Source organism: Bernardetia sp. MNP-M8 (assembly GCF_037126285.1).
In the GTDB taxonomy this organism is placed as follows: domain Bacteria; phylum Bacteroidota; class Bacteroidia; order Cytophagales; family Bernardetiaceae; genus Bernardetia.
In genome coordinates, this window is sequence record NZ_CP147012.1 from 57,672 (window position 1) to 173,014 (window position 115,343).

General features: G+C 31.2%; 109 protein-coding genes (1 of these 109 only partly in view). 60 read left to right on the forward strand and 49 right to left on the reverse strand.

Going from position 1 to position 115,343, the window contains the following annotated elements; all coding sequences use genetic code 11:
- The 3 genes from V9L04_RS00235 to V9L04_RS00245 all read right to left on the reverse strand — a co-directional run.
- Positions 1 to 2,441, reverse strand: partial view of a SpoIIE family protein phosphatase gene (locus V9L04_RS00235; RefSeq protein WP_338792045.1) — the 5' portion only. 1,540 nt of this gene lie to the left of the window's left edge; the window shows 2,441 of its 3,981 coding nt (coding positions 1–2,441); it begins with the start codon at positions 2,439 to 2,441; its stop codon lies off the left edge, out of view.
- Positions 2,442 to 2,564: 123 nt separating this feature from the next.
- Positions 2,565 to 3,347 (reverse strand): lysophospholipid acyltransferase family protein, encoded by a 783-nt coding sequence (locus V9L04_RS00240; protein WP_338792046.1) that lies wholly within the window; start codon positions 3,345 to 3,347, stop codon positions 2,565 to 2,567.
- 176 nt (positions 3,348 to 3,523) lie between these two features.
- Positions 3,524 to 4,642 (reverse strand): imelysin family protein, encoded by a 1,119-nt coding sequence (locus tag V9L04_RS00245; protein WP_338792047.1) that lies wholly within the window; start codon positions 4,640 to 4,642, stop codon positions 3,524 to 3,526.
- 235 nt (positions 4,643 to 4,877) lie between these two features.
- Between V9L04_RS00245 and V9L04_RS00250 the strand changes: the two genes are divergently transcribed.
- From V9L04_RS00250 to V9L04_RS00325, 16 genes are all read left to right on the forward strand, one after another.
- Positions 4,878 to 5,705 (forward strand): hypothetical protein, encoded by an 828-nt coding sequence (locus tag V9L04_RS00250; RefSeq protein WP_338792048.1) that lies wholly within the window; start codon positions 4,878 to 4,880, stop codon positions 5,703 to 5,705.
- A gap of 35 nt (positions 5,706 to 5,740) precedes the next feature.
- Positions 5,741 to 6,619 carry a hypothetical protein gene (locus V9L04_RS00255; RefSeq protein WP_338792049.1) on the forward strand — a complete coding sequence of 293 codons (879 nt, stop codon included), beginning with the start codon at positions 5,741 to 5,743 and terminating at the stop codon, positions 6,617 to 6,619.
- A 15-nt stretch (positions 6,620 to 6,634) separates the two neighbouring features.
- Positions 6,635 to 7,474 carry a hypothetical protein gene (locus V9L04_RS00260; protein WP_338792050.1) on the forward strand — a complete coding sequence of 280 codons (840 nt, stop codon included), beginning with the start codon at positions 6,635 to 6,637 and terminating at the stop codon, positions 7,472 to 7,474.
- Between the two features lie 14 nt (positions 7,475 to 7,488).
- Positions 7,489 to 8,373, forward strand: coding sequence for a hypothetical protein (locus V9L04_RS00265; protein ID WP_338792051.1), 885 nt, complete (start codon positions 7,489 to 7,491; stop codon positions 8,371 to 8,373).
- Positions 8,374 to 8,400: 27 nt separating this feature from the next.
- Positions 8,401 to 9,234 (forward strand): hypothetical protein, encoded by an 834-nt coding sequence (locus V9L04_RS00270; protein WP_338792052.1) that lies wholly within the window; start codon positions 8,401 to 8,403, stop codon positions 9,232 to 9,234.
- Positions 9,235 to 9,247: 13 nt separating this feature from the next.
- Positions 9,248 to 10,060: a hypothetical protein gene (locus V9L04_RS00275; RefSeq protein WP_338792053.1), complete on the forward strand. Its 813-nt coding sequence runs from the start codon at positions 9,248 to 9,250 to the stop codon at positions 10,058 to 10,060.
- A 45-nt stretch (positions 10,061 to 10,105) separates the two neighbouring features.
- Positions 10,106 to 10,900 carry a hypothetical protein gene (locus V9L04_RS00280; RefSeq protein ID WP_338792054.1) on the forward strand — a complete coding sequence of 265 codons (795 nt, stop codon included), beginning with the start codon at positions 10,106 to 10,108 and terminating at the stop codon, positions 10,898 to 10,900.
- A gap of 242 nt (positions 10,901 to 11,142) precedes the next feature.
- Positions 11,143 to 12,360, forward strand: coding sequence for an ABC transporter permease (locus V9L04_RS00285; protein WP_338792055.1), 1,218 nt, complete (start codon positions 11,143 to 11,145; stop codon positions 12,358 to 12,360).
- A 51-nt stretch (positions 12,361 to 12,411) separates the two neighbouring features.
- Complete coding sequence (locus tag V9L04_RS00290) at positions 12,412 to 12,915, forward strand: hypothetical protein (protein WP_338792056.1); 504 nt, start codon at positions 12,412 to 12,414, stop codon at positions 12,913 to 12,915.
- A 91-nt stretch (positions 12,916 to 13,006) separates the two neighbouring features.
- Entirely contained in the window at positions 13,007 to 16,648 is a 3,642-nt protein-coding gene (locus V9L04_RS00295) for a DEAD/DEAH box helicase (RefSeq protein WP_338792057.1), read from the forward strand.
- Between the two features lie 33 nt (positions 16,649 to 16,681).
- Positions 16,682 to 17,101 (forward strand): hypothetical protein, encoded by a 420-nt coding sequence (locus V9L04_RS00300; protein ID WP_338792058.1) that lies wholly within the window; start codon positions 16,682 to 16,684, stop codon positions 17,099 to 17,101.
- Between the two features lie 3 nt (positions 17,102 to 17,104).
- A complete protein-coding gene (locus V9L04_RS00305) occupies positions 17,105 to 17,515 on the forward strand; it encodes a hypothetical protein (protein WP_338792059.1) in 411 nt (136 codons plus the stop codon).
- 3 nt (positions 17,516 to 17,518) lie between these two features.
- A complete protein-coding gene (locus V9L04_RS00310; protein WP_338792060.1) occupies positions 17,519 to 17,935 on the forward strand; it encodes a hypothetical protein in 417 nt (138 codons plus the stop codon).
- A 1-nt stretch (position 17,936) separates the two neighbouring features.
- Positions 17,937 to 18,344 (forward strand): hypothetical protein, encoded by a 408-nt coding sequence (locus tag V9L04_RS00315; protein WP_338792061.1) that lies wholly within the window; start codon positions 17,937 to 17,939, stop codon positions 18,342 to 18,344.
- An 11-nt stretch (positions 18,345 to 18,355) separates the two neighbouring features.
- Complete coding sequence (locus tag V9L04_RS00320; protein ID WP_338792062.1) at positions 18,356 to 18,931, forward strand: Crp/Fnr family transcriptional regulator; 576 nt, start codon at positions 18,356 to 18,358, stop codon at positions 18,929 to 18,931.
- Between the two features lie 82 nt (positions 18,932 to 19,013).
- Complete coding sequence (locus V9L04_RS00325; RefSeq protein WP_338792063.1) at positions 19,014 to 19,781, forward strand: MBL fold metallo-hydrolase; 768 nt, start codon at positions 19,014 to 19,016, stop codon at positions 19,779 to 19,781.
- 52 nt (positions 19,782 to 19,833) lie between these two features.
- Here the strand turns inward: V9L04_RS00325 and V9L04_RS00330 are convergent, their stop codons facing one another.
- From V9L04_RS00330 to V9L04_RS00345, 4 genes are all read right to left on the reverse strand, one after another.
- Positions 19,834 to 20,247, reverse strand: coding sequence for a hypothetical protein (locus V9L04_RS00330; protein WP_338792064.1), 414 nt, complete (start codon positions 20,245 to 20,247; stop codon positions 19,834 to 19,836).
- A gap of 52 nt (positions 20,248 to 20,299) precedes the next feature.
- Positions 20,300 to 20,566 (reverse strand): tetratricopeptide repeat protein, encoded by a 267-nt coding sequence (locus tag V9L04_RS00335; protein WP_338792065.1) that lies wholly within the window; start codon positions 20,564 to 20,566, stop codon positions 20,300 to 20,302.
- Between the two features lie 13 nt (positions 20,567 to 20,579).
- Positions 20,580 to 21,080 carry a hypothetical protein gene (locus V9L04_RS00340; protein WP_338792066.1) on the reverse strand — a complete coding sequence of 167 codons (501 nt, stop codon included), beginning with the start codon at positions 21,078 to 21,080 and terminating at the stop codon, positions 20,580 to 20,582.
- 274 nt (positions 21,081 to 21,354) lie between these two features.
- On the reverse strand, positions 21,355 to 23,721 hold the full coding sequence (locus V9L04_RS00345) for a TonB-dependent receptor (protein ID WP_338792067.1): 2,367 nt from the start codon (positions 23,719 to 23,721) through the stop codon (positions 21,355 to 21,357).
- A 171-nt stretch (positions 23,722 to 23,892) separates the two neighbouring features.
- On the opposite strand from V9L04_RS00345, the gene V9L04_RS00350 reads away from it, so the two are divergent.
- The 4 genes from V9L04_RS00350 to V9L04_RS00365 all read left to right on the forward strand — a co-directional run bounded on the left by V9L04_RS00350 (position 23,893) and on the right by V9L04_RS00365 (position 27,633).
- A complete protein-coding gene (locus V9L04_RS00350; RefSeq protein WP_338792068.1) occupies positions 23,893 to 24,327 on the forward strand; it encodes a MarR family transcriptional regulator in 435 nt (144 codons plus the stop codon).
- 24 nt (positions 24,328 to 24,351) lie between these two features.
- Positions 24,352 to 25,359: a S41 family peptidase gene (locus V9L04_RS00355; RefSeq protein ID WP_338792069.1), complete on the forward strand. Its 1,008-nt coding sequence runs from the start codon at positions 24,352 to 24,354 to the stop codon at positions 25,357 to 25,359.
- 156 nt (positions 25,360 to 25,515) lie between these two features.
- Entirely contained in the window at positions 25,516 to 25,839 is a 324-nt protein-coding gene (locus V9L04_RS00360) for a hypothetical protein (RefSeq protein WP_338792070.1), read from the forward strand.
- A 270-nt stretch (positions 25,840 to 26,109) separates the two neighbouring features.
- Entirely contained in the window at positions 26,110 to 27,633 is a 1,524-nt protein-coding gene (locus V9L04_RS00365; protein WP_338792071.1) for a hypothetical protein, read from the forward strand.
- A 397-nt stretch (positions 27,634 to 28,030) separates the two neighbouring features.
- Here V9L04_RS00365 and V9L04_RS00370 read toward each other — a convergent pair whose 3' ends face one another.
- Positions 28,031 to 29,032, reverse strand: a complete 1,002-nt coding sequence (locus V9L04_RS00370) for a hypothetical protein (RefSeq protein ID WP_338792072.1) — start codon at positions 29,030 to 29,032, stop codon at positions 28,031 to 28,033.
- 618 nt (positions 29,033 to 29,650) lie between these two features.
- Between V9L04_RS00370 and V9L04_RS00375 the strand changes: the two genes are divergently transcribed.
- Positions 29,651 to 30,919, forward strand: a complete 1,269-nt coding sequence (locus tag V9L04_RS00375) for an ABC transporter permease (protein WP_338792073.1) — start codon at positions 29,651 to 29,653, stop codon at positions 30,917 to 30,919.
- 62 nt (positions 30,920 to 30,981) lie between these two features.
- Here V9L04_RS00375 and obgE read toward each other — a convergent pair whose 3' ends face one another.
- The 3 genes from obgE to V9L04_RS00390 form a co-directional block, all read right to left on the reverse strand.
- The gene (gene obgE / locus V9L04_RS00380; protein ID WP_338792074.1) at positions 30,982 to 31,974 is read right to left on the reverse strand and encodes a GTPase ObgE; all 993 of its coding nucleotides are present in this window, start codon (positions 31,972 to 31,974) and stop codon (positions 30,982 to 30,984) included.
- A 203-nt stretch (positions 31,975 to 32,177) separates the two neighbouring features.
- Positions 32,178 to 32,840, reverse strand: coding sequence for a response regulator transcription factor (locus V9L04_RS00385; protein ID WP_338792075.1), 663 nt, complete (start codon positions 32,838 to 32,840; stop codon positions 32,178 to 32,180).
- 78 nt (positions 32,841 to 32,918) lie between these two features.
- On the reverse strand, positions 32,919 to 34,784 hold the full coding sequence (locus tag V9L04_RS00390; RefSeq protein ID WP_338792076.1) for a tetratricopeptide repeat protein: 1,866 nt from the start codon (positions 34,782 to 34,784) through the stop codon (positions 32,919 to 32,921).
- A 343-nt stretch (positions 34,785 to 35,127) separates the two neighbouring features.
- Here V9L04_RS00390 and V9L04_RS00395 point away from each other — a divergent pair, with 343 nt between their 5' ends.
- A complete protein-coding gene (locus V9L04_RS00395; protein ID WP_338792077.1) occupies positions 35,128 to 39,132 on the forward strand; it encodes a SpoIIE family protein phosphatase in 4,005 nt (1,334 codons plus the stop codon).
- 91 nt (positions 39,133 to 39,223) lie between these two features.
- Here the strand turns inward: V9L04_RS00395 and V9L04_RS00400 are convergent, their stop codons facing one another.
- From V9L04_RS00400 to V9L04_RS00410, 3 genes are read right to left on the reverse strand one after another with little or no spacing between them, the layout of a single operon-like run.
- Positions 39,224 to 39,529: a hypothetical protein gene (locus tag V9L04_RS00400; RefSeq protein ID WP_338792078.1), complete on the reverse strand. Its 306-nt coding sequence runs from the start codon at positions 39,527 to 39,529 to the stop codon at positions 39,224 to 39,226.
- 33 nt (positions 39,530 to 39,562) lie between these two features.
- Positions 39,563 to 40,861 carry a hypothetical protein gene (locus V9L04_RS00405; protein ID WP_338792079.1) on the reverse strand — a complete coding sequence of 433 codons (1,299 nt, stop codon included), beginning with the start codon at positions 40,859 to 40,861 and terminating at the stop codon, positions 39,563 to 39,565.
- 37 nt (positions 40,862 to 40,898) lie between these two features.
- The gene (locus tag V9L04_RS00410; protein WP_338792080.1) at positions 40,899 to 41,234 is read right to left on the reverse strand and encodes a hypothetical protein; all 336 of its coding nucleotides are present in this window, start codon (positions 41,232 to 41,234) and stop codon (positions 40,899 to 40,901) included.
- A 320-nt stretch (positions 41,235 to 41,554) separates the two neighbouring features.
- Between V9L04_RS00410 and murA the strand changes: the two genes are divergently transcribed.
- The 4 genes from murA (at position 41,555) to V9L04_RS00430 (ending at position 46,786) form a co-directional block, all read left to right on the forward strand.
- Positions 41,555 to 42,883 (forward strand): UDP-N-acetylglucosamine 1-carboxyvinyltransferase, encoded by a 1,329-nt coding sequence (murA, locus tag V9L04_RS00415; RefSeq protein ID WP_338792081.1) that lies wholly within the window; start codon positions 41,555 to 41,557, stop codon positions 42,881 to 42,883.
- Positions 42,884 to 42,920: 37 nt separating this feature from the next.
- Complete coding sequence (locus tag V9L04_RS00420) at positions 42,921 to 44,354, forward strand: DUF6056 family protein (protein WP_338792082.1); 1,434 nt, start codon at positions 42,921 to 42,923, stop codon at positions 44,352 to 44,354.
- Positions 44,355 to 44,570: 216 nt separating this feature from the next.
- Entirely contained in the window at positions 44,571 to 45,662 is a 1,092-nt protein-coding gene (locus V9L04_RS00425) for a transposase (protein WP_338790163.1), read from the forward strand.
- 287 nt (positions 45,663 to 45,949) lie between these two features.
- Complete coding sequence (locus V9L04_RS00430) at positions 45,950 to 46,786, forward strand: hypothetical protein (protein ID WP_338792083.1); 837 nt, start codon at positions 45,950 to 45,952, stop codon at positions 46,784 to 46,786.
- A gap of 170 nt (positions 46,787 to 46,956) precedes the next feature.
- On the opposite strand, the gene V9L04_RS00435 is transcribed toward V9L04_RS00430, so the two are convergent.
- Positions 46,957 to 47,307, reverse strand: a complete 351-nt coding sequence (locus V9L04_RS00435) for a 4Fe-4S dicluster domain-containing protein (protein WP_338792084.1) — start codon at positions 47,305 to 47,307, stop codon at positions 46,957 to 46,959.
- Positions 47,308 to 47,696: 389 nt separating this feature from the next.
- Between V9L04_RS00435 and V9L04_RS00440 the strand changes: the two genes are divergently transcribed.
- Positions 47,697 to 48,242: a GNAT family N-acetyltransferase gene (locus V9L04_RS00440; protein WP_338792085.1), complete on the forward strand. Its 546-nt coding sequence runs from the start codon at positions 47,697 to 47,699 to the stop codon at positions 48,240 to 48,242.
- A 56-nt stretch (positions 48,243 to 48,298) separates the two neighbouring features.
- Here V9L04_RS00440 and V9L04_RS00445 read toward each other — a convergent pair whose 3' ends face one another.
- Entirely contained in the window at positions 48,299 to 48,718 is a 420-nt protein-coding gene (locus V9L04_RS00445) for a copper-binding protein (RefSeq protein ID WP_338792086.1), read from the reverse strand.
- Positions 48,719 to 48,810: 92 nt separating this feature from the next.
- Complete coding sequence (locus V9L04_RS00450; RefSeq protein ID WP_338792087.1) at positions 48,811 to 49,776, reverse strand: 5'-methylthioadenosine/adenosylhomocysteine nucleosidase; 966 nt, start codon at positions 49,774 to 49,776, stop codon at positions 48,811 to 48,813.
- Positions 49,777 to 50,246: 470 nt separating this feature from the next.
- Here V9L04_RS00450 and V9L04_RS00455 point away from each other — a divergent pair, with 470 nt between their 5' ends.
- The 4 genes from V9L04_RS00455 to V9L04_RS00470 all read left to right on the forward strand — a co-directional run bounded on the left by V9L04_RS00455 (position 50,247) and on the right by V9L04_RS00470 (position 55,272).
- Positions 50,247 to 52,649 carry a TonB-dependent receptor gene (locus tag V9L04_RS00455; RefSeq protein ID WP_338792088.1) on the forward strand — a complete coding sequence of 801 codons (2,403 nt, stop codon included), beginning with the start codon at positions 50,247 to 50,249 and terminating at the stop codon, positions 52,647 to 52,649.
- A gap of 53 nt (positions 52,650 to 52,702) precedes the next feature.
- Positions 52,703 to 53,542: a DUF4249 domain-containing protein gene (locus V9L04_RS00460; protein ID WP_338792089.1), complete on the forward strand. Its 840-nt coding sequence runs from the start codon at positions 52,703 to 52,705 to the stop codon at positions 53,540 to 53,542.
- 354 nt (positions 53,543 to 53,896) lie between these two features.
- On the forward strand, positions 53,897 to 54,550 hold the full coding sequence (locus V9L04_RS00465; protein WP_338792090.1) for a polysaccharide deacetylase family protein: 654 nt from the start codon (positions 53,897 to 53,899) through the stop codon (positions 54,548 to 54,550).
- Positions 54,551 to 54,693: 143 nt separating this feature from the next.
- Positions 54,694 to 55,272: a hypothetical protein gene (locus V9L04_RS00470; protein ID WP_338792091.1), complete on the forward strand. Its 579-nt coding sequence runs from the start codon at positions 54,694 to 54,696 to the stop codon at positions 55,270 to 55,272.
- A gap of 114 nt (positions 55,273 to 55,386) precedes the next feature.
- Here the strand turns inward: V9L04_RS00470 and rpsC are convergent, their stop codons facing one another.
- From rpsC to rplC, 7 genes are all read right to left on the reverse strand, one after another.
- Positions 55,387 to 56,256 (reverse strand): 30S ribosomal protein S3, encoded by an 870-nt coding sequence (rpsC, locus tag V9L04_RS00475; RefSeq protein WP_338792092.1) that lies wholly within the window; start codon positions 56,254 to 56,256, stop codon positions 55,387 to 55,389.
- Between the two features lie 11 nt (positions 56,257 to 56,267).
- On the reverse strand, positions 56,268 to 56,714 hold the full coding sequence (rplV, locus tag V9L04_RS00480) for a 50S ribosomal protein L22 (RefSeq protein WP_338792093.1): 447 nt from the start codon (positions 56,712 to 56,714) through the stop codon (positions 56,268 to 56,270).
- 47 nt (positions 56,715 to 56,761) lie between these two features.
- Positions 56,762 to 57,043 (reverse strand): 30S ribosomal protein S19, encoded by a 282-nt coding sequence (rpsS, locus tag V9L04_RS00485; protein WP_338764302.1) that lies wholly within the window; start codon positions 57,041 to 57,043, stop codon positions 56,762 to 56,764.
- Between the two features lie 2 nt (positions 57,044 to 57,045).
- Entirely contained in the window at positions 57,046 to 57,879 is an 834-nt protein-coding gene (gene rplB / locus V9L04_RS00490) for a 50S ribosomal protein L2 (protein WP_338792094.1), read from the reverse strand.
- 452 nt (positions 57,880 to 58,331) lie between these two features.
- Positions 58,332 to 58,637 (reverse strand): 50S ribosomal protein L23, encoded by a 306-nt coding sequence (rplW, locus tag V9L04_RS00495; protein ID WP_338792095.1) that lies wholly within the window; start codon positions 58,635 to 58,637, stop codon positions 58,332 to 58,334.
- Positions 58,638 to 58,866: 229 nt separating this feature from the next.
- Positions 58,867 to 59,493 carry a 50S ribosomal protein L4 gene (gene rplD / locus V9L04_RS00500; protein ID WP_338792096.1) on the reverse strand — a complete coding sequence of 209 codons (627 nt, stop codon included), beginning with the start codon at positions 59,491 to 59,493 and terminating at the stop codon, positions 58,867 to 58,869.
- A 153-nt stretch (positions 59,494 to 59,646) separates the two neighbouring features.
- A complete protein-coding gene (gene rplC, locus V9L04_RS00505) occupies positions 59,647 to 60,282 on the reverse strand; it encodes a 50S ribosomal protein L3 (RefSeq protein WP_338792097.1) in 636 nt (211 codons plus the stop codon).
- Positions 60,283 to 61,186: 904 nt separating this feature from the next.
- On the opposite strand from rplC, the gene V9L04_RS00510 reads away from it, so the two are divergent.
- Positions 61,187 to 65,326, forward strand: a complete 4,140-nt coding sequence (locus V9L04_RS00510) for a LamG-like jellyroll fold domain-containing protein (RefSeq protein ID WP_338792098.1) — start codon at positions 61,187 to 61,189, stop codon at positions 65,324 to 65,326.
- Between the two features lie 85 nt (positions 65,327 to 65,411).
- Here the strand turns inward: V9L04_RS00510 and V9L04_RS00515 are convergent, their stop codons facing one another.
- Together V9L04_RS00515 and V9L04_RS00520 are read right to left on the reverse strand one after the other, a co-directional pair.
- On the reverse strand, positions 65,412 to 66,086 hold the full coding sequence (locus V9L04_RS00515; RefSeq protein ID WP_338792099.1) for a metal-dependent transcriptional regulator: 675 nt from the start codon (positions 66,084 to 66,086) through the stop codon (positions 65,412 to 65,414).
- Positions 66,087 to 66,137: 51 nt separating this feature from the next.
- A complete protein-coding gene (locus tag V9L04_RS00520; RefSeq protein ID WP_338792100.1) occupies positions 66,138 to 67,061 on the reverse strand; it encodes an alpha/beta fold hydrolase in 924 nt (307 codons plus the stop codon).
- A 198-nt stretch (positions 67,062 to 67,259) separates the two neighbouring features.
- Between V9L04_RS00520 and V9L04_RS00525 the strand changes: the two genes are divergently transcribed.
- Positions 67,260 to 68,078, forward strand: coding sequence for a M48 family metallopeptidase (locus tag V9L04_RS00525; RefSeq protein ID WP_338792101.1), 819 nt, complete (start codon positions 67,260 to 67,262; stop codon positions 68,076 to 68,078).
- Positions 68,079 to 68,169: 91 nt separating this feature from the next.
- Here the strand turns inward: V9L04_RS00525 and V9L04_RS00530 are convergent, their stop codons facing one another.
- The 4 genes from V9L04_RS00530 to V9L04_RS00545 all read right to left on the reverse strand — a co-directional run bounded on the left by V9L04_RS00530 (position 68,170) and on the right by V9L04_RS00545 (position 72,945).
- Positions 68,170 to 69,411 (reverse strand): ABC transporter permease, encoded by a 1,242-nt coding sequence (locus tag V9L04_RS00530; protein WP_338792102.1) that lies wholly within the window; start codon positions 69,409 to 69,411, stop codon positions 68,170 to 68,172.
- Between the two features lie 186 nt (positions 69,412 to 69,597).
- Positions 69,598 to 70,800 (reverse strand): glycosyltransferase, encoded by a 1,203-nt coding sequence (locus tag V9L04_RS00535; protein ID WP_338792103.1) that lies wholly within the window; start codon positions 70,798 to 70,800, stop codon positions 69,598 to 69,600.
- Positions 70,801 to 70,968: 168 nt separating this feature from the next.
- Positions 70,969 to 71,388, reverse strand: coding sequence for a hypothetical protein (locus V9L04_RS00540; protein WP_338792104.1), 420 nt, complete (start codon positions 71,386 to 71,388; stop codon positions 70,969 to 70,971).
- A gap of 12 nt (positions 71,389 to 71,400) precedes the next feature.
- Positions 71,401 to 72,945 carry an MBOAT family O-acyltransferase gene (locus tag V9L04_RS00545; RefSeq protein WP_338792105.1) on the reverse strand — a complete coding sequence of 515 codons (1,545 nt, stop codon included), beginning with the start codon at positions 72,943 to 72,945 and terminating at the stop codon, positions 71,401 to 71,403.
- A 249-nt stretch (positions 72,946 to 73,194) separates the two neighbouring features.
- On the opposite strand from V9L04_RS00545, the gene V9L04_RS00550 reads away from it, so the two are divergent.
- The 4 genes from V9L04_RS00550 (at position 73,195) to V9L04_RS00565 (ending at position 76,159) form a co-directional block, all read left to right on the forward strand.
- Positions 73,195 to 73,623 carry an STAS/SEC14 domain-containing protein gene (locus tag V9L04_RS00550; protein ID WP_338792106.1) on the forward strand — a complete coding sequence of 143 codons (429 nt, stop codon included), beginning with the start codon at positions 73,195 to 73,197 and terminating at the stop codon, positions 73,621 to 73,623.
- Between the two features lie 201 nt (positions 73,624 to 73,824).
- Positions 73,825 to 74,649: a hypothetical protein gene (locus V9L04_RS00555; protein WP_338792107.1), complete on the forward strand. Its 825-nt coding sequence runs from the start codon at positions 73,825 to 73,827 to the stop codon at positions 74,647 to 74,649.
- A 555-nt stretch (positions 74,650 to 75,204) separates the two neighbouring features.
- On the forward strand, positions 75,205 to 75,687 hold the full coding sequence (locus V9L04_RS00560; protein ID WP_338792108.1) for a polymer-forming cytoskeletal protein: 483 nt from the start codon (positions 75,205 to 75,207) through the stop codon (positions 75,685 to 75,687).
- Positions 75,635 to 76,159 (forward strand): AtpZ/AtpI family protein, encoded by a 525-nt coding sequence (locus tag V9L04_RS00565; protein WP_338792109.1) that lies wholly within the window; start codon positions 75,635 to 75,637, stop codon positions 76,157 to 76,159. The genes V9L04_RS00560 and V9L04_RS00565 overlap by 53 nt, the downstream gene beginning before the upstream one ends.
- A 49-nt stretch (positions 76,160 to 76,208) precedes the next feature.
- On the opposite strand, the gene V9L04_RS00570 is transcribed toward V9L04_RS00565, so the two are convergent.
- Together V9L04_RS00570 and V9L04_RS00575 are read right to left on the reverse strand one after the other, a co-directional pair.
- Positions 76,209 to 76,769: a redoxin domain-containing protein gene (locus V9L04_RS00570; RefSeq protein ID WP_338792110.1), complete on the reverse strand. Its 561-nt coding sequence runs from the start codon at positions 76,767 to 76,769 to the stop codon at positions 76,209 to 76,211.
- Between the two features lie 102 nt (positions 76,770 to 76,871).
- Complete coding sequence (locus V9L04_RS00575; protein ID WP_338792111.1) at positions 76,872 to 77,414, reverse strand: redoxin domain-containing protein; 543 nt, start codon at positions 77,412 to 77,414, stop codon at positions 76,872 to 76,874.
- A 278-nt stretch (positions 77,415 to 77,692) separates the two neighbouring features.
- On the opposite strand from V9L04_RS00575, the gene V9L04_RS00580 reads away from it, so the two are divergent.
- Together V9L04_RS00580 and V9L04_RS00585 are read left to right on the forward strand one after the other, a co-directional pair.
- Positions 77,693 to 78,064, forward strand: a complete 372-nt coding sequence (locus tag V9L04_RS00580) for a hypothetical protein (RefSeq protein WP_338792112.1) — start codon at positions 77,693 to 77,695, stop codon at positions 78,062 to 78,064.
- Between the two features lie 113 nt (positions 78,065 to 78,177).
- Positions 78,178 to 79,998: a caspase family protein gene (locus V9L04_RS00585; RefSeq protein ID WP_338792113.1), complete on the forward strand. Its 1,821-nt coding sequence runs from the start codon at positions 78,178 to 78,180 to the stop codon at positions 79,996 to 79,998.
- A 79-nt stretch (positions 79,999 to 80,077) separates the two neighbouring features.
- Here the strand turns inward: V9L04_RS00585 and V9L04_RS00590 are convergent, their stop codons facing one another.
- Both V9L04_RS00590 and V9L04_RS00595 read right to left on the reverse strand, forming a co-directional pair.
- Complete coding sequence (locus V9L04_RS00590) at positions 80,078 to 81,064, reverse strand: hypothetical protein (protein ID WP_338792114.1); 987 nt, start codon at positions 81,062 to 81,064, stop codon at positions 80,078 to 80,080.
- 84 nt (positions 81,065 to 81,148) lie between these two features.
- The gene (locus tag V9L04_RS00595; protein ID WP_338792115.1) at positions 81,149 to 81,817 is read right to left on the reverse strand and encodes a hypothetical protein; all 669 of its coding nucleotides are present in this window, start codon (positions 81,815 to 81,817) and stop codon (positions 81,149 to 81,151) included.
- A gap of 135 nt (positions 81,818 to 81,952) precedes the next feature.
- Here V9L04_RS00595 and V9L04_RS00600 point away from each other — a divergent pair, with 135 nt between their 5' ends.
- Positions 81,953 to 83,020, forward strand: a complete 1,068-nt coding sequence (locus V9L04_RS00600) for a transposase (RefSeq protein ID WP_338791501.1) — start codon at positions 81,953 to 81,955, stop codon at positions 83,018 to 83,020.
- A gap of 121 nt (positions 83,021 to 83,141) precedes the next feature.
- Here V9L04_RS00600 and V9L04_RS00605 read toward each other — a convergent pair whose 3' ends face one another.
- Positions 83,142 to 83,798, reverse strand: coding sequence for a hypothetical protein (locus V9L04_RS00605; RefSeq protein WP_338792116.1), 657 nt, complete (start codon positions 83,796 to 83,798; stop codon positions 83,142 to 83,144).
- 134 nt (positions 83,799 to 83,932) lie between these two features.
- On the reverse strand, positions 83,933 to 84,706 hold the full coding sequence (locus V9L04_RS00610; protein WP_338794224.1) for an AMP nucleosidase: 774 nt from the start codon (positions 84,704 to 84,706) through the stop codon (positions 83,933 to 83,935).
- 152 nt (positions 84,707 to 84,858) lie between these two features.
- On the opposite strand from V9L04_RS00610, the gene V9L04_RS00615 reads away from it, so the two are divergent.
- From V9L04_RS00615 to V9L04_RS00625, 3 genes are all read left to right on the forward strand, one after another.
- A complete protein-coding gene (locus V9L04_RS00615) occupies positions 84,859 to 85,353 on the forward strand; it encodes a type I restriction enzyme HsdR N-terminal domain-containing protein (RefSeq protein WP_338792117.1) in 495 nt (164 codons plus the stop codon).
- 36 nt (positions 85,354 to 85,389) lie between these two features.
- On the forward strand, positions 85,390 to 86,145 hold the full coding sequence (locus tag V9L04_RS00620) for a hypothetical protein (protein WP_338792118.1): 756 nt from the start codon (positions 85,390 to 85,392) through the stop codon (positions 86,143 to 86,145).
- 98 nt (positions 86,146 to 86,243) lie between these two features.
- A complete protein-coding gene (locus tag V9L04_RS00625; RefSeq protein WP_338792119.1) occupies positions 86,244 to 87,089 on the forward strand; it encodes a class I SAM-dependent methyltransferase in 846 nt (281 codons plus the stop codon).
- Between the two features lie 75 nt (positions 87,090 to 87,164).
- Here the strand turns inward: V9L04_RS00625 and V9L04_RS00630 are convergent, their stop codons facing one another.
- Both V9L04_RS00630 and V9L04_RS00635 read right to left on the reverse strand, forming a co-directional pair.
- Positions 87,165 to 87,473, reverse strand: coding sequence for a hypothetical protein (locus V9L04_RS00630; protein WP_338792120.1), 309 nt, complete (start codon positions 87,471 to 87,473; stop codon positions 87,165 to 87,167).
- Positions 87,474 to 87,562: 89 nt separating this feature from the next.
- Positions 87,563 to 87,940: an OmpA family protein gene (locus V9L04_RS00635; RefSeq protein WP_338792121.1), complete on the reverse strand. Its 378-nt coding sequence runs from the start codon at positions 87,938 to 87,940 to the stop codon at positions 87,563 to 87,565.
- 223 nt (positions 87,941 to 88,163) lie between these two features.
- Here V9L04_RS00635 and sdaAA point away from each other — a divergent pair, with 223 nt between their 5' ends.
- The 5 genes from sdaAA (at position 88,164) to V9L04_RS00660 (ending at position 91,412) form a co-directional block, all read left to right on the forward strand.
- Positions 88,164 to 89,072 carry an L-serine ammonia-lyase, iron-sulfur-dependent, subunit alpha gene (sdaAA, locus tag V9L04_RS00640; RefSeq protein WP_338792122.1) on the forward strand — a complete coding sequence of 303 codons (909 nt, stop codon included), beginning with the start codon at positions 88,164 to 88,166 and terminating at the stop codon, positions 89,070 to 89,072.
- Positions 89,073 to 89,145: 73 nt separating this feature from the next.
- Positions 89,146 to 89,721, forward strand: a complete 576-nt coding sequence (locus tag V9L04_RS00645) for a DUF6702 family protein (RefSeq protein ID WP_338792123.1) — start codon at positions 89,146 to 89,148, stop codon at positions 89,719 to 89,721.
- 141 nt (positions 89,722 to 89,862) lie between these two features.
- Complete coding sequence (locus V9L04_RS00650) at positions 89,863 to 90,471, forward strand: DUF4231 domain-containing protein (protein ID WP_338792124.1); 609 nt, start codon at positions 89,863 to 89,865, stop codon at positions 90,469 to 90,471.
- A gap of 36 nt (positions 90,472 to 90,507) precedes the next feature.
- On the forward strand, positions 90,508 to 90,933 hold the full coding sequence (locus V9L04_RS00655; protein ID WP_338792125.1) for a nucleoside 2-deoxyribosyltransferase domain-containing protein: 426 nt from the start codon (positions 90,508 to 90,510) through the stop codon (positions 90,931 to 90,933).
- Between the two features lie 8 nt (positions 90,934 to 90,941).
- Positions 90,942 to 91,412 (forward strand): DUF5362 family protein, encoded by a 471-nt coding sequence (locus V9L04_RS00660; RefSeq protein ID WP_338792126.1) that lies wholly within the window; start codon positions 90,942 to 90,944, stop codon positions 91,410 to 91,412.
- Positions 91,413 to 91,420: 8 nt separating this feature from the next.
- On the opposite strand, the gene V9L04_RS00665 is transcribed toward V9L04_RS00660, so the two are convergent.
- The 7 genes from V9L04_RS00665 to V9L04_RS00695 all read right to left on the reverse strand — a co-directional run bounded on the left by V9L04_RS00665 (position 91,421) and on the right by V9L04_RS00695 (position 98,604).
- Entirely contained in the window at positions 91,421 to 92,110 is a 690-nt protein-coding gene (locus V9L04_RS00665; RefSeq protein WP_338792127.1) for a hypothetical protein, read from the reverse strand.
- A gap of 66 nt (positions 92,111 to 92,176) precedes the next feature.
- A complete protein-coding gene (locus V9L04_RS00670) occupies positions 92,177 to 93,241 on the reverse strand; it encodes an AI-2E family transporter (protein WP_338792128.1) in 1,065 nt (354 codons plus the stop codon).
- 140 nt (positions 93,242 to 93,381) lie between these two features.
- Positions 93,382 to 94,197 carry a patatin-like phospholipase family protein gene (locus V9L04_RS00675; protein ID WP_338792129.1) on the reverse strand — a complete coding sequence of 272 codons (816 nt, stop codon included), beginning with the start codon at positions 94,195 to 94,197 and terminating at the stop codon, positions 93,382 to 93,384.
- A gap of 159 nt (positions 94,198 to 94,356) precedes the next feature.
- Entirely contained in the window at positions 94,357 to 95,226 is an 870-nt protein-coding gene (locus tag V9L04_RS00680) for a universal stress protein (protein ID WP_338792130.1), read from the reverse strand.
- A 433-nt stretch (positions 95,227 to 95,659) separates the two neighbouring features.
- Positions 95,660 to 96,403, reverse strand: a complete 744-nt coding sequence (locus V9L04_RS00685) for a hypothetical protein (RefSeq protein ID WP_338792131.1) — start codon at positions 96,401 to 96,403, stop codon at positions 95,660 to 95,662.
- Between the two features lie 138 nt (positions 96,404 to 96,541).
- Complete coding sequence (gene lpdA, locus V9L04_RS00690; protein WP_338792132.1) at positions 96,542 to 97,957, reverse strand: dihydrolipoyl dehydrogenase; 1,416 nt, start codon at positions 97,955 to 97,957, stop codon at positions 96,542 to 96,544.
- A 185-nt stretch (positions 97,958 to 98,142) separates the two neighbouring features.
- Positions 98,143 to 98,604, reverse strand: coding sequence for a hypothetical protein (locus V9L04_RS00695; protein ID WP_338792133.1), 462 nt, complete (start codon positions 98,602 to 98,604; stop codon positions 98,143 to 98,145).
- 122 nt (positions 98,605 to 98,726) lie between these two features.
- Here V9L04_RS00695 and V9L04_RS00700 point away from each other — a divergent pair, with 122 nt between their 5' ends.
- The 7 genes from V9L04_RS00700 (at position 98,727) to V9L04_RS00730 (ending at position 106,178) form a co-directional block, all read left to right on the forward strand.
- Positions 98,727 to 99,659: an SEL1-like repeat protein gene (locus tag V9L04_RS00700; protein ID WP_338792134.1), complete on the forward strand. Its 933-nt coding sequence runs from the start codon at positions 98,727 to 98,729 to the stop codon at positions 99,657 to 99,659.
- 159 nt (positions 99,660 to 99,818) lie between these two features.
- Positions 99,819 to 101,108 (forward strand): aspartate kinase, encoded by a 1,290-nt coding sequence (locus V9L04_RS00705; RefSeq protein ID WP_338792135.1) that lies wholly within the window; start codon positions 99,819 to 99,821, stop codon positions 101,106 to 101,108.
- Positions 101,109 to 101,236: 128 nt separating this feature from the next.
- Positions 101,237 to 101,971, forward strand: coding sequence for a tetratricopeptide repeat protein (locus V9L04_RS00710; RefSeq protein WP_338792136.1), 735 nt, complete (start codon positions 101,237 to 101,239; stop codon positions 101,969 to 101,971).
- Positions 101,972 to 102,141: 170 nt separating this feature from the next.
- Complete coding sequence (locus tag V9L04_RS00715; RefSeq protein ID WP_338792137.1) at positions 102,142 to 102,477, forward strand: hypothetical protein; 336 nt, start codon at positions 102,142 to 102,144, stop codon at positions 102,475 to 102,477.
- 502 nt (positions 102,478 to 102,979) lie between these two features.
- The gene (locus V9L04_RS00720) at positions 102,980 to 104,125 is read left to right on the forward strand and encodes a DUF6089 family protein (RefSeq protein WP_338792139.1); all 1,146 of its coding nucleotides are present in this window, start codon (positions 102,980 to 102,982) and stop codon (positions 104,123 to 104,125) included.
- A 193-nt stretch (positions 104,126 to 104,318) separates the two neighbouring features.
- The gene (locus tag V9L04_RS00725; protein ID WP_338792140.1) at positions 104,319 to 105,020 is read left to right on the forward strand and encodes a DUF6089 family protein; all 702 of its coding nucleotides are present in this window, start codon (positions 104,319 to 104,321) and stop codon (positions 105,018 to 105,020) included.
- A gap of 231 nt (positions 105,021 to 105,251) precedes the next feature.
- Positions 105,252 to 106,178, forward strand: a complete 927-nt coding sequence (locus V9L04_RS00730) for a ribose-phosphate pyrophosphokinase (RefSeq protein ID WP_338792141.1) — start codon at positions 105,252 to 105,254, stop codon at positions 106,176 to 106,178.
- A 61-nt stretch (positions 106,179 to 106,239) separates the two neighbouring features.
- On the opposite strand, the gene V9L04_RS00735 is transcribed toward V9L04_RS00730, so the two are convergent.
- Positions 106,240 to 106,767: a hypothetical protein gene (locus V9L04_RS00735; RefSeq protein WP_338792142.1), complete on the reverse strand. Its 528-nt coding sequence runs from the start codon at positions 106,765 to 106,767 to the stop codon at positions 106,240 to 106,242.
- Positions 106,768 to 106,831: 64 nt separating this feature from the next.
- Positions 106,832 to 107,452: a hypothetical protein gene (locus V9L04_RS00740; protein ID WP_338792143.1), complete on the reverse strand. Its 621-nt coding sequence runs from the start codon at positions 107,450 to 107,452 to the stop codon at positions 106,832 to 106,834.
- Positions 107,453 to 107,765: 313 nt separating this feature from the next.
- Between V9L04_RS00740 and V9L04_RS00745 the strand changes: the two genes are divergently transcribed.
- The 5 genes from V9L04_RS00745 (at position 107,766) to mltG (ending at position 111,484) form a co-directional block, all read left to right on the forward strand.
- Positions 107,766 to 108,353, forward strand: coding sequence for an RNA polymerase sigma factor (locus V9L04_RS00745; protein WP_338792144.1), 588 nt, complete (start codon positions 107,766 to 107,768; stop codon positions 108,351 to 108,353).
- 65 nt (positions 108,354 to 108,418) lie between these two features.
- Positions 108,419 to 108,940: a hypothetical protein gene (locus V9L04_RS00750; RefSeq protein WP_338792145.1), complete on the forward strand. Its 522-nt coding sequence runs from the start codon at positions 108,419 to 108,421 to the stop codon at positions 108,938 to 108,940.
- A gap of 53 nt (positions 108,941 to 108,993) precedes the next feature.
- The gene (locus V9L04_RS00755) at positions 108,994 to 109,473 is read left to right on the forward strand and encodes a hypothetical protein (RefSeq protein ID WP_338792146.1); all 480 of its coding nucleotides are present in this window, start codon (positions 108,994 to 108,996) and stop codon (positions 109,471 to 109,473) included.
- 379 nt (positions 109,474 to 109,852) lie between these two features.
- Positions 109,853 to 110,344 carry a YcxB family protein gene (locus tag V9L04_RS00760; RefSeq protein ID WP_338792147.1) on the forward strand — a complete coding sequence of 164 codons (492 nt, stop codon included), beginning with the start codon at positions 109,853 to 109,855 and terminating at the stop codon, positions 110,342 to 110,344.
- 60 nt (positions 110,345 to 110,404) lie between these two features.
- A complete protein-coding gene (gene mltG, locus V9L04_RS00765; protein WP_338792148.1) occupies positions 110,405 to 111,484 on the forward strand; it encodes an endolytic transglycosylase MltG in 1,080 nt (359 codons plus the stop codon).
- A gap of 108 nt (positions 111,485 to 111,592) precedes the next feature.
- Here mltG and V9L04_RS00770 read toward each other — a convergent pair whose 3' ends face one another.
- Positions 111,593 to 112,459, reverse strand: coding sequence for a hypothetical protein (locus V9L04_RS00770; protein WP_338792149.1), 867 nt, complete (start codon positions 112,457 to 112,459; stop codon positions 111,593 to 111,595).
- A gap of 282 nt (positions 112,460 to 112,741) precedes the next feature.
- Positions 112,742 to 115,018 (reverse strand): outer membrane protein assembly factor BamD, encoded by a 2,277-nt coding sequence (bamD, locus tag V9L04_RS00775; protein ID WP_338792150.1) that lies wholly within the window; start codon positions 115,016 to 115,018, stop codon positions 112,742 to 112,744.
- Between the last annotated feature and the right edge of the window lie 325 nt (positions 115,019 to 115,343).

Here is a 115,343-nt window from a genome sequence, read left to right on the forward strand (position 1 = left end):
AGTTTTACGATTACCCAAACTAGTAAAAATACCAAAATAACATAAATACTATAGGCTATTGGTGTTTTATAAAAAGGCGAACGAATTTCAAACTCGTAAAGTGTTTCTTCACTTTCTACTCCCCAAATTGTACGAGCTTGTACTCTAAATTTATATTTTTTATCAGAAAGGTTAGTATATTCTTTTTGAGCTTTAGATGACCAAGATGACCATTTTTCATCTAATCCTTCTAGTTTATATCGATATTCTGTTTGCTCTGGAAAACTCATCTCTGGACAGGCAAAAGAAAAACGCAGTGCATTAAAACGATAGTCTAATTTTAGTTGTTGATTCTTAGGTTGTAAATAAGTAACTAAGCTATCTTCTCCCAAAAATGAACCACCAAAAAGCAGTGAATCTGTTTCTCCTAAAAATTCTATTTTACGAACCTGTACAGTTGGCTTCTGATTAATCTCAAAATTTCGTTTTGAATCTATAAAAACAAATCCATCTCCTACACCTAAAACTAATTTCCCATCAGGAAGTGTTTTGTTTAGATTGATTTCACTATAAATAGATTGTAAGGCTGTAAAATCAGTTTGTTGCCTATAGTTATTTCCTTGTTCTTTCCACAAAACTCCTCTTTCTCCACTGATTTCATACCAAATATTACCCTCTTTATCTTCATAGAGACGAGATATACTTTTCTGCTTAAAATAAGCATCAAAAAATTTATCTTTGACAAATTTGTCTTGTTTCTCATCATATTTTAATACTGTATTTTCATTTACTACCACCAATCTATCTTGTATTCGATGGATGCTATTGCCCTTTTCAGAAAATAAACCTTCATCAGCAGTATATAACTTTGCCTCTAATAAACTATCATAGTTATCAGAAAACGTCAAACGATAAACTCCTTTATTATTACTTTGAGTCCACCAATATCCTTTATATTGATTCAAAGAACGCACACTTTCATCAAAATTTGAGTACATTTTCTCTTGCCACTCTTGACCTTTTATATCACTAACCTTAGTAACAAGACTAATTCCTTTCGAAGGGATTGTCAAAAAACGAGTTGTTGTTTCAGTAGAAAGAGGTTTTATAGACCAAATAGCTTTTCGTACAATAGCAAATTTATTTGCTATTGTATCAACAATTTCAAATATTCCTAAACTATGTCCTTGATAAATTTTGTCATTATAAGAAGTTGAAGTTAGAGCATATCCTTCTGTTCCCTCAAGTAAAGAAAAATCTTTTTGTTTTCCATCTATAGGGTTTGTTATGATTGGATAATTGTTCTGATAAATTCCTAAAGTAGTTCCTAGATATAATTTATTGTGGATTTCTGAATACTCAACTGTTAGTCCTTTTCCTGCTGCTCCCTGTTTTTCTCCAATAGTAGAATAGGGAACACCTAGATAAACACAGGAGATTCCATTATCTGTAGCAAGCCATAAATTCTTTTTGTTATCTAAAAACACATCATAAATAGTATTACTTTTTAAGATATTTTGTTTATTCAAGTGTAGTTTTATACTCCCCTCCAAGTCTGTAATAAAAAGACCATTTCTTAGTGTGCCAATAGCAATTTCTTGAGAAGGAAGCATAATGGAAACATACCCCCTAGCTTCATTGAGAGTAGATAAAGAAGCAAATTCAATTTGTTTACTACTTTGATTTTTTACTTGAAAAATGCCCTCTGGGCGAGTAAGCACAATTACACTATTATCATTGTTTTTTGATACAACTCCATAGACATTATTTACTCCTATAATTTGTTCTGTAAATGTTTCTAATTGATAGTTTTCATTCAATTTCAATACTCCTTTTTCACTCTCCTTGACATAGAAATCATTATTTGCAAAAAATGCTGTTCCAAATGTATTTTGGGGTTCAATAATTTTTATAAAAGTCCCATCCTTATAAACTAAGACTTGTTCAGTTGTTCGAAAATAGACTTCTTGCTTATCTTCTTTGATAAAAATCTGCCAGACATCATTAAAATTTCTTTTGTCTTCAGGAATTTTATTCATTAAGGAAACATAATGTAACGTATTTGTCGAATCAGGCTTAAGCATTCCAAGTTCGCCTTTTGCTCCAACAAATATTTCTCCTTTTGCTGTTATGGCTAATGACTTTATCGTTGAATTATTAGTTACTCTGTATTTACGCCAATTTTTGCCATCAAATTCTAGAACACCTTCATTATTTCCAACATAAATAAGTCCGTTTGGGCTTTGAGCAATTGCCCAGTTTTGAGAAGAACCATTATATTCTTCTGGTGAGAAATTATGCACTAAAGGAAAACCTATTTCAGGAACAAGAGTAGAAAATATTTGATTTTGAGTAGATTGAGCTACTGCATGTTTTTCTACTATAAAAAATTGAATTAATACAAAAATAAAAAAACAAGATAAAAAACTATTTTCTTTGAAAATAGAGTAACGTTTCATCATACAAAAAGAGGTTAAATAATAAAAGGTTTGCAAGTGAAATACAAAATGACTCAACAGTTATTCTGCTTTTTTAAGAGACTATACAATAATAACTTAAAAAAATTAAAAATTAAAAAATATTTCTTAATTTTTTTGATTTCTACTTTCTTCCAAAGCCTCTTTAATTCTTTTTTCAGTCTCAGCAATAAGCGAAGTAGAGCTATTTCCTTCTTCTAGCCATACTTTCATATCAATTGGTTCTAATACTTTCAAGAAAAAATTAATTCCAAAAGGAATTGGTTTGAAGCTATAGCGTTGCATTTTCCAAAAATTATCTATCACCACAGGCACAACAATAGGAGGATTTTTTGCCATACTTTTAAACATCATTAGCATTCCTGCTGGTTTGAAATCCAATATATTTCCATCTCTAGAGCGTGTTCCTTCTGGAAAAATACAACCTGCATAATTATTTTCCTCTATGTACTTTGAAAATTGAGTCATGGCTGTCAGAGCCTGTTTTCTATCTTTTCTATCAATCAAAACAGAACCTCCATGACGAAGATTATAAGAAATTGCAGGCGTTCCGTATTCTAATTCTTTTTTACTCACAAATTTTGGATGGTATTTTCTGAATGTCCACAAGATGGCAGGAACATCATAAATACTCTGATGATTTGAAACAATAATAATAGGTCTATCAGTTGGAAGGCTTGGCTGTTTCATATTTGGAAGCCTTGCCCCTACTGTTCTTAAGCCTTGCATAAGCCAAAAAACCATATAATCTACACTTTTTTTGTGTCCTTTATATCCCCAAAGATTAAGAGAAATCACTTGTAAAACATGAAAAACACAAAGTGTAAGGTAAAAAACAACTATAAAAATAGGTGTTGTAATCCAAGAAATAAGTTTGTGAAAGATATTCATTTTCTGATTGTGTGTTTTAGTAGTTTTTGATGCAAAGTTGCTTATTTTTTCTTGAAAAAACACACTTTTTTTGAAAATGAAAAAATGCTACTTCAAATGTATTGAAATAGCGTTTTTATTTTTTTGTCGTTGGTGAAGACATCAACAACGACAAGACTAGGAAATCTGTGATACAATTAATCACCATCACCACTATCATAGGTAATCGTGATTCCTAAAAGAGAAATCATTTCACTTTTGAAGAAACGAGTTAGTTTTTGCATTTCTGTCAAAAGATTATTTATAGCTGTTGGATTTGAGCTAATTTGAGTTTGTAAATCTTCATTTGGCAAAAGATTAATTGCTTTTTTCACTTCTTGTAATTGTGTTTTGGTTTCCAAAACTACAGCTTCTCCTCCTTCTACACTCATCAAATATTCTTCAAAACCAACACCATCTTGTCCCTCTTGTCCATTAACAGTAAGTGATTTTCCATACCATACTCTTTCGATATTCTCAAAATGAGCTTTCAAAAACAGAATTGATTCTTTGCTATAATAGGCTTCTACTAGCTTTGGGTCAGCTTGTGTTTGTCCTGCTCGTCTTCCTAATGGCAAACCTAATTTGAAATTTTTGATACTCTCAAAACTTTTATTCCATTCATTAAATAAAATAGAAACGCCACTTCCTGCGTCTGTTCCTGTGTTGTTTGTAAAAGTTTCTTTATAGCCGTTTGTCCAAGAATCACTTACTTTTTTTACTTCAGTTTGAATGTTTTGAACTACTGCCAACAAATATTCTCTTCTATTTGGGTCTGTATATTTTTCTACTACACTTGTTTTATTTTCTTTATCAAAAAGCAAATATTCTACTCCCAAAAATCCTCTTGAATCTCTATCAAAATTATTCAAAGATGAGTTTCCAGCAGCAATATAATTTTCAATTTTGGTTTCACTTACAGGAAAAGTGCCTACATTTTCCAAAAGAGAACCAAGTGTTCCTTGTGCTGCACCAAAATTATAAACATTAGCATCTTGAAAAGACAAATAAGCTGACTTCCAAGCAGTTTGAGCAGCTTCCAATGTAGAAACTGACGGATTTTGTGTAAAACTTTGAGTAGCCTCTACAAGTAAATTAGTATTACTTTCTAAGTTTTGATAGGAAGGAACAATCAAATTAGTAGCTATATTTTCTAATAATTCTTTTCGGTCAAATTCCGTTTTTTTAGTTTCCGAATCACTTCCACACGACGAAAGCCAAAAAGAAGATAGAATTGTAAAGAAAATAAAATAGTATTTAAAAAAAATATTTTTCATAGATTTAGTTGTATATAAAGACAGTATAAGTTTTAAAAATTATTAAATAACAAACAACTCAAAAGGTTGTTTTTGCGTATATGATAGAATTAGCCTAATTCTTATTTGTGTTAAAATAGAAATTAAATGATTACTATTTTTGTTTAGACTAATTTTAAATAACGTTTTAATTTTCGACAAAAGTACGTTCTACGCCTTTATTTTGCAAATCTGTTTTCAATTTTCATTTTAAAATATGTCCTATTACTCCCATAAATTAAATTCAACTCACTCTCACATTATAGAAAGAACTGACCCAATTACTGGCGATGCTGTCAAAGAAAATGATAGAGTTGTTTTTTGTGCAGTCTGTAAATCTTGTTTTTTGGAGGAGAGTTGGGGTTATATGAAGAGAAGGCATTGTGAACAACATCAAACGCTTGATGCTGTTCCTGCTTTGTCGCCTACAATTCTTGTCAGAAAGCGAAGTGAAAAATTGCTTACAATACTAAAGGAAAGCTCTGTTGAAAATTCTGATTATACTGTCTTTTCCTTTATTCTCATGGCTGTCTGTCTGACTATCTTGTTTTGTATAATTTATCCCGACAAGTTTATATTTTCTGTTTTATGGGGTGGTAGTATAAGTCTTGGATTATTTTTTATTACTCACGTTTTTTTTTCAAAAGACTCCATCAATTTCTTAATGGGAAATATTAAAATAAAAGAAAATAAAAATATCTATCTTTTTGAAGATAGATTAGAGACACAAAAAGAAATCTTTTATTGGGGAGATATAAAGCAAATTAAGTTTGAACGAAAAATGAGAAATTATAGATTAAACTCATTATCTACAATTCCAACTTTGTCTCTTTATTTTAAAGATGGAGACAGACAAATTAAAACTCTTCCAACTAAAGATCATACACGCATTCATTTATTCTTACAACAACTAGCCAAAATATCAAAGTTTACAGAAGTATATTTATACAGTGAGCAATTGCAAGAATATCAAACTATCAAACAAATCAAGAAAAATACGAAAGGAAATATTATTGTAGGAGAACCGTACAAACTATATAGCTAATTCGATTCTATCTATCTTCATAAATTTTAAAGAAAATGTCTTACACTTCTCACATATTAAATTCTTCAAATCACTCTCATATCATTGGCAGAACTGACCCTATTACAGGCGATTCTGCCAAGGAAAATGATAGAGTTGTTTTTTGTACTGTCTGTAAATCTTGTTTTTTGGAAGATAGTTGGAAATATATGAAGAGAAGGCATTGTGAACAAAATCAAACGCTTGATGCTGTTCCTGCTTTGGCTTTAACACTTATTGTTAAAAATAGAAATACAGAAGTAATCGCAGAATTAATTAAGGACAAAATAGACTTTCGTTTTTCTGCTGTTGTTACACTTTTGTCTTTTGTATTGGTTTTCTTTACTACTAAAAATACTAGTTTAATTTATGGTGCAAATTTAGTTTTGATAGCATCCGTTGTAAGTATTATATCTCTTATTTTTAGTTCGACAAAAACATTCAAAAAACTAACTGGAAGGGATAGCAACGATATTCGAATTTTCAAAAATAGAATAGAAATTGGAAAAAATAGTTTTTCCTGGAGCAATGTAAAACAAATTAAATTTCAAAGAAGGATTGTAGTATATAACACACAATTAGGAAACCAAACTGCTTCGAATTCATCTATTTTGTTGCTTTACTTTAAAAATGAAACGTTTTTAAAGACAGAATTATCTGCTATTAGTAATAACCAGAGTAAAAGATTATTGGAGGCATTGGAGGAAATTTCACATTTTACAGAAGTGCTTTTTTATAGTGAAAGTTGGGAAGAGCTTCAAACTATGAAAAAAATCAAATCACAAAGCAAAGGAAATGTAAAAATCAGAAAGCCTAAAAAAGTATTTGATGCTAATGTAAGACCTATACATTCAAGATTATACACTCAATTTTTAGAACAAAGACCGACCACTTAAATCAAGAACTTATCAATGTCATACCATTCTCACATATTAAATTCTTCAAATCACTCTCATATCATTGGCAGAACTGACCCTATTACAGGCGATTCTGTCAAGGAAAATGATAGGGTTGTTTTTTGTGCAGTCTGTAAATCTTGTTTTTTGGAAGATAGTTGGGTTTATATGAATGAGCAGCATTGTGAACAAAGCCGAACGCTTGAAAATGTTCCTTCTTTACCTGCTAGATTTTCAGCAAAAAAATCCGATAATCAATTAATTGCAAAGCTGTTGAGTAATGAGATACGCTACGAAACTATTTTGGGTGTCGCTACTTTCTGTTTCTTCCTTAGCTTTTTTATAATGAGCGCATTAGAGCACAATTTTGAAATAGAAATGAACTTTAGCCTTATATTTTCAATCACTTTTTTGGGAGGACTCTTTGCCACAATTGCAACTTCTATACCTCAGTTTAGACCTTTTGTTGGTAATCATCAAGATGATATACGTATTTTCAAAAAACATATAGAATTGGGTAAAAATACTTTTTCTATGAAAGATGTTAGGCAAATTAAATATCAACGAGAAACATATGTAGAATATATAGATAGGCGAGAGTTATACAGTTATATGAGTCCTGTTATATTAGTTTATTTTGCTAATGGAAATTATGTTCAGCATACTTTACCTATCACAAGCTACAAAGACACATCTGATTTTTTGAGAGAATTAGCAAAAATATCTCATTTTGTAGAAGTATTTTTTTATAGCGAGAATAGAAACGAATATGAAACTATGAAACGTATTCAGTCAAATAGCAATGGACATATTGTACTGGGAGAACCTCTCAGACTTCTTCATAACTTAAAATAAACCCACAGGACTAAATGCCTTACCATTCCCATACATTAAATTCAGTTTCTCACTCTCACATTATAGAAAGAACAGACCCTATTACAGGCGATTCTGTCAAGGAAAATGATAGGGTTGTTTTTTGTGCAATCTGTAAATCTTGTTTTTTGGAACATAGTTGGGTTTATATGAATGAGCAGCATTGTGAACAAAATCAAACGCTTGATTCTGTTCCTACTTTGGCTTCCAAACTTGTAATGAAGAACAGAAGTAACGAAGTTATTGCAGAACTGAAAAATAAGGGAGTAAATTTTACTATCGTTGTTGCTATTATAATTCTATCATTTTTACTTTCCTTTTTTGGTTTGGCTACGTCAGGCACTTTTTTCTCTTTTGATGTAAAAGCAACTTTGATTGCTTCGTTGCTTACGACAATAACTACAGGTATTTTATCTGCTATTATAACAGTAACTCACACATTCAAAAGTTTAATTGGAAGTGATAAAAATGATATACGCCTTTTTCGAAATCGAATTGAAATAGGAAAAGATAGCTTTTCTTGGAGTGACATAAAACAAATCAAGTATCAAAGAGAAGTGTCAACATCAACCTATGAAGTACATGGATCATTAGAAACAGAAATTACCTCTTATACTCCTTACCTATTGATTTATTTCAATGAAGGGAAGTTTGTAAACTATCGTTTGCCTACTAACAGTTATAAACAGGGTAAATTATTTTTAGAAGGTTTAGCAAGAATTTCACACTTTACAGAAGTCTTTTTGTATAGTGAAAACTATACAGAATTACATACTATAAACCTAATTCAATCAAGTGGTGATGGAAATATACAAGTAGGTAAACCTAGAAAAGTAGTCAATAACAAAGGAATACCTGTATTTACTACATCAGATAGATAAAATTATTATTATTTCAAAAAATCAAAAATGTCATACCATTCCCACATATTAAATTCCTCAAGTCATTCTCATATCATTGGCAGAACTGACCCAATTACAGGCGATTCTGTCAAGGAAAATGATAGGGTTGTTTTTTGTACTGTCTGTAAATCTTGTTTTTTGGAAGATAGTTGGGTTTATATGAATGAAAGGCATTGCGAGCAAAACCAAACGCTTGATACTATTCCTGCTTTGGCGTCTAGACTTGTTTCTAAGAAAATAAAAGACGAGCTTATTACAGAATTAAAACATGGAGGAGTTGTTCTTCAAGCTGTGCTAGTTACTTTGGTAGTTTCTTTTTTAGTTTCTCTTTCTGCTTTACAACAGACTGTTTATCAAGGTGATACTGAAGCTATTGGTGCATTTTCTATTTTAATAAGTGCGTGTTTAGGATTTATTGTTGGAGTTATTACTGCTAATGATTCATTTGATGAACTTATGGGACTTACAAAAAATAATGTGCGTCTTTTCACTAATCGTATAGAAATAGGAAAAGAATCTTTTGTATGGAGTGATATAGAACAAATCAAATACCAACGAGAAATGTATGTATCAGAATCTACTAAAGTAAAACAAAACTTTTCTCATATACCTTTTCTATTGATTTATTTTAATAATGATTCTGTTTTAAAGAAAAATCTAGCTACTAAAAGCCATAGTAAAACTGAAAAACTTTTGATGGGCTTAGAAAAAATATCTTACTTTAAAAATGTCTCTTTTTACAGTGAGAATCCTCAAGAACTAAAAGTAATGCATAATATAAAACGTAATAGCAAAGGAAAAATAGAAGTTGGAAAACCTAAAAAATTATTAAATTATTAGCAAAAAATTAAAAATGTCATACCATTCCCACATATTAAATTCCTCAAGTCATTCTCATATCATTGGCAGAACCGACCCAATTACAGGCGACCTTGTCCAACAAAATGATAGTGTTGTATTTTGTGCTGTCTGTAAATCTTGCTTTTTGGAAGATAGTTGGAAATATATGGAAGAAAAGCATTGTCAGCAATTTAGAACCTTAAAAATAATTCCTGTTTTACAATCTAGACTTATTATCAAGAGAGGTAAAGAAATGATTGCAGAATTGATAAGTCAAGGAGCAGATTTGCATATTGTATTTCTTACTATGTTACTCTCTTTTTTAATTTCTTTCTTTGGTTTGCTTGCCTCAGATGTAGATTATGCTTTTCTCTATGCCATATTTATTTCAGGAGTAGTGGGCGTTTTGTCTTCTTTTATTACTTCAAGAAGTTTTTTTAAAGAACTGACAGGAGAAAATAAAAGCGATGTCCGACTTTTCAAAAATCGTATCGAAATAGGAAAAGATAGTTTTTCTTGGAATGATGTAAAACAAATCAAATACCAACGAGAATCAGAAATTCATTATACAGATAATGGAATAAGATATGGATTAGGTATGCCTTCGCTACTAATTTATTTTGAAAGTGGTAAATTTTTAATCAAAGGACTTGCTACCAAAGATCATCAACGAGTAGAAGTTTTTTTAAAAGGACTTGAAAAAATATCACACTTTAAAGAAGTATTTTTTTATAGCGAAAGTTCAATCGAATTTCGGTCTATTATAAATATTCAATCGCAAAGCAAAGGAAACATACAAGTAGGTGATTCTAGAAGGCTTCATTAAACAACATCCGAAATACTCCAAAATTTAATCATTTAAACTTTATCAATGCCTTACAATTCCCACAAATTAAATTCATCTCACTCGCATATTATTGGCAGAATCGACCCAATTACAGGCGATTCTGTCAAAGAAAATGATAGTGTTGTTTTTTGTGCAGTCTGTAAATCTTGTTTTTTAGAGGAGAGTTGGATGTATATGAATGAGCAGCATTGTGAGCAAAGTTTTACGATTGATTCTGTTCCGATTTTACCCTCAAAACTGGTTGCTAAAAATAGAACAAATGAGCTTATTTATGAACTTAGCAACAATGATTTTGCTGGTTACTTAGCCTTCTTTTCTGCTTTGGTTTCTTTTGGTATTATCTTTCCAAATATGACAGATATACTTTATGACCTTACTATGCCTTTTGTAAGTGTAGCATCTGTATTTATTGGGTTTGTTGTTTTTCATTTTGCTTCTACTTCAGAATTTAAAAATATACTAGGAAAACATAAAGATGATATTCGCTTATTCAGAAATCGCATAGAATTAGAATTACTAGATTTTTATTTTCAAGACATCACTCAAATTAAGTTTCAGAGACAATATTCTTTACACAATCCATCTTCATCTAGTTCTATTTTGATTTATTTCAAAGATGGAGATTTTATGAAAAAAGAATTGAAGATAAGAAGTGCTAAGGAAACACAAAACTTCTTGATAGGATTAGAAAAAATATCTCACCTTGTTGAAATTTTCTTTTATAGTGAAAATAGAGATGAATATCAATTTATGCTGAACCTAGAAGCAAATAGCAATGGAAATATTCAGTTAGGAGAACCTAGAAAACTATTTTATTAGATATTTTGATAATCAAGAATAGCTCTGTATACAACTTGAAAAAATCTAATTTCCTTATCACAATTTGTATTTAGGTAGTTCAGACATCTTGTCTGAACATAAAAAAGCAGTATTTTATCCTATTCAACAGTCTGGACGACTCTCATACAAAATAACCGTGATAATCTTTATTGCAAAACGAAAGTTAGAAATGTATATTTGTCTTTAATTTTGATAGAATATAAAAAACCAATAAAAATATAGTGAATTTTTCGCTTTTTATAGCCAAACGCATCCGAAGTCAGAAGGGAAGTAGTTTTTCAAAAGTCATTACACGCATTGCTATCGGAAGTATTGCGCTCGGAATTGCTGCTCTTATTATTTCGATGGCAATTTTTGAAGGTTTCAAACAAACTATTTTGGATAAAATAGTGAGCCAAACAGGGCATATTCAAATTCTTAAATTTGATATGAATAATTCTTTCGAAACAAGTCCACTTTCTACGCAACGAGACTTTTACGAAAATTTAAAAAAACAAGATTATATTTCTCATATTCATCCTTACACACAAAAACCTGTTTTATTACGAACAGATGAAGATTTGATGGGACTCGTTTTGAAAGGAGTAGACAAACAATATGATACAGTAAGTTTTAAGAAAAACCTTGTCGAAGGTCGTTTTATTACTTTTGATACAAGCAGTTATTCAAAGGAAATTATTATTAGTCAGGATACAAAAGACAAATTGCGCCTTAAAGTTGGTGATGATTTACTTGCTTTTTTCTTGCAAGACCCACCAAGACAGCGAAAACTAGAAGTTGTAGGCATTTATCAAACAGGAATTGAGGATTTTGATGAGCGTTTGGTGTATTGCGACCAAGGACTTTTACAACGTCTCAATGACTGGGGCGATACGCTTGTGGGAGGTTATGAGGTTTTTTTGAAGGATTTTGATAATATAGATACTCTCTATGATGAAATAGAAGCTAATAGCGATTATGATATGTATCTTCAAAAAGTAACCAATACATTTGCTCACTTTTTTGAGTGGTTTTCGATGGTCAATAAAAATGTTACTATCTTTTTGAGTGTGATTTTATTTGTAGCACTTTTTAATGTTGTTTCTGTGCTGCTGATTTTGATTACAGAACGTGTTACGATGATAGGAATGCTCAAAGCTCTTGGCGCAACAAGTAGTCAGATTCTGAAAATATTCTTTCAAAACGGCTTAGTTATTCTTTGGAAAGGAATTTTGATAGGAAACATAATCGGAATTTTGTTTTGTCTGATTCAAGATACTTTCAAAATTATTCCTTTAGATATTGAAACGTATTATATGAGTAGCGTTCCAATTTCATGGAATATTCCTTTGATTTTGATGCTCAATATCGGAATTATTGCTTTAGTGATTTTCATTCTTTGGATTCCTTCTATTTTTATTAGTAGAATAAAACCTATTCGGGCTATTCGATTTGATTGAGAATCAATTACAGCAGCAAAAAAACAATTTCCAAAAAAAATGTAAATATTTATGAGATGTTTATTTATAATATTTTTCTTTATTTTTTTTATATCGTCTACTTTTGCACAGAGTTTTTTCGAAAACTCAAAACCATTAATAGTTTGGAACTCTGGAAGTATGGCTATCAAGAGTGTAAAATTAAAAAATGGGGGACTACTGTACGTAAAGTTTGACGGTTATGGAGTCAATGTGATAGTTACATTTGGAACAAATGGTTATTCAGTTCAGAATTTTCAAGAAACAAATGAGTGGATAAAAATAGAAATAACAGAGTATGATTTTGATAAAGATGGTAATAATGAACTTATAATTGCCTACGGTGACGAAACACAAGCAATGTTTAATGTTCTTATCTATAAAATAAGTAAATTAGGTGTTACAGAAATTGGTAATATTGAACTTGGGCAGTTCAACTGTTTATTATTAAAAAATAAAATTATATTACCTTTCGGTTCACAAGGTTTATTTCATGAATATACCTTGATAGAAAACAAATTTATTCAAACGAATTAATATTAAAAACCCTGCAAATATTTCTTCACAATCTTCCAAAATAAAAGATAGATTAAATTCGTAATTTTTAATTCGTAATTCGTAATTATTTATGATGCACTATTCAGCAGGTTATACCAACACAACCAATCATTTTGTAATTCAGAATTTACCTTTTTTCTCTCAAAAAGTGGTTGAGGAAGAAAAGACTAAATTTGCTTTTTTATTGCGTTTTTTGCAGCGCAGTTTGGTAATGCCATTGCCTGAAGAATTGGCTGCGAGATTTAATGTACAAGACAATCAAGTAGAAAATTACATTCCTCTGCTTCCTTTACAAATTTCAGAAAAGAATAAATACATTCCAAAATGGAAATTTGAGCAGCAGAGCAAACAAAATAGTTCTGAAAAAGCAATGCGTTTGTTTTTGCGTGAACGCTTACAAAGTTATTTACCCGAATGGGGATTTTTAGAGTTTTTGTTTTGGTCAAATGCCTCTTTATCAGATGCTTTACAGTTAGAAATTACTCAAGATAATGTAAATCCAGAATTAAAAGATACAGTTATAAATTTTTATTTGCCAATTGCAGAACTAGCCATTTTGATTGTTGTTAGCAGTAAAGAAAGAGAAAAACAACAAAAAATTGAACAAAAACTACGTTCGAAAGGAATTTATGTCGTCAGCTTTACAGTTGAAGAGATTGTAAACGAAACTGATTTGATTCGTGAAAAAATGGAATGGATTCGCCACCAAGTAGAAAAACCTATTTTTTCAAATAAACTCAGAGAGTGGAACAGAACAGCAACCAATCAGCCTAGAGAAACAATTATTACCCAAGTTTGGTGGAAAGCAGCTCTTATTCGTGTCCAGATTCTGACAGCAGAAATGCTTTTTAGAGGAGTTTGGAAACTAGATGATAAAGCATGGAAAGCTGTTTTTTTGATGCGAGAAAAAGAACAAATTCCAAAAGAAATTATAGAATTAGCTATTGAAAGCATTCAAAAATTAGTTTTGCAGTTATTTCCAGAATTACCATTTGTAGCTCCTAAAGTTTCTATCACTACTGTTTTTTCTGAATTAGAATTAAAACAAAGCGACAATAGAGAAAATAATCAAGAAATACTAAAAGTAGATTTTAGTATTCTGCATCGTTGGACAGATTCTGATAAGAATAGAAATTGGATAAAAATACGAAATGAATATGCTGAAAATTATCGTTTTTCATTTCATTCTGATGAAGGAAAACCTTTATCCAAACAGTTTCCTGTTCTTTCTCACTCTTTTTTTCAATCTGATTTTCAGAATTGGAGTTTTGATGACAATAATGATTTGAAACGCTCTGAATTTTTACTCAATCATTCTTTAAACTCAGAAACAAGCCATGTTTTAAAAGCAAATTCATCTTCTTTTATTCAAATTTTGCTTGCAAAAGCTCTTAATGGTCAGTCTGTTTTGGCAAATATTCCTTTGCAGATTGACTCTAATTTCATTTTTGGTTGGCTTTCTGTTTTACAATCTTCTCCTTCACTTCTTGTCTGTGCTTCTACTGATGTTGCTTTGGATAAAATGGAAGAATTGGCTAAAAATGGAGTAGATAAAACTACGGTTTGGCATTCCGAAATGAGCAGTCAAGAAGTAAAACAAGCACAAGATTTAGTAAAAGAAAATAAAGTTTTCTTGCTAATTCTGACAGCCGATTTACTCAATACAAAGGAGTTTAAAAACTTTATAAGCAATGAAAACAATGAAGGCTCTACTACTAAAAATCAAATAAACTGGGCATACTTCTTAGTTGATGAAATTCATCGTTTTTCAGAGTGGAGTTCTCAACATAAAGAAGAATATATTGCTTTAGAAAGTATTTATTACAATTATTTTGATGCAGCCAAAACACCTTTTGTATTTCTATCCCATTTTTTAGATCAATCTGCTTCAAAGTCTATTCAAAATACTTTCAAAGTAGAAGAAAATGATTTTTATGCTTCTGTAAATGCTTCTGAATTTTTGGAAAATAAAATATCCAATTTTGAATTTATAGAAACAGAAAATACATATTCTGCTCTTGTAAATATTCTAAAAAATATTCAAAATGAGACGAATCAAGAAAGTATAAAAAATAAAGGAATAATTTTTACTTCGGGAGTAAATGGAAGTACAGGCTCTTATCTGCTTTCCGAACGATTAGAGTTTGATTTGAAGCGAAAAGTTTATCCCTATTCTATCAAAATCCCACAAGGCTCACATGACGACAAAGAAACACATTTTATAAAACGAAATTATTTAAGAAATGCTCTCAAAACTTCTCAAGACGTACTTGTAGCTTCTACTTCTGCGCTTAACTCTGGAATTAATTTGGAGAATTTAGATTTTGTTATTCAATATGGTTTACCAAAATCTTTGACTCAACTTTTAGATATTTCGAATAGAATAAAACAGAAAAACTCAAAAACCTATATCATTTTTCAAAAAGAAAAAGATGAAAAAACACTATTAAAACTTTTTGAACCAACTACTCGCCTTTCAGATATTCGCAATATGAATAGAGATGTAAGTTGGCTGGGTGGCGATATGTATAGGCATCTGTTGGAATGGGCTTCTAAAGTTGAGCCTGTTGAGGAAGAAGTAGAGTTTATGAAGCAGTTTTATGATAAATATTGTTTAATAACAGATACAAAAAACGATGCAGAAGAACAAAAAGATAAGATTATCAAGATTTCAGAAGTAGAAATTTCAGATTTAGATTTTAGACTTTTTTCGCAGAAAGTAGATAGAAAACTGACTGTAGAAAGGACAATTATTCGTTTTCATCAAATGGGAATTTTATCTAATTGGGAATATTCGACACATATTTCGAATACAAAATTCAAGATTTGGGTACAAGCACATAATCAAAATACAGTTAGAAAATATATTTTCGATATTATTCAAACTCATCAATCTGATTTTGAAATTCATAAAGATGAAAAATATGCAGGTATTTTCTCAAGAAAAAATTATTCTATTTTAGAAAAATACTGTTTCTTGTTTCTACAATGGATTCACGAAAATAGTATTTACCATCTCAAAAACAATTTAAAGGAACTCTATCACTACGCTAAAAGCCAAGTAGAAAAAAATCAACCTATTACTTCTGTTTTTGTAGATCCTTTTCTTCATCCTTCTTCTATCAATAGGCTACTTTATTTTATTGAAAAAGAAAATAATTTAATTCAAGAGAATAAAATATACTTATTATCCAATCAAGAAATAGATTGGATTTTTGAAGAACTTAAAAAGATGAATCAAGATGAAGATGAGAATAAACAAATTAGCTTATTTTTTATAGAAAAATGGCGAAAAAGAGTAAACCAAAATACGCATCAAAAAGTAAATCAGCATACCGTTTTAGATTTTTATAAAGCCATTTTAGAGCTTTCTTTAGGAATAAAACCAAATAATAATAAAGGGTATTTTGATATAGAAAATGCTCCCAAAACGTTATTTGGTTCAGTTGAAAAGATAATAAAAAGTACAATCAATACTAACAACATTGATTATTTTATAGAAAAATATGTATCTTTTGGCATTGATTTTTCAGAAGAAGCAAAAGCATATATCTCAGAAAGTATTTTGATGAGTGAAAGTAATTTAGAAAATAAGCAGTTACGAGCTACTCAAATTTACTCGTATTTAAAAGATATGCATAGTCTTACTGTCTTGCTTCAATTAGAAGTAGAAAAAATGAAAACAATTCATCTTGAAGTACAAGGAGTTTAAGTTCATTATCTGCTAACAAATTATTGACTTATTATGGAAACTACCAAAAAACCGTACGCTATTTTTGATTATTCAGAATTTCCTTTAGTTCATATAAAATTAACTGATACTGAAATTACAGACCAAAACTTTCAAGATTATGTAGATGAAGTAGGCAAAATTTATGAAAAGGGACGTTATGCAATCCTTTTAGATGCAACAGACACAAAATATGTAGGAGCAAAACATCGTATTATGCAAGGAAATGCTCTAAAATTAAATAAAAATAATGTTGCTCAATTTTCTATCGGAATGGCAATTATTGCTCCCTCGGTATTACAGAGAATGCTTTTGGAAGCTGTCTTTATAATAAAACCTTATCCAAGCGAAGTAAAAGTTTGTAAAACGAAAGAAGAAGCTACTGAATGGATAAATGAACTTTTAGAAAATGAGAATATAGAAATAGAAAAATAAAAAATGGAAAACCAGTCTTTAGCAACGTTTGAATTTGAGAAACCTATCATCTATGTGACTTTTACAGAAAATACTGCCACAGATGAAAATTTTGAAGAATATACTCTACAATCTCACAAAGCGTTTGAATGGGAACGCTATGCACTCGTATACGATATTTCAAAAATGCAGTATTTGGCAGCCAAGTATCGTATTATGCAAGGAAAAGATTTAGAAAATACCAAAGACAAAATAGCTAAACAATCTATTGGACTTGCATTGATAGCTCCTTCTTTTCTTCAACGAACAATTGTACAAGCTATTTTTTTGGTAAAACCTTATCCAAGTAAAGTAAAAGTTTGTAAAACCAAAGAAGAAGCTACTGAATGGATAAATGAACTTTTAGAAAATGAGAATATAGAAATAGAAAAATAAAAAATGGAAAATCAACCCTATGCAGTTTTCGATTACTCAGAACTTCCTCTTGTGCAAGGAAAAATGACAGGGGCAGAGGCTAATGATGCAAATTTTGCAGCTTACCTAGAAGAAATAAATTCTATTTCTATGAAAGCTGAACGTTATATTTCTATTTTGGATATGACAAAAGCATCTTACTTGGCTGCCAAATATAGAATTATGCAAGGAAAATATTTGGAAGAAAATAATGAACGCATTCAAAAACAAGCGATTGCTATCATTTTTATTGCTCCTTCTTTTTTGCATAGAACGTTACTAAAAGGTGTTTTTTTTATAAAACCTTATCCTAGTCCTGTTTTTATTGTGAGTAGTAAAGAAGAAGCACAAAAAAAAGCACAAGAGTTGTTGGAAGAAGAACAAACCAAACTAAATATCTAAAATGGAAAATCAACCTTATGCAGTTTTCGATTACTCAAAACTTCCTCTTATAGAAATTGAGTTTACAGGAGAAAAAGCAACTGATGAAAATTTTAATGCGTATTTAAAAGAAACGGCTGATATTCCATCAAAAACAGAGCGTTATATTTCTATTATGGATACTTCAAAAGCCTCTTATTTAGCAGCTAAATATAGAATTTTGCAAGGAAAATATTTGGAAGAAAATAATGAACGCATTCAAAAACAAGCGATTGCCATCATTTTTATTGCTCCTTCTTTTTTACATAGAACAGTATTAAAAGCTATTTTTATTGTTAAATCCTATCCTAGTCCTGTTTTTATTGTGAGCAGTAAAGAAGAAGCAAACCAAAAAGCACAAGAGCTGTTGGAACAAGAAAATACAAAATGAGTAGATAAGTTATGAATCAGTTTAGAGAAGTAAGTACCTTTTTCAAAAAACAATATCCTCTCAATAAACATGGATTAGAGGAACTCTTTTCCCTATTCGAACTTAAAAAAATTGACAAAAACACTATTCTTCTTAAAGAAAATGATTTTGAAAAAGAACTTCGTTTTTTAAATAAAGGAATAATTAGGGAATATTATTCAACATCAGAAAGGGAAATCAATATAAATTTTTATACTCAACCTCAATTTATTACAGATTTGTCAGCATTTAATGGTGGAATAGCTACCAAAAAAAATCAACAAAGTCTTACCAAAGCAGAAGTATTAAGCATTGATAAAATAAAGTTTGAGCAATTATTGGAAAAATATCAATGTGGAAAAACTATTATAGAATCTTCTTTTCAAAAGCTATTAAAACACAAAGAACTTTTAGAATATAATAGAATTACCAAAACGCCTGAAGAACTCTATCAAGAATTATTTATCTACAAAAAACATTGGTTAGAACTTATACCTCAATATCACATCGCTTCTTTTTTGAATATTAGTCCTGAAACATTAAGTCGAATTCGAAAACGCATTTCTTGACTTGAATCAACTAATTTTGTTTTTCAAAGGATTTACTTTGTAGCTTTCAAATCTTCACTTCAAATTTTTAGATTTAGTTTTTATGCTTCAAATTCATCATCTCCGAAATGCAACGCTAGTTATTGAAACCGAAAAAGATGTAATCCTTGTCGAACCTATGTTAGGGAAAAAAGGAACATTACCTACTTTCACATTTTTTCGTTTTAAGGCTCAAAAAAATCCTATTGTAGAATTACCAGATAACTCTCAAGCAATTTTAAATAAAGTCACTCATTGTTTGATTACTCACGCACACCCAGACCACCTAGATACAGCAGCAGAACGATTTTTGATTAAAAATAATATTCCTGTTACATGCAGCATTAAAGACGAAAAATTATTCAAAAAGAAAGGTTTAGATGTCGTTCAAACCATAGATTATTGGAAAAAAAGTAACTTTCTAGGAGGAACAATAGAAGGAATTCCAGCCAAACACGGCTATGGATTTATCTCAAAACCAATGGGAAATGTAATGGGATTTTATATTGAATTGCCCAATCAAAAATCAATTTATTTAAGTTCGGATACCATTTATACACCTTCTGTCGATAAAGTTTTGAAGGAATATAAACCTGCTATAAGTGTCATCGCTTGTGGTAGCGCACAACTTGATATTTTTCAGCCTTTACTTATGAAAATGAAAGATATTGTAAAGTTTGTCCAAAACTCTGATGGAATAGTGATTGCAAATCATTTGGAAGCCGTAAATCATTGTCCTACCACACGAATAGGATTACAAAAAGAACTAGAAAAAAATGGTTTATCTTATAAAGTTCATATTCCAAATGATGGAGATGTGATTATTCTTTAAATAACTTACTATCGAACGGTTCGCTTTGAGCGAACTGTTCGGTTAAATACACTTATTTCTTTTTCTTGACTTGGGTCAATTGAACATAACTACCCGTTGAAACAGGTAAATAATTAAATTCAACCATTTTGTTATCCAAAAATAGTTTTAGTGTTCTATTGTCCTTATTGTGTTCATAGTTACATTCAAAAATTATTTTTCTTTCTTTTGTAGCAGCGTTATACGATTTAATTTTCAATTTTTCCCCAAAAGACCAAAGTGTTGTATTTTGTTGAATTAAATCTATTTCTATCTCTACCAGACGCAATCCAAGAAATTTAGATTCAAGAATGTCTGACTGAGAATTAATGACTGATGATAGCCAAACAGTTTCATTTAATTCATCAAAATATAGTCCTTTTGGAGTTTGGGCAAAGGTCGAAAAAGACCATATACTTATTGCTAATGCTAAGATTATTTTTTTCATAACTCATAGAAATATATCCAAAATCTAAATTCATTTTAAAACTACTAAATAGTTATTTTTTGGCTTTTAATTCATCTAACCTTTTCAAACTAGCTGATGTGTTTTGATAATGTGGGTGAGTTTCTCCTACTGTTTCCTTTATCATTGCTAAAGCTTTTTCATAATATATTTTTGCTTCTGCATATTTTTCTTGCGCTTCATACAATGCTCCCAAATTGTTTAAAACAATCGCAGCTTCTATATTTTTTTCATAATTAAATAGAGTGTGTAAATGGTTTACCTTCTGTTCGTATGGGAGACTAAGAACAGAAGGGGGCAATAGCCACAGAAATTTATTTTTTGTATTCCTTTCTCCTTTCCCATTGGTCTTTTATTTCGTACATCTTTATCAAATAAGGAACAAGAACAAACAATTCAAGACGAAATGTAAAACCCTTATTTATAACTAATGGAACAGCTATTACAAGAATACAAATTACGATACCAAGTATTGCATCCATCATAGCTGAGGTAACAGCCCATTTTTTCTCTGTCCACAGCCCAAAAGCAACAACTCCTTTAGATAAAAAAAGTAATGTAAGCACAACTCCTGTTACTGTAAACGTATCAAATGATTCTAGTCCGTACATAGCAAAACTAAAAGTAAGACCAAAAATCCCTGCAATAAGATATAAAGGAGAAAGACAACCGAAAATCATAAATATCCAAATAAATATTTTTATCCAAACAGGAAGTAAAGCTCTTCTTCGTCTTATTTTATTTCCCTCTCCCAAAACTTTTTCTTCTTCTTCTAGAGAAGACTTAAAATCAGAATCTAGTATATTTTCGTTCATATTGGTTAAAGTTGTTTATAAAAAATTCTAAAAAAGTATTATTTTTAAAAAGAATAAGTTTCTGCTGTTGCTCGTAAAACACAATGACTCTCGCCCATTTTTAACGAGTAAGCAATATGTATTCGACATCTTGCTGTGTATTTGTATTTCGCTGTTTTAAAACATCAATCACAAAGCTAATAAATCAGCAAGAAAAAATATAAAATTATCCCTACATAGGCTTTTTTTCAAATTTTATACACTCCCTAATACAAAAATCAAAAACCGATTTTATTTAAAGATTAGATAATCTAACACCCACAAAAAAAGTTCTCGGTGCAGCACTTCCATAAATATAATTACTATCTCTATTTTTTCCACTATCAAAATCATTTTGATAGGCATTAAATAGGTTTTTTATTCCTCCAAAAAGCTGCAATTTTGAATTTGTTTTCTTCAAATCAAAATCATAACTCGTTCTGAAACTAAATTCTGTAAACGTATCAGAAACTTTATATTCATCAATTGTTTGTTCGGGTGCGCCTGCAAAATGAATAAGCTGCATTTTTCCTGTATAAACAACATTCATATTCATAGCAAAACGTTTGTTTGGTGTAAATGAAAATGTTGCAAAACCATAATCATTTGGCGTTCTTAAAAACTCTCTTTTCAGTTCTAAGCCTTCAATATTCTCTACTGGCTCATCAAAAAGACTTTTTTGAAGTGTAAAACCGACTTCTAACTGTGCTTTTTTGTTATAATTTGCTCGTGTTTCTAGTGTAATCCCTTGAACGGTTGCGCCATCTCCATTTCGTTTTTCAAATTTTTGTCCAAAATTATCCTCTCCATTTGGCGATAAATAAAACGCATTATCAAGTTTTGTATAAAAACCCTCAAAAGTAAAACCTGCAATAAAACTTTCTGTTGATTTATCATAATTTATCGAAGTGCTAAAGCTATTCGAACGCTCTTGTTTCAAGTTTTCAGCAAGACTAATTCTTGAAATTCCACCTCCTGCAAAAGCAATGTGCATATCAGCATCAAAAGCCTGTGGCGCACGAAAACCTGTACTCCAAGTAGCACGAAGCTGCATTTGAGATTTAATTTTGTATAAAAAAGACAAACGAGGACTAAAAATAGGGTTCTCTAAAAAATTATGTTTATCCATTCGGATTCCTGAAAGTAGATTTAATTTGTTTGTAATCTGCCAATCACTTTGAAGAAAAACACCTAAATTTTTTGTGGTTTGGTCAATTTTATAATTATAGGCTTCAATTACATCCAAAACATCATCAGTTACATATTCAGAGCCAAAAGTCAAGATGTTACTTCCACCCAAAAAACTAGAAAGACTATGATTGATCTGAAAACCTGCTTGATAGGTTGAGTTTTTAGAAATTCCATAAGGAGGATTTTCTAAATGATTCTGAAATTCAATTATATTTTCTTCATCTGGAATTATTCCTGTATAATGTTTTCTGTCTGTATTTTGAGTAGCCAAATAAGTAATAAAAGAAGAGTTCCCACCATTAAAATTGATCTGATAATCGATATTTCCTACCAAAAAGTTATGTGTTCGTTCTTCGGCTTGTAGAGCTAAATGTGCCACTTTATCAGTCATTTCTCCTCCAAAACGATATTCATTGATACTACTAAAACTGACTTCTAATTTTTGATTGTCGGTAGGACGAAAAAATAGATTTGCACCAAAAGAATTATTTTCTAGTTTGGGTAATTCTGAAAAATTATCTTCGTTGTGGTCGTAAAAGTCTCGCTTTCTATTATTGATAAAAAAAGAAACTCCTGCATTTTTTTTCTCTGTCAAAACGGTTGCATTTCCTGTAATAATATTGTCATTACTTTGTGAGTTTATGTTTTGATAGGTATAAGCTAGATTATAATTATTTTCTTTTGGAATCTTTGTAATAACATTCACCACGCCACCAATCGCACTAGAACCATACAAAACAGAACCACCTCCACGCACAACTTCGATGCGCTCAATCATATTTACAGGCAGTTGTTCCATTCCATACAATCCCATCAACGGACTAAAAATAGGGCGACCATTTATCAAAATCTGTGAATAGCCACCAGCAAGTCCATTCATTCGAAGTTGCGTATAATTACACGTCTGACAATCCGTTTCTACTCTCAAACCTGCTTGAAACTTCAATCCTTCCGACAAATTACAAGATTGTGTATTTATTAAAGTTTTGCTGTCAATAATATCGACCATAATGGCTGCATCGGTTTGTTTTTTTTCTGTTCGTGTTGCCGTAACTACAATTTGATTTAATTCTGAAATAGATTCTTTCAAATCAAAATTAACTTCCAAAACTGGATTTTCTTCATTCAAAATAACTGTTTTAGTTTGCGTTTCAAATCCCAAATAAGAAGCAAGTAAAGTATAAGTTCCGAAGGGAATGTTTTTTAATTCATAGTTTCCATTTTTATCGCTTGTAGTTCCGATGATTTTATCCTCATTATTAATACTAATTTTTTCTTTTATCTGAATAGTTGCAAAACTAATAATTGAACCTTCTAAGGTTATTTTTCCTTTGATTTCTCCTTGTGATTGATGTGGAAGGCTATTTTGAGAATAAGTAGAAAATGAAATAAGCACTAAAAATGCTGCAAAAAGTAAATTCTGTATTCGCATAAAAATAAGGTAATTATAAGTTTTAGCATTCTGTTTTAAAAATTTGATAGTGCAAATATATAAAGTTAGAATAATCTAACAAAATTTTTAGACTTTAAACAAAAAATAGTTTCTTAACAAATTAGGTTTTAATTGATATATCAATTATATTTACATCAAATAAAAAAACCTATGGAATTTAATACACCTACACAAACAGCTCTTTACTCTATCGAACAAGCAATTAAAGAGTACAGAAAATTCTGTCAAAGAAATATCTCCACTGTAGTTGATGATATTACGATTGACCAATGCCTTGTTTTGATTATTCTTGATAAACAAAATTCACTTTCTCAAAAGGAAATTGCTATTCAAATTTTTAAAGATAGTGCCTCTATTACTCGTATGATTGAATTAATGGTAAACAAGGATTATCTCACTAGGGAAATTGATAAAGAAGACCGAAGAAGATTTAACCTAATATTGACTGAAAAGGGAAAAACTACGCTTCAACTTCTTAATCCAGTCATTGAGCAAAACAGAAAAACGGCTTTATATGGGTTGAGTGATTTAGAAATAAATCAACTCTATTCTACACTACAAAAAATTATTTCAAACTGTCAGTAATTCATTATCTTAATTAAATCAAAAATGAAAATTACCTTACCTGTTTTGTTCCTTTTATGCTTTATATTCTTTTTTACCTTTCAATCTTTTATAAAAAAAGAACCCACAACTAATTTATCACAAACAGAAAAACAAACTATCATTCATAAGATAGACTCTTTGCTCTCAAAAAATTATGTTTTTCCAGAAGTGGCAAAAAAAATATCTGATTTGCTCTTGACCAATCTCAAAAAAGGGACTTATGATGATATAAATGAATATGTTGCTTTTAAAGAAAGAATCACAGAAGACTTACGCTCTATAAATCAAGACACACACTTGAGGCTAATTTATAGACCTGAATCTAGTAAGGAAAATATGTCAGAGCGAATTTATACCATTCAAGATTCAATAGCAGAAATAGAAGAATATAAGAATAAATTGAGAAAGCAAAATTTTGGTTTTTCCGAATTAAAAATTTTAGATGGTAATGTAGGTTATCTAAAACTCAATCATTTTCATAGTACAGCGTTTTGTGGAGAAACGGCTGTTGCAGCTATGAATTTTTTATCTAATTCTGATGCTATAATTATTGATATTAGAAATAATTATGGGGGAAGTCCTGAATTGATACAACTTCTGACTACCTATTTTTTTGAAGGTTATCCCATTCATTTGAATACTTTTATTTATAGACCAACAAATGAGCGTAATCAAACGTGGACGCTACCTTATGTTTTGGGTAAGAGAATGCCTACTGTTAAATTATATATCTTGGTAAATGAAAAAACATTCTCAGCAGCAGAAGAATTTGCATACAATTTACAGAGTTTGAAAAGAGCAACTATTATTGGTTCAAAAACAAGTGGTAGCGCACATCCAGGAGAAGAAATGAAAATCAATAATAATTTCGGTATTTTTATTCCGACAGGAAGAGTAGAAAACTCAGTTACTCATACAGATTGGGAAGGCGTAGGAATCATCCCAAATGTGGAAACAGAATCAGAAGAAGCTTTAGATACAGCCTATAAATTAGCCATTACAGAAAATTAGTGATGGAAAATTAAAACTATTCTTTAATCTTATTTTTAAGTTTGGGTTTTGGTGCGTAATTTTGACCTATTGAAAAACTATCTTTTACACAGATTGTAATAGAGTAGTCATTACATTAATAACTAACAATTAATCAGTATTAAAAAATACAGAAATATGTTGAAACAATTCAGAACAATTTTAGCTTTTGCTGCGCTTTTAGTTTTCTTCACGGCTTGTGGTGAACATAACCAACCTGCACCAAATAAAGGAAAAAATTTGGAAAGTGAGCGCATCTATGGACAAAGTAGAGAAGCAGAACCAAAGCAACTTCCTAATCAGTATGATGATCCAGAAGGAATCATTGACCGTTCGAAGGCAATTTATACTAAAATGTATGAGTCTAAGGAGGTAAAAAGCACAAGACAAGACTATCCTGTAAAAGTAACAGGAACAACTGAGGAAGTAAAAGTAGAAGAAACTACAACTACACAAGAGTAATTTTACTTTTTATAAAAAAATAAAAATTCCTATTTTAATTAGAACCCAAATGAGTTTTATTAAAATAGGACTTTTTTTTGCACTATTTTTATTAAAAAAGCCTTTTAACGAAAAATATGAAATAAGGTTTGTGTTTTTTGCAACCAAAATGCCATATTGTAGGGTCATTATATTAGAAAATAGATAAATTTGTAGAACAGCTAATTATATGACTACAGTTAAAAATGAATTAAAGGTACTTCTAATGGAAGTTTTAAAGAATATTGATAAATGATTGCACACGCACCTAAATATATATTTTCTCTATTTTTTTTCTGGCTAATTTTTATAACAATTAATTTTGAAATAAAAGCACAAGATGAAACAGAGAAAACAACAATAAGTAATAATAAACAAAGTAAAAAAATAAATTCTTCAAAAAAACAAACTGAAAAATCGCCTGATGAATCAGCAACCTATTTTTCTAGTGATAGTGTAACTATTTCTCATATTCATTTAGAATGTCACAAGAAGACCAAAGACAGAATTATTTTCAGAGAACTTGCCATATATGAAGGTTATAAAATTCATAGAAAAGATATAGAAGAGATTTTAGAGCAAGAATCTAATAAAATTTTTAATACTCGTCTTTTTGTTACAGTAGATATTTTTTATGAAGAATTTAGAAAAGGAGAATTAGATGTTATAATCAGTCTTACTGAACAATGGTATATTTATCCCATTCCACTTATCGAACTTGCAGACCGAAATTTTAATGTTTGGTGGAATCAACAAGGTAGAGATTTGAGACGTTTGGAATATGGAATCAGAGTAAAACATAATAATTTTAGAGGAAGAAATGAAAATCTATCTCTTCTTCTTCAAACAGGTTTTACCAACAAATATGATCTTCGTTATTCTATTCCTTATATCAATAAAGCACAAACTTTAGGGTTAAATATTTCGGTAGGTTATGCTGAAAATACAAATTTAGGGTATATCACAGACCGTGATACGGTTCGTTTCATAGAAACTCCTGATAGAGAAATACTTAGTTCTAGATTTTATAGTGGTCTTTCTCTTACAGCTCGCAGTCGCTTTTATGACCGTCATACTTTCTTTGTAGGATACAGAAACCAAAATATTGCTGATACAGTTGCACAATTGAATGCAAACTTTTTTGGAGAAGGAAAAACAAATCAGCGTTATGTAGAATTAGAATATAATTTTTTTAGAGATTTGAGGGATAGAGCCAATTATCCATTAAAGGGTTATTATTTTTTATTTGCTGTTCAGCAGCAAGGTTTAGGAATTGAAAAAAATGACTTTAGTTTATTTATGGCTCGCACTGAATTTGCTAAATTTGTTCCTCTTTCCAAAAAATTCTTCTTTCATTCTTCTGCCAGTATGAAACTGACTTTTGCTCAAAATACGCCTTATACAAATCTGCGTGGAATTGGGTACGGACGTGATGTAATTCGTGGCTTTGAATATAATGTAGTGGAAAGTGAGCAGCATTTTATTTTGAAAAACACATTACGATTCAAACTCTTTGAAAATACATTTCGCTTTAATAAAATGCCTTCTCAATTTTCAAAAGTTCCTGTTGCTATTTATCCAAAAATTTATTTTGATACAGGATATGCACAGCTTTTAAATCCTTACCAGTCAAATTCACTTCCTAATCAGTGGATGTACGGAACAGGTGCAGGAATTGATATAGTGCTTTATTTTAACATGGTTTTGAGAGCCGAATATTCATTGACAAATACAGGAGTTGCTGGGCTTCGTTTAGGTTGGAAAGCTGATTTTTAGAATGATTCAAATAACATAAATATAAAAACCACAGCTTTTTAGAATGACAAATACATATAAGTCACTTGGTAAAAGCAAGCGACGGCTATTTTTGGATGTCGTATAAGCAGTCCATTTATATACTAATAAAAGATTATTAGTATATAATTTTTGAAATAAGGAATATAAAATGAATAAATTTACACTTTGAAAAATTCACGCATTAATAAACAGGGTTTTAACCCTGTTTTATAGATAGCTAAAAATGTAAATTTATTTTTTTAGTCTTACTAAGTAACTAGTCAAAATAAAACCTATCGAGAAATTTAACCTGTTAAAATAGCTTTAACCTTTCAGACAGATTTCACTAATCTATAAATAATTTTGACCAGTTACTTATCACTAGAATAAAGGCATACTAAAGACTAGTTGCTGCACCAGCTGTTGCCTCAAAACGTAGAACTTTTCTACTAGAAACAGTTCCTATTTGTTGTCTTGAACCACCAACTAAGCTGCTTACTGTTGGAAACCAAAAGTAGTGTCCATTAACTCTTTTTCCAAAATTAGCACCTAAATGACCAGTTAGATAGACAGGTAAAACATAACTAGCTGTTACCTCTTGCTCTCTTGCATATAAATAAAAAGTTCTTTGGCTATTAGGAGGAACATCACCACTTACAGTCACCGAGTTACTAATCGTATTTGTAACCTCACTGCCTTGAGATGCACTCAATCCTACTGCCACTTCAACCGATCCTTCTGATATTAGAGGTATTCCAACTTTACCTCCTATAGTAACACTGACAGACTGACTAATAGTCCAACTTTTTGTAGTTCCAGAAGTATGAGTTCTAGTGAAACTCATATTATCTGTCTGATTGGAATAATTGCTAAGAGTAACAACAGCAATAAGATCTCTTGCTCCTATTTGTTGCCCTGTAGTTGTAACGTTTGGAGTACCCGTATTCATACGTGCTGGATGACTGTATCTATCTGTAATTGTTGGGTTTGGCGCACTAAACTTGCGCTCGCTATTAAGTGATAATCCATCTGGATTGTGACCAAATTGGTTTTTAACTAAATCTCGTAACTTCCACTCATTATAACCAAGGTTATTAAGATCCTGAAATGTTATATTGGTTGTAAGTGTATTTTGTACTTTAGCATTTTTCTGAGTTTCTTCTTCTGTTAGAGCAACACTTTCTGTTTCAACTTTAGCTAATTCATATCCATCTGCTAACATATCAGCTAACGAATTATAGCCAGTAGTTTCCCTAATGTTTCCCTCAAAATTAATATTTTCTACCAAAATTTGATTTTCTTTCTGAATCGTTTGATTTAAAAGTTCTTCTTGCTTCTCACAAGACATAAACATAGTTGTAGATAGTAAAAGTATTACTGCTAATTTAATTTTTTTCATGGTTCTAAAATTTGTATTTTTCCTACTCTATTAAAAAGACTTTTCGGACACCGTCTGTGTTAGTTACACTGGCAATATAACTTAAAAAAATCATTTTAAGTTAATTTAATTAAAAAATCAATAGTATTGAATATACGTTGCAAATAATAGACATGTGTAATAGAACCTAAAAAATGGTCTTATTTATTAAAAACAACTATAATTGCCTCAAATTCATATATTATATAAAACAATTATTTCATTTCACAATAATTATACATCAATTTAGTATATGTAAGTATCACACAAAAATAGTTTGATATTATTATCAATATTTTATAGAGTAACTATTACACATTTCAAATATCTTCGCTTTCTTAGCAATTACAAAACATTCTCGCCTGTCTCTTTTTTGTTTTATTGTTAATGCTATTCCTATCTATTATACAAATGAAAACTTTGTGTATATTTGACATTATCAGTTTCACTCTCTACATTTATGAATTTTTATCTTTCTAAAATTCTGTTTTTTCATTAAAAATGAATAGATTTATTCATCAGAAAATACACCCTCTTTTGTTTTGTATTAATGATTCATTGTATTCATTAATAATTAATCACTAATAACTAATCACTGCTTTGTTTGACTTAGATAAATGGCAAGAAATATTTTTCACTATAAAACAGAACAAACTGCGTACTTTTCTGACAGCATTTGGTGTTTTTTGGGGTATTTTTATGCTTGTTTTTATGCTTGGTGCAGGAAGTGGACTTGAAAATGGAGTAAAACAAGAGTTTGCTGGTTTTGCTTCCAATGCGCTTTTTGTGTGGTCAAGAAAAACAACAATTCCTTATAATGGTTTACAGGCAGGGAGACGTTTTCAATATACGCTTGCTAATGTAGAAGCCCTTCAAAAGAAAGTCAAAGAAATTGAAGTGGTTGCACCTAGAATAGAAGTAGGAACTGTTCCGATGAGCTATGGAACAAAATATGCGTCCTATTCTATGCGTGGAGAAACACCAGAGCTTACTCAAATCAATGCAAAAATTATTTTGGCAGGGCGTTTCTTAAATCAAATTGATATTGACCAAAAAAGAAAAGTAGCCATTTTAGGGCAATCTGTTGCAAAAGAACTTTTTGGAACAGAAACAGTAGAAAAAAATCCAGAAAAAATTGTAGGAAAATATTTTAAGGCTAGAAATGTATTTTTTCAGATTGTAGGAGTTTGTAGAGAAGTGAGAAGTGGAAATAATGCACAAGAAGAAGAAGAAGCTGTTTTTATTCCTGTCACAACAGCACAACAAATTTTTAATATGTCAGACAAGATAGATTGGTTTGTCTGTACAATAGATCCAAAAGCTGATGCTACGGAAATAGAAAAAGAAGTAAAACTAACTTTAGGAAAATATCATTCTGTTTCTCCTGAAGATTTTTCTGCGATTGGTTCGTGGAACACAAGCAAAGAGTTTCAAAAATTTGATACTATTTTTATCGCTATTCGTGGTTTTATTTGGTTTGTAGGAGTGTTTACGCTTTTGGCTGGAATTATTGGAGTAGGTAATATTATGATAATTACGGTAAAAGAACGTACTCGTGAAATTGGTGTCCGAAAAGCTCTAGGGGCTACACCAAGTTCTATTGTTTCACTTATCTTACAAGAAGCTATTTTTCTGACAGCTCTCCCAGGTTATGTGGGTTTGGTAACAGGAACATCTGTTGTTTTTGGAGTAAATACCCTTTTAAAGACAATGAAAGCTGAAAATCAGTTTTTTGCTAATCCTTTAATTGAATGGAAAGTAGCTGTTGGAGCTTTAATTTTATTAATTATTTCAGGAACAATTGCTGGTCTTATCCCTGCAATTTTGGCAGCGAGAGTAAATCCGATTGAGGCTCTTAGAGATGAGTAAATTAGTATTAAATCCTCGTTGAGACTCAAATGAATCCATCAACGAGGATTTAATTTAATAAATTACTTATGCAAATTCTCCCAAATTTTATCTTTCAGGACATCTAAATTTGTTTGAGCGACTGCTGAGATAAAAATATGAGGAATATCTTTTGGCAAATCAGGTTCTAATAGTGTTCTAAGTTCGTCATCTATCAAATCCATTTTTGAAATAGCTAAAAGACGTTTTTTGTCTAATAATTCTGGATTGTATTTTTCAAGTTCTCCAACCAAAATATCATATTCTGCTTGAATATTTTTTGTGTCTGCCGAAATGACAAACAAAAGCATGGAATTTCTTTCAATATGTCTTAAAAAACGTACACCTAAGCCTTTTCCTTCTGCTGCTCCTTCAATAATTCCAGGGATGTCAGCCATCACAAACGAACGATGATCACGATAAGGAACTACTCCCAAATTAGGAACAAGTGTAGTAAAAGCATAGTTTGCAATCTTTGGTTTGGCCGCCGAAACAACGGAAAGCAGCGTCGATTTTCCTGCATTTGGAAAACCTACCAAGCCGACATCTGCCAAAACTTTTAATTCTAGTGTAAACCAATCTTCAACACAAGGCTCACCTGGTTGAGCATATTCAGGAGCTTGATTGACAGAAGTACGAAAGTGAAAATTACCTAATCCTCCTCGTCCTCCGTTTACTAAAATCACTTCTTGTCCGTCTTCCAAAACTTCAGCTACTTTTTCACCTGTTTCAGAATTTTTTACAACTGTTCCTAACGGAACTTCCAAAATGGTATCTTCGCCTTGTTTGCCCGAACTTTTTTGTCCACTTCCATTTCCTCCATCTTCTGCAAAGATGTGTTTTTGGTAACGCAAATGTATAAGTGTCCAAAGTTGGGAATTGGCACGAATGATAATATGACCACCTCGCCCACCATCGCCACCATCAGGACCACCCAAAGGAACATGTTTTTCTTTGCGAAAATGTCTAGAACCTGCTCCACCCTTACCAGAGCGAAGAAATAATTTAACGTAATCTATGAAGTTAGGAGAATCCAAATCTTTTTTTCAGTTATCAGTTTTTCAGTTATCAGTAAACAGTCATCAGTAACCAGTTATTTAATAACCAGTTAATTGCTATTCAATTAGATAATTGTAATAATTTTTTGAGCAAATTGAATAATTGATAAATTAATCAACTATCTATTAATCTACAAAGGTAGGAATTTTTGAGTAAGTAATTAGATTAAAATTTTCAGAAATTAAACCAACTGATGTTTAAAAGCAAATTTTATCAACCCAACCACATTTTTCACATTGATTTTCTGTAAAATATTTTTTCGGTGTGTTTCTACAGTTCTTGTACTAATAAAAAGAGTTTCTGCTATTTCTGCACTTGAATATTCTTTACAGATAAGTTGTACAATTTCAGTTTCTCGTTTGGTAAGAGAATTGGCAGGAGTTTCGTGATTTTGTTCTTTTTTCTTTTGCATAATAACCTCTAAAACTTCTGGGCTATAATGCGAACTTCCTTCTGCTACTTTTTTTATTGCTTTTATAAGTTCTTTTCTGCCAATATTCTTCAAAATATAACCTTCTGCTTCTACTGCCAAAATCTGTTCTATTAAAGCTCTTTCATCATGCATTGTCAAAACCAAAACCTTCAAATCTGGAAAACGAAGTTTGGCTAATCGTGTCAGTTCTACACCATCCATTTGAGGCATACTAATATCAGTCAATAAAACATCAATAGGAATATTATTGTCTGCTTGTTTTTGTAAAATTTCTAAAGCTGTTTTTCCATTTGTTGCCTCAGCAATAATTTCAATATCAGGTTCTCTTTTTAATAGCGAACGAATTCCATCCAAAAGCATTTGGTGGTCATCAGTAAGGAGTAATTTTATGGTTTGTTTTTCTTCCTGCATTTTTTCTGTGCCAATTAAATTAAAACGAATACTCAAGTATTCACTACATTTTCTCACGCTAAATTGTAAAGTACATTTTTATTTATAGGGGAAAGTTATGTGTATAGTCATTCCATTTTTACTCAAAATATCAATTTTTCCTTTTGCCATAGCTACTCTTGAATGAATATTCTTCCATCCCAATCCCTTACTTTCTGTAATCTGAGTGGTTTCAAATCCTTTTCCATTGTCTTTCAAAAGTAATAAAATTTCAGGATTTGCATCTTCTATTTTTTGATTTAATGTAATTTCAAACTGATTAGCTTCTGCATGTTTGAGTGAATTTCCGATTACTTCTTGTACAATTCTGAAAATAGAAACCTCTAAAGAAGAATTTAAACGCTCCTGCAATGATTCTTGATTTATGAGATTTGTTAAAAAACTGATTTTCATTTTATTGTTTTCTACCTCATTTATATTTTGTATTAAGTCTTTAATAGCTGAAACTAATCCCTGTTCAATGAGTGCATAAGGCATCATTTGATGAGAGACATTACGAATTTCTTTACAAGCTAAATCCAATGTTTGCACTGATTTTTCAAATGTCTCTTTATCTTCTTGTCTTTCTTCTTCATTTGTACCCAGTTCAATCAAAGGCTCTAAAGAAGAAACCTGCATTCTAGCCACTGCCAAAAGTTGTCCTAAACCGTCATGCAAATCAGCTGCAATGCGTTTACGTTCTTGCTCTTGAGCTTCTACAAGTGCTGCAAAATAAAAATTATCTTTTTCAGCAAGTTGTATTTTTTGTTTGTATTGATTTCTCTTCTGATTTAAAATAATTCCTACTGTTGATAGAATTAGTATGAAAATAAAACTTCCAATCTGTATTCGTTCTCTATTTTTTGCTTGTGAGAGTTCTAGACTTTTAATCTGATTTTCTTGGTTGAGTGTAATTATTTCCTGCTCTTTTTTCTCTGTTTCATATTTTTCTCGTAGTCGTGCTATTTCTTTTTGATTAGATTCATTTAAGATACTATCTTGTAAATTCTGTCTTTTTGTTCGATACTGATATGCTTCTTTAAATTGACTTTGTTTTTCATAATAATTTGCTAACGAATTATAGGTATTGCTAATAAGTGGTTTTGCATTAATCTCAAAAGCTATTTCTAAAGCTGTTTCTAAATATGGTTTTGCTTTCTTAAACTCTTTTTTCTCCATATAAACTCCACCAATATTCAGACTAGAAAGAACAATTCCACCTTTGTTTTTTTGTTTTTTATCAATTTCTAAAGTCATTTTGGAATAATACAGTGAGCTGTCATAATTTTGACGCAATGCGTGCCATTCTCCTAAATTACCAAAAGCAGTAGCAAAAACACTTGAATCTTGTATAATTTTCCCTTTTTCAAGGGCAGCAAAATAATACGGTTTTGCCTCTTCATATTCTTCTAATTCTTGATGAACTACACCTATATTATTTAGAATCATTCCCGAACCTTTGTGCATTTTTATTTCCTCACAAATTTCTAAAGCATCCTTATAGTAAGGCAATGCACGCTCAAAATTTCCTGTATTCTTGTATAAAAGTCCTATATCATTATTTAGACTTGCTAAACTTACTTTATTGTCAGTTTCTTTTTGTAGAGGCAAAGCCAATAAAAACACATGTAAAGCCTCTTGATAATCTCCTTCGTGCTTCAAAAACATTCCTAACAAATTCAAGGACGGGGCAAGAATATACGATTGTTTAGGAGTAGCTTCTAAGATAGCTTCTTTTACATATTTTTTTGCTTTTTGAGGCTCAGAATACCTGTAAGCATACGCCAAATTATAGAGGGTATGTGCCTTTGCAGTATCTGTTTGGGTAGGCAATATATGTTTTAAACTATCTATTCGTTTTTGTATGTTTTGTTCATTTTTTTGAGCAAAGCAAAAGGTATTGACTAAAAATAAAGTGAGTAACAAAATTGAAAAAAAAATAATTCTAGTATGCCTCATAAGATAAATGGATTAATGAATAAGACTTAATTCCAAATCTAATATAATTATTTTTTTAATTAATTTATGAATTTATAGAGATATAATTAATATACTTAACTGCATTAATCAACAATTAGATTGTATTTCTCAGATAGATTAACTATTTTTAGTCTTAGAGAATTCCCTTATTCTCTTTCTATTAATTTTTGTTCAGATATTTTATTTTTTTCCCTTGAAAAAATTATTTTCTTCTTTTACTATAAATCACATTAAAAATAATTTTAAGTCAAAACATATTGTTTTTTCTTATTTGTTTTTTCTATGCTTTTTGATTTATATTCCTTTAAAGGCACAAGTAGGAAAACCATTTATCCATAACTATACATCAAAAGAATACAAAGCACATGTTCAGAACTGGAGCTTGACACAAGATGGTCGTGGTGTAATATATATAGGAAATGGTGATGGTGTTTTAGAGTTTGATGGAAATAATTGGCGAATAATTCCTATTACTAAGAGTAAAGGAACTTCTTTTTCAATGTTTTATCCCAACTTTGCAGAAGAACAGAAAAATAAAGTATATGTTGGCTCAACAAACGAATTTGGCTACCTCTCTTCTAATCAAGAAGGGTATTTAGAATATCAATCTTTGAGTGATTTATTAGATAGTATTCCTCAGTTTGATAGAATTTTGAAGATTGTTCAGCAAAAAACAGAAACAAGCAATGAGCTTATTTTCTACGCTATGTCATTACGAAAGTTTTTTGTTTTAGAAGATAATGGAAAAAACATAAAAATAGATACTATTTCTTATAATGCCTATCAAGTTATTTTTGATGTAAATCAACGAGCTTATTTTTGGGATTTTAATAAAGGAGTTCAAAAGCTTGAAAATAAAAAGTTTTCGCCTATTTCAGCTAATTCATTTTATCAAAATCATATTGTTGATTTTGTATTAAAAGAAAATGAAAATTCCTATCTTATATATGCTAGAGAATATACTCGTGCAGAAGATAGAAGAATTACAGTTATCAACAGAAAATTATATCGTGTTTCTAGCTCTAAGTTTGATACCAGCGAACCACAAGATATTTCAGAAGAATACCCTGAATTTTTAAGTTTTTTACAAGAAACGAAATATACGTATGGAGTGTATAATAAGGTTGTTCGCTTGCCTTCCAACAAAATAGCTGTTTTAGACACACGAAGTGGAATTTATATTTTAGATGAAAAAGGCATTCTACAGCAAAAAATTGTAGAAGAAACTGGACTTCTGACAAATGCTATTTATGATATGATTGTTACAGACAAAGGAAATTTGTTTGTAGCGATGAATAAAGGAGTAGCTCATGTAGAAACAGCTTCTCCAATCTCGTTTTGGGATAAAAATTCAGGCTTAGATGGAGTTGTAGAAGCAATACATTATTTTGAGGGTAAAACTTATGTTGCAACTCATCAAGGTTTGTACTATTTAGATGGAGATAAAGCAAAAAGAATAAAAGGAGATACACCATTTGATACTCAGACTTGGGCTTTTACTCGTTTTACACCTGTTTCTAAAGATGGTACACCTCAAAAAGAACAGCTTTTAGTAAGTGATAATTATGGATTACATCAAATTACAGACTCAACTGCAAAGCGAGTATTCATAAATAGAGATAATATTTTTGATTTTTATCAATCTGAGAAAAACCCCAATCGTATTTTCTTACTTACTGGAAATGGTGTAAATGCTATACGATATGAAAATGGCAAATGGACAAATGAAGGACGAATAAAAGATTTGAATGATGATGTTCGAATGATGGCAGAAGATAAAAATGGTAATCTTTGGTTAGGAACATTTAGAAATGGTGCTATCAAAATCCCTTATTATGAAAAGCCTGAAGAAATTACGGCTGATAAAATAAAATATTACAAAGAAGAACAAGGATTTTTATCACTCAAAAACGTATTAGTTTATCCTTTCAAAGATGAAATTATTTTTGCAACAGAAACAGGATTATATAAATACGATGAAACAACTGATAAAATGATTTCTGCACCAGAGCTAGAAGGTACAACTCTTACAGATAAAAGCAGAGATATTTTTTCATTTACAGAGGCTTCTAATGGTGATTTGTGGTATGCTGGTCTTCAAAGTGCAACAGGTGCAATCGGAATAGCAAAAAAACAAGCTGATGGAAGTTATCAGTTATATGAAACTCCTTTTAAGAAAATACCTGAAATGATGGTTTTGGGTCATTATTTAGCTCCTGACGGAACCATGTGGTTTGGAGGTTCAGAGGGAGTTTTTAGATATGACCCAAAAGCAGATACTGACTATTATAAAGCAAGAAATATTTTGATTCGTAAGGTTCAAATAGGTAAAGATTCTGTTATTTATGGTGGATTTGCACAAAAGTATCTTACTAATAAAAATCCTTCCTATCAAGTTATTTCATTAGATGAAGATTTATCGTATGAATTTAATTCCCTTACTTTTGAATTTGCGTTACCTGATTTTGGAGAAGGGAAAAACAATTATCGTTATCGTTTGAAGGGATTTAATGAGCAATGGAGCGAATGGACAACGGATAGTAAAGCCATTTATACTAATCTTTTCGAAGGAAAATATACCTTTGAAGTAGAAGGAAAAAATGGATATGAACAGGTAAGTAATATTGCTGGTTATTCTTTTGAGATAACTCCTCCTTGGTATCGCATGTGGTGGGCATATATTGTATATAGTATTTTTGCGATTGCTTTAGTTTGGCTTGTAGTAAAATGGAATACTCGTCGTTTAGAGAAAGAAAAAGCTAATTTAGAATCAATTGTGCAACAGCGAACTGCCGAAATTCAGCAACAGAAAGAAGAAATAGAACAACAAGCCAATAATGTAATGCTTGCCAATGCTGAAATAAACCAACAAAAAGAAGAGATTGAAGCACAAGCAGAAAGTTTGAGAGAAGCAAATTTATCTATTACAGAACAAAATGAAGAAATCTATCTTCAAAAAGAGGAAGTAGAAAAATCATACAAAAACATTCAAATACTTTCTGAAATTGGTCAGAAAATTACTCAAATCTTGAATCAAAAAGATTTGGTAAAAACTGTTTATAGTAATGTAAATGCACTGATGCCAGCCGAGTTTTTTGGTATTGGACTTTACAATCCACAATTACAACGTATTGAGTTCTCTGGTTTTATAGAGAATGATGAAGAAATGCCTTTTCATTATGATAGATTAGAGGAAGCTGAAAGTAAAGCTGTCATTTGCTTCACACAGCAAAAAGAACTTATCGAAAATGATTTTCTAGCACATTTACAAAAAATTCAGGAAGAAAAAGGAGAAGAGTTTATTGCTAAAGTAGGACAGATTCCTCAATCTTTTGTTTATCTTCCTTTGTTTGTAGAGCAAAAACCAGTTGGAGTAATTACGGTTCAGAGCTTAGAAAAAAATGCCTATGGCGAACAACAGCTTACCATTCTCAGAACACTTGCAGCCTATACATCAATTGCTTTAGACAATGTTTCTGCTTATCAAATGATTGAAGAAAAGAATCGTAATATTACTGATTCTATTCGTTATGCAAATACTATTCAGGGAGCAGTTTTGCCTCATCAAAATGAATTTGCAAAATTATTTAAAGAACATTTTATACTCTACAATCCAAAAGACATTGTTTCAGGTGATTTTTATTGGCTAGCTCACAAAAAAGGAATTACCTACTTGGCAGCTATTGATTGTACTGGACACGGAGTTCCAGGGGCATTTATGTCTATGATAGGACACTCTATTTTAACAGAAATAATTAATGAAACTCCAAATGCTAATCCATCTCAAATTTTGGAAGACATGAATAAGCGTTTGGTAGCAGCTCTTCATCAAAATCAAGAATCAAATTCTGATGGAATGGATATGTGTTTATGTGCTTTTCATATTGCAGAATCAGAAAATAATTCAACCGTAAAAATAGAATATGCAGGAGCAAAAAGAGCTTTATATTATGCTTTACCACCATCACACTCTAGTACAGAAAAAACTGAGTTGAAAATTGTATCAGCTACCAGACGTTCTATTGGAGGAAAGCAGTATCTTGAAAAGCCATTTGAAAACAACGAGTTTCAAGTTCCAAAAGGCTCTACTTTTTATCTTACTACCGACGGTTATGTTGATCAAAATAATCCAAGTGGAGACAAAATTGGAACACTCAAGTTTTTGAATATAATGAATCAAATTTCAAATAAATCACTTGCTGAGCAACATTTATTTTTAGTAGATTATTTGGATAATTTTCAACAAACAACTAATCAGCGTGATGATATTACAATTATCGGAATTAGAGTTTAAGACATCAACTAAAATTTAAGATATAAACTGAAAAACGAGTTAGATAATCTATTATCCAACTCGTTTTTTATTGTTTCTTGCTATTTTAAAACTAATTTTCTATCCAGTTTACAAGTTCTTGTTCTATTTTTTCAACTAAACTCAAATCTGTTTTTGCAATTGTAATAAAAAACTGATTCCCTTCTATTACTCCTGTAATCTCTAAAATATCTTCTAGTTTTAATTTGAAAGAATCTTTTGCTAAAGGAGAAAATGAAGAAAAGTTTTGAATTTCTAAATAACCATAATCTTCTAATTGATGCAATAATTTTTTATCAATCAATTTAGAAAGTGTATAGCAATTTCGTATAAATCTGCGACAGTTTTTGATTTGTTTTATTTCGAAATAATTGTTCATCAAAATAATAAAACTAATTTGAGTTTGTAAGTCTTAACTTGCAATTGAGGATACTGTAATTTGGTCAAACTGACTGTGTTCTTTTACTCTGCAAATATATTTTTGGGCTTGGAACAAAGAAGTTTTTTGAATCATTTTTTTATACTCATTTTCATCTAACGTGATAAAATCTTCTGTTAGAGAGGTGTTATATACCAAATTCATAATTCCTGCTATTCCTCCAGAGGCTAAAAAAGAAATTGGTAAATCAGTATGACTATCAAAATGAGCTAGATAATTATTTGGCTCATATCCACTCACAATTTTCATTTTGAGTTTTTGATTAGGTTTTAATTCTTCTATTTCCCAAAATCCCCAACCAAAAGCATTAACAACAGCTGTTATTCCGTGTACCCAATCGTGTTTTTTCTCAATCATTGGTTTTATCATAGCATTCCATTCTGTTGATTGCATTACGCCACCAAAGGTATTATAAGCACAAACATGACCAGCTTCTGTGAGAAGTTCTGCTGCCAAAGGAAGACCATCTTTTCCCATTTCATCTTCAAAAAGGCGTAATAATTTATAAGAAATTAAACAGTAGTAATTGGCATACATACGAGTAAGCAAAACTCCGAAAGCATCAATTAAGCCTGTTTGAGAATCTCCCTGCAAGTCCATATTTGTAAGAGCTTGTCTTATTCCTTCATAATCAATGGTTGTATTTGAGGGTTGTTTGAGTTGATATGTTTGATATTTGCCTTCTTGTGGAGAAGCAACTAAATCAGTATGATTTTCATCTTCTGTATTATTTTTTCTAAAAAACACTTCAAAACTACTTTTTGTATCTCCTTGAGAAATACATTCTTTTTGTTCTGTACAAAGAGTTCCTAAAGGCAAATCAAAAATAGCTTCTGTCGCACCTGCTATATAACCAGCAGCAAAAAAAGCAACTCCTTTTTTATTCTTTTCACGAAGACCAAATTTAGTTTTCCAGCCAATTCCATAATGTTCGAAAGGAGCAATTACTTTCCCCCCTTCTTTTGTGAGATTTGTTAAATCAATTATTCCAAAGCCACAAAAACTAAAATAATCTTGACAAATATATTTTTTATCTTCTACTGATAAATCTTGGTTTTCCTTAAAAAAATTAGAAAACTGTGTATAAACAATTTCTTGTGCGCTGTCTGAAAGCATTGGATAAACATTTAAATAAGAGCTAGTATCTTCAATGACAGCTTGTAAATAAACATTGTAATGATGACAATGAAAAATCATTGGTTCACCAGCAGCGATGTAGGCATTTCTATCATATTGATAGTTTCCTCGCAAAAGTTGGGTCGTCTGTTGCATAAATTTTATAAATGAATAAAAGGGGAATAATAATTATCTATATTAAATCATCTAAATTAGTTGAATTATCTTTAAAGAGGTCTTCTTCTTGACTTTGATTTGATTTATTTTGTAAATCAGTATCAGAAGCTAAATTTATTTTTTGATTAGAATTCCTAAAAAAATCTCTTGAAAGTTCTAATTTGTAGGTATCCAAAAGAGCTTCAGATATTTTTTCTAAAAGTGTAGGCGAAAGTTTACTATCATCTTTTATAGTATGAAAAAAGAAACCTTCCTTTTTAAATTCGGGTAAGAGCTTGAATAAAATACGCTGCCAAGCAAAAGGACTAGCATTGATATTTATCCACGATTTAACAGTTGCTACTTCTTGCATAAGTCGTTTGAAAAAGGGTAGAAAATATTTTTTACTGAAAAATAAATTTTAATATGCAACAAAGGGACATAAGAAATTTACAATTATAATTAACTAATTTTTAGGTTAAAAAGCAAATAATATTCTATGAAATAAGTATTTTAAGCGACTAAAATTAGTTAACAATCTCCTTTTTTGAAAGCTATTTTTTATATATTCAGTATGATTTAGAGGTAATTCTATATTTTATCCTTTGTGACTTTGTAATTGGTAAACAAAACCCTTAAATTTCTGCTACTTTAAAAAATAATACTAAAAAACTAAAACAATAATTAGTAAATATGACAAAATTAAAAGAATCTGTAACCTTTGAAGTAGAAGGAGGAACACCACTAAAAGGAGAAATTACCCCACAAGGCGCAAAAAACGAAGCCTTACAAATTCTGTGTGCTGTCTTATTGACTGCCGAACCTGTCATAGTCAATAATATTCCCCTAATTCGTGATGTATTAAAACTTATTGACTTGTTAGGGCATTTAGGAGTAGAAACTGAAAAACTAAGTGACCATTCCTATAAATTTGAAGCAAAAAACATAGATTTAGATTTTTTATACAGCCCTGATTTTATAAAACAAGGAGGAGCTTTGCGTGGCTCTGTCATGATTATGGGACCACTTTTGGCTCGTTTTGGAAAATGTCGTTTAGGGCAACCAGGGGGAGACAAAATTGGAAGGCGAAGATTAGATACCCACTTTAGAGGTTTTGAGGAATTAGGAGCAAGATTTAGTTATGATGCTGAAAACAAATATTATAATGTTGATGCTACTGACCTAAAAGGAAAATATATTTTATTAGAAGAGGCTTCTGTAACAGGAACAGCAAATATTTTGATGGCTGCTGTGCTTGCAAAAGGAAAAACTACACTTTATAATGCAGCTTGTGAACCTTATATTCAGCAGCTTTGTGATATGCTTTGCAGAATGGGTGCAAAAATAGAAGGAATTGGCTCAAATCTTTTGACTATTGAAGGAGTTGAGAAATTAAGAGGAACAGAGCATACAATGCTTCCTGATATGATAGAAATAGGAAGTTTTATTGGACTTGCTGCCCTGACAGCATCTGAAATTCGCATCAAAAATGCTCGCATAGACAAACTGGGTTGCATTCCAAATACATTTAAAAAACTAGGAATTCATCTCATTTTTGAAAATGATGATATTATTATTCCTGCACAAGAACATTATCATATAGATTCTTATATTGATGGCTCTATTCTGACAATTGCAGATGCACCTTGGCCTGGATTTACGCCTGATTTGATTTCGATTGTTTTGGTAGTAGCCACACAAGCACATGGAACGCTTATGATTCACCAAAAAATGTTTGAAAGCCGTTTGTTTTTTGTAGATAAACTGATTGATATGGGAGCAAAAATAATCTTGTGCGACCCACATCGTGCTACTGTTTTAGGACTTGGAAGGCAACAAGATTTGAGAGGAATTCCGATGACATCACCAGATATTCGTGCAGGTGTTTCGCTTCTTTTGGCTGCTCTTTCGGCACAAGGAAAAAGTGTTATTCATAGCGCAGAACAAATAGACAGAGGTTATCAGTTTATCGATAAGCGTTTGAATGCCTTAGGAGCAAAAATCAAACGCATTGAAGAATAATTTTTTTAAACAATTGCCTTAAAACGAACAAAGAAAAATGATTCCATTCAAAAAATCATCTGTATTAAACTTGAAAATCATTTTTCTTTTTTTGTGTATTCTACCCTTCTTTTTATTGACTTTTTTTGCACGTCCGTCGGCAGATGAATTTCCTTTTTTTACACAACTCTCTTCTATGAGTAGCCTAGAGTTTGCCTCTTCTATGTATAAAAATTGGTCTGGGCGTTATTTTTCTGTATTTTTTGTTTCCATTTTTCTAAAATTGATTGTTTATTGGAAAGGCTTTTATCCAATTTTTATTTTCTTAATTTTGGTAGCCAATTTTTTCAGTTTTTACTGGATGATTGATAAACTTAATTTTACCAATTCAAAAAAAGAAAAACTACTTTTAACAAGCAGCATTTTCATTGTATATATTTATGGAATGCCGAGCCTTGCAGAAGGCTTTTATTGGTTTATTTGTGCTTCAGGCTATATGCTAATAAACTGTTTTGTTATTTTTTGGATAGGTTTTTTGCTTGAAAGAGAATACAAAATTGATAGTTCTACATCTGCTTATAAAGAAAATCTATTTATTCTCTTTTTTACTTTTGCGCTTTGTGGATGTATGGAAATTATATCTTCTTTTGTAGTGGGATTGATAGCTGTAATTTGGCTTACCAAATTGATTAATACTAAAAAAGTAGATAATTTTTATAGTTTTTTATTTCTTTTTGCTTTTTTTTGTTTTTGCTTTTCTGTATTCGCAGGGGGAAATTCTATTAGGGGTACTCACTTTGAGAGTCTTTCCAATCCTCTACTTATTTTGCCCAAACTGATTCCTAATTCATTAAACTATATTTTTTATTGGTTTTTCGAAACTCCTGTGTTAGTTTTTACTTTATTTTACCTTCCTTTTGCTCAAAAAATTGTTACTCACTCTCTTTTTGATTTTATATTTAAAGTAAATCGCTTTTGGGTTTTGCTAGTTTGGATAGGAGTTATTTTTGGAAGTTTTTCTATTGGTTATGTTTCTATTGGTGGCGAGCTTCCGATGCGTATCAATAATATTGTGTATTTTTTGTTTTTAACAGGTTGGGTTTATGTAGTGAGTGTGTTTGTTTATTTTTATATTAATGAAAACTCTAACCCAAACTACAGTTCTGATTTTTCTATATTCAAAAATGCTTCTGTTTTTACAAAATTGATTGCTCCTTTGGTTATATTTCTATTTTTATACAAAGAAAATAATCCTATTCGGGCAGCTTATGCAGATATTTTGAAGGGAAGAGCCTATAATTATACTATGCAATTAGATGATAGAAAAACGCTATTATTAAACTGTAAATCAGACACTTGTATTGTTCCTGTTATCAAAAACCCTCCACATATAATTTACGAACCTGCACTAGATTTAACAACTGATTCAAACGATTGGAAAAATAAATCACAGGCAGTTTATTTTGAGGTAAAGGCTATAAAAATAGAGTAATAAGCTAATACAATTTGTAAGTTAGGAGTATTTCTGACTTACTAGTATGAATGAATAACATTTTTTATGGGAAATTGTCTATTTTCTATTATTTGAAATTAAGAATATAACAGAGAAAATTGTTACAGTACTGGACATGAGTTAAATTTTTGACAAAGAAAGGACAGAAAGAGTTAATTTAGAAGTGTGAAAACCAAAAAGCTCTATTCCGTCCTGTTGAACAAATATACAAAGGAATTTTCAGATATTCCTATTCATCATGTTCATACTACTTTGTTGCTTATTAGCTGTATTCTGATAAAAGAAACAGTTAATTTAAACAAGTTAAAAAACCAAGTAGGTATTTTTTTAAATTCTCCTACTGTTCAAATTAATTCTCATTATAAGCGTCTTACTCGCTATTTTTTGGATGTTTATGTCCAAAAAACACTTTGGAAGTTGATTTTAGTTTTTAGTATAGGTTCTTTTTTAAATAGGAAGAAGGTAAAAAAAGAAATTTTCTATCTAGCTATGGATGGTAGTGTTTGGCAGTTAGGCGAATATACGTATCACGTTTTGGTATTAAGTGTTATTTATAGAAAAATGGCTATTCCTATTTTTTGGATAAATTTAGAACGAAAAGGCAGTTCTACTTTGGCTCATCGTAAAAGTTTATTAGCATCAGCTTTACTGTTATATCCTTTTTTGAAAAGATTTACAATTTTAGCTGATAGAGAATACAAAGGTAGAGTTTGGTTTAGGTATTTAGAAGAACAAGGATATACTTATATTATTCGGCTTTGTAAAGGAGATTATCAATTAGAGGTTAAAAAGTACCACAGTTTGCTTAAAAAAGCTAAATTAGGCAAATTAGTAAGTCAAGAATTTGAAACTGACTTTGCAAAAAAACTAAAAATAGTTATTTCTTATAATGGGCAAGCAGCAAAAGAAAGTGAAAAATTTGTCATTTTATTAACCAACAAATATCGTTTAACAAAAGAAAAGATTAGTGCTATCTATTATTTAAGATGGAAAATAGAGTGTTTATTTAAACATTTGAAAACAAATGGATTTCATTTAGAGGAGGTAGGAATGGTAAATCCAAGAAAAATTCGTGTTTTAATGGCATTAGTAATTGCATCTTTTTTACTCTGTATCTTAGAAGGAGTAAAAACAAAACAGAGAGTAAAAAAAGACAATGAATCTTTTTATGAATCTGTATTTAGAATGGGGTACGGAAAAGTAGTATTTTACGCTACTTCCATAGACCAAATAATAAAAAAAATAGTTCAATTATCGAAAAACTACAAAATTCAAAATACAACCTAAATTAAACCATGTCCAGTACTGTAGAAAATTGTATTTATAGATTTTATTTTTGAGTTAAAACAAATGTAATTTTTTTTTAAAAAATTAACTACCTTTGCAAAAAAATAATAAATCACTTTTTAGTAAAAAAAATTATGAAAAATTTTAGACTACTTCTTTTATTAGTATTTACTACTATATCTCTTTTTTCATGTGAAAACACCCTTGATGAAAACCAAATAGAAGAAAGTAATGATGAAACTTCTTGTATCATACGTACAAAAAAATATTACAATAAAAACGGTGCCTTGGAAAGTTACACCAACTATTCTTATGAAGATAAATTAGTAATAACAGATTCTACATTTGATAAGAATAATATATTAACCTCTACTAATTCCTACACTTATGATGGTAATGATAGATTGTTAGATTGGGAAACTTATAGATTGGGAAGCTTATATATGAAATCTGAATACAAATATAGTGGCTCTTCGTATACAAAGAAAACTTATTACATGTCTAACAATACAGGAAGACTACAGCTATGGCAAGAAACTCATTATGAAGGAAAAAATGAAACGCTATGGATATATTATGATGAAGAAGGAAATGAAGACTCTAAAGATATTTACACATACGAAGGAAACTTACGAGTGCGTGAAGATATTTATTACAAAGGTGTACTAAATAGAGTAATAATAAATACTTATGAAAGTAATTTAATAAAAGAAAAGAAAAAATTGAATGGTTCTAACCAACTAGAAAGACTCACTAGGTATTATTATGAAGGTGACTTTCTAACTCGTAGTGAAGAATATGACCAATCTTCTGTAATGAATTCTTATAAAATTTATACAAAAAATGGTACTAACTCAATCATGGAGAAGTCATATTATATGCCAGATAATATATTAACATCTACAACTGTTAAAGAATATAATGAAAAAAATGATTTAATATATCAAAAAATAGAATATACAGATATTAATTATATTGAGAGATTTACTCAAATAACATATAATGAATGTGATTGTATAATTACAAGAATATCACAGTACAAAAATATTTATCTATCAACTCCTCAATATAATGAAGAAGGATATAATCATTATGAAAATGAAGGTGTTGAATGTCCATTGTAGAATATTTAGAAGTTTTTATCTTTTTAAGAAAATATCGTTCATTCACAAGATGTGAGTGAACGATATATATAAATCTCAGCAAACTACTGTATAATTTGACTTTGCTAAGTGAGTATATATATATTCGACATTCTAGTTTGTCTTTTCTCTTCTACAAAAAAACAGAATAATTATCTATTTTTGTGCAGCCAAGCCTTTTTCAACAATAATTCTTCTTCTGTTTCTGGAAAATTCTCATCAGATACACAACAGTCAGCAGGACAAACAAAAGCACATTGAGGCTCATCATGAAAACCATTGCATTCTGTACATTTTTCAGCAACGATATAATAAATAAAGTCATCTAAAGGAGGAAACTCTGTATGTGCATCTAAAACTCTTCCATCTTCGGTCTCTACTTCTTTTAGATCTGTTCCCTCTGCAAAAGACCAGTTTTGAGAACCTTCATAAATTGCATTATTTGGACATTCTATTTGGCAAGCTCCACAATTTATACACGCATCTGTTATTCTTAAAGCCATTTTGTTTTATTTACTGATATTACGGTTACGCAGTCAAAAAACGAAACCCATAAAACAAAAGGCACTGTTTCCTTCTCTAACTGTTTTACCACGATTAAAATCGTGGGTTTCGTTTATTTATACAAGAAATTTGTAGAAATTTTATTCTTGCGTAACATCATTTTTTTATAGTATTTTTGAAATATGCTTCAATTTCTGAATTATGCCAAATAAATACTTTTGTAGTTTACGCTTTAGCGTGAGTGCAACTGTACTGAAAACTTTAGTTTTCGTAAACTGAACAACTACGATTTAAAGAAAAAAATAGTTTTTATTTTGGTATTATAACGAAAGCTAAAGCATTCGCTACAAAAATAATCAAAATAGAATTCACTAAAAAACACTTTACTTTGAATAACAAATATATTTTTAAATCACAAAGATTAGGTTTTAGAAATTGGAAAGATTGTGATACAGAAAACCTCTTTGCTCTTAACTCTGATAAAGATATAATGGAATTTTTCCCTTATTTGCCTTCTTTAGAACAAACAAAGGACTTTATAGAAAGAATGACAACTCAGTTTGAAAATAATGGCTTTTGTTATTTTGCTGTTGATGAACTGGAAACAGAAGAGTTTATTGGCTTTATCGGAATTACAGAACAAACTTTTGAGGCTGATTTTACGCCTTGTGTAGATATTGGTTGGCGATTAGATAAAAAATACTGGAACAAAGGTTATGCAAGTGAAGGCGCAAAACGCTCTTTGGAGTTTGCTTTTAATGATATAAAATTAGAATCTATAAAAGCAGTAGCACCAAAAATAAATTTAAAATCTAGGAAAGTAATGGAAAAAATCGGAATGAAATACGTAAAGGATTTCAAACACCCAGCTTTAAAAGATGATAAACGCTTAGAAAATTGTGTTCTTTATGAGATAAATAAAGAAGATTTTTAGATTTATTTTAGCTATTCGCTCAAGTTTTGACACTTGAACGAATAGCTAAAAAATTATTATTTCATTAATACAAGTTCTGTTTCTGCTGGAAGTTTAGTAACATTTCTCATTGTATAGCCTTCATCAGTTTTAACAAGTTCGAAAGAAACCTTATCATCTTTTGCTATTTCACTTAAATAAGCAACATTTGATTTGAATGCCATTTTCATAGCACCCATTACTTCAGGAATTTCTTCATGGCTAACCATAACCATAGCATTTCCTTCTGAGTCGGCTGCTGGAATTTCGACAATCATTCCACGAACTTCATAAACTGTTTCTTGAGGAGTTTCCTCCACAACAATGGTTTCTTCTGTTGGAGTTTCTTCTAAAAGTTCCATTTCTTCAACAGGAATTTCTTCAGTAGCTTCTGTTTTTTTGGTCTGACAAGCAAACATAAAAGTAGCTGCAAGAGCTACAAGTGCAATCTTTTTCATAAAAAATGAGTTTTGATAAATTTGAATAAGTAAAAGTTGTAAAATCTCAAACTAAAGTTTGAAAGCACAATTTAATCAAAATATAATTATTCTTACTTTTCCTTATTCATTTTCTTTTTATCTTCTTTCTCTAATAGAAAAATAAGCTCGCTTACCAAGTGAGCAGCATTAAAAGAAGCCACCTTCAAAAATTTCTTATATAGCTTAGCTGCATTTTCATCAGCAGTATCACTTATACTTCTAATAACTACAAATGGAACTCCTTGTTGATAACAAATTTGAGCCACTGCGCCACCTTCCATCTCAACAGCTTTAGCTTTAAATTCTTTTTCTAAACGATTTTTGAATTGGGTTGAAGCGACAAAAACATCTCCTGTTACTATTGTACCTGTGTTTACAGTTGGTTTGCGTTTGGCATCATAAGTTCTGATAAATTTTATTCTTGCTTTTTCTCCTGCTTCTTGTGTTTTGGCAATAAGCAAAGAATCACATGGGAAATACAATGGGTTTGAAGTCTCATCGTAATCAAAAGTTTGCCAAACTGTAATTCCTTCCGTTGTTAGCTGTCCAAAATCATGTTGTGCGGCTCTATCTCCCACTACAATATCTCCTGGTAAAAGCAATGGGTCAATTCCTCCAGCAATTCCTGTAAAAATCACTTCTGATGGATTAAAGTGTTCCAATAAAAGAGCTGCTGTCATTGCTGAATTTACTTTACCAATTCCAGATTTTACTACCACTACATCACGAGTACGCATTTTGCCTACTGTAAAAGTAACTCCCATAATAACCGTATCTCTTTTTGGATGAACTTTAAGTTTAAATAAATCTACTTCTACTTGCATCGCTCCAATAACGGCTGTAAAAGGCTTTCTATTCGGATTTTTGAGTTCTTGTTTTTGACGAGCAGAAAGTTCATCTTTCTTACCTTCTTCTACTTTTCCTTCAATATCGGAAGCTGTTTGAGCCATAGAGGTAAGAGAAATTATACTAAAAAAACTACACAGAATAACAAAAGCTATTTTAGACAATGACAATAGAGATACTGACTTATTCATACAATTAATTAGGGTCTATTTTATAAAAAACAAAAGATGCTACAAATTAAGCAACTTTTTTATAAACATACTTAAAAATATAACTACGAACAAAAACCTAGCAAATCATAAAACTGTCATTTTATTAACCTATATATACAAGTATATATTCGACAAACGAATAAAAAAACTACATAGAGGATACAGAACATCAAAATAAGTTAAAGCAAGTTAAAGCTAATTTATTTCTGTAAACTTAATAGGGGGAAGCAAACTTATAGTTCGTCAAAGACTTAAATGAAGAGAAAAATTACTTTGTATGATTACCTTAAAATTAATTTTATTGACTTAAGTTAATAAAACAATTAGAAAAGCAACTTTTACAAACAAACATGCATCTTTTTCATTTGTAATACAGACTTTCCGAAATCAAAAAAACAGACATACTATTCACTAAATCAATTACGTTTCTCAACTTACTTTTTAATTTTATGAAACAATATACTACGCATTTTTTATGCGTTCTGTACACCGTGTTTTTAACTTTTATTTTTTCTCCTACGGCTCTTTTTGCACAACAAGACAGCCGTTATACACTAAGTGGCAAAATTAGAGATGCAGCCAATGGAGAAGAACTTATTGGAGCAACTGTTTTGGTAGAAAATATGCCAGGAACAGGTGCAGTTGCTAACGAATATGGTTTTTATTCTTTGACACTTCCAACAGCAAAATATAGAGTTTTGGTTTCTTATATTGGCTTTGAAAATCAAATTTTTGAAGTAGACTTGACCAAAGATATTACTCTGAATATAGAAATGAGTGAAGCCAAAGACCTAAAAGAAGTTGTCATCACAGGGGAGCGTGAGGCTGATGCAAATGTAACAGAGGTACAGATGAGTACACAAATATTAGAAGTAGAACAAGTCAAAAAACTTCCTGCTCTTTTAGGAGAAGTTGATGTTTTGCGCACACTTACACTTTTACCTGGAGTTCAGAGTGCTGGAGAAGGAACAGGAGGAATTTTTGTTCGGGGTGGTGCAAACGACCAAAACCTAATTCTTTTAGATGATGCACCCGTTTATAATGCTTCCCACTTATTAGGCTTCTTTTCTGTCTTTAACTCTGATGCCATAAAAAGTGTAAAACTCTACAAAGGTGGAATTCCTGCACAATATGGAGGACGTTTGTCTTCTATTATTGATATTAGAATGAAAAATGGCAATAACAAAAAATTCAATGCTTCTGGTGGAATTGGAACAGTGGCTAGTCGCTTGACTGTTGAAGCACCTATTAATGACAAAAGTTCGTTTATTTTGTCTGGTCGTCGTACGTATGCTGACCAGTTTTTAAGATTTGCCAATGATACAGCATTGAGAGAAAACAAATTATATTTTTATGATTTTAATGCTAAAGCAAATTATGAAATTTCGGATAAAGACCGTATTTATTTATCAGGTTATTTTGGTAGAGATGTGTTTAAGTTTGGAGAAGGTTTTGGGCTAAATTGGGGAAATGGCACAGCTACTTTGCGTTGGAATCATATTTTCAATCAAAAATTATTCTTAAATACAACTGCGATTTACAGTAATTTTAATTATGGATTTGAAGTAAATGATGGCGCACAAAACTTTACTTGGGATTCTGGAATTACGGATTATTCAGTCAAATTAGATTTTGATTATTTTATCAATCCTAAAAATACCATGACTTTCGGAACAGAAAATATTTATCATCATTTTAATCCAACGGAAATAAAACCACAAAACGATGAATCTATTTTTAATACATTCAAACTAACTGATAAATTTGCTTTCGAAAATGCTTTTTATGTAGCTAATGAACAAAAACTAGGTAGTAAATTTATACTTCAATACGGCTTACGTTTTTCTATGTTCCAAAATGTCGGAAAAACAGAAGAGTATGAATATATAGAAGGAGAACCAAAAACTGATGCCAATATTACAGATACACTTAGTTATGACAAACTTGAAGCCTATAGTTTCTATGCAGGTTTTGAGCCTCGTTTAGCTGTAAATTATAAAATCAATGAAAAATCAGCTATAAAAGCATCATATAATCGTACTCGTCAGTATCTACAAACTGTTTCTCCAAATACGGCAGCTCTTCCTTTTGACCGTTGGATTCCGACAAACAAGCACATTGACCCACAACTTTCTGACCAAGTAGCACTCGGTTTTTTCCAAAATTTTGCTGACAATAAATGGGAAGCATCAGTAGAAGGTTATTACAAATACATGCAAAATCAGATTGATGTTAGAGATGGAGAAGATTTATTATTGAACGATAATATTGAGGAAGCTCTTGCTGCAGGTGATGCATGGTCGTATGGTTTAGAGCTTTATGTAAAGAAAAATTATGGTAAAACAACAGGCTGGATTAGTTATACACTTTCTACTACTCAGCGTCAGATTGAAGAGATTAACTTAGGAAATGCTTATAGTCCTCGTTATAATCGTCCTCATAATTTAGCTGTCATTATTGCTCATCAGTTTTCACCTAGAGTTACTCTAGCAGGTAATTTCATTTTTACTTCAGGGGCTGCTGTTACTTTCCCTGTCGGAAGATATAAAGTAGGAAATAGTGTAGTAGATTATTATGAATCAGGAAAACGTAACAATAGTCGTTTGCCTGATTATCATAGAGCTGATATTTCCCTTACTATTGATGGAAAACAAAAAAGAAACTGGAAAGGAAGTTGGAATTTTTCTATCTATAATTTCTATAATCGTAAAAATGCATTTTCTATCTACTTTAGAGAAAAACAAGATGCAAATGAAGAAGGAACAGGAGAGTATGAGGCTGTCCAAACTACCCTTTTCGGAATTATTCCTTCGATTACTTACAATTTTAAATTTTCTTTTGATAAAAAATAAACTTTAAACACCCTAAGGATTTCGAAAATCCTTAGGGTGTAAATTCATCTATTATGAAAAATATATCATTTTTAAATAAAGCATTCACTCTGCTTTTTATTTTAATTGCTTTTTCTTCGTGTGAAGAAGTAATTGACTTACCTCTCAAAGGTGCAGAATCTCCTGCTCTAATTGTTGAAGCAGAAGTTGTCGATGTAAAAGGCTATTCCTTTGTTAGATTAGGCGAAACCTTAGATTATTATGACCCAAAAGAAGAGCCAAAAGTATCGGGTGCAATCGTTTCGGTAACTGACCAAGACGGTAATAAAATGGACTTTTTGGAAAATAACGAAGAAGCTGGACTCTATTTGCCACAAGACCCAGAATATAAAGGTGTTGTAGGAAATACATATAATTTGCTCATCGAATACAAAGGAAATACGTTTACTTCAGAGAGTAAAATATATCGTGTAACAGGTATAGATTCTTTACAAATTCGTTTTGTTCCTGAAAGTCGTTTCCAAGATGAAGGTTATTATCTGTATTTTTATGCCAAAGAACCACAAGATACACAAGACTATTATTTTTGGAGAAATTATAGAAATGATACGCTCAATTATGAAGATGCAGGCGACTTGATTTTTGCTAGTGACCAAGGAATTGGCGAAAATATAGATGGACTACAGTTTCCATTTATTTATGAGGCTGGAGACACAGTGCGTTTAGAGCAGTATTCGATCACAAAAGAAACCTATGATTATTATAATGACCTCACAACAGTAGTATTTAATGATGGTGGTCTTTTTAGTCCACCTCCTGTTAATCCAAGAACAAACATAAAAGGTGAAAATGTGTTAGGTGTTTTTATGACTTCCTCTATGATTTCAGAAATAATTTATGTTCCAAAGGAATAATTAAACGAAAAATAGAGAACAAGTAATAAGACAAAATAAAAAACTACTAGAACTGATTAGCAAGTATTTTTTGGCTACCAAGTCATGTTCATACAAAATGTATGTTTGTTTTAGCTTCGCTGAGGGTTACACCGTTCTCAGAAATAAACTTTTACGCTTCCTCAGAGCAATATCACGCTTCTGAGGAAGCGTTACGTTCAGTTCTAAGGAACTGAATGCACGATTTCAATCAGTTTTTATTTTCCTGAACATGCCCTGTTTTGGCTACTTAGAATAAATTAATATATTTATTTCATATTTTTGACTTTCTTTTAACTGGTTACTGATGACTAGTAACTGATAACTGATAAAAAAATGCGTTTTCAACCTTATCCCCATAAAAGTGGCAAAATTGTTCGATGGCTTTTTCCACGCCTATTATGGTTTAAGCCTTCCGAAAAACCAACTATTTACTTGACTTTCGATGATGGTCCTATTCCAGAAATTACCGAGAATGTATTAACTATTTTAGAAAAATTTGAAGCAAAAGCTACTTTTTTTTGTATTGGAGATAATGTAATCAAACACCCACATATTTTCAAAAAAATTGTAGAAGCTGGACACTCAATAGGCAATCATACTCACAATCATTTAAATGGTTGGAAGAACGAAAATGAAATTTATTATGAAAATATAAACAAATGTAAGAAGACTATCTTAGAAGAATATTCTAATTTAGAACTCTTTGAGCAAGTTTCTTTGTTTCGTCCTCCCTACGGAAAACTAACTCCTGAGCAGTTTCAAAAAATTTCCACGGAATATCAAGTCGTCATGTGGGATGTTCTGACAGGTGACTTTGATAAATTTCTTTCTCGCAAAATATGTCTTCAAAAATCTATTGAATGTACCGAATCAGGTTCTATTGTTACCTTTCATGACAGTATAAAAGCTGCAAAAAATATGCTTTATACCTTGCCTCGTTATTTAGAACATTTTTCTGAAAAAGGTTTTGTTTTTGAAAGATTGTGATGATAAAAGTATTTTAAAATGAATATTTTCTATTTTATTTAAAAAATCTAAAAAACTTATTTGATAAAGCAACTTAGTAAGTAAATAATGTATCTAGTATCTGAAAAAATTCACTAAAACTAAATACAATTTAATTTACATTCATGAAAAATCACTTTTTTTTCGTTTCACTTTTAATTGCTTTTAATCTTTTATCAACCCATCTGAAAGCACAAGACTCTTTACAATTCATTCCGAAAATAGAAATTGGATTAATACAAGGAATTGGATTAGGTTTTGAAATTCCATTAAGTCAAAAATCTGTATTTGAAATTGGTGCTGGTGTAGGTAGTGGCTATACCATTTTTGAAAATCAATTTGAGAATACGTGGGCGATTGCTCAACCTGCTTTTTATGCTCAAGCTAAATACAAACTTTATTACAACAGACAAAAGAGACTAGACAAAGGAAAATCTGTCTTGAATAATAGTGGTAATTATGTAGGTTTTCGCTTTAAATATGCTTCAAGAGAATTAAGTCCAGATAATTTAGATGGCTTAAATATATATCAATTTCATAAAGTTACACTTTTTGATGTTCATTGGGGAATTCAGAGGTCTATGGGAAAACGTTTTTTATTTAATCTCAATTTAGGTTTAGGATATGGATATGATTGGGATTTAGAGAATGGAATGATTTATCCTGCTGGAGATGTGCGCTTTGCTTACAAACTTTGGAAATAATAATAATCTTATACTGAAACAAAAAAATGAGATACATTTCTATAAAAGAAATATATCTCATTTTTAATATATCAGAAACTGTGTTGTTAGTTTAAGAAATTGATAAACCTAAATTTATCTTTTTCCTCCTCCTCCACCACTACGGTTATTTCCACCACCAGAGTTTCCACCACGATTGTTTCCACCTCTAGAGTCTCCACCACCTTCGTTTCTGTCATTGCGATTTCCACCACGACGGTTTCCACCACGATCATTTCTGTCATTGCGATTTCCACCACGACGATTGCCACGGTCATTTCCACCACGTCCACCACTACGTTCTTGTTTTTCAGCAAGAGCAGCAGGAGATAAATCTTGCTTTCCGTAAAGCTGACCTTTATAGATCCATACTTTGATACCTATTTTTCCATAGATAGTATTTGCTTCACTGATAGCATAATCAATATCTGCACGAAGTGTGTGAAGAGGCGTGCTTCCTTCTTTATAAAGTTCTACACGAGCCATCTCAGCACCACCCAAACGACCAGCCAATTTGACTTTGATACCTTCTGCTCCAGCACGCATAGCAGCTTGAATCGCTTGTTTCATTGCACGACGGTGTGACATACGAGCTTCTAATTGTTGAGCAATATTTTCACCTACCAAACGAGCATCCATTTCAGGGCGTTTGATTTCGAAGATATTGATTTGTACTTCTTTCGAAGTCAATTTTTGAAGTTCGTTTTTGAGGTTATCAACCTCTTTACCTTCACGTCCGATTACTACGCCAGGGCGAGAAGTATGAACAGTAACGGTAATGCGCTTGAGTGTACGTTCGATGATAATTTTAGAAATACCACCACGTTGAATTCTAGCACGGATATATTTACGAATTTTTTCGTCTTCTACGAGCTTGTCTGCGAAAGTTTTGCCACCGTACCAGTTTGAGTCCCAGCCTTTAACAATACCCAAGCGAAAGCCAACAGGATTTACTTTTTGTCCCATAGTGTTAGTTTTTAGTTATCTTGGTTTGATTTGTCGTTTGATTCCAAAGCCTCTGCTGCTTGCTCTGCTGCCTGATTCGCAATCGATTCAGTCATGTCTGCAAGTGAAGCACCTTCTGATGGTAATCCCACAACAAGTGTAATGTGGTTAGAACGCTTACGTACACGGTGAGCACGTCCTTGAGGAGCTGGCTGAATGCGTTTAAGCATTTTACCACCATCAACAAAAACAGTTTTTACAACTAAGCTACCAATTTCGTTAGCGAAATCTTCGTGTTTAACTTCCCAGTTGGCTACTGCCGAGAGAAGTAATTTTTCCATATAACGAGCACCAATTTTGGGCTCAAATTTTAACATATTTATTGCAGAACTTACTTTTTTCCCACGAATCATATCAGCGACTAAGCGCATCTTGCGTGGAGATGTAGGTACGTTCTGTAATTTAGCAACAGCTTCCATTAATTAGTTGTTTAGAAAGATGAAACAAAATAAAAAAAACGACTACCTTACTTCTTACCACGCTTATCTTTCTTAGCAATATGCCCACGAAAGTTACGAGTAGGTGCAAATTCACCTAATTTATGACCAACCATGTTGTCAGTTACATAAACAGGGATAAATTTGTTGCCGTTATGAACAGCGAAAGTATGTCCGATAAAGTCTGGAGAAATCATAGAACGGCGAGACCAAGTCTTTACAACGGTCTTCTTGCCAGTCTGCTCTAAAGCAGCTACTTTTTTCTCTAAGCGATAGTCTATATAGGGACCTTTTCTGAGTGAACGAGCCATAATTAAGAGTTACGAGTTTTACGACGAGTAATAATAAAGCTATTGGAGTATTTATTGACCTTGCGAGTCTTTTGTCCTTTAGCATATAAGCCATTGCGTGAGCGAGGGTGACCACCAGATGATTTACCTTCACCACCACCCATTGGGTGATCGACAGGGTTCATTGCAACACCACGAGTACGAGGGCGACGACCGTGCCAACGCTTACGACCAGCTTTACCCATAATAACGTTCATATGGTCACCATTAGATACTGTACCAACAGTAGCATAACATGTACCTAGAATCATGCGAGTTTCACCAGAAGGAAGTCTAAGAATAGCATATTTGCCATCACGAGCTACCAATTGAGCATAAGCTCCAGCACTACGAGCAAGGCTTGCACCTTGACCAGGTTTCATTTCAATACAATGTACGATTGTACCTAAAGGCATAACACCAAGAGGAAGACAGTTTCCTACATCAGGAGAAGCACCTTCTCCAGACATAACAGTCTGACCTACTTTGATTCCTTGAGGCGCAATCATATACGCTTTTGCACCGTCTGCATAAAAAAGCAGAGCGATACGAGCCGTACGGATTGGGTCATATTCAATAGACTTAACCGTTGCAGGCACACCGTGCTTTAAACGTTTGAAGTCTATGATACGGTAGCGTTTTTTGTGTCCACCACCACGTTGACGAATTGTCATTTTCCCTGATCCGTTACGACCACCTGTCCTTTTCCAAGGAGCAAGTAAAGACTTCTCAGGAGTGCTTGTCGTAATTTCCTCAAATGTAGGAGCAATACGAAAACGCTGACCTGGAGTCATTGGTTTTAACTTTTTAACAGCCATGTTGATTTTGATTAAACGAAAAAGGCTTTGCAGCACAATAATAATCAGTTACCAGTTGTCAGTAATGAGTTACCAGTTAAATTAACTGCTTCGCAGTTTCTGATAACTTTTTATTACTTTGAATACGAGTATTCTTGACAAATGAGTAAGCGTTTTTCTGCGCTATTACTGCTACTTTTTCGTGGTTTCTTCTATAAGAAACAGTACAACTAAAATGGAAAAAAAAGAGAATAATTAGTGATTAACTATTAATGGTTAGTGATTAATGAATTACTAATTCGTATTCAACTAATCGCTTATCACTAAAAAACTAATAACTATTTAACTTTCTCTTACAGAAAATAAAAAAGGATTTTTTATTAGGATTGAAATTATTAATGGGGAGTGATTAATTAATTACCTATTGTTCATTTGTATCTAACTAATCACTTATCATTAAAAATTAATCACTATTAATTTTCCTCAGTATCAAATATATCAATTGCGCTTCCTTCTGCAAGTTGCACAAATGCTTTTTTATAAGTCGAAGTATGACCTTTAGTAATTGCCGTTTTTAAGTAGCGAAATTTCGGTTTACCGAAAATAATTGCTGTACGTACCTTAACAACTTTAGCATCTTGGTCTTGATACATTTTCTCAACAGCAGTTTTGATTTCTGCCTTTGTAGCTTTTTTGTCTACGATGAAAACATATACACCATTTTCGTTCATTGCTGTTGCTTTCTCGGTAATTACAGGCTTCTTTAAAATAGTTTTCATATTTCTTTTCTAATTTAACTTTTTAAAAAATTGTAATAAATAATAGAATAAAAATTGTAAATTATGAATGGTGAATTGTAAATGTAATACACTACAAATAAGTAAATTACAGTTTCAAAAATAGCATTTTATTTAATTTCTATTCCAATAGAAGTGTAAATTTATTAAAATAGTAATTTATAAAATGTATTCCATTCATAATTTACCATTTATAATTCACAATTCCTCTTTAGTTAGCTTCAGCTTGAATTACTTCTAATGCACCTTCTGCAAGTACAATCACATCACTATTCATGATATGGTAGGTATGTAATTGATTAGCTGGCAAAACTTTAGTTTTAGGCAAGTTGCGAGCCGAACGATATACTACATCGTTTTGTTCTCCTGTTACAACTAGCACTTTTTTACCTGAAAGATTCAAGTTATTAAGTAAAGAAACAAACTCTTTTGTTTTTGGAGTATCCATTACTAGATTTTCCATAACAGTGATTGCTTCTGCTTTTGCTTTGTGAGAAAGAGCAGAACGACGAGCTAATTGTTTTACTTTACGGTTCAATTTGAAGCCATAATCACGTGGCTCTGGTCCAAAGATACGACCACCACCTACAAATACAGGAGACTTGATACTACCTGCACGTGCGCCTCCAGTTCCCTTTTGGCGTTTGATTTTACGAGTAGAACCTGACACTATACCTCTGTGTTTAGAAGAGTGCGTTCCCTGACGTTGGTTAGCTAAATATTGCTTAACGTCTAGGTAAATAGCATGGTCATTTGGTTCGATGGCAAATACTGCATCTGATAATGTAGCGTTTTTGCCGATTTCTTTTCCTTCTTTATTTAAGATAGGTAATTCCATAATGATATTTCGTTTTTTGTTATTGTTGGTATTAGATACCAACAACGGCAAGATTGGAATGAAAGTAATCTAAAAGTAAATTCCGAACTAATGTTCAGATAAATTCCAAGTCAAAATTAGAAGTGAATTAAGTAGTAATTCAGTATCTAAAAATTAACGTTGAATAAGAATAGTAGAATTGTTTGCACCTGGAATTGCACCTGAAACGACAATAAGATTTGCCTCAGGCATAATTTTTTCTACACGCAAGTTTTTCACTTTCACACGATTACCACCCATACGCCCAGCCATACGCATACCTTTGAATACACGAGAAGGATAAGAAGAAGCACCAATTGAACCTGGAGCACGTAAACGGTTATGCTGACCGTGAGTAGCTTGACCTACACCACCGAAGTTATAACGTTTAACTACACCTTGAAAACCTTTACCTTTAGAAGTTCCAACAACATCTACAAATTGACCTTCTTCGAAAAGATCTGTAATGTTTAATTCTTGACCTACTTCGTATTTTGCTTCAGCTTCTAAGCCCATGTTGCGAAATTCTACAAGAGTACGCTTAGGAGTAGTACCTGATTTTTTGAAGTGTCCTTGAAGTGGCTTAGGAGTATTTTTTTCTTTGCGCTCTCCAAAACCCATTTGTACGGCACGATAACCGTCTGTATCTTCAGTCTTGACTTGTGTAACTACACAAGGACCAGCTTGTATTACTGTGCATGCGACACTGCGTCCATCGGCATCAAACAAACTAGTCATTCCGATTTTTTTACCAATTAAACCTATCGGCATTATACTGGAATTTAATTATTAGTCGAAGTCATAAAAGTGCAAATCATTTTTTTCAAAATTCATTTCCCAAAATTTACTTTTATACCTCTAAATTTGAATAGTTGAAGGAAAGAAGAGTCTTTTGAGTATCAGCATTTTATAAGCAAAAACACTAACTAAAAAGCATAGTCTTCCTATATTTGGGAGTGCAAAAATACTAACTCTTTAATTAACAAGCAACTAATAACCTAAAAAACATGTAAAATATTGATTTATTTTTCATAAATGACTGTGAAACAAACTAAATTATCATGATACTGATAGATTAAAGAGCATTAAAGTTAATAATTAAAACTAAAAGTCAAGAATAATATATTCAATCAGAATCGGTTCTAAATCTCAATAAGTAACTAGACGAAAACAAAACCTATCGAAGAAAAGATTTAGACAGTGAAAATTATAAACTATCAAGACACCTTTGAGATGTCAGACAGATTTCCCTAGCCTAATAAATAGTTTTATCTAGCCAATTATCTTTCATGCTCTTAGCAGTAATAGTCTCAAATTACTAGTTTGGTATTTGTATTAAAAACAATATAATTAAAAAATGACGTAAATATTACCTAGTATACTTTTTTTAGACTAACCCCCTTTTTTTATAGTTAAAAACCGTAAATTTGGTAATAATATTGTTGTACTTTATTAAGATTCTATTCTAGCTCAAACATCCCTTAAATACAAATTATATTCAGTAATAGTCTAACAATTAATATAGTTAAAGTCATTTTTTGCTATTAAATTATTGGATGATAATTATTTCGACTACAATTCTCTATGTCAGTATTTTTTTGAAAGAACAGAATCTCCCTTTATTGAATACAATGCTGCTATGAAATTATTATAATTACCCTTATTTATAAAAAATATGAAAGCTCCTCCAATAGTATATAAAAATATTATTATTATTTCCTTTTTTTTACTGCTAATAAATACTTCTGTTTCACAAGCTCAAACAGATACTCGTTTTTGGTTTGCAGCTCCTGATGTTACAGCATCGCATAGTGATGGTCCTATTCGTATTGTAGTGTCTGCATTTGATGTTCCTGCAGTTGTTACTGTTACTCAACCTGCAAACTTAGCATTTCCTACCTATATAGTAAATGTTGCTGCAAACTCTTCCCAATTTATAAATGTAGACCCAAGTAAAGTATTAATAGAAACACCCTACGATACACCTACTCCTGCTACTCCCTTAGTTAGTAGAACAGGACTTTTAATAGAGTCCACTACCAAAATCACAGCTTATTATGAAGTCAATTCTGATGTTAATCCAGATATTTTTGCATTAAAAGGTTCAAATGCCTTAGGTAACGATTTTTATGTTCCTTTTCAAAACTCTTGGAATCATGCAAATAGAAATCCAATTGATGGTAGAAGTGGCTTTTTAGTAGTAGCTACAGAAGACAATACACTTGTCACAGTTACACCTACAAGAGCTTTAGAGGGTGGACAAGCTGCCAATGTTCCTTTTACCTTTACTCTTGATAGAGGAGAAACATACGTTGGCTCAGTAGTAGAACCATCAGCAGGAGGCTTTCCATCAGGATCACGTATTCAAGCTGATAAACCTGTTGCAGTTACTAAATTTAGTGACTCTATAAATTCAGGGGAAGGAGGTTGTAATGACTTGGCTGGTGACCAACTTGTACCAGTAAATATAGTAGGAACTGAATATGTAGTTTTGAGAGGGCAATTGGGAGTGGGTAGTGGAACACCTGCTGGTAATCCTGAATTAGCTGTTGTTACAGCTACGCAAAATGGTACTACTGTTTCTGTCAATGGAGCTCTTGTTGCTACAATTAATGCAGGACAAAGTTATACACATACACTAACAACAGCAGGACAACGAGTTTTCATACAAACAAGTTTACCTGCTTATGTAGGACATTATGCAGGATATGGATGTGAAACTGGTTTTGCAATTCTTCCTCCTGTAAACTGTACTGGTTCATTAACAACACGAATTGTGCGTTCTACAGATGAAAATTTTACGATTAACTTAATGACAAGAGGAACTCCAGTAGGTAGTAATTTTGATTTTACTAATAATTTCACAATACGAGTGACTAATGGAGGTACTACAACTACGCTATTTTCGCCTACAACAACACCATTTCCAGCTACATTTGCTCAAATTGGAGGAAGTAATTATTATGGAACACAATATACATTTACTACAGCACAAGTACCTGCTGGAGCAGTAGTAACAATAGAAAGCACTACTGTAACTCCTCTTACTAATGAAGCTGGTTTATTTCATTTAGGTTTTGTAAATGGAGGAGCTGGCTCAGGAACACGCTACGGATATTTTTCTGATTTTAGAACTTTAGATTTAGGAGCAGATATAAATATTAGTTACGGTACTGATGCTACAGTAACAGCAGATATACAGGCTACTAATTTTACATGGTATAGTGATGGTGTACTTGTTCAAAGTGGAGCAAGTAACAGTTATACAGTTATTGATATTCAACGTAGACAAATAATACGAGTAGAGGCTACAGTAGGAGATTGTGTTCTTAGTGATGAAATTTGTGTCGGTACACTTGAATATGTTTGGGATGGTAGAGACAACCCCGCATTAGGAGTGGATCATCCACCAAACTGGAGTACGCCTTGTGGTGTTTCTGGAATACCAGATTGTACTATAGATGTTATTATTCCTCCTACTCCCATTGCATTTTCTACTCTGACTGTTGGAAGCACTCAAACTTTGAATGTACGTAATATTACTATATTAGATGGCGGAAATCTAAATGTAGCTACTGGAGGACAAGTAAATGTATGTGGAAACATGATACACGATGGCAATATGAGTATGCAACCTAACTCTAATTTCAGATTTGTAGGTACAGGCAGACAAGACTACTCAAAAGCAGTTACTGGAAATGGAGAGTTTGAAAACTTATTTATTGATAATACAATCGGAACTTCTACATTCAATAATATTGCTGGCGTTACTCTACTTTCTTCTAGCGATCAAGATTTGACTGTAAGTGCTACAGGAACATTAAATTTTGTGCAAGGCTATATTATTCCTGAAGGGTTTCCAACTACTAATGGTGTAGATATTTCTCGTTCTATTATTGTAAATAATCCAAACCCAAATGCAATTACTGGATTTACTACTACTACTACAGGTACTACTCTTCCAACTGATTATTTTGTAGCAGGAAAACTAAATAGAGCCAAAAATGCAACAGGTAATTATTCTTTCCCTGTTGGATTAGTCTTGCAAGAACCTTCTACAATTTTGCCAGAGGCCAATAAAAATGGCGCAATGTCTGCTGCATTTGAAAACTCGGATTGGCAGACAGCTACGTATGGAGGAATGACTTGTAATCCAAATCCAAATGGTGTTTTAACAATGACAGAAGATATTGAATATGTAGATTTTGGAGCTAATACAGGAAATATAGGAGTGGCAGGAAATAATTCTCGTACAGTCGAAATATGGGCAAATGTGACCAATTTTAATGGTGCAGGTTTATTTCAGTTTGGAAATAGCACAGGAACTAATAATTCACAAGACTTTGCTTTAGTGACAGGAACAACCAATAACTCATGGTTTATTCGTTTAAACAACGGATTTGATTTAGAGCTTATCAATCTACCAAATAGTTTGAATAACTGGCATCACTATGCTCTGACTTACGATGAAATAAATCAACAAGTAACATTTTATTATGATGGATTACGTATTCGTACCTACGACTTACCTGCACCTTTAAATACAATTTTGACAAGTGGACTTGTAGGGCGTTGGAGTGGTAGTAATACATTAGCTCTTAGAGGACAAGTTGATGAGTTAAAAGTTTGGAGTGAAACACGTACAGAAGCACAAATACAAGCCTCATTTAATCAAGGTTGTGCTGCTAATGCGTTGCAATGCCCACAAGCAAATAACTTGAGAGCCTACTACAACTTCGAAGATGCAAATATAAATGGAGCTGCCATTAGAACAATTCAATCACGTACAATACAATGTCCAGACCCAACATTTACTTATCAAAGAGCTGATGCCAATTTCAATGTCTCCAATACAGTAGATAATGTTACAGCTTATTTTAAGCAATTTACTAATTTACCAAGTCCAGCAACAGGACAAACTAATATTTGTGGTGTTGACTTTGATACAGACCCAGCTTTGGATAATGGTTTTTGGGATTTCTCTTCTTTTGATGCTACTAATAATCCTGTTCCAGTAAATGCAGCCTATCAAATGTATTTATTTAACCGAGATTATGGAAATTTTGTAGGAGCTTCTACAACTGTTATGCAACTTGAGGAAACTGAAAATCCTTTTGCTGTAAATCCACCTTGGACTATTCCTGACGGATTATGTATAACTAATATTCCACAGTTTACTTCAAGAACTGGCTTTATAGGAAACATGGGCTTTTTTGCAACAGCTCAATCACAAGATATTACACTTCTTCCTATCGAACTTTTGTTTATATCAGCCAAACCAACCGAAAATGCTATTTTGGTAGAATGGGCAACTTTACAAGAAAAAGATAATTACGGATTTGAAGTATTTAGAGCTGAAGAAGACGGAGATTTTGTCAAAATTGGTTTTGTGGCTAGTAAAAAACAAGGACAATCAAGACAAGATTATCAATTTTTAGATGTAGAGGTAAGACCTAATGTAACCTATTATTACAAACTAAAACAGATAGATAATAATGGTAAGTTTACCTTTACAAAAATAGTTTCTGCTACACTTTCTGATAGTGATTTTACAGAACAACAAACCAATACAATTTATCCAAATCCAACTGATGATGAGTTTACGCTTTCTTTGCAAGGGAAAGAGTTTAGAAATGGAGAAGAAGTAGAAATAATACTCATCAATGCGATTGGAGAAGAACTAGAAAGAAGAACTATCAATACTCAAATTAATAACCGTCTGACATTTAGACTGGGACGTTATCCAAATGGTATGTATTTATTAAAAATAGTTAGTCAAAGCTCTTCTACTATAATGAAAGTAGTTAAGGAATAGCAACGAGACCTATTTATTATACTTAAAAAGCCATTTCTATTTTATTAGAAATGGCTTTTTGAGTGTATTATAGAATGATTTTCTTTCATTTATGACACACACACAACTTTTCACAAACTATTTTACTAAGGGTTTCTTCTCTTTTTGGGTTATTATCTTCTGACAAAAGAATTTTCATTGTCCCATCATATTTTTCTATTTCTAAGACTTCCAACTCTAAACCCAAGCTAATTTTTCGGCTATTAAGAAATTGCAAAAACTCTAGTGAAGATTCAGAAACAGCTATAATTTTAACTTTATCCTTTTCCTTGCAATCACTTAACTTTAATTCTGAATTTACTCTATTTTCTATTTGTCCTTCTTTATTTGGAATAGGTGAACCGTGTGGGTCAATGTTTGGATAGCCCAAAAGTTCGTCCATTTTATCAAAGAAAATAGGTGATTTTATGTGTTCGATTTGCTCTGCAATAGCATGAACTTTTTCCCAACCAAAACCCATTTTCTCTACTAAAAACATTTCTGTAAGTCGGTGTTTTCTGACAATAAGAGCTGCTGTAGTTTTACCTTTTTCGGTTAGTTTTATAGGTTTATACTTTTCATAAATCACAAACTCTTTTTCGTGCAAACGCTTAATCATGCTGTTTGCTGTTGGCGTACTAACAGATAATTTTTTACTCAAATCGGATAAACTTATTTCATTTTCTTGAGAAGCAAGTTTGAAAAGAGCCTTTAAGTAATTTTCTTCTGTCTGTGAATTCATTATTTCTTGATTTTGCTATTTAATTATTCAATTCAAAAATACGTATTTTTATTAGTTTATTAACCATTCCAAAATCTTTGGAAAGTGATCGTTTATTGCGTCTTTGTGTGTCAGCATGTTGTTATGGTCATAATCATGTAAATTCTGATTTGATTTTGACAACAACCAAAACTCATCTGTTAAATTATCAATCTCATCCATCAATAATTTTACATCATTTGGATTTCCCAAAATAGTATCGTTTGCTGCTGCAATATGAAGAGTAGGAGGGAAATATCGTTGTTTCTGTTTTAAATTTTGGAAGCCACTTTGGTAATCAAATTTATCTTTACAGAGCCATTTATCTTCCTTAATCCATTTATTAGATTCTGTTATAAATCCTCTGCTTTCGTCATCTGTTCCAAAGCCAATTTTTGTAGTAGGTAAATAACCTAGTGTTTTTCCAGAAACTTTACCCAAAAAATTCCATACAAAATCTATTTTTACTATTTTTTCTATTCCTTTTGTTCTGATTCTTCTTTTGCTTCCAAAAAACACCATTTTTTTTGTAGCTTCTGCTATTTGTGGAAAACGTAACATAAAAGGAGGAATCATTACTCCACCCCAAGAATGAGCAGCCCAAAAATTAGGAAAATGACCTTTTATTTCTCTTATTTTATTAGCAAAAGTTGGCAAGTCTTCCAAAATATATTCAGTCTGTCCGAAAGTAGATTTAGAATTTACTTTTGGTTTACTTTCTCCTTTTCCCCTCAAGTCTGCAACAAAAACATCAAAACCATTTTCAGCTAAATAACTTCCAAACCCTTTTCCCTGTACAGAATAAAAGATACGACCATTTTCGACACTCCCATGAATAAGTAAAATAGTAGGTAGAGTTTGAAGATCTGAACCTTCTTTATAAATTCTTTTTAAATGTAAAATATCATTATATTCTGTTTTTAAATCAATAAAAATAGATTCGTAATTTAATGGCATTATTTTTTGATTTATCTTTTAGCTTTAGTATTCAATAATCTTTCTCAAAACTTTATACAAAAAAACGTGTTTTGAAAACAACAAACAAGTTTTATAAAACTTTCTATCTTTAAGAGTCTATTTGAAAACAAAATTTAACATTTTCATTCGACTTCTTATTGCCCTATTTTCAACTCACTTTTTAAACTTTATTTTTTTATGAAAAAATTTTCTTATTTATCATTTATTGTTTTATTCTACTTTGTAACAGCATGTGCAACAGCACCACTTACGGGACGAAAACAACTTATTTTACTTCCTGCATCTGAAATAAATTCGATGAGTTTTCAGGCTTATAACGAAATGCTTAGTGAACAAAAAGTAGTAAAAGGAACAACAGATGCACAAACTATAACTAATGTAGGGCAGCGAATTCAATATGCTGTCGAAACGTATCTTAAATCGGTAAACAAAACTGATTTAATTAAAGGTTTTCAGTGGGAATATAATTTAGTACAAGAACCTTCTGCAAATGCGTCCTGTATGCCTGGGGGAAAAGTGATTTTTCATACTGGAATTATGCCTATTTGCCAAACTCCAACAGGGGTTGGTGTGGTAATGGGACACGAAGTTGCACATGCTGTAGCTAGTCATGGTAATGAACGAATGAGCCAAGGCATGGCTGCACAAGGAGTTTTATCTTTGGGATCAGCTCTCATGAATCAAAAACCAACACTGGGAAAACAATTAATTTTACAAGCTGCTGGATTAGGAACACAGGTAGGACTTTTGAAGTTTTCAAGAGATCAAGAATCAGAAGCTGACCATTTAGGAATTATTTTTATGGCAATGGCAGGTTATAACCCAGCCGAATCAATTGCTTTTTGGCAACGCATGGCTGCACAAGCAGGAGGACAAGCACCACCAGAATTTTTATCTACTCACCCAAATTCTTCTACACGTATCAATAATCTCAAAAAATGGCTTCCAGAAGCAATGAAGTATTATAATGCTTCTCCATATAAAGGAAAACCGTAATTATTTTGCAATAAATACTTTGCAATCAAAAAAACCTAGAACATATTATTTTGCTCTAGGTTTTTTGTTATGCAGTTAGAAGAAATACAGTTTAGCTTCTAGTATTTGGGTCATAGGCATCTCTCAGACCATTTCCTAAAAGATTAAAAGCAAGAACTAAAATACTAATACAAAGACTTGGAAAGACAATCAAATGCCAACTATTACTTGTTCCAATAACGGAATATCCTTCCGAAACCATCATTCCCCAAGAAGGTGTAGGAGGCTGAACACCCAAGCCTAAAAAGCTCAACCCTGCTTCTATCAAAATAGCTGCTGCAAAATTTGAAGTCGTAACCACTACAATTTCTCCCAACATATTAGGCAAAATATGTCTAAAAATAATTCTCCAATGACTCATTCCAAAAGCATGGGTAGCTTCAATAAATGGTTTCCTTTTAATTGTTTTTATTTTTCCTCTTACAATACGAGCAATTTCTACCCACATCGTCAGACCAACAGCGACAAAAGCAACCCAAATTCCTTTACTTTGAAGTACAATGGTAATTGCAATTACAAGCATAATACTAGGAATAGACCACACTACTGTCATAAACCAATGAATAATACTATCTATCCAACCACCAAAATAACCAGAAATTGCGCCCAAACTCACTCCCAGAACGAGTGAAATCAAAACAGCAATTGCACCAATAGTAAGAGAAATTCGTGTTCCATACATCAAACGACTCAAAATATCTCTACCCGAACGGTCAGTTCCGAGCCAATACGTACGAGTTTCTATATTTTCTTTTTGGAATTCTTCTGCCAGCTCAAATAAAGTAGTTGTTCGTATTCTTTTCTGAATATCAACATAGCGCACTGTGTCACCTTTTATTTGATAGTTATAGTTAAGAGAATCATCTGAAAGCAGTCCTGAAACACCTGCAAAAACGGGTTTAGTAGCATAAATGAGCGAATAGGAAAGTTCTTTTTTCTCTCTTCCATAAATTTTAAAAAATACTGTATCTCCCACAATCCTAAAGGTATCTATTGGTGTAATTGTGTAGTCAGTTTCATCGCCATTATAAATACTTTCAAAAAAACCTGTATGTTCAGTAGAAATTCGTTTTCTAAACTTCAACATTTTTGTTTCAAAAATAGGTAATTCTTTACCTATCTGCACAGCTCCATCATTTGCATTTGGGGTTTTGTCAGGCATAATTGTATGACCTGCAAGGGCTACAAAAACAGCAAATAAAATGACAAAAAGCCCAAACATGGCTGGTTTGTGTTTTAATAAGCGTTTGCGTATTTGTGAAGAAGGCGATATATGCTCAAATTCTGCTGCCATTTAGAGAAATAAACGAATGCAATATTAATTGAGAATGGAAATAAAAAAATATTGGTGTTTTTTCTTTTCCATTGCTAGAAATTACTTTAAACGACTAATTTACTAAGAAAGTAACATAAAAACTATTCTTATTTAAAATAAACGATTGATAAAGTCAGATTACTTAGCATTAGTTACATTTGTTTACTATTTTGTTCTTCTACCTTTCCAATTATAGCCTTTTTTCTGTGCAGCAATTCCAAAAAATATAGCATAAAAACTATAAAACATCCACCAAAAAGGCAGTGTAAAAATTGCTTTTAGTTGTCTCAAAAAATGCAATACAGAAAACAAAAACAGAAATTCTGTACTCATTTTAATAAAAAAAGTAAGATAAAGATACTTTCTTAGTTCTGAGTTTGTTAGATAAAAATCAGTTGTAAATATATCAAAAGCCATAAAAACAAACATTAATAAAGTAAAAACTTGAACCAAAAACACAAACATGCTAATTGCTGCATGACTTATTTTTTTATGTTGATTCCATTTACTTGCCCAACGTTTGCGTTGATTATAAAAATGATTCCAAGTTTGAGTTGCTTCTGTTTCAACGATTGCTTTATCTGATTTTAAGAAAAAAATATTCTTAGGATAAACTTTGTGAAATTTATGTAATAAAAACTCATCATCTCCAGACGAGATTTGATAACCATCTTTTATAGTATTGCTTTTCTCTTGATTTTCATATCCTCCCAGTTCTTCAAAAAGCTCCTTGGAGTATGCCATATTTGCCCCATTGCATGTAAAAGGAAAACCCAAATTGAGAGCAGCACCTCCTGAGCCAATTAATGTAGCAAATTCAGAAGCCTGTAAAGCTGCAAAAAAATCTCTTTTATAATTTAAACGAACAGCTCCAGCAATAAAAAAGGCTTTTTCATCTCTTTTTTCTTTATAATCAATGAAATTTGAAAAAGTGGAAAGCCAACTTTTTTGAACTCTACAATCTCCGTCTGTTGTGATGATATATTCAAACTTTGCTTTTGATACTCCTAAAGTAATTGCTCGTTTTTTGTGTGCAGAATCAGCCATAGGAACTGAAATAAGTTGCAAAGAATATGGCATTTTTTGAACTAAATTGGTTACAATTTCTGCCGTATTATCATCAGAATTATCATCTAAAACTAAAACTTCAAAATTATTGGTGTCTAAATCTTGTGAAGCCAAATCATTTAATAAAACTGCAATATTTTGACTTTCATTTCGGACAGGAATTAAAACTGAAAAACGAGTTTTGTTTTTTTCTATATAATTTTTGCCCTTGTTGATTTCTTTCTCGCCGTTGTTGGTGTCCCCACCAACGACATTATCAAACACAATTTCTTTGTGCCAACCGTAAAGGACGAAAAGCAAAACGCAACTATAAATCCAAAAAATGAGTAGAGTGAGGTATAAAATACACTTATTTGATTAGTGAGTGATTATGCAAGGAAAATACACTTGTTTGATAGTTAAGGATTTGTAGGATTGATAGGATTTAAAATACAGATTAAATACGAATAACAATCTGATTTAGGACAACTACTTACAAGATTCATTCTTTAGCTCTATACTCAAAAGTTTAATTTTACATTCTGAAAAATATGATTTTATAGTTCTATTAGAAAAGGCTTCAACCAAACTAGCCATATCTCTCCCTCCTTTTGCTTTTTCAAAATGAAGTAGAATAGAATCTTGTTTTAGTTGATATTTCCCATAACTACTTAAACCACGAAAACCTGTACAATCATAAATAGATGATATATTCAAATTAAAACTAGAATCATTCTTTAGATTTAATTTAAAAGTATCTGGTATTCCTTCCCATAAATATACTGTACCTATTTCTTCTATTGTTTTTTTAACTGGAGTTAAAACTTGAATTTGAACATTACTTATCTTCGGTGGAGAAACACAAGAAAAAATAAAACTAAAGAAAATTAGACCAATTAGTATTCTCATTTTTTGAAATTCTTAAAACTGAAAATAAATAAACGGCTGAATCCCTGCTGTCTTGAATTGAAATAAAACTAACAGAATAGCTACAATAATAATTGCTTTCACAACATCTGGAAGGTCTGCAAAGGCAATTCGTGTTGCTGCTTTTATATCTTCTGGCAACCAGTGGATTACAAAACCTAAAAGCAAGACGGCATAAATAGTTTTATACGCTGCAATCCTTTCAAAAATACCTGTAAATTCGAACTTATAAAAAATCTGTTCTAACATTAAATTGACTGTCGCAACATCGGCAGCACGAAAATACATCCAACAAAAACAGACAAAATGAAATGTAATGATGAGCATTATCAAGTTATAAATCTTTGATTTTTGCCAAGATTCTGGAATATCCACAAAAGTAAGCCAAAGTTTATGAACAGCTAAAGCAACTCCATGAAGTGCACCCCAAATGACAAAACGCCAAGCGTTTCCGTGCCAAAGTCCACCTAAAAGCATAGTCAGAAATAGGTTCACATACGTTCTTGCTTTGCCTTTTCTATTTCCACCTAAAGGAATATACAAATAATCACGCAGCCAAGAAGAAAGCGAAATATGCCACCTGCGCCAAAAATCAGTAATACTCACAGATTTGTAAGGAGAATTGAAATTAATAGGCAAACGAAAACCTAAAAGCAAAGCTACACCAATTGCAATATCTGTGTAACCCGAAAAATCGCAATAAATCTGAATCGCATAGCCATAAACAGCCATCAGATTTTCAAAGCCTGTGTATTGAAATGGCTCTGCAAAAACTCTATCGACATAATTAGCAGAAATATAATCTGAAATCAACATTTTTTTAACCAAACCATTGATAATCAGAAAAATAGCTTCATTATATTCTGTACTTGAAAGTTTGTATTTTTTATAAATCTGTGGTACAAACTCAGATGCTCTCACAATAGGTCCTGCGACAAGTTGAGGAAAAAAGCTCACATAAAACCCAAAATCTACTATATTTTTGACAGGTTCTAGCTGCCTTCTATAAATATCTATAGAATAACTTATTGTCTGAAAGGTATAAAATGAAATACCAACAGGAAGGAAAATAGAAGTGGTATCAAAATAAGGCTTTCCTACAATAAGGTTGAGGAAATAAGAAAAATAGTCTGTTTTGGCAATATCCCAAGAAGTTCCTGAAATCCATTCAGAAGTGGTATTAAGAGAATCGACAAAGAAAAAAGTATATTTAAAATAAGCTAAGACTGATAAATTAATGACTACACTAAGTGTAACAAGTAATTTCCGATGTTTTTCGTCTTCACTTTTAAAAATAGATTCCCCAATAAAATAATCTACAATAGTAGAAAAAATCAGAAGTAGAAAAAACCAACCACTTGATAGATAATAAAAATAAAGACTAAAAATAGCTAGAAAAGAAGTTCTGGCAATCTGTTTATCTTTTGCAAACTGATAAACGAAAAGTACGAGCGCAAAGAAAAACCAAAATAATACTTTCGTAAAAATCAGTGGGTCATTTTCTTTGTACAATAAAATACTTTTCCAAATACTTTCCATAGAGGCTAAAGAAATCAGTTTGTACGTTTGGTTGGATAATGGTTATTAGCAAAACAGTTTCAAAACTACTAAAAAAAAGGATTCTATTTTAGAAAAAATGGAAAAAATTAAAATTAAAATGAAAAGCACTACAAATTTGATTGTGCTTTATGTAGAAAAACCAAATTTGATTTATTTTTTTCGTATATTTTCTAACTTTAACCTAACACTATCATTTTATCTAACTTTACCCCCAAATAAAATTAAAATATGCATCTACTTTATCAAAGTGTCGATGAATGTGCTAGTTCTTATATTGATACAGAAACAAATTACTATCTTATTCGATTACAAAAAAAAGTAACCGAAGAAGATTACAAAGCTGCCTATTCTGCTATATTAGAAAGTAGTGAAACAAAACCGTATAGAAAAATTATTCTCTCTGTAGTAGACGATAAAAACTTTCCACTTTCTGTTCCTTTTTCAGCTCGCAGTTGGTTTGCTTCTTATTTTGCGCCTAAATTTTATGCGATGGCAGAGAAAGATGTAACTGTAGGAATAGTAAAGCCTAAAACTAAGTTTCAAGAAAACATGATGAATGTTATTTTAGGTGTAGTTGATAAAGCCAACATAAAAATAAATGCCGAATATTTTGAAAGTGAAGAAGAAGCTAGAGAATGGATAAAAAATGCTGCCTAACTTTATTTAAAAAACAGATTCAAATAACCACACGGTATTTTAAATCTGTTTTTTATTTCTAGGATAAGGAAAAAAAATTTTATTTTTTTAGATTTTGCCACAAAGATTGTTTAGTCTTCGTAGTTATTTAAATTTACTAAGTAATTATTTATTCTTTTAAGAAAAAATAAATTACACTACAATATTTAAATAAAAAACAATATGAATTTTATATACTTAAAAAACAATTGTATTTATTTCATTTCAACTTTAACAATATTCTTTTTTTATTTTACAAATAGCTATGCTCAAGTAGATGTAATAGAAGATGAGTATGAGTACGATACAATTATTATAAAAAGAAAAGTAAAGCAACAATTTATTTATTCTAATTATAAAAAATCTGACCTAGATTTTTATCTTTCTCCTATTGCTCTTCTAGAACCTTTTGCAACAGTTTATTTTGGAACAGAATATTTTTTAGAAGATAAAATTTCTCTTTATACAGACATAGGATATATCCTAAACTTCAGAAAAGAAAGAAATCTAGAAAATAGTGGAATTCCTTTACCTCATTCTAATTATCCTAGTTACGTTATAAAACCTGAAATACGATTTTATACAACAAACAATCCTCAAAAGGCTTCCTATCACGCCATAAAATTTATGTTTCGAAATATGAATTATAAGGAGAAACAAATAGTATATGATGAATATTTTTTTGATCCAACAACGCAAAGTTGGACAGTGGCAGGAGCTAGTTATGAATCAGATTATAGAGTCAGAAGGCGTTCTATAGGAATACAATATAGTAAAGGTTGGAAAGGAAAGTTCGTCAAGACATGGACAAGCAACTTTTATTTTGGGGTAGGTGCAAGACTTATTTCAAATAAACTCATAGATAAACGTCCAACTCCCTTTACTGATGATTGGATAGAATTGGGATTAGAATTTTTAGATTTAGAAAGACAGTACAAACTTTTTTCTATGGATATTTCGGTTGGTGTAAGAATCGGAACTAAACTCAAAGCAAGAGCAGCTAACTAAAAGCTATTCTTGTTTAGTAGTCTCAGAATACAATTTAAAAAAAGTCTTTTGCAAAAAAACGTAAAAGACTTTTTTTGCTAGACAGAATGTAGATTAATGGTAAATTGGTGTAAAAAATAAAATAGCAGATAACTGGTGTTTCCCCGACGACATAGATTATTGCCAATCCCAAGTTTACTTAGAATTACTCAGAAGTAATTAGTATGCAGAGCGAATTTTGAGCATTTTTTTATAATAAATTCCTTTAATACAAGAATTATTTGTATTTTTAAAATAAAAGAGACAAATTGCCTTTCTATTTCAGTGCAGAACAGCAAATTATTCTACCACAATTTTAATAAAAAACAGTTATTTGTTTGCAAAAAATCAAATTTATATATTTTATAAAAACTCGTGTGATTTGATTACATTTGCAAAATATAAACATAGAGACTATCCTACATAAATAATAGATTATAAAAAAATTTACACAGAATTGATTTAAAGGTTAATTAAGCAAACAGAATAGCAAAAGCTATCTTGTACAAATCATTAAAATAAAAAATATTTATGGCTATGTTCCAATCGAAAAAACAAACAGTAGGCTCAACAGAGGTAGAAGCAAACAATATTATAGGTAAAGGCACTAAAATTATAGGTGACCTGATAACACAAGGAAATATTCGAATTGATGGAGAAATCAACGGAAATATCACATCCAAATCTAAAGTAGCTTTAGGAAGTGGATCAAACCTAAAGGGAAATCTTGTATCTAGTAATGCAGAAATAGAAGGCGAAGTTACAGGAAATCTTTTTATTGCTGAACTGCTTATCTTGAAAGCAAATGCTGTTATTAATGGTGATGTTTGTGCGCTGCGCATGATAACTGAACCAGGTGCTAAAATAAATGGTCAGTGCAAAGTAGGAGAAGCTCCAAAAGTAACAACCTCATTACAAAATCCAACTCTAAATAGCTCTTCTAATTCTGGAATAAACGGTAAAAAGAATGAACGACAAATCGAACAAAAATCAGAACGAGAACTTCAAACCTCAAGATAATTCAAACTCATCAGATAAATTCTCTGATTTAGAAGATAAATTTCATAGACAATTGAAAGAAACTGAAGATAAATTAGATAGGGAATTTGAAGAAGAATTGAATAAAAATTTTAATACTGATACCGATAAGATTAGCAAAACAATTTCTGTAGAAAATATAGAACCTGTTCCTACTTTTAAAAACTCTTATACAGAAAAATTAGATGTTGCTTCTAAAAAAAGAGAAGATGCTCTAAAAAAAGGATCTAATAAATACATCAAATACTCTAGTATTGGAATGGAGATGATAGGTTCTGTAATTTTAGGAGGTTTTGGAGGAAATTGGTTAGATAAAAAATTAGAGTTTAGCTTTCCTTTCTTTACAATCACACTCATTTTACTTGGTTTAACAGCTACGTTTGCACATCTTATTATGCAACTCAATACTGACAGAAAAGCTGAGGAAGAGCAAGCTAAAAGGTCTAAAAAATAAATCAAAGAATGATTTATTTTTTGGACTTTTTCATTTGATTATTTTTATATTATTTATTTCCAAAAACAAGTTCTTCTATTTGATTAAATGGCAAGTGGTCTGGAATATCTTTTCCATAATGTGCTTTTATAATATTCAGATTTTCATCTACTAAAAAGTCAGCTGGAATAGAATGAATTTGAGTTTCACCAGAATCTATTTCATAACCTTTTTCAACTAGTTTGGAATGAATAGCCATTTGTTCTTTTGAATTAATAGTGGCATTAAATTTTTCAGCAGAAACTTCTGTACCATATTTTCGATAGGTTGCTCTTCCAAAGTCTGCAATAATCGGAATAGGAGAAACTCCTTGATGAAAAGAGCTACGCAAGACTATGTCTTTTTTTGCTTCCAAAAAGAAAATCATTTCCAAACTATCTTTCCATTGGTCATTTTTAGCTGTCAATTGATGAATTCGAAAATTACAAAAAGGGCAAGCTACATTTCTAAAAAAAGAAATCAATATTTTTTTGCCTTTGTTTTTATAAGCTGACAAATCGATTTCTCTATCATAAATATCAGTCAAGCAAAATAAAGGAGCTGGCTGACCAGTTTCTAAACGGTTAGACATAAGTTTTTTTTAAAGTAAAAGGAATTAAAATCTAAAGTAAATACTAAGTGAGTACGGCAATTGTTTATTCGTAAAAATAAAGACAAAAATGAGTTTAACTTTCTATAAAACAGCTTCTATTCTTTCAAAAGGCAAATGGTCGGCTGCACTAGCACCATAATAGACTTCTATGATATTTAGATTCTCATCTAATAAAAAATCAGCTGGAATAGTTCTCGTCAATCCCTCACCAGAATCTACAGCCAGCCCCATTTCTTTGGCTGTCTTGAATGTGGTTCTATGTTTTGCAGAAAGCAAAGTTCCATAAAATTTGAAAGTAGATTTTTCTATTCCATATTCTTGATAGAGAACCTTTTTTTCATCACTAATAATTGGAATAGGAGAAACATCTTGATGAAATGTGCTACGCAAAACAACATCTTTTTTAGATTCTAAGAAAAAAATCATTTCTAGCTTGTCTTTCCATTTTTCTTTTTTTCTTGTCAATTGATGAATTCTAAAATTACAAAATGGGCAAGCTACATTTCTGAAAAAAGAAATCAAGATTTTTTTATTTTTGTCCTTATAGGAAGATAAATCTATTTTTCTGCCATAAATATCTTCTAAAGAAAACAAAGGTGCAGTTTGACCAGCTTTTAAACGCATAATAAATATTTTTGGAGAGTCATATCTAAACAATTCAGCAAAATAACGTATTTAGACCAGTTTTGGTTACTTGGTTAGCTGATATGTATTAATTATTCTTTTATTCTTAACAAATTATAGGTTTCGAAGTTTTTACACTTTACTCTTTTGTCAAAATAGCTTATTATTGCACTCTTTTTTTTATATATTGCGTTTTAAATCCTTTCCCTAAAGAAGAAATGGATTTATAAAAGTTATTTTGTTTTTTTTATTACTTCATTTAATCTAAAATACTCTTTATGAATACTCTAAAAATCCACGTTTTGGCAGACGAAGAAAGTAGCAAAGAAGCTAAAAATCTAAAAATTTGGTTAGAAAATGATGAAGATTTGGATTATCAAAAAATAAATCAAGAACGTGCAGAACTGAAAGAAGACGAAGCAGGAGGAGCTATGGAAGCTACTTTAGCTGTTGTTTTGGGTGCACCAGCCGTGGTTCAACTTGTAAAAGCTCTACAAACTTGGTTTACACAAAAAGGACAAACCAAAAGAGGAGAAGAAATAACAGTTGAGTTTGAAAAAGCAGATGGAACAAAATTTAAAGTAAATGCAAAACAGCTTAATGACCAATCAGCAGACCTTATTAGAGAACTAGCTTCTCTTTCAAAATAATTTTTTTTATTTAAACACAGGGTTCACAGAGGAACGCAGAGAATACTTTTTTTAAATTCACTATAATTGTATTTTAATTCTGACTTCTAAATTCTAAATTCTTACTTTATTTCATGAGGTTAATAGACGCAGCAAAGACACAAGCCGTTTTGATAGGCATTAGCAGTTATACTGCTGATGAGTCACTGCATGACCTTGCTGCTGCCAAAACCAATGTCGACAAACTTGAAAAAGTGCTTGCCTCGCCTACTGTTGGAATAAACAAGGAGAACATCACGACACTTCATAATGCAGCTCAACCTCAAGAAATTTTGCGAGTAATCAAAACAGCAGCTCAAAATGCTCAAAAAAGCTTGGTTATTTATTATTCTGGACACGGAATTTTGGATGAGGATTTTAATCTTTATTTAAGTACAACTGAAACCAAAGTAGAAGATATTTTTTTTACAGGTGTTTCGATTGATGCCATTAATAGAGTTATTCAGAAAGAAAGATTATTGGTTGTTTTGGTATTGGATGCATGTTTTAGTGAAAAAGCATTTGAGCAGTTTCGAAAAACTAATTTTTATGTTTTGGCTTCTTCTAAGAAAAATACTCCGTCAAAATATCCTCCAGCAGAAGAATATTCAGCTTTTACAAGTGAGTTTATAAATATCTTAGAAAATGGAATTAATATTCGCAAAACAGAACTTGCCTTGCGTGATATTTATCTTCAATTAGAAAAAAATCTGACTTCAAAAGGTTTTCCTCAACCTCGCCAAGTAAATACAAATTTGGTTCAGGAACTTATTTTCGCCAAAAATAATTCGAATACAGTTGTTCCTTCTACACAGCTTAATAGAAATATAATTTTACCTGTTTTTTATGCTGTTGCTAAATATAGAAACCTACAAATCGGAACAGTTGTAGAAGAAGGAGATTTAGAAATCGAAAATCCATTTGCTGATGATGAGTTGAGTTCTTATTTTGAAGATGATGAAGGCGATACAAATTATACAGAAAACCTTCAACTAACTCAACGAGCCAATCAGATTGTACGTTATTTTCCTTTATTCATAGCCGAAGAACTCAAACGACTTTTTGCGCCTTCGCCTTCTGAACAAGAGCGAAATTTAGGTAGAATAAATCAGATTTTGCGTACTTATTTTGCTACCATGCGTTATATGGCATATCTACTTTTGGCTGAACTTTGGGACGAAAAAGTAAAACATTCTATTTCGCTCTCTACTACTTTCAGTTCTCTTTTTAAGGAAATAGATAATCCTACACCTTCATTATATTTACCTTTAGTAGAGGAAATTTTGGAGTTATTTTTAAAAAATAATAGAATACCTTATATTTCAGAACTTCAAGAATGGAAAAAAGAATTTGAGGAAACAAAATTTCAAGATGCCTATCATTCTTTAGAGAGTTTGTATCAAAATTGGCGTACACAAGCAGCTACATGGAATAATGAAATGATTGAAAATCAATGTTTAGATGCTGAAAATCATTTGACTATTATTTTAGAACAATTAGCTTTCCTGACTAACTACGAACTCATTTCTATCAGAAGTATTCGTGTTATTAAGCTCAAAAACAGTAAAGCTAACTTTGTTCATTCCTTGAATCATCTTTTTGCTGACACCAACCAATCTGGACAAATCAAAAAAGAACCTTTGAGTTATTATACGGATAGTCATTCGGTCTGTATTACCAAACAAACCAATCTACAAGAAGAAATACTAAACCTTTCGCCCTTATTTTTTGATAAAAATACGTACACCAATAATATTCCTAGCATTTATTTTTATGAACGAAAAGATAATATTACTGGAGGTTATTTGTATCGCCCAACTTTTTCAAGAGATGTAGCTGCCGAACCTTTGGCATCTACAAGTGGAGATATTCGTCTTTTAGAGCTTTTTGAAGCATTTAAGAAAAGTCTTTCTTGATTTTTTTGCTCTGTGTCGTCGGTGAGACACCGACAACGGCAAGTTTCAAGCGTCCGACGCTTCAAACAGCTATTATAATTTAATATTCGTTTTTATAAATTTTACCTTCAGCTTGATATTTTGCCATCAATTCTTCTTGTTTTTTGGTGTTTTTATTTTTGATAGCCTCATAATAAGGTTTTATGATAGCAGCCGTTTCTGTATCTGAATAACTACTTGTAACAGTTTGATAAGCTTCTTGAAAATCTTGAGTTATTTCTTTGGTTTGATAATCAAAAAGTGGTGTGTTATCCATTCCTTCTAAAAGATAGGTTAGATATATTTTTTTAGAACCTTTCAATTCGTCCATTAATTCAGAATAAAAATCAGGATTTTCTTTTATAAAATTCTCTGCCCAAATTATACGTTCTGCCAAACGAGTAGGTGAAATAATCAAACCTCCATCACTTGCAAACATTTCTTTTGCTTCTTTATTTTTCTGAACAAGATATTTTTGTAGTGGTTCAGAAATTTTGTCATAAAAATATTCTTTTAGAAAATCTCTATTTTGAAGGATAAAAGTTGAGCCTTCTACCATTCCAATTCCGAAACCATGACTAGCAAGTTCTTTATGATAAGCCATTATTTCAGGTGAAGCATCTTTTCCATCATTATAGCCATTATATATTCCTGCAATTTGGTCATATTTATCATATTGCCCACTTTGTTCTCCATTTTTGTAGTGTTGCTCATCCAAATTATAGGCAAGAGAAGTATATAATTTATCAAAAATCAGAAAACCTTCATCAGCTTGTTCAGGTGTAGCAGAGGCATATAATTCTTGAAATTTTTCAGCAGCCTGTTTGGAAGAACTCATTTTTGTTGTGTCTAAAGCAGATACAAAAGTCTGATATTCTTCTGATGGATTAACTATTTCAACTACTGTTTCAGTTTCTACAGTTACAGAGTCTGTTTCATTACTTTCAGTAGCTTCTTTTTGGTCAGTTCCTCCACACGAAAATAATAAACCACTTGAAAAAGTAAGTAGCAATAGAAAAAATACAGAATATAAATTGGTAGTTTTCATAAATAAAGTAGTTAGTTGAGAAAATCGGTATTTTTAAAGATAAAGAATAAAATTTTGAATAAGCTGTTTGAAGGATTTTAGAATTTATCTTTCAAAAGATTCTAGAGTATAATCAAAGCGATAAATTGCAGGAAAGCATAAACCTTCAAGTTCTCCTTCAAAATTCATTCTTTGTAAAGAACATCTATCAATTACAATCATCCACTTTGACGTTGGATTTTTTTTAAATAACTCTCTTATTTCAAACCACTCCTGTTGAGTAAGTTGCTGTTTTCTATCTGTGAATAAATTATCTACTACCAGCTCTCTATCTTTATATAATTGTGCTATAAAAGTAAATTGATAACGAGCATCCAAAGGACAATTTTTAAGAAAATTCTTATCTGGAATTACATCTACTCGTAACCTTCTAGGAAATTTATCTTTAGTAAGAATACATTTTATTTCAGGTGCAGGAACTAGTTTTACATTATATTTTCTACTAAAAAGCTCTTTTCCATTATACAAAACTTGTAAGGTAGATTTGGCAGAATGAGGAATAAGAATAATTTTAGAAACTGAATTTATTATTATTCCTCCTCCCTTTACTTCAAAAGTAATCTTTGTAGTATCTATATCTTTTGGATAATTAATAATGACTTCATTTGCACATTTCAAATACAAACTTCTCTTTGTAGAATCTATTTGAGCAGTCACAAAATGAGAACAAACAAAATAAGAAAGGAAGAAAATAATAAAAATTTTGATATTCATTTCAAAGATTCTTTAAATGAGAAGATACAATTAGAGACATAAATTAAATAGACTGCTATTTTAAAATTATTAACTGGAGTTACGCAGCTATTTTTTGTTTTGTCTAATTAGGTTTAAATTAGCAAAAAAAACGTTATGAACAACTATTTAGGCAATTTGTATAGTAGCTATTTATTAGCTAGTAGTGGTCAGATTACTTGTACAGGTTTATCGTCTATTTTAGATAATGAAATTAGTCATGACGAGTTTACTCGTTTTTTAAATGATTCTATCGGCTCTCATGAGCTTTGGTTAAAGGTAAAACCTACTGTTCGTTCTTTGTCCACTTGTCATTCAGACGGTGTTCTGATTTTAGATGACCACATTGAAGAAAAACAGTATATGCAAGAAAACGCTTTGATTAGCTGGCATTATGATCATAGTTTAAAACGTAGTGTAAAAGGGATTAATCAGCTAAGTGTCTTATTTGAATGTGGTGGTTTTTCTATTCCAGTAGGATTTGATTTTGTTCACAAAACAGAATATTATGAAAATAAAGGCGTAGTAAAAAGAAGAAGTCCAGAGAATAAAAATTCTAAGTTTCGTAAGTTGGTAAGTCAAGCGATGTATAATCAAATCAACTTTGAGTTTGTATTAGCCGATTCTTGGTTTTGTTCTGCTGAAAATATGAAGTGGGTAAAACAGACCCACAAAAAGAATTTCATATTTGCTATCAAAAAAAATAGAAAAGTAGCTTTAAGCCTAGCAGAGAAGCAAAAAGGTCATTATCAAGCCTTATCTGAACTCATTATAGAAGATAAGACTACCCAAACGGTGTATCTAAAAGGAGTAGATTTTCCACTCTCTTTAGTGAAACAAGTCTTTAAAAACAAAGATGAAAGTGAAGGTTGTTTATATCTAGTATGTAGTAAAGAAGGGCTTGATTTTTCTCAAATCACTACAATCTACAAAAGAAGGTGGAAAGTAGAGGAGCATCATCGTTCTATAAAATCTAATTTGAATTATGCAAAATCTCCTGCTCATAAAGCTAACACACAACAAAATCATTGTATTATGTGCTTATTTGCGTTTTATGAATGGGAATGTATTGCTAAAACCATCAAAACAAATCAAACAGCTCTAAAACAAAAAATTTATATCAAGGCTATAAAAGTAGCTTTTGACAATGTGCAAAAACTCAAACAAAAATATATTCCTGCGTAACTACAGTTATTAATTGTTTTATAATCAACAAGTTGTGATCGTAATTGACTTGTATTGTGTTTCAATTCGTAATTTTTAATTAGCTTCGCTGCTTTAACAGGTCGTAATTCGTAATTGATATTTACCTATTCACTCTCCAAAAATAATTTAATTTCTTAAAAAAGCCATCCCAGTTTCTGCCTTTGTCTTCTATAAAAAAAGTATGAATAGCATTACTTTTCATATAAATCTCTAACTGATAACGTCCTTTGACTCCATAATAAAAAAGCAGTAAACCAACAGCTCCTAATCCCATTCCAATCCAAAGATTCAAAGAACCTTTCAGACTTGCAACAATAGAAAAAGCTCCTCCAATTCCCCCCAAAAGCAAAGGAAACATCAAACGTTTGTAACGAAGTTCTATTTTTTCAACTTGAGAAAGAATAAAACGTTTTTGTTTTCCTTCTCGCTTATAAATTAGCGTTTTGTTTGTGAGTGTCCAACGAGAAATTAAATCGGTCTGAATTGTTGCCTGTTCTTGTTCTGGAAAAGCAATCCAAAAAGGACTAAAACTAGCCGTTTGTTCAAATTGGGGAATAGAAACCGTTTTTGGAGAAATCAGCTCAGAATTTAAGCTAGGAAGAGACACAGAATAAGAAGGTTCTGAAAAATATTTTTTCCTTTTATTGTTTCGAACTAAAAAATCCTTAGAAATAGAAGAAGAATTTGCTAAAACTTCTTTATTTTCTAAAGGATTTTTCTTAGACTGTAAAAATTTAAAAAATGATAAAATACTCAAAGTAATTGTGAATGGTAAATTGTAAGGTTGTTGGTGTCGCTTCGCTAAAACACCAACAACGGCATTAAATTAAAATGATTTTTTGTGTAATTGTATTCCCCAATTCCCAATTCCTATTTCCTAGTCTCCAAAAATTACTCAAATCTCATGTGTTTCATCGATTCGCCTGATTTTGCAATACGTTGTAATGTTTCAATTCCAACTTGCAAATGACGTTCTGCAAATAATGATGTAACTGAGGAGTCACTTTTTGAAGTCTTTACTCCTTCTGGAATCATTGGATTATCTGATACCATAAGTAGCGCACCACGAGGAATTTCATTGACAAAACCAACTGTAAAAATGGTAGCTGTTTCCATATCAATTGCCATTACACGCATATCTTCCAAGTATTTTTTAAAACCTGTATCGTGTTCCCAAACTCTACGGTTTGTTGTATAAACTGTTCCTGTATAGTAATCCAATTGATGATTTCGGATAACAATAGAAGCCGATTTGTGAATACGGAAAGAAGGCAAAGCAGGAACTTCATTTGGTAAATAATCGTTACTTGTGCCTTCACCACGAATAGCAGCAATAGGTAAGACAAAACTTCCTAGTTCATTTTTTTTCTTTAAGCCTCCACATTTTCCCAAAAACAACAAGGCTTTTATCTCAATAGCAGAAAGTAAATCCATAACTGTTGCAGCCATAGCACTTCCCATTCCAAAATTGATAATCGTAATATTATCAGCTGTTGCTGTTTGCATAGGCTTATCTCTTCCATTTACTTCTACGCCAAAACGCTCAGCAAATTTTTCTACATAACCAATAAAATTGGTAAGTAAAATAAATTCACCAAAATCCTCTAACTTGCGTCCTGTATAACGTGGCAACCAGTCTTTGACAATATTTTCTTTCTTAGACATGTCGTGTTGCGAGTGATCTTCTTCATACGAAGTCGTATAATTTTTTCCCAATGTAGTTGTGTGTTTAAGTTATTAATTATTTAATTTTTATTGCTTTATAGCTATTCTAAAGAATTTAATTTTCAAAATTACATATAAATCCTTATAAAATAGTGCAAAATATATTCCCCAAACTCAATATTCCTTCTTTTGAAGCCAAAATCAAGCAAGTAGAAAGTAATACTGACAAACTTACCGATAAGATTAAAGATAAATCTACTAAAAAATATCAAATTTTTGATATAATAAGAAAAAAATGGATTTTACTTACTCCTGAAGAGTGGGTTCGTCAGCATGTCATTCATTTTCTACTTTCTCAAAATTACTCTAAAAACTTAATGCAAATAGAAAGTGAACATCATTTTCAAGAGCGTAGGAAACGAACTGATATTTTGGTTTTTGATAGAACTGGAAATCCTTTTTTGGTTGTGGAATGTAAAGCTGCTCATATTCCACTTTCTTCGAATGTTTTTTCACAAGTTGCTGTTTATAATTATTGTATTGATGCGCCTTTTGTCATGATAACCAACGGAATGCAATTAGGAGTTTTTGAAAAAACTACTGCTACAAATTCTTATAAAATGATTAAAGATTTACCTATTTTTTAGATTTACAAAAATTAATTCTTCTAAATTTTCGTTTTTATGAAAGATGCTCAAAAAACTAAAACTTCTTATTCTACTTGGATTTGGTTAGTAGCCATAATTCTATTTTGGATTGGATTAGCAAAAGGAATTCCTATTTTACTAAGTCATTTCGCTGATACAGAAGTCAAACAAATCTTATTGCCTTTTCAAAATGAATATTTTTCGTGGTGGGCATACTTTAAAACAGATTCGTATATTTTTCTCAACGCTCCTTTAGTTCGTGCAAATAGTAGTTGGCGACTATTTTTTGCATTTATTATTTGGCTTGTCTTGATGACACTTATTTATATTCCTTTTTCAGCTTTTAAGAATAATAAAGTAACTGATACTATTTTTAGAAGCATTGTTTGGATTTTATTTTTTGTAATCACTTTAGCTGTTTATTTTTTACCCTTGCGAGAAACCATCATTAACACAACTAATAAAGTCTTTTTTGTAAGAGAACAACCATTTACAAAAGCTATAAAAATCAATTTTTCGGAAATAACAGAATTACAATTTGAAACAAAACGAACTTCAACAGCAGATGAAAATTATTATCTGATTACCTTAGAAGTTTATGTTGCACAACAAAATGGAACAAAAATAAAATTAGGAGAACGTCCTTTGCAAGAAATTGATATTAGAAAAGATAACGAAAGAGAATTGTATAGAAGAGAACCTGCACCCAAAAAAACATTAGATTACATAAAAAATTTAGAGCTAAAATTGAATGAAATTGTTGGAATAAAGAAGCAAAATAACCTTTACTAATTTTTAATAAAAATGATTTAGTTATAATTCCGTATTTTTGCATAAAATTTCAATTCGTAATTTGAATACTTATTTATTCATAAAGAAAAAGCTGTTTTATGGCAATTAGCAATACAGAATTAGAGCAACAAGGAAAACATGAAGACCTTCACAAAAGAGAAGCTGATTTTCATGACGATTGGGCAACTTCCGAAGACCTTGCAGAAATAGATGTAGTAGCACTTTTTGAAGGACTTTGTGCCATCGAAAATCGTTATATGATTGAGCAAATGGGCAATCTGCAAGGTAAAAAAATACTTGATGTTGGTGCAGGATTGGGCGAAAGCTCAGTTTATTTTGCTATGCAAGGCGCAGAAGTGACCTATACAGATATTTCTCCACAAATGGGCGAACTTGCAAAAGAGTTAGCCAAACAATATGGAGTAAAAATTAATGTTGTGATTTCTCCTGCCGAAAAAATGGTTTTTGAGAAAGATTATTTTGATATTGTCTATTGTGCAAACCTAATGCACCACGTTCCTGAATCTGAACATACTATTTGGTTAGAAAATATACATCAGTTTTTACGAAAGGGTGGAAAACTCTATACGTGGGATCCAATAAAATATAATCCTGTCATTAATGTTTATCGAAAAATGGCAATGGATGTCAGAACGATTGATGAAATGCCTCTGGGTTTTGATATTCTAAAAAAATATAAAGCTACTTTTTCCAATGTTCATCACAAAGAATTTTGGCTTTCTACACTTTGGTTATTTTTATATTATTATTTGATAAAGCGTTACAATCCTAATAAAGTGCGTTATTGGAAACGCATTTATAAAGAAAATGAAAAAACAATCGGCTGGTGGTTTAAGCCTCTTTCAGCGTTAGATAATTTTTTATTAAAAATTCCTCTAATAAATAGATTAGCTTGGAATATTGTCATTGTTGCTGAAAAGTAATTTGTGGTATAACTTCACTTATTTTTTAAAGCAGAATATAATTCGATTTATGTTCTGCTTTGTTTTGTTATAAAATTACTCTTCGCATGTCCATTCAAGAACGCAGACATAGAAATTAAAACTCTCATCAACTTTAATTTCGTCTATATATAAACCAGCATCATCAATAGCTATATCAAAATTATATTTTTTCAAACTTTCTATCAAATTTTCATTTTCAAAGCTTTCTTTTAAATATTTAGCATCAATAAGCACATTGTTAAGATCCAAAAATCTAAAACTATATTTCAAAACCTGTTCAAGATTCGAATAATTGCCTCTAGTAGGAAAAATAATCAATTCTGTATTTTCTAAAAAATAGTATTCCGTATCCAACCTTTCCACAACTTTCAATAAGGAATCATAAGTATTTACTTTATAAAAAACATACGTTTTGTAGTTTGGAGTAATAGGAAAAGTTTCTACTCTTCTATTTATACTTGATTTGCTTTATTCGGAACTCCATTAATATCACTAGGTACAGTTGGTCTATTTTTTCCATAAGAATAAATGGGCATTCTACACTTCGAAATTCCTCTTTGAGATAAATAATATTGACAATTATGCGCCCTTTCCCAACCTAAGCGAATAGCATCTAAGGAATCTTTACATTCATATTTATCAGCAAAGCCACTTATTTTTATATTGACAAAAGGATGTTCTTTGAGATAAACAACTACTTTATTCAACTCCCTTTTTGCATCTTCATTCAATTCTGTTTCGCCTGTTTTGAAATGTTGGTGGTCAATCCAAGTAGCAAAGCACAAATAACTACAAAAACAAAACAGAAAAGTCAGAATACATTTTTTCATTTTGAAGAATTTTTAATGATGAAAGCTACTTTGCAAATATAAAAAATCAAAACCAATTTCATTTTGTTATACGAATGGATAGAAATTTGGTAAATTAGCTTATTATTAAATGCTAAACCGTCGTTGCCGTCAAACGAGGATTTTTAAATTTATAAACCTCAACGACGACAACACCTCTTTGATGGTTCATCATATAGAATACACAACACAAAAAAATAAAATTATGTCATTACTATTCGATTCATTTAAAGACTGGCAAAACCATTGTGAAACTAATAACGAACCTTTATATAAATCTGTTTTAGATTACGAAACTCAGCTTAGAGGAAAAGCCGAAACGCAGATTTTTGAAAACCTTAGTAAAGCCTTTGGTGTGATGAAAGATGCTGTCGAAACAGGTCTGAAAGAAGAAATGATTTCTCGTTCTGGAATGATAAACAATGGTGCAAAAAAAGTTTATCGCTACCCTACGCCTGTTTTATCGTTAGAATTTCAACATTTGATAGCTCGTGCGTTAGCTGCAAAAGAGGTTAATTCGTGTATGGGACGTATTGTAGCTGCACCAACAGCTGGAGCTTCAGGTATCTTACCTGGAACGCTTTACACTTTGCAGGAAATTCATGGAATAGAAGAACATAAAATCTTAGAAGGACTTTTGGTAGCTGCTGGAATTGCACTTATTATCGAACAAAATGCTTCTTTGGCTGGTGCTGTCGGTGGTTGTCAGGCCGAAACAGGAAGTGCTGCTGCAATGGCTTCAGGTGCAATGGTATATTGTTTGGGAGGAGATATAAATCAAGTTTTTGGAGCTGTGGCAATTACAATTCAATGTATGCTTGGTTTGGTTTGCGACCCTGTGGCTGGTTTGGTGGAAGTTCCTTGTGTAGTCAGAAATGCAAGTGCTGCTGCTATTGCTTTTTCTTCGGCTCAAATTTCGCTGGCTAATGTAAATGCTGTTATTCCTGTTGATGAATGTGTCGCTGCGATGGGCGAAATTGGACAAAGTATGGAAGCAAGATATAAAGAAACGGCTTTGGGAGGTCTTGCAGCAACTTCTACTGGTCAGCAAATTTCAAAGCGTGTCTTGATTCATGATATTGAAATGCTTCCTGATGAGGAAGAAGAAAATTAGAAATTACGGATTACGGAAATTAGTTTTTCCTTTTAGTAGTAGCAAATTTAGTTTTATAATTTTAAATAAAAACATGTCAAAAAATCAGCATTCAAAGAAACACAGTCGTTGTTGGTGTTCTTACCAACGACATTTATACACTATTTTATTCCTAACTTTTTGTCTTTTCTCATTCGTTCCAAAACACGCTATTCATTTGAGCATTACAGAAATGGATTTTAAAGAAAAAGGTGAAAAAACAGAAATTCAAATCTCTCATAAAATTTTTATAGATGACTTGGAAAATGCACTTCGAAAGAATTATAAAACTATTTTTGAAAAATCTAAACCAAACCTTTCTACCAAAACACAACACAAAGAAGCCAAAAAATATATTTATGAGTATCTAAAAAAGGTAGTTGATATAACTATTAATTCTCAAAAAACAGAGATAAATTATATTGGGCTAGAGTTTGAAGGAGATGTAGTTTGGATATATGGAACTTTGGAAAAAGAAAATTCAAGTGAAAAAGAATCTATTTCTATAAAAAATATGATTTTGATGGATTTATTTAATGACCAAAGAAATATGCTTTATATGACTAAAGAAAAAACGAAAGAGTTTCTAAATTTTACAAATGATGAACGTAGTCAAACAATAAAATTTTAAAATATCTGCTAAAATTTATTTTTTTTAAGTAAATAGAAATGTAAATTGGTTTTTGATTTTATTTTTTGATATATTTTGATTGTCAAAACTCACACTATGAAGTAAATAACTAACTACTTATCACTACTAACTATTTTTTTTATGGAAAATAATTCCTCTTCTACTGAAAAAAACTCTTCAAAAGCTAATTTTTCTGGACAAGCCTATAATCACAATCCATTAGAAAGAACAATTTTTTACGAAAATGATGAAGAATATATCAATGAACGGCTGATTGACCAAATGAACTGGTATGATAGAAAAAGTAGCGAGAACAAAAAAAAATATAAGCGTATAAAAAGAGCTGAAGCTATCATTGCAGCTCTTATTCCTGTCGTAATTACTTTTGGAGCATTCAAAATTGTTCAAGAAAATGATTTGGGTGTTTATTTGCAAGTGGTTGCTGCATTAGCTGGTGTTGCTTTAGTAATTATGAATAGCTTTTTAGAATTGGATGAACATCACAAACTTTGGAAAGAATACCGAGTAACGTGCGAAATGATGCGCCATGAGCGTTATATGTACATGACACGCAGTGAGCCGTATGATGAAGCTGATGCTTTTCCTCGTTTGGTAGAAAAAATTGAAGCTATTTTGAACTCTGAAACACAGCGTTGGAAACAAATAGATAAGAAAACAGATAAAAAACAAAAAAATCCTGCCTTACAAGAAGATAATGAAAACATAACTCGTGAAAAGAAATTATCTTAAATTAATTAGTAATTTATTTTTTTAAATTATAAGAAAATGCCAAAAGTATTTTTAGGAGGAACTGTAAATGGTTCGAAATGGAGAAACTATGTAATGCCTCGCCTACATATAGATTATTTTGACCCTGTGGTGGAAGAATGGAACGATGAAGCCTACCAAAAAGAGCTACACGAAAGAGAACATTGTGAATACTGTCTGTATGTACTTACTCCAATGATGAAAGGAGTTTATTCGGTGGCAGAAGTAGTAGATGACTCAAATAAGAGACCTAAAAAAACTCTTTTTTGTTTTCTGACAAAAGACGGAGATAAAGAATTTGATGCTGTACAAATAAAATCTATGAATGCTGTTACTAAAATGGTAATTGCTAATGGTGCAAAGCATTTTGAAAACTTAGATGAAGTAATTTCATTTCTCAATACTGCACCTAGAAAAATTAGACACGCTTCTCCAACCTATTAAAAAAAAACATGCAAAACGATAATTTTTTAGATAAAGATTCTTTTTATTCAGAAACAGGATTTCAAATTACTAACCGTTCGAAAAATTTTCTTGCTACGGCAGCTTTTTGGGGAAAAATAGTAGCCATCTTGGGATTTTTGTTTACAGCTCTTATGGTTTTGATTATTGTAGCTGTTTTTTTTACAGACTCATCTGATATTAATCAAGAATTCGGAAATTTTGGACTTGTTAGTACAAAAATAGGCATCGTACTAATTTATTTTTTAACTGCCTTGGCTTATCTTATTCCATCTTTGTATCTATTTTTCTTTGCTCAGAAAACACAAGAATCGATACGTCATTCGGACAATAAAGCCTTAGAAGAAGGATTTAAAAACTTAAAATCACTTTTCAAATTTGCAGGAATCATCACACTTCTTACTTTAGTTTTGTTTGGTCTTGTTCTTGTATTTTTTATGTTTGTAGGAGCAAGCATGTAAAATTATATTTACACTTTTTTCTTATCAAAAAGATTTACTTTTCCTTTCTTGAATTGCATAGCATATAAATAACTACCTATTTCAAAAATTCCATAAAATGGAGAAGATTCTGTTTCCAAATCTGTTGGAAACCATTCTTTTTTAATTTCATTATTTGGTAGAAGAAATAATCCTTCTTGTGTTCCATTTGTACCAAAACTTTCCAAGTCTCCTTTCCAAAACTTTGAATTTAGTTCAGTTTCTAGTTTTTGGTTTACTTCTCTTATATTTTTGGTAGGCATTCCAATTTCATTTACACAAAGGATTTGAGATAAATCAAATTCTTTCTTAGCTGTTTCATTTTTTAGGTCATAACGAACAATAAACTCTGCAATATTTCCAGCACCATCATAAAAATAAATAGAATCAGCATTCCAACTCTCAAAACGTTGAATAATCCTTTTATCTTCAATTTTTATAATATCTAACCTACTACTCAACCATTTTATGGCTGCTTCCAACTGATTAGAGGGAATAAGAAAGCAATAATGATAAATATGCTTTTGTTCACTAGCTTCGAAAGTAATTTTGGTAAAACCTATCTGTAGAGTAAAATTTCTAATACTCGTTTTGCTTATTTCGAAACCAAGAGTTTTTTTATAAAAATAAAGTTGTTCTGTTAATTGGTTTGTAAATAGTGTGATTTCTTTAATTTTCATAAAATGGAGGATTTGATTGAAGCTGTTTACTAGTAAACTTCAAAATAGTTATTTTATTTAATCCAATCAATAACTTTCAATTTTCTCCTCTTTATTTTTAGCTAATAAAAATCCATACGCTTCAAGTCCGTTTATATGCGTAAAAATCACTTTTAAAACACCTGTTACAGGAAGCGCAATTACAGCACCTACTACTCCCCAAAGAGCTGAAAAAACAACTACTCCAAAAATAGTAGCAAATGGATTTAAGTCTATTTCGTCGCCAACAATCCAAGGTGTAAGAATATAGCTTTCCAATATTTGAGCTATCACAAGCACGCCCAAAACAATAAGACCAGAAGTCAAACCAGAATACAAAGAAGCTAAAACAAGAGCAGAACCACCTCCAATAATATTTCCAACATAAGGAATAATAGAGAATAAAGCTGCAAAAAGAGCCAAAAACAACGCATAAGGAACATTTCCTATCAAAAAACCAATATAATACATGACAAATAAAATTGTCATGATTTTACCTTTTCCTATTAAATAATTACTAACTGTTTCACCTGATTCTTTAACAATTTCTCTCATGGCTGATAACTCTGTAGAAGGAGTGAGTGTATAGAAAAAACCCTGCAACATCTTTTTTTGCATCAATAGTAAAACAATATAGATAAGAATAATAAAAGATTGAGAAAGAAGAGTCACTAAAGACTCAGCCATTTTTTTACCGTAGCCTTTCAATTGATCTTTGAAGGATTCAGAATTAGAAGCCATTCTGATAGGATTGAAACCCAAATTTTGCTCAGACCAACTTTCCATTTTATCTATTTTTTGAGTAGACTTTTTTTGAATCTCTTCCCAATCTTCTGAAATATTTTCTACTCGGTTGGTCACAACTGCACTTATCGCAACACCAGTAGTTATCAATAAAACCATAGAACAAGTAATAGCCAACCACTTCGGAAACTTCCATTTTTGCATAAAAAATTCGTTAGGCTTATCCAAAACAGTAGCCAAAATGATAGCTAGAAAAAGAGGTAATAAAACAGAAGAAGCAAAATAACAAATTGCCACAACAGCAATCGAAACAACAAGAACTTTTAAAAAATGATTTGTAGAAATAGTGAGTTTGAGAGAATTATTCATAGCAAAAAATGTTTCCTAATAAATTGTGAAAGTTAAAAAAATGGGAAGCTACACTATAAACAAACCCTAAAAAGCAATATTGTTTAGTATTTGCTTTGAAATAAAGGATTAAAAAAAATAAATTCTATCAAAAAGACAAATTAAATACTTTGAATATTAAATTTATTTAAATATTTAATTGTATAGTCATATCCAATTTGAAATGGTATATCTATTTTTAGATTAGAGAATTTTACATCTGCAACAGCAGCAGGTTCTAAAAATAAATCACATTTTTTTTGTTCTTCTTTCAATGTAAATACAGCTAATGACTGAAAATATCTTTCGATGACAGAACGAGTGGAAGTAGGAATAAAATTCTCAGAAAGAGGATTCGAATGAATTCCAATTATAAAATAATCTGATTCGTTTTCCATATTATTACTTGGAAAAAAGTTTCTAATAGGCATATTCTCTAACAAACCACTATCTACATAATCGTATTTTCCAATTCTGATAGGTGCAAAAACAGCAGGAATAGACATGGTAGCCATTAGAGGAGTAATTAAATCTCCTGATTCGAAGTAATGAACTTTTGCATCTTGCAAACAAAAGGCAGAAAGCATAAAAGGAGTTTTAAGTTCTTCAAAAGTCTTGGGAAGATACTTAGTGAATAATCTCCCAAATTGTTTAATAGATACAAGTCCGTTTTCTTCCCATGTTGGTCTAACCCATTTCATAATTTTTTCTTTCTTCAAAATTTGAATAATTTCATCAGTAGAATATCCTGCTGCCCACATTGCTCCTAGTATTCCCCCCATACTAACACCACTTATTTTTTGAGGATAAATTCCTTTTTCTTCTAGTGCTTTCCAAATTCCTAAATGCACTAATGCACGTCCACCACCACCAGAAAGAACAATTCCGATAGGTTTTTGATTTGGATTGAATTGCTGTTTTGATTGATTTTCTGACATTTTAATAAAAATTTGAAGTTGATTCTTAAACGAACACTAAAGTATTTGGTACACTTTCTCACTCTAAAGGATGCGCTACATGAAAAACGCTTTACCTCTTTGAGATAAAGCGTTTTTTGATTAAAATGTTATGTTATTATTTCTATCAATAGTTTCTTTTTAATCTTGGCGAAAAACAAAAACAGGTATTTCAGAATGGTTAGCTACATTTTCAGCAATACTTCCCATCATAAATCTAGAAAAGCCTTTTCTTCCATGTGTTCCTAGCAAAATCATATCTGCTTTATTTTCTTCTGCAAAAGTCAGGATTCCTTCTTCTTCTGTATAGTAATTAAAGATATTCATTGTATAATCATCTTTCTCTAAATCTAAGTCTTTTGCAAACTCTCCCATTCTTTTTTGAGTTGTAGGAGTTGCTTCAAAAGTGCTTGGCGTAACAATATTTAAAAAGTGCATTGTACTTCCATATAACTTTTTGAAGACTGGAAACAACTTAGCTGCTTGTCCTCCCATTTCTGAAAAATCAGAAGCAAAAACAATATTACGAGGATTAAAATCCCCTTCATCATCTTTAATTACCAAGACAGGACAGCTCGCATTTCTGACTACTTTTTGTGTGTTCGAACCAATAAAAACCTCTCCCAAACCAGATGCTCCACTAGAACCCATTACAATCAAATCTACATCTGTACCTTCCACCACACTATAAATCTGACGATGTACTCTATCAAAAACTACCTTTTCAACAAACGTAATTTTAGGATATTTTTCTCTTGCTTCACGAAGTTTTCTTTTTGTTTCCTTCATTGTAAAGAGAATTAAAGGCATATCTTGTTCTGTCCCTCCTTCATGATTACCAAAAGTATCCAATGCTCTGCGATATTCAGGTTGTTGAGATTCTGGAACATCAATGATATGCAAAAGTGTAATTTTTCCATCACACTGATTGGCAATGTCAGCAGCAGCTTCTAAAGCAGCATTCGAACGAGGAGAAAAATCAATAGGAACGAGAATGTTTTTGAAAGACATAGTAATTTGGGTTTGAGTGAGTTGTATAAACTTTAAAATCTAAGATAATAAAATATCCGATTGCTTACTTTCTATAACGTAAAATTACTACTTTAGATACGCAAATTTATATGATTCTTACTTTGTCTTTTTATGATTTTTGTTAGGTTTTTATTGATATTCAACCATTAATGAGGCTTTGCCGTCGTTGAGGTAAATAATTAATACCTTGCTGCAAACTTTTTCCTATTCTTAAGCCAACCTCTTTTTACCCATTCTCTAATTATATTTTCAAAAGAATCGGAACTTTTGAAACCGTCTAAATCTCGTGGGAAAGTAGTCGCTATGTATTTACAACCAAAACAAATTTTCATAGCAAAAAAAGGCTTTCCATCTTAAAAAAAAATTACGATTTCTCTGAAAATTGGAATGCACAAAAGTCATTGTATCTTTATCATATTACAAAAGCATCCATATAGTTACTAACATAGTAAAGAACAATAAACCCAATTAAAATCAATACAGTTAGCCTAATTAAATGAAGTAAAATATTTATTAATAGATTACTTTTTGTCTTCTTGTCAATAAATGAATCTAGTCTGTTATTAATAATAAAAATAGGAATGCAGCAAAATAAAGAAAAAAGTAAAGAAGTTATGCTTTCAGTTTTATCCTCTCTTACTATCATTACGTTACTATCTATCTCTCCGTCCACAATTACTGAAGTTTCATTATTTCCTGCATACATCAATTGAACTTCAAAAGCATAATTACCATCAAAATAATCCCATTCAATCAATAAATCTTTACCTCTAGGAATTAATCTAAAATTTGCAGCTTCTGAACGCTGCTTTATTATTTTATAATCTAAAAATTTAGAACTATCTGAAACTGAAATTTTGAAAGGTTTTCTTATATCTTCTTTGTCAATTCCTTTACCTCCATCGTCCCATATAACCAAATTTGTTACGTAAACATTCTTATCTACAATAATAGAATCCTTAAACAGGAGTTTAATACTTGAAGAGGAGTTATCTTTATCAAAAATAATAGATGGTTCTTTTTTCACGGCATAAACAGGTTTTTTATCTTTTGAATATAAATGACTTGCATACATACTTGCTGGAATACCTAAAATCAAAAATATAATTCCAATTATTATATCCCTTTTAGTTAAATTTTTAATTGTTTCTATCATTTGTTTAATTATCACATGAACTCTTGTTAAGAATAATTAACGCAAAAACTAAATATTTGGTTTAAAAAATTAACAACAAAAAACTCCCTAAAAATAAAAGTAATTAGGGAGTTTATAGGTTATTCTAAAATTCTATTTTTACATATGCACAGCACGATTTTCAGTAGCTGCCAAACATGCTTCTTTTACAGCTTCCATATAGGTTGGGTGTGCATGGCTTTGTCTTGCAACATCTTCGGCTGATGCTCTGTATTCCATTGCTGTTACGCCTGTCGCTATCATATCGGCTGCTCTTGCACCTATGATGTGCATTCCTAATATTTCGTCTGTTTTTTCGTCTGCCAATACCTTTACAAGTCCATCAGTATCCATTGAAGCTCTTGCTCTTCCGAGTGCCATAAATGGAAACGAACCTGATTTGTATTTTCTACCCGATTCTTTGAGTTGTTCTTCTGTGTAGCCTACACTTGCTACTTCTGGCCATGTATAAACAACCCCTGGAATTAAAAGATAATTGATATGAGGTTTTTGTCCTGCCATAAGTTCGGCAACCATAACGCCTTCTTCTTCAGCTTTATGTGCGAGCATTGCGCCACGAACAACATCACCAATTGCATAAACGCCTTTTACTTCTGTTTCTAAATGATCATTTACTGCAATTGTTCCTCTTTTGTCAGTTTTGATACCAATATTTTCTAATCCTAAACCTTCTGTATAAGCCTGACGACCAACAGAAAGCAAGCAATAATCAGCTCTAAATTCTACTTCTTTGCCTTTTTTATCAACAGCTTTAATGACTACTTCGTCGCCATCTTGTTTTGCTTCTTCTACTTTGTGTTGTAAAAAGAACTTCATTTTGAGTGATTTTTTACTTACTCTTTCTAATTCTTTTCCCATTGTACTATCCATTGTTGGGATAATAGAAGGCATAAATTCGATAACAGAAACTTCTGTTCCTAAGCGAGCATACACAGACCCAAGTTCCATTCCGATTACTCCACCACCAATAACAATCATTTTTTTAGGAACTTCTTTCAATTCTAAGGCTTCTGTTGAAGTGATAAAACGTTTTTTGTCATAAGGAAAGAAAGGAAAAATAGTTGGTTTTGAGCCTGTTGCAATGATAACTTTATCGGTTTCGATTTTAGTTTCCTTGCCTTTTTCTTTACTATCTGTTGCTGTAACCTTGATATTGTTTTTGTCAATGAAAGAACCTACTCCTTGATAAACATCAATTTTATTTTTTTTCATCAAATAATCAACGCCATCACAAGTTTTCTTTACAACGCCACGTTTACGCTCAATCATTTGCTCAAAATTTACTTTTGGCTCATTGATATCGATTCCGTGTTCTTTAAAGTTTTTTTGAGCAGTATGGAAATGCTCTGAAGAATCTAAAAGTGCCTTTGAAGGAATACAGCCTACATTAAGACACGTTCCACCCAAAGTAGCATATTTTTCTATAATTGCAGTTTTGAGTCCTAACTGTGCTGCACGAATGGCAGCTACATAACCACCAGGACCTGAACCAATAATTGTTACGTCGTATTTCATCTATAAAAATGGATTAAAAAATAATTCTAGTTGTCTAAATTTATATATACGTAAAATTAACTGGTTTTTGTCAGTAATTCAAATCTTAAATTTCTGAAATATTTTTTAAACATAGAGAAATTAAAATGAGAAATACATTTTGACTACAGAGAGAAAAGAGGAAAAAGAGAATTAAAAAAATAAAATCAACTCAAATTTGAGAGTATTTTATCTAAAATTAGTTCAAATTCATCGTATTCATTGATTTTTGTGATATGAGAATAATGCGCTGTTTCTGTTTTAATGGTTATTAATAGAGTATCTAGATTTGTTGCTACTTTTCTTTTCTGTTCTAACAATTCCTTCTCTACTTTAGATGTCCAATTATTATCATTCTTCATCTGAGTTTCTAGTCTTTTTAAATTTAAATTCAGAAGTCTATGGCTAATCATCTTACTAAAACCAAAACAAATTATTACAGAACTAAAGTCATTGAAATTTGAATTTTCTTTCAGAACAAGATCTTCAAGTGCCGTATGTGGATAGAAAAGTTGATCACAACCTTTAGATTTTAACCATTCTAAAGTAGGAACAGTAAAATTTATTCTATGATCTGATTGATTTCGCTCTATAATTTTATCCCAAGATTCTTTTTTTTTATGGTTCATAATTGAAGATGTTTGAAAATTGAAATCTAAATTTACTCAATTCTCTATACTTTCTTAAAATACTTGCCTAATACTATACTACTTCGTTTCTTTGCATTTCACTTTTACTAAAAGACACATATATGAGACAATTATTCAGAATTATATTTTTGTTGGTTATTATTTTTTCAACAAACAATGTTTTTGCACAAACTGATTGGACACAAAGAACAGAAATACAGAAAAAACAACTTATCCAAGAATGGATAAATACAAAAAACAAAACAGATTCTATATTAAATAACTTAGGATATGCTTATTCGAAGGGAATAGGAATAGAACAGGATTATAAAAAAGCATTTGAATATTATGAAAAAGCTGTACAGAAAAATTTTGCTTTAGCTTATAACAACTTGGGAAATATGTATAAGGAAGGAAACTATGTAGAAAAAAATTTGGAAAAAGCCTTAATTTATATTCAAAAAGCTGCTTCTAACAATGAAAAATATGGAATGACTAATCTAGCAGGCATGTATGAAGAAGGAATAGGAGTACAACAGAATATAGATAGTGCTATTTTTTGGTACGAAAAAGCTGTAAAATTAAATCACATTCCTGCTCTAAATAATTTAGGTTCAATTTATTTAGCAGATACAACCAAACAAGATTTTGACAAAGCACGCTACTATTTTGAAATCTGTGCAGAAGAAAATGAACCTATGGCAATGCTTAATTTGCTTCAAATGTATAAAAATGGATTAGGTGTAGAGAAAGATTACACTAAAGCTATGAAATATGCTGAAAAAGCAGCTTTATTAGGCAACCCAATTGGCTTTTTTGAGTATGGAAATTTTTATTGTAATGGAGAAGGAGTTAAAAAAGATATGTCGACGGCATTGCAATTATATGAAGAAGCATCTAAAAGAGGTTATACATTAGCTCAAATAAATGTCGCTTATATGTATGAAACTGCGCAAGGAACTGAAAAAAATATGGAAAAAGCTATTTTTTGGTATAAAGAAGCTGCAAAAACAGGAAACGAATATGCAATAAAACGCTTGAAAGAATTAGAATAAAGTTTAAAAAATTGCCTAAGTGTTTTCTAGTTTGTTACTTTGTACTTCATTTTTATAAAAGACTAAAACCTCAAAACACATATACAGCTCATTTTAAACATTTCAATTTTTCTTATTTTATAATTTTAATAAACGCCACAAAAAAGCGTTTGTACATTTATGTTACATGTATTCAAATTTGGTGGTGCGTCTGTGAAAGATGCCCCTGCTGTCAGAAATGTAAGTAATATTTTACGTTCATTCATTGACAAAAAAGATAAACTCGTTATTGTTGTTTCTGCTATGGGCAAGACAACAAACCACTTGGAAGATATTTTTAAGGCAGCCAAATCGAAACCCAAACATGAGAAAAATGATGAATGTGAACGCATTTTAAAACAAATTGAAGACTATCATTATGCTCTTGCAGACGAACTTTTTGATGGAGAGCGTGAAAAAATTGTCTATAAAATTCTCCAAAAATATATTTTTCAGCTTTCAGCAACCTTAAAAGATGACGAACCTAATTGGGATAAACATTACGACCAAGTAATCTGTTTTGGAGAACTTATGTCTTCGGCTATCGTTTCCGAATATCTCAAAATGCAACATGATGATAAATGTCTGTGGGTAGATGCTCGTCGTTTTGTTCAGACCAATGAACGTTGGAGAGAAGGACAAATTGATTGGGAATGGTCAGAACAACTCATTAGAACCGAACTTTTGCCCATGTTAGAACAGCGTTTTGTCTTGACACAAGGTTTTATTGGTGGAACAATTGGTGGAAAAACGACTACTTTAGGACGTGAAGGTTCAGATTTTACGGCTGCTGTTTTTGCCTATTGTTTGCAAGCAGATGGGGTTACAATTTGGAAAGATGTTTCTGGAATTTTGAATGCTGACCCAAAAAGAATTAAAAATACTCGCCTTTTTGAGCAGATTAATTATTCTGATGCTGCCGAAATGACGTATTATGGAGCAACAGTTATTCACCCAAAAACTATCCGTCCGTTGGCTGCAAAAGGAATTCCTTTGTATGTTCGTTCGTTTCTAAACGCAGACGTAGAAGGAACAAAGATTGGAAATTTTCCTACTCAGCCTTCCATTCCTTCAATTATTGTAAAAGGAAATCAGAGCATGTTTGTTTTTAAGGCTAAAGATTTGGCTGCCATTAATGAGCGAAACCAACTGGCTTATATTCACTCTGAACTAAACCGTTATAATATCAAAATCAATTTATTACAAGTTTCTGCTACTTCTTTTTCTGTTTGTACAGATAATGATGAGCGAAAATTAGCTTCTTTAAAAGAATCTTTAAGTAATGATTTTGAGCTAGATAATTTGGATAATTTAGAACTGATTACAGTCAAAAATTATGATACTGAAACACTTAACAACTTCACAGGACTTGGAAATGCACTTGTTGCACAGCGTTCGGAAGATGTTTTTCAAGTTGTGGTTAGTAAGTAAATTATTTTTGATTAAAAGCACAAAGTATTCTTTGCCTCAAACAAAAAGTGGTTATTGCAGAATAACCACTTTTTTTTGCTTAAATTTGCACTCCATTTGAAATTATTTATTGAATCATTATTCATTTTATGCAGCCACAAGAAATTCCAGCATCTTATAATGAGGCATGTAAAGCCTACGAAACAAGAAAATACGATATTGCTTTAGAAAAATTAGAAATTACTCTGACGGAAAGTCCAGACTTTGCACCTGCTTTTTATATAAAAGGACTTACCTATATGCAACTTCAAGATTGGAGAAATGCGTATGATAATTTTAAAGCCTATTCCCAAATTACACCTGAAAAGGGAGACACCTATTTGAATATGGGAACAGCAATGCTAAATATGAAACAGCCAAGAACAGCTGTTTCTTATTTTGATTTTGCTCTGTCTTTAAGAATGACTGAGAATCGACCAGAGAGAGCGCACTTAAATAAAGCTTTAGCATTCCGACAAATAAATGATAATGAAAAAGCTCTAGAATCATTTGAAGCTGCTCTAAAAATACATCCTCATTTTGATGATGCCTTGCTAGAAATGGCTAAGTTACAGTTAGATTTAGATAAAAATGAAGAAGCAATTATCTACTATCAAAGAGTAGTTGATTTACCAAAACAGCGTAGGAGTTTTCCTCTTTGGGAAGCTTGGGTAGGTTTGGCAATTGCACAATCTGAACTCAAACAGTTTTCAAAGGCTCTCATTTCAATAGAGGAAGCCGTTGAATTACAACCTAATACTATCGGTTTTTTCAAATCAAATGAGTCATTTAATTCACTAAGAGAAAGTGAATATAATAATGATTTTGAAAACATTCTGAGCTAGATTTATGATGCCGTAATGATAAGATAATATAAGTTAAAGGGAATGACTCAAATTTATGAAGTCATTTCCTTTTTTTGTTCACTTTTCAGTAAAAAGAATAAACAATTTTTAACTGTACTCGTTTAAAACAGCAAAGAATCACATTTTTTAATCTAACTTATTTTTATACGATGGCTCAAGATAAAGTAAAAAGCAAGAACACACTTAAAGCAATTAACTCTACTGTGAATACAATAGAATCAGTAGTGCGTTTCCTACCAGGAGATTTGCATCACCAACCCATGTATGAGGCTAGTTTTGGTGGGGTTGCTGCTGTAATAGGTGGACTTTCTATGGGAGAAGCACTTCTTCGAAAAGACGCTTTTAAACAAGGAAATCGCTTAAATACGGCTATTATTGTTACTTTAGGGATAGCCAGTGTTTTGCAAGGAATGAAAAAAATGAAACAAGCCTACGCCAAAAAAACAGGACAATATGATTTAGTGGCAGAAGAAATGGCTGATTAATTTTTATTAAAAAAGCTATAGCTAATTAAAATTCTTATTTGCTTTATTATAAAGAGCAGATAAGAATTTTTCTATATTTGAGGATTTGTAAAAATAAATTCTGCTTCCTCTAAAATTTAACATAGTATTTACCCTTATTTTTTTATTTTTGTAAGTGATAGCATAATTTTTGCGTATTTTTGTGAGAATAATAGCTTTACTACTTTTTTATATAGTTGATTTATAAAAAAATACTAATTTTAAGAAAGGAAGATAAAATTTTTTGAGTTTTTTTGAGTTTATTTAATAGGTAATCTACTTATTTCATCAAAACTCTTGGTAAAATTTTGAAAATACAGTATTGTTTTTCAACTTAGTTAATCAATAGTTATCAGACTAGTTAAATTAAACTTTGATTCCTTAATCAACTTCCATAAATTTGATATTCTAAAAATTGCTCTATACATCTGTCTTGCTTTTTAGTTAATTACTAATTTATAGCTTGCCTTAAAAACTCGTTTCTATGAAAAAAATTCTTTTTACATTATTATTTACCTTACTTGGAATAGCTTTTTTAGCAACTGAAGAAGTTCAGGCACAGGTAGGAAATAAATATTACTACAAAAAAACAACTCCTCGTAGAGGACCTCATAACCATCAATGGGTTTGGACAAAGCGTCGCCAATATGTAAGTGTTGGTTTGAATGTTAATTCAATGAATTATTTTGGTGATATTGTACCTAAGCCTAACTTTTGGAGTACAGATTTACGTTTTACTCGTCCAAATATTGGAATATTCGTTGAGAAAAAATTTCGCCCACAATTTTCAGCTCGTTTAGGACTGAATTGGGGAAGACTTTTGAGTTACGACTCAGAAACTGCTGATCCGACTGATGGACACGATTTTTTCCGTTATATTCGTAATGCTCATTTCAGAAACGATATTTTCGAACTCAATACTACTTTTCGTTGGGACTTGATGAGTAGTGAGCTTTTAAATAAAGAATTTTATCAAAGACCAAAGCAATTTGTACCTTATGTAATGGGTGGATTGGCTGTATTTTATCATGCTCCTAAAGCAAAAGCTCCTGAAACTAAAATTGGAGGAGGTTCTCCAGACTGGGGTGCAGGCGAATGGACAGACCTACAACCTCTTGGTACAGAAGGACAAGGACGTAATTATGTAAATAATAGTGGAGATACTGTTGCTTTAGGTAATAAATATTCTAAAGTTCAGATTGCCATTCCTCTTGGATTTGGTATTCGTAAAAAATTATCTAATCGTATAGACATTGCTTTTGAGTTTTCTTATCGTTTCTTACTTACAGATTATTTAGATGATGTAAGTCGTAACTATTTAGATTTAGGAGTTTTTGGAGATGATGAACTTGCAAAAGCATTTCATGACCGTTCTTTAGAAGGAGACAGAGAGGCAATATTAAAAGAGATGGCTAGTAGAGGAGAATTAGTTAGATTACTTGATCCTTACTCTTATACAGGAATAGATGGAACTCGTTATAATACTTTTGATGGCTTTGGTAGTGATCCCTATTCAACCCCAAGTATCCGTGGAAATCAAAATGATAATGATGTTTATATGCTTACAGGATTTCATTTGATTTATATCATTCCTCCTCATGGAGTGCGTTGTCCTGTTCGTTTTAAATAATGAATAAAAAAAGATAAAACATAAAAAGGAGTTTCCTCAAAAGTGTGCAAGAATTTTGTTCTTGTACGCTTTTTTTATGAGCTTTTTTAGATATTTCTAGTAAATGGCTATAAATTTGTTAATTAACTAAAAATAAAATTGTTTACAGAAACGTTGTTCTAATCAATAAAAATAAATTTTCTTTATGAAAAATATGAATTATAAATTTATTCTCTTCCTTGTCTTCTTTTCAATTCTTTCAGTTGCAGCTTCTCAAGCTCAAGACATAGAATTTGGTTTTGGAGCAGGAGTTGCAAATTATACAGGAGATATTTCTCCTTCTTACAAACTACAAAATGCCCGTCCAGCAGGAGAAATTTTTGTTCGTTATAATCCAAGTCCTGCTTTTTCTTTGCGTTTTGGCGCAATGATAGGAGTAATCAAGGCAGATGAAACTAAATCGGATGATCCTTTTTCTCAAAGAAGATTAGCTCAGTTTGTAGGAACTGTATATGAGGCATCAGCAAGAATGGAATATAATTTTAGAGATTATAGAGCAATGAGTGAACTCAACCGTCTTTCACCTTATGTATTTTTTGGGGGTTCGGTAGCACATATTGCTGTAAATAGTAATTATTTTGATAATCAACCTAATGCGTTAGAAATTGCTTTGCCTATCGGTGTAGGATTAAAATATATGTTGGCTCATAATTATAATCTAGGATTTGAGTTTGGAGCAAGACCTACTTTTACAGATGCTATTGATGGAATGCTTCAAGATGATACTATAGATAATGTTAGTAATGTAGGTAAATTTCAAATGACTAATTTGTTTACTAAAGACATGTATTACTACACAGGAATTTCTCTCAGCTTTACAATAAATAGAGTCGTTTGTCCGACAGAATTTAGATAAATTTTGCAACAAAACTTTTAAGTTTAAAAAATAAGAACTTCTGTAACACTTTCTATAAAAAGAGAGTGTTATTTTTTTTGATAAAATAAATCAGATAAAAAGCTGAAAATAAAGGTATAATACTCAAATGAAGCTAAAAATATAAAATAAAATGACTTTTGATTTGAATTTGCTAACTAGTGTAGTTATTTTTGTCTTAAATCTTTTTCTATACTTCTTGTTCCTACTTCTATGAATTCTGTCAAACTCTTTGCTGGTTCAGCTTCTCGTTATTTAGCCGAAAAAATTGCACACTCCTATGGAAAACCTTTAGGACAACACAATATTCAAATTTTTAGTGATGGCGAAATGTGTCCTAATTATAGCGAATCTATTCGTGGTGCAGATGTTTTTATTATTCAATCGACCTTTCCTCCTGCTGACAATCTGATGGAGCTTTTACTGATGATTGATGCTGCAAAGCGTGCTTCGGCTGGTTCGGTTACGGTTGTGATGCCTTATTTTGGGTATGCTCGTCAAGATAGAAAGGATAAACCTCGTGTGGCTATTGGTGCAAAACTGGTAGCCAATCTTATTTCTGCTGCTGGCGCAACTCGTATTATGACTTGTGATTTACATGCAGGACAAATTCAGGGCTTTTTTGATATTCCTGTCGATCATTTATATGCAACAGCTATTTTCATTCCTTATATCGAATCTCTTAATATTGAGAATCTAGTTTTTGCTTCACCTGATGTAGGAGGAGTTGCTAGAGCTAGAAGCTATGCTTCACAATTTCATGCTGATATGGTCGTTTGTGACAAACACCGAAAAAGAGCTAATGAAATTGCTTCTATGCAAGTGATTGGAGATGTAGAGGGTGCAAATGTAATAATTGTAGATGACCTGATTGATACAGCAGGAACAATTTCAAAAGCAGCTCAAGTTTTGCTTGATAATGGTGCTGTTTCTGTACGTGCTATTGCTACACACCCTGTTTTGTCTGGAAAGGCGTATGAAAATATTAATAACTCTCCACTTTTAGAACTAGCTGTAATGGATACTATTCCATTAAAAGAAAAATCAGATAAGATAAAAGTATTATCTGTGGCTGAACTTTTTGCGAAGGCTATTCGTAAGATTCACGATCAAGAATCTATTAGTACATTGTTTATCTAAAAAAGAAAAACCTTATTTCATTTTGTTGAAATAAGGTTTTTTTCATTAAATGCCAGTTTGCTTATAGCCCAGATGTCTGATTACCGCCAGTCATTGTAGCCTGATTATAAAGCAAGTCGTGGTCATAATATTTTTTGGTACGACCAATATAAGGCTCTAAATGAATATCTGGATGTTGTGTATAATATCCGTGTAATAAATATTCATAGTCCATGTGAACATCAGAACCATCATAACGAGGATAGTTTACAAATGCTTCTGCATCGATAGAATCCACGTTTACTGTTTTGGCATCATGATTAAGTTTTGCAAGTCCAATAGGAACAAGAATATACAAGTGTGTATCTCCTTCATTGCACATACTTTGTTCTATTTCAATATCTAGATAGAGAACTCTCTCTAGTTCCTTTGATGCTATAAGTCCTCTTACTTTTCCAAGTTCTAGCCTACCATCTGCAAATACTTTCCAATCTTGTACGTTATCATAGCCGTCAGCTACTTTATAACTATCTAAATCTTCTAGACGTTCTAGAGTAATTTCTTCGTGAAAATCCGTAGTATCTACGGTAGTGTTTTTGTTGTATTCCATAATAAAAATAAAGTTTAAAAAATGAGGTAATATTTTGAAAAGCTATAATCTAAGCTAATATAGCTTACTCCATAGCTATTTTCTTCATCACACTGGCTGCTTTATCAATAAAATCTTTTACATCAGCTTTTTGTTCTAATGTCAAAGTATTTGGATCAATATCTTTTGCTTCTTTCTTTAGGCTCTCATTTGTAGAACCATCAGTAAGTTGATTCAATGCTCCACTGACTTGCAAAAATGCGTTTCTGATATGATCAGCGTGATCAGTTTCTTTCCAATTTTTTTGGATTTCATCGGCTGCTGTATCTAAATTTTTATGTAAATTTTCTACATTCATTTGGTCAGCCATTCCTTTTTTATTGGCAAGAGCTTCCAAAGCATCTCCCATGTGGCGAAGCGCATTTGCTGTATATTCGTGATGAATATCCATTTGTGCATCTGTGTAATCATTTTCTTCGTTTGCAAACATCACAAAAGTGTTTACTTCTGCTGGAAGTGTTGTTGTCTCTGTGGTATTTTCTTCAGGAAGAATTTCGTTTTCAGGTACTTCATTAGCTACTACTTCTGTTTCTGTTTCATTAATTTGGAATCCAAAATAAATACCTGCTCCAATTAGTAAAAGTAGCAAAAGACCTAATAACCAAGGAATAATCGGGGTTTTCTTTTCAATTTTAATTTCTGCCATAATAGTGTATAGTTTAAAAAGTTTAGTTTAAAAAATGAATATCAATAGTTTGGTATTCTTACTTCTATAACAAAGGCAATTATATTTTGTTTGAAAAAATATATTTTAACTTGAATTCTTTATATATCTAGTTCCTAAAATAATCGGTAAAACTTCTTTATTTCAATTATTACAAATTTTTATTCAATAGAATTAAACCTTTGCTTTATTTTACGGTCTAAGTATAAAAGCCAAACACGAAATATATTGTAAAATATAACTTCGTTAGTTCATAATTCTAAATACTAATCTATTTATATTAATCTATTTTTCTTTGTCAGAAGCAGCTCAACCTAGTCAGACAGAACAAGAACAAAAGTGGATTCAGCAATTACAGCATCCACAAACGACTTCGAAAGAACGCACAATTGCCTTTGATGGAATTATGCGCCTTCACCGACGAGCCATTTATTCTCATATCAGAAAAATGGTTATTGATGCTGATGATACAGATGATTTGTTACAAGAAACATTTGTAAAAGTGTGGAAAAACATAGATAAATTTAAAAATGAATCTAAACTATATACTTGGATTTATAGAATAGCGACCAATGAAACATTACGTTTTTTGGAGAGAAAAAAGAAAAAACAAGGACTTCCAATGAATGAAACATCAGAACAACTTATGCAGAACTTAGAAAGTGATGAACAGTTTTCAGGAGAAGAAGTACAGTTAATTCTTCAAAAAGCAATTCTGACTTTACCTGACAAACAGCGTTTGGTTTTTAATATGAAGTATTTTGATGAAATGAAATATGAAGATATTTCAGAAATAGTAGATACTTCTGTCGGAGCTTTGAAAGCCTCCTATCATTTGGCAACAAAAAAAATTGAAGCCTATTTAAAAGAAAATTATCAGTAAGCAAATAAAATATAGAATACGCTTTAGCTTGTTTAAAAATACTCAAAATATAACCTAGCATTACAATGAAATTAGAAGACATACCCAAAAAACAGCCTTTTCAGATGCCTAATGAAGCGCATTTTGATAGTATTTCTAGTAAAATTTATGCTCAGCTAGAAAAAGAGGATGAAAATCAGAATTTGATTGAAATAAATAAAGAAAATAAATCAGCTTCTCTTGATTCTCAAAAAACTAAAAGTAGTAGTCTTTGGATTAAACCTCAAATTATGGGAATTGCTGCGACATTACTTTTACTGTTTGTTGCACTAGCAGGCATCTATACTTATTCTAATAAATCAAATATGGATAAAGCTCAAACAAATTTAGCTCTAGAAAATACTCAAAATTCAGAAGTAGATTTTTCAAAAATTTCAACTGAACAAATCAATGACTTTTTATTAGATGAAGATATTTCTGAAACTGAATTGGTTAGTTTTATTCCTCAAAATTCTAGTTTAGAAATAAATAATGTTTTTAAAGACTCTGATTTGAATTCTATTGATGCTGAATCATTAGATTTGATGTTGGAAGAAGAATATCTTTAAATATAAACTATGAATTACAATCCGAAATAAAAAACCACTCAAAATCAAAATCTATGAAAAATCAATTCTATATAGCATCTCTATTTTTTCTCTTTTTATCTGTTTCTGCTTTTGCTCAAAAAGGCAGAGGTGGAGGAGATGATCAAATGAGTGAACAATTAAAAGCAATGCGAGTAGCTATGATTACTCAAAACCTTAACCTGTCTTCGGATGAAGCAGCCAAATTTTTTCCTATTTACAATGAATATTCAACAAAAAGGGAAAACATCAAAAAACAACTTAAACAAAATAGAAGAGAAAGTAAAAATCTTACAGGAGCAAAACTAGAAACCTCTTTCAAAAAGTCATTTGAGTTACGTGAACAAGAACTAGTTTTAGATAAACTCTACTTCGAAAAATTCAAAACTGTTATTCCAGTAGAAAAAATAATGGAATTATATAGAACAGAAAGGCAGTTTAGAAGAATGCTTTTAAAAGAACTTTCCAAACGAGGAGGAGGACATCATCGACCTGATGACGATGATGAAAATTAGGATTTATTGTACCACTATCTATCAAAAACCACTTATTTCAAAGCATTGAGATAAGTGGTTTTTTGTTTTATAGGAAGGAGAAAATTGACAAAAATACTTTGTGGTATAGAATCATAAACAGGATGTAAATACTCTTTGATTTAGTAAAAAGAAGATTTTATTCTTCAACGAATTTACTTTTGTTGAAGTCCTAATTTATAGATTTGTTGATTTAGTTATGCTAAAACATCAGAAAAAGCTATATAATTAAATTTATTTACCTATAACTAGTTACTATTTACTGATAACTGGTAACTGATTTAGATTATTTTCCTTAATTTTGCAATCAAATTAAAATAGTAATTCAACTCACAAAAAATTCACTACGAATTCATTTTTTATGATTGTCAAAACAAAAAAATATAAAATAGATCCAGATATTTACGTTAAAATTTCATTTGTAAATGCCCTCAAACAGTGGTGGTGGGTTTGGTTTATTCCTCCTGCTATTTTTCTCATCTTCCTTGCTTTTGGTTTGTGGAGTTGGGGATTAGGTGTTGCACTTGTTCTTTCAGGTTTGTATCTTCTTTTTTGGTATATCCAGTTTAAAGGACTTACGATGCACGAAAAATCTAAACCTCTCTTTGACAAATATGCGTATGACATTAATAGCCAGCGCATTATGATGATGGTGGATGCAAAAAGAGGTTCAGAAATAAAATGGGACAAAATTATTAAAGTAGAAAAGAGAGAAGACGCTTTTGTTCTTTATCTTTCAAAATATGAATTTTTGTATTTTCCTTTTACTATATTCAAATCTGAAAACGAAATAAAATTTGTAGAAACAGTTATCCGTCGCAAAGGTTATTTGAATACAGAGATTAAAAAATAATTATAGAAAAAAGCCCCTAATGGTTTCTGAAAACCCTTAGGGACTAAATTATATATCAAAATGGCTAATTCAAAAAAAGAAAATTCTAAAGGCAAAATCAGTCTGAAATACAAAATATTTTTAGGGATTTTTGCAGGCTTATCTGTCTTTGCTATTGCTACAAGTTATTATATTTATCAAATGGCTTATACACCTTCTGTTCTGACACAGAAAGGAGCAGAGCAAAAATACTTATATATTCCAAAAGGAATGAGTTATGATCAACTTGCTAAACAACTTCGTGAAGATGGAACAATTCAACATCCTGTTGCTTTTGGTGTCTTCTCAAAATGGCTCAATTATGTTGATAATGTAAAAGCAGGTCGTTATATTCTTACTCCAAAAATGAATACGATTGATTTTGTGCGTCAGCTTCGTTCTGGAAATCAAGCTCCTGTAAATGTTACTTTCAATGAAAACTTACGTTTTTTACCCGAGTTAGCAGGAAAAATAACAAACAATTTAGAAATTGATTCGGCAGAGTTTGCAACGTATTTACTTGATGAGAATACAGCCAAAGAATTTGGTTTTGATAAGGACAATTTCATTTCTATGTTTTTACCAAATACGTATGAAATGTATTGGACAGATTCGAAGGAAGAAGTTGTAGAAAGAATGAAAAAAGAGTATGATAAATTTTGGACAGACGAGAGAAAAGAACTAGCTAAAGCTCAAGGACTCTCTCAAAAAGAAGTGGCTATTTTGGCTTCTATCGTTGATGCAGAGACTCGTTATGCTGACGAAAAACCTCGTGTTGCTGGTGTATATCTCAATCGTTTGGAAAAAGAAATGTTACTTCAAGCTGACCCAACACTTGTTTTTGCTCACAATGATTTTACTATAAAAAGGGTTTTAAATTCTCACAAAGAAATAGAATCTCCTTTTAATACTTATAAATATGTAGGTTTGCCACCTTCTCCGATTCGTTTGCCTTCTATTGCTGGTCTGAATGCTGTTTTAAAACCTGAAAATCATGAATATATTTTCTTTTGTGCAAAAGAAGATTTATCTGGTTATCATGCCTTTGCAAAAACGAATGCAGAACATGAAGCAAATGCAAGACGTTATCATAATGCTTTAAATGCTAGAGGGATAAAATAAAGAATTTTCTTAAAAAATATTTCTATAAAAAAGCCTTTCAGAATCTATATACTATTTATATAATTCTGAAAGGTTTTTTTGATAAAACTAAATTCGAAAACAACTTATTTATTCTGCTGCTGTTTCTGTCTCTATTTCTACTTTAGGAGTAGCAATATCTTCTTTACAGTTATCTAACATAGCTTGGAACATTCCAATAATATCAGTAAGTTCATTTAAGAAGAAACGATGTGGATGAATTTGGATAGTGTCACCCTCTAAACGTAAGAAAAGCCATTGTTCCCCTGTGGTTACACAACCATAAATAGTAGTGATGTGATTGTCTTCACGCTCGTTAAAAATATCTGCTGCAATCATTTGAGCCACACATTTTCCTAAACCTAAATCAAGATTATTTTTGTAGGCTTGAACAATTGACATTACAGGTGAAGAAATAGAGTACGATTCTGCTCCCATCGATAAAATAATATCAGAAGGACCTGCTAAACCTTCACGAGGCTCTACATTAAAATATTCTCCTGAATAAATCGTAAACATACGTTCAGTACGTTTGCGAAGTTCCAAAAGAACAGGCATCAAAATAAATTCTGTACGTGCTTTTTCTGTCTTGATTGGCAAATCTGCCGTTATTTCCATTGTTTGTTTTAACCATTCACTTGGCTCAACTGGAGTAATGCCTTCAAATAAATCTTTTTGTACTTCATTGAGATTAAAACGTCTTTTTATACGATCAAAACTAAATTTGTTATAATTCAAAAACTCTCTTTTATTATAACGAGAATAGTTATTATGTCCTCCATTGTTATTGTAATTAGAATTATGTCCATTACCAGAACGCTCATTGTGGTTAGAATTATGATTTGAGCCTTGGTAACCTCCATTATTGTTAGAGGTGCGTGAGTTGGAATATGAGGACTGTTGATGTGAATCTTCTTCTTGGTTTCTTGAACGATTTGGGTACTTAGGTGTTTTCATTATTATTTGTTCGATATAAATACTATTACTATTGAAAGTAAACTAAATTGATTAAAATTACTATATAAAATAAACTTAAATTAAGCTGATAGGCTTCTTCTTTTAACTACATGTTCTTTTTTTTAAGATAAACAGATTTTTCTCTGTTTTTTATTCTTATTTCTTATTGCATTCTATTAAATAATAGATTAAAGGTTTCCAAAAATAGCGAAAATTTATATAAAAATAAAAAATATATACAATTCTATTAAAAAGATGCTTTAATAAGACTTGTCTTTCTTATTATCCACCTATATTTTTATCTTGTTCATTATCAGGTTTTTGAACAGGGCTTTCTTTTAATTTCTTATCTGCTACTTCTAAGAGTTTTTTTGCATACTCTTGTTCTTTACTTCCTTCATATTTTGTAACGAAAGTAGTTAACTTTTCTACATAAACAGGCAAAGATTCGATGTGAGAAGCACTCATAATTCGGAGTAACTCTATTTTTGCATTATAACTATTTTGAGGATATTCATTTTGAATTGTGTCTAACTTTTCAATGGCTTTTTCATAATTTTTAGCCAAATAAAGCTCATAACTTTCTTTATATAAGCTAGTAACAATCGTATCATTTACGGCTGCTTCTTCTAAATAATCAGGGTCAGAAATAAGTTTTGCAAAGGTGGATTCTGGGTAATATTCTTGTAAATCCTTTTCATAACTTGCCACATCACATTTTTCTAATGTTTTATCTTCCAAACATATCTTACGCAACAAAAATAGAACTTCAGCAGTATTTGAATTAGCAGGAAAATCATTTATAAGACGTTCAAAAGTAGCTCTCGCATTACTATTTTCTTTGAGCTGATAATGATATACTTTTCCAAGTTCAAACAACGCAACTTGAACTTTTTGCTCTAAAAGGCTAATTTCTTCTATTGTTTTAGGAACTTCTTTTAATCTTTCCTCTACACCTGCAACAGTTGCATATAGATTTTCTTGGTCTGTTTTGCTATCTGCTGTTGTGGCAGTTGGATCAACAGTATTATCAATTGAACTATTTATTTTATTGCTTCTTCGCCAGTTATCTTCTAAAGGACGGTTTTTCCAAACTCTAACAAATGTATTTTTTCCTTGTCTGACAGCTTGGTCATTATAAAAATACCACGTTTGAGCAGGATTTGACGTATTTGCAAATGGATTTGTAGTTCCTTGCTTGACCAAATTTCCACTTTTGGCAGCTTTTTCTGCTGCTGCTGCTTCTTTATCTATTTGTGCTTTTTCTTCTGCAATTTGTTTTTCAAAATATTTAACTAACTCTTCCTGCGACATTTTGGAAAGGTTAATTTTTGTATCTGCTTTTTCTAAAATATCATATTGCTCAAAAAATTGACCTAAAATTTCTCCTCGTGCAGCAATTTCATCATAATTACGCATTTCTTCTGTACTAATAGAAAGGGCAGAATCATAATACGAATTTGCCTTTGCATATTTACTATCAGCATAATATAACTCACCCATTCTGACGTAAGTATAAGCTCGTTGTGCTGAGTTATCTGAAGGTTGATTTAAAGATTCTTGTAAGAGATTGATAGCTTCCTCTGTTTTTCCTCGTTTTTGAGCAAACCCAGCCATTTCATAATAAATACGGTCTTTATATTCTTCATTTTTTTGGTCTTTCAAAAGTTTTTCAAAATATTTTTGCGCTTGTTTTACATCTTCTGCACTCGTTCCTGCTACTTGAGAAGCATTCAATTGAGCATTAAAAACCATTTCATAATCGGGATGTGCCTTTATACTAGCTTGATAATTTTCGTATGATTTCCTATCATTTTTCTTTACATTTATTGTCTTATCATCAATTCCTTCTTTGGCTTTATTCTGATAAATTTGTCCCAAAATAAAATGATAACGAGCTTTTTGAGTTTTATTTTTCACATACGGCAAAGCAAGCTCTAAATAAGCTGCTGTTTTATCAAAGTCATTGACTGTTCTGTAATAATGTGCCGAAACCAAATAAAAATCTCTAATATTTTCTTCTGAAAACTTATCTCCTTCTTTCGAAATATAATCCATCGTAAAAGAAGCCTGATCCAAATTACCACTTTCAATAAAAGAACGCATCAGCCAAATAAGAGAAGCATGACGAATATCTAATTCATTACTATTTCCATTCAAATATTTAAAGGAATTAATAGCATTTCTATAATCTGCTTGATGTAAACGAGCTTTTCCAATGAGTAAATAACTATCATCTGTCCAATCACTTTCTGGATGACGTTGAATAGGTAAAGATGCCTTTTCAACAACATAATCCAATTCGCCTTTAAAGCCTCCCATCGAAACACTATCTATTGGAGGCAAAACTGCCAATACATTATTAAAATCACTTTTTTGTTGAAGATATGTATTTTTATAAACTTCATTGAAACGCTCCTCTGCTAAAAAATAGGCATTGTAATGAGAGGCTGTATTTCTGTAAAACTGGCAAGATGTAATGCCATTAAATAAAAAAAATGCAGAAATAAAGAATACTAAACTCTTACTTATTCTTTTTTGAAATGTTGCTAAATTCATTTATTGCTTTAATTATAATTACAATTATTTTCTATCAAAATTTGTGTATAGTTTATTTCATTCATTCAAAATTACTTGTTAAAGGTATTATAACTTATTAGTGAGAGGTTTATATGATTTTTATGTAATAATAAACCTAAGGATAGGGTGTTCAGAATTTCAAAAAAAATTCTACAAAAAATGATTATTTTAAATCATTTTCTTTAAAATTTAGCTGCGTAGCTGCGAAATATGGGTAGAAACGAAAAAATATCAAGTTCAAAAAGCTGCGTAGTTGCGAAATATTGTTGTTTGATGTTTGAAAACTGTAAAATTTCAACATTTC

Excerpts from the sequence above, each read along its gene's own strand:
- V9L04_RS00240 (WP_338792046.1), bottom strand. The coding sequence starts at position 3,347 with ATGAATATCTTTCACAAACTTATTTCTTGGATTACAACACCTATTTTT.
- V9L04_RS00245 (WP_338792047.1), bottom strand. The coding sequence starts at position 4,642 with ATGAAAAATATTTTTTTTAAATACTATTTTATTTTCTTTACAATTCTA.
- V9L04_RS00250 (WP_338792048.1), top strand. The coding sequence starts at position 4,878 with ATGTCCTATTACTCCCATAAATTAAATTCAACTCACTCTCACATTATA.
- V9L04_RS00255 (WP_338792049.1), top strand. The coding sequence starts at position 5,741 with ATGTCTTACACTTCTCACATATTAAATTCTTCAAATCACTCTCATATC.
- V9L04_RS00260 (WP_338792050.1), top strand. The coding sequence starts at position 6,635 with ATGTCATACCATTCTCACATATTAAATTCTTCAAATCACTCTCATATC.
- V9L04_RS00265 (WP_338792051.1), top strand. The coding sequence starts at position 7,489 with ATGCCTTACCATTCCCATACATTAAATTCAGTTTCTCACTCTCACATT.
- V9L04_RS00270 (WP_338792052.1), top strand. The coding sequence starts at position 8,401 with ATGTCATACCATTCCCACATATTAAATTCCTCAAGTCATTCTCATATC.
- V9L04_RS00275 (WP_338792053.1), top strand. The coding sequence starts at position 9,248 with ATGTCATACCATTCCCACATATTAAATTCCTCAAGTCATTCTCATATC.
- V9L04_RS00280 (WP_338792054.1), top strand. The coding sequence starts at position 10,106 with ATGCCTTACAATTCCCACAAATTAAATTCATCTCACTCGCATATTATT.
- V9L04_RS00290 (WP_338792056.1), top strand. The coding sequence starts at position 12,412 with ATGAGATGTTTATTTATAATATTTTTCTTTATTTTTTTTATATCGTCT.
- V9L04_RS00295 (WP_338792057.1), top strand. The coding sequence starts at position 13,007 with ATGATGCACTATTCAGCAGGTTATACCAACACAACCAATCATTTTGTA.
- V9L04_RS00300 (WP_338792058.1), top strand. The coding sequence starts at position 16,682 with ATGGAAACTACCAAAAAACCGTACGCTATTTTTGATTATTCAGAATTT.
- V9L04_RS00305 (WP_338792059.1), top strand. The coding sequence starts at position 17,105 with ATGGAAAACCAGTCTTTAGCAACGTTTGAATTTGAGAAACCTATCATC.
- V9L04_RS00310 (WP_338792060.1), top strand. The coding sequence starts at position 17,519 with ATGGAAAATCAACCCTATGCAGTTTTCGATTACTCAGAACTTCCTCTT.
- V9L04_RS00315 (WP_338792061.1), top strand. The coding sequence starts at position 17,937 with ATGGAAAATCAACCTTATGCAGTTTTCGATTACTCAAAACTTCCTCTT.
- V9L04_RS00320 (WP_338792062.1), top strand. The coding sequence starts at position 18,356 with ATGAATCAGTTTAGAGAAGTAAGTACCTTTTTCAAAAAACAATATCCT.
- V9L04_RS00325 (WP_338792063.1), top strand. The coding sequence starts at position 19,014 with ATGCTTCAAATTCATCATCTCCGAAATGCAACGCTAGTTATTGAAACC.
- V9L04_RS00330 (WP_338792064.1), bottom strand. The coding sequence starts at position 20,247 with ATGAAAAAAATAATCTTAGCATTAGCAATAAGTATATGGTCTTTTTCG.
- V9L04_RS00340 (WP_338792066.1), bottom strand. The coding sequence starts at position 21,080 with ATGAACGAAAATATACTAGATTCTGATTTTAAGTCTTCTCTAGAAGAA.
- V9L04_RS00345 (WP_338792067.1), bottom strand. The coding sequence starts at position 23,721 with ATGCGAATACAGAATTTACTTTTTGCAGCATTTTTAGTGCTTATTTCA.
- V9L04_RS00350 (WP_338792068.1), top strand. The coding sequence starts at position 23,893 with ATGGAATTTAATACACCTACACAAACAGCTCTTTACTCTATCGAACAA.
- V9L04_RS00355 (WP_338792069.1), top strand. The coding sequence starts at position 24,352 with ATGAAAATTACCTTACCTGTTTTGTTCCTTTTATGCTTTATATTCTTT.
- V9L04_RS00360 (WP_338792070.1), top strand. The coding sequence starts at position 25,516 with ATGTTGAAACAATTCAGAACAATTTTAGCTTTTGCTGCGCTTTTAGTT.
- V9L04_RS00365 (WP_338792071.1), top strand. The coding sequence starts at position 26,110 with ATGATTGCACACGCACCTAAATATATATTTTCTCTATTTTTTTTCTGG.
- V9L04_RS00370 (WP_338792072.1), bottom strand. The coding sequence starts at position 29,032 with ATGAAAAAAATTAAATTAGCAGTAATACTTTTACTATCTACAACTATG.
- V9L04_RS00385 (WP_338792075.1), bottom strand. The coding sequence starts at position 32,840 with ATGCAGGAAGAAAAACAAACCATAAAATTACTCCTTACTGATGACCAC.
- V9L04_RS00400 (WP_338792078.1), bottom strand. The coding sequence starts at position 39,529 with ATGAACAATTATTTCGAAATAAAACAAATCAAAAACTGTCGCAGATTT.
- V9L04_RS00405 (WP_338792079.1), bottom strand. The coding sequence starts at position 40,861 with ATGCAACAGACGACCCAACTTTTGCGAGGAAACTATCAATATGATAGA.
- V9L04_RS00410 (WP_338792080.1), bottom strand. The coding sequence starts at position 41,234 with ATGCAAGAAGTAGCAACTGTTAAATCGTGGATAAATATCAATGCTAGT.
- murA (WP_338792081.1), top strand. The coding sequence starts at position 41,555 with ATGACAAAATTAAAAGAATCTGTAACCTTTGAAGTAGAAGGAGGAACA.
- V9L04_RS00420 (WP_338792082.1), top strand. The coding sequence starts at position 42,921 with ATGATTCCATTCAAAAAATCATCTGTATTAAACTTGAAAATCATTTTT.
- V9L04_RS00435 (WP_338792084.1), bottom strand. The coding sequence starts at position 47,307 with ATGGCTTTAAGAATAACAGATGCGTGTATAAATTGTGGAGCTTGCCAA.
- V9L04_RS00445 (WP_338792086.1), bottom strand. The coding sequence starts at position 48,718 with ATGAAAAAGATTGCACTTGTAGCTCTTGCAGCTACTTTTATGTTTGCT.
- V9L04_RS00450 (WP_338792087.1), bottom strand. The coding sequence starts at position 49,776 with ATGAATAAGTCAGTATCTCTATTGTCATTGTCTAAAATAGCTTTTGTT.
- V9L04_RS00455 (WP_338792088.1), top strand. The coding sequence starts at position 50,247 with ATGAAACAATATACTACGCATTTTTTATGCGTTCTGTACACCGTGTTT.
- V9L04_RS00460 (WP_338792089.1), top strand. The coding sequence starts at position 52,703 with ATGAAAAATATATCATTTTTAAATAAAGCATTCACTCTGCTTTTTATT.
- V9L04_RS00465 (WP_338792090.1), top strand. The coding sequence starts at position 53,897 with ATGCGTTTTCAACCTTATCCCCATAAAAGTGGCAAAATTGTTCGATGG.
- V9L04_RS00470 (WP_338792091.1), top strand. The coding sequence starts at position 54,694 with ATGAAAAATCACTTTTTTTTCGTTTCACTTTTAATTGCTTTTAATCTT.
- rpsC (WP_338792092.1), bottom strand. The coding sequence starts at position 56,256 with ATGGGACAAAAAGTAAATCCTGTTGGCTTTCGCTTGGGTATTGTTAAA.
- rplV (WP_338792093.1), bottom strand. The coding sequence starts at position 56,714 with ATGGAAGCTGTTGCTAAATTACAGAACGTACCTACATCTCCACGCAAG.
- rpsS (WP_338764302.1), bottom strand. The coding sequence starts at position 57,043 with ATGGCTCGTTCACTCAGAAAAGGTCCCTATATAGACTATCGCTTAGAG.
- rplB (WP_338792094.1), bottom strand. The coding sequence starts at position 57,879 with ATGGCTGTTAAAAAGTTAAAACCAATGACTCCAGGTCAGCGTTTTCGT.
- rplW (WP_338792095.1), bottom strand. The coding sequence starts at position 58,637 with ATGAAAACTATTTTAAAGAAGCCTGTAATTACCGAGAAAGCAACAGCA.
- rplD (WP_338792096.1), bottom strand. The coding sequence starts at position 59,493 with ATGGAATTACCTATCTTAAATAAAGAAGGAAAAGAAATCGGCAAAAAC.
- rplC (WP_338792097.1), bottom strand. The coding sequence starts at position 60,282 with ATGCCGATAGGTTTAATTGGTAAAAAAATCGGAATGACTAGTTTGTTT.
- V9L04_RS00510 (WP_338792098.1), top strand. The coding sequence starts at position 61,187 with ATGAAAGCTCCTCCAATAGTATATAAAAATATTATTATTATTTCCTTT.
- V9L04_RS00515 (WP_338792099.1), bottom strand. The coding sequence starts at position 66,086 with ATGAATTCACAGACAGAAGAAAATTACTTAAAGGCTCTTTTCAAACTT.
- V9L04_RS00520 (WP_338792100.1), bottom strand. The coding sequence starts at position 67,061 with ATGCCATTAAATTACGAATCTATTTTTATTGATTTAAAAACAGAATAT.
- V9L04_RS00525 (WP_338792101.1), top strand. The coding sequence starts at position 67,260 with ATGAAAAAATTTTCTTATTTATCATTTATTGTTTTATTCTACTTTGTA.
- V9L04_RS00530 (WP_338792102.1), bottom strand. The coding sequence starts at position 69,411 with ATGGCAGCAGAATTTGAGCATATATCGCCTTCTTCACAAATACGCAAA.
- V9L04_RS00540 (WP_338792104.1), bottom strand. The coding sequence starts at position 71,388 with ATGAGAATACTAATTGGTCTAATTTTCTTTAGTTTTATTTTTTCTTGT.
- V9L04_RS00545 (WP_338792105.1), bottom strand. The coding sequence starts at position 72,945 with ATGGAAAGTATTTGGAAAAGTATTTTATTGTACAAAGAAAATGACCCA.
- V9L04_RS00550 (WP_338792106.1), top strand. The coding sequence starts at position 73,195 with ATGCATCTACTTTATCAAAGTGTCGATGAATGTGCTAGTTCTTATATT.
- V9L04_RS00555 (WP_338792107.1), top strand. The coding sequence starts at position 73,825 with ATGAATTTTATATACTTAAAAAACAATTGTATTTATTTCATTTCAACT.
- V9L04_RS00560 (WP_338792108.1), top strand. The coding sequence starts at position 75,205 with ATGTTCCAATCGAAAAAACAAACAGTAGGCTCAACAGAGGTAGAAGCA.
- V9L04_RS00565 (WP_338792109.1), top strand. The coding sequence starts at position 75,635 with ATGAACGACAAATCGAACAAAAATCAGAACGAGAACTTCAAACCTCAA.
- V9L04_RS00570 (WP_338792110.1), bottom strand. The coding sequence starts at position 76,769 with ATGTCTAACCGTTTAGAAACTGGTCAGCCAGCTCCTTTATTTTGCTTG.
- V9L04_RS00575 (WP_338792111.1), bottom strand. The coding sequence starts at position 77,414 with ATGCGTTTAAAAGCTGGTCAAACTGCACCTTTGTTTTCTTTAGAAGAT.
- V9L04_RS00580 (WP_338792112.1), top strand. The coding sequence starts at position 77,693 with ATGAATACTCTAAAAATCCACGTTTTGGCAGACGAAGAAAGTAGCAAA.
- V9L04_RS00585 (WP_338792113.1), top strand. The coding sequence starts at position 78,178 with ATGAGGTTAATAGACGCAGCAAAGACACAAGCCGTTTTGATAGGCATT.
- V9L04_RS00590 (WP_338792114.1), bottom strand. The coding sequence starts at position 81,064 with ATGAAAACTACCAATTTATATTCTGTATTTTTTCTATTGCTACTTACT.
- V9L04_RS00595 (WP_338792115.1), bottom strand. The coding sequence starts at position 81,817 with ATGAATATCAAAATTTTTATTATTTTCTTCCTTTCTTATTTTGTTTGT.
- V9L04_RS00600 (WP_338791501.1), top strand. The coding sequence starts at position 81,953 with ATGAACAACTATTTAGGCAATTTGTATAGTAGCTATTTATTAGCTAGT.
- V9L04_RS00610 (WP_338794224.1), bottom strand. The coding sequence starts at position 84,706 with ATGTCTAAGAAAGAAAATATTGTCAAAGACTGGTTGCCACGTTATACA.
- V9L04_RS00620 (WP_338792118.1), top strand. The coding sequence starts at position 85,390 with ATGAAAGATGCTCAAAAAACTAAAACTTCTTATTCTACTTGGATTTGG.
- V9L04_RS00625 (WP_338792119.1), top strand. The coding sequence starts at position 86,244 with ATGGCAATTAGCAATACAGAATTAGAGCAACAAGGAAAACATGAAGAC.
- V9L04_RS00635 (WP_338792121.1), bottom strand. The coding sequence starts at position 87,940 with ATGAAAAAATGTATTCTGACTTTTCTGTTTTGTTTTTGTAGTTATTTG.
- sdaAA (WP_338792122.1), top strand. The coding sequence starts at position 88,164 with ATGTCATTACTATTCGATTCATTTAAAGACTGGCAAAACCATTGTGAA.
- V9L04_RS00645 (WP_338792123.1), top strand. The coding sequence starts at position 89,146 with ATGTCAAAAAATCAGCATTCAAAGAAACACAGTCGTTGTTGGTGTTCT.
- V9L04_RS00650 (WP_338792124.1), top strand. The coding sequence starts at position 89,863 with ATGGAAAATAATTCCTCTTCTACTGAAAAAAACTCTTCAAAAGCTAAT.
- V9L04_RS00655 (WP_338792125.1), top strand. The coding sequence starts at position 90,508 with ATGCCAAAAGTATTTTTAGGAGGAACTGTAAATGGTTCGAAATGGAGA.
- V9L04_RS00660 (WP_338792126.1), top strand. The coding sequence starts at position 90,942 with ATGCAAAACGATAATTTTTTAGATAAAGATTCTTTTTATTCAGAAACA.
- V9L04_RS00665 (WP_338792127.1), bottom strand. The coding sequence starts at position 92,110 with ATGAAAATTAAAGAAATCACACTATTTACAAACCAATTAACAGAACAA.
- V9L04_RS00670 (WP_338792128.1), bottom strand. The coding sequence starts at position 93,241 with ATGAATAATTCTCTCAAACTCACTATTTCTACAAATCATTTTTTAAAA.
- V9L04_RS00675 (WP_338792129.1), bottom strand. The coding sequence starts at position 94,197 with ATGTCAGAAAATCAATCAAAACAGCAATTCAATCCAAATCAAAAACCT.
- V9L04_RS00680 (WP_338792130.1), bottom strand. The coding sequence starts at position 95,226 with ATGTCTTTCAAAAACATTCTCGTTCCTATTGATTTTTCTCCTCGTTCG.
- V9L04_RS00685 (WP_338792131.1), bottom strand. The coding sequence starts at position 96,403 with ATGATAGAAACAATTAAAAATTTAACTAAAAGGGATATAATAATTGGA.
- lpdA (WP_338792132.1), bottom strand. The coding sequence starts at position 97,957 with ATGAAATACGACGTAACAATTATTGGTTCAGGTCCTGGTGGTTATGTA.
- V9L04_RS00695 (WP_338792133.1), bottom strand. The coding sequence starts at position 98,604 with ATGAACCATAAAAAAAAAGAATCTTGGGATAAAATTATAGAGCGAAAT.
- V9L04_RS00700 (WP_338792134.1), top strand. The coding sequence starts at position 98,727 with ATGAGACAATTATTCAGAATTATATTTTTGTTGGTTATTATTTTTTCA.
- V9L04_RS00705 (WP_338792135.1), top strand. The coding sequence starts at position 99,819 with ATGTTACATGTATTCAAATTTGGTGGTGCGTCTGTGAAAGATGCCCCT.
- V9L04_RS00710 (WP_338792136.1), top strand. The coding sequence starts at position 101,237 with ATGCAGCCACAAGAAATTCCAGCATCTTATAATGAGGCATGTAAAGCC.
- V9L04_RS00715 (WP_338792137.1), top strand. The coding sequence starts at position 102,142 with ATGGCTCAAGATAAAGTAAAAAGCAAGAACACACTTAAAGCAATTAAC.
- V9L04_RS00720 (WP_338792139.1), top strand. The coding sequence starts at position 102,980 with ATGAAAAAAATTCTTTTTACATTATTATTTACCTTACTTGGAATAGCT.
- V9L04_RS00725 (WP_338792140.1), top strand. The coding sequence starts at position 104,319 with ATGAATTATAAATTTATTCTCTTCCTTGTCTTCTTTTCAATTCTTTCA.
- V9L04_RS00730 (WP_338792141.1), top strand. The coding sequence starts at position 105,252 with ATGAATTCTGTCAAACTCTTTGCTGGTTCAGCTTCTCGTTATTTAGCC.
- V9L04_RS00735 (WP_338792142.1), bottom strand. The coding sequence starts at position 106,767 with ATGGAATACAACAAAAACACTACCGTAGATACTACGGATTTTCACGAA.
- V9L04_RS00740 (WP_338792143.1), bottom strand. The coding sequence starts at position 107,452 with ATGGCAGAAATTAAAATTGAAAAGAAAACCCCGATTATTCCTTGGTTA.
- V9L04_RS00750 (WP_338792145.1), top strand. The coding sequence starts at position 108,419 with ATGAAATTAGAAGACATACCCAAAAAACAGCCTTTTCAGATGCCTAAT.
- V9L04_RS00755 (WP_338792146.1), top strand. The coding sequence starts at position 108,994 with ATGAAAAATCAATTCTATATAGCATCTCTATTTTTTCTCTTTTTATCT.
- V9L04_RS00760 (WP_338792147.1), top strand. The coding sequence starts at position 109,853 with ATGATTGTCAAAACAAAAAAATATAAAATAGATCCAGATATTTACGTT.
- mltG (WP_338792148.1), top strand. The coding sequence starts at position 110,405 with ATGGCTAATTCAAAAAAAGAAAATTCTAAAGGCAAAATCAGTCTGAAA.
- V9L04_RS00770 (WP_338792149.1), bottom strand. The coding sequence starts at position 112,459 with ATGAAAACACCTAAGTACCCAAATCGTTCAAGAAACCAAGAAGAAGAT.
- bamD (WP_338792150.1), bottom strand. The coding sequence starts at position 115,018 with ATGAATTTAGCAACATTTCAAAAAAGAATAAGTAAGAGTTTAGTATTC.